107 protein-coding genes and 1 pseudogene (1 of these 108 cut by a window edge) are annotated in these 114,079 nt (G+C 67.6%); 59 read left to right on the top strand and 49 right to left on the bottom strand.

Annotated elements, in window-relative coordinates; all coding sequences use genetic code 11:
- From ispD to N415_RS19260, 5 genes are all read left to right on the top strand, one after another.
- Positions 1-390 carry the 3' portion of a 2-C-methyl-D-erythritol 4-phosphate cytidylyltransferase gene (ispD, locus tag N415_RS19280; protein WP_068185465.1) on the top strand. The gene continues 297 nt to the left of window position 1, outside the view, so 390 of the gene's 687 nt are visible here — the last part of the coding sequence; its start codon lies beyond the left edge, outside the window; its stop codon occupies positions 388-390.
- Complete coding sequence (ispF, locus tag N415_RS19275) at positions 387-878, top strand: 2-C-methyl-D-erythritol 2,4-cyclodiphosphate synthase (protein ID WP_068185462.1); 492 nt, start codon at positions 387-389, stop codon at positions 876-878. Before ispD ends, ispF begins: the two co-directional genes overlap by 4 nt.
- 49 nt (positions 879-927) lie before the next feature.
- Positions 928-2,334 carry a cysteine--tRNA ligase gene (gene cysS, locus N415_RS19270; protein WP_068185459.1) on the top strand — a complete coding sequence of 469 codons (1,407 nt, stop codon included), beginning with the start codon at positions 928-930 and terminating at the stop codon, positions 2,332-2,334.
- Entirely contained in the window at positions 2,335-3,264 is a 930-nt protein-coding gene (gene rlmB, locus N415_RS19265; protein WP_068185458.1) for a 23S rRNA (guanosine(2251)-2'-O)-methyltransferase RlmB, read from the top strand.
- A gap of 95 nt (positions 3,265-3,359) precedes the next feature.
- Positions 3,360-4,319: a glycerophosphodiester phosphodiesterase gene (locus N415_RS19260; protein ID WP_068185455.1), complete on the top strand. Its 960-nt coding sequence runs from the start codon at positions 3,360-3,362 to the stop codon at positions 4,317-4,319.
- Between the two features lie 5 nt (positions 4,320-4,324).
- On the opposite strand, the gene N415_RS19255 is transcribed toward N415_RS19260, so the two are convergent.
- Positions 4,325-7,492: an adenylate/guanylate cyclase domain-containing protein gene (locus N415_RS19255; RefSeq protein WP_068185451.1), complete on the bottom strand. Its 3,168-nt coding sequence runs from the start codon at positions 7,490-7,492 to the stop codon at positions 4,325-4,327.
- A gap of 19 nt (positions 7,493-7,511) precedes the next feature.
- Complete coding sequence (locus N415_RS19250; protein WP_068185448.1) at positions 7,512-8,930, bottom strand: 2-polyprenyl-6-methoxyphenol hydroxylase-like oxidoreductase; 1,419 nt, start codon at positions 8,928-8,930, stop codon at positions 7,512-7,514.
- 170 nt (positions 8,931-9,100) lie between these two features.
- On the opposite strand from N415_RS19250, the gene N415_RS19245 reads away from it, so the two are divergent.
- Both N415_RS19245 and N415_RS19240 read left to right on the top strand, forming a co-directional pair.
- A complete protein-coding gene (locus N415_RS19245; RefSeq protein WP_068185445.1) occupies positions 9,101-11,713 on the top strand; it encodes a LuxR family transcriptional regulator in 2,613 nt (870 codons plus the stop codon).
- 112 nt (positions 11,714-11,825) lie between these two features.
- On the top strand, positions 11,826-12,137 hold the full coding sequence (locus N415_RS19240) for a DUF3303 family protein (RefSeq protein ID WP_068131308.1): 312 nt from the start codon (positions 11,826-11,828) through the stop codon (positions 12,135-12,137).
- An 11-nt stretch (positions 12,138-12,148) separates the two neighbouring features.
- Here the strand turns inward: N415_RS19240 and N415_RS19235 are convergent, their stop codons facing one another.
- Genes N415_RS19235 through N415_RS19210 form a run of 6 tightly spaced genes read right to left on the bottom strand, consistent with a single transcriptional unit; the run spans position 12,149 to position 17,696 of the window.
- The gene (locus N415_RS19235; RefSeq protein WP_068185441.1) at positions 12,149-13,390 is read right to left on the bottom strand and encodes an SLC13 family permease; all 1,242 of its coding nucleotides are present in this window, start codon (positions 13,388-13,390) and stop codon (positions 12,149-12,151) included.
- A 13-nt stretch (positions 13,391-13,403) separates the two neighbouring features.
- Entirely contained in the window at positions 13,404-14,324 is a 921-nt protein-coding gene (locus N415_RS19230) for an MBL fold metallo-hydrolase (protein ID WP_068185438.1), read from the bottom strand.
- On the bottom strand, positions 14,324-15,082 hold the full coding sequence (locus N415_RS19225) for a 5-oxoprolinase subunit PxpA (protein WP_068185436.1): 759 nt from the start codon (positions 15,080-15,082) through the stop codon (positions 14,324-14,326). Before N415_RS19225 ends, N415_RS19230 begins: the two co-directional genes overlap by 1 nt.
- 21 nt (positions 15,083-15,103) lie before the next feature.
- The gene (locus N415_RS19220; protein ID WP_068185433.1) at positions 15,104-15,964 is read right to left on the bottom strand and encodes a metal ABC transporter permease; all 861 of its coding nucleotides are present in this window, start codon (positions 15,962-15,964) and stop codon (positions 15,104-15,106) included.
- Positions 15,961-16,785, bottom strand: coding sequence for a metal ABC transporter ATP-binding protein (locus N415_RS19215; protein WP_068185430.1), 825 nt, complete (start codon positions 16,783-16,785; stop codon positions 15,961-15,963). Before N415_RS19215 ends, N415_RS19220 begins: the two co-directional genes overlap by 4 nt.
- Before the next feature lie 8 nt (positions 16,786-16,793).
- Entirely contained in the window at positions 16,794-17,696 is a 903-nt protein-coding gene (locus N415_RS19210) for a zinc ABC transporter substrate-binding protein (RefSeq protein ID WP_068185427.1), read from the bottom strand.
- Between the two features lie 117 nt (positions 17,697-17,813).
- Between N415_RS19210 and N415_RS19205 the strand changes: the two genes are divergently transcribed.
- Entirely contained in the window at positions 17,814-18,893 is a 1,080-nt protein-coding gene (locus tag N415_RS19205; protein WP_068105654.1) for a LacI family DNA-binding transcriptional regulator, read from the top strand.
- Here N415_RS19205 and kstR read toward each other — a convergent pair.
- Complete coding sequence (gene kstR, locus N415_RS19200) at positions 18,890-19,489, bottom strand: cholesterol catabolism transcriptional regulator KstR (protein ID WP_161630330.1); 600 nt, start codon at positions 19,487-19,489, stop codon at positions 18,890-18,892. The genes N415_RS19205 and kstR overlap by 4 nt on opposite strands.
- A gap of 279 nt (positions 19,490-19,768) precedes the next feature.
- On the opposite strand from kstR, the gene N415_RS19195 reads away from it, so the two are divergent.
- Together N415_RS19195 and N415_RS19190 are read left to right on the top strand one after the other, a co-directional pair.
- On the top strand, positions 19,769-21,892 hold the full coding sequence (locus N415_RS19195; RefSeq protein WP_068185424.1) for an acyl-CoA dehydrogenase: 2,124 nt from the start codon (positions 19,769-19,771) through the stop codon (positions 21,890-21,892).
- A gap of 104 nt (positions 21,893-21,996) precedes the next feature.
- A complete protein-coding gene (locus N415_RS19190) occupies positions 21,997-22,866 on the top strand; it encodes a hypothetical protein (protein WP_068185594.1) in 870 nt (289 codons plus the stop codon).
- A gap of 58 nt (positions 22,867-22,924) precedes the next feature.
- On the opposite strand, the gene N415_RS19185 is transcribed toward N415_RS19190, so the two are convergent.
- Together N415_RS19185 and N415_RS19180 are read right to left on the bottom strand one after the other, a co-directional pair.
- The gene (locus tag N415_RS19185; RefSeq protein WP_068185421.1) at positions 22,925-23,458 is read right to left on the bottom strand and encodes a hypothetical protein; all 534 of its coding nucleotides are present in this window, start codon (positions 23,456-23,458) and stop codon (positions 22,925-22,927) included.
- A gap of 28 nt (positions 23,459-23,486) precedes the next feature.
- On the bottom strand, positions 23,487-24,569 hold the full coding sequence (locus N415_RS19180; RefSeq protein ID WP_068185419.1) for a ferredoxin--NADP reductase: 1,083 nt from the start codon (positions 24,567-24,569) through the stop codon (positions 23,487-23,489).
- Between the two features lie 148 nt (positions 24,570-24,717).
- Here N415_RS19180 and hsaA point away from each other — a divergent pair, with 148 nt between their 5' ends.
- From hsaA to N415_RS19155, 5 genes are read left to right on the top strand one after another with little or no spacing between them, the layout of a single operon-like run.
- Positions 24,718-25,902, top strand: a complete 1,185-nt coding sequence (gene hsaA, locus N415_RS19175; protein ID WP_068105642.1) for a 3-hydroxy-9,10-secoandrosta-1,3,5(10)-triene-9,17-dione monooxygenase oxygenase subunit — start codon at positions 24,718-24,720, stop codon at positions 25,900-25,902.
- On the top strand, positions 25,902-26,780 hold the full coding sequence (gene hsaD, locus N415_RS19170; protein WP_068185417.1) for a 4,5:9,10-diseco-3-hydroxy-5,9,17-trioxoandrosta-1(10),2-diene-4-oate hydrolase: 879 nt from the start codon (positions 25,902-25,904) through the stop codon (positions 26,778-26,780). Before hsaA ends, hsaD begins: the two co-directional genes overlap by 1 nt.
- The gene (hsaC, locus tag N415_RS19165) at positions 26,777-27,679 is read left to right on the top strand and encodes an iron-dependent extradiol dioxygenase HsaC (protein WP_068185414.1); all 903 of its coding nucleotides are present in this window, start codon (positions 26,777-26,779) and stop codon (positions 27,677-27,679) included. The genes hsaD and hsaC overlap by 4 nt, the downstream gene beginning before the upstream one ends.
- Positions 27,680-27,691: 12 nt before the next feature.
- The gene (gene hsaB / locus N415_RS19160) at positions 27,692-28,255 is read left to right on the top strand and encodes a 3-hydroxy-9,10-secoandrosta-1,3,5(10)-triene-9,17-dione monooxygenase reductase subunit (protein WP_068185412.1); all 564 of its coding nucleotides are present in this window, start codon (positions 27,692-27,694) and stop codon (positions 28,253-28,255) included.
- Between the two features lie 58 nt (positions 28,256-28,313).
- Positions 28,314-29,144, top strand: a complete 831-nt coding sequence (locus N415_RS19155) for a CHAD domain-containing protein (RefSeq protein WP_081665356.1) — start codon at positions 28,314-28,316, stop codon at positions 29,142-29,144.
- Between the two features lie 63 nt (positions 29,145-29,207).
- On the opposite strand, the gene N415_RS19150 is transcribed toward N415_RS19155, so the two are convergent.
- Complete coding sequence (locus N415_RS19150; protein WP_068185409.1) at positions 29,208-29,651, bottom strand: hypothetical protein; 444 nt, start codon at positions 29,649-29,651, stop codon at positions 29,208-29,210.
- Positions 29,652-29,749: 98 nt separating this feature from the next.
- Positions 29,750-32,830, bottom strand: a complete 3,081-nt coding sequence (locus N415_RS19145) for a serine/threonine-protein kinase (RefSeq protein WP_068185406.1) — start codon at positions 32,828-32,830, stop codon at positions 29,750-29,752.
- A gap of 178 nt (positions 32,831-33,008) precedes the next feature.
- Between N415_RS19145 and N415_RS19140 the strand changes: the two genes are divergently transcribed.
- A complete protein-coding gene (locus tag N415_RS19140) occupies positions 33,009-33,839 on the top strand; it encodes an arylamine N-acetyltransferase (RefSeq protein WP_068185404.1) in 831 nt (276 codons plus the stop codon).
- Positions 33,840-33,944: 105 nt separating this feature from the next.
- Positions 33,945-35,804 (top strand): fatty acyl-AMP ligase, encoded by a 1,860-nt coding sequence (locus tag N415_RS19135; RefSeq protein ID WP_068185400.1) that lies wholly within the window; start codon positions 33,945-33,947, stop codon positions 35,802-35,804.
- On the opposite strand, the gene N415_RS19130 is transcribed toward N415_RS19135, so the two are convergent.
- Genes N415_RS19130 through fadD3 form a run of 5 tightly spaced genes read right to left on the bottom strand, consistent with a single transcriptional unit; the run spans position 35,794 to position 41,545 of the window.
- Positions 35,794-36,963 carry a pyridoxal phosphate-dependent aminotransferase gene (locus tag N415_RS19130; protein ID WP_068185397.1) on the bottom strand — a complete coding sequence of 390 codons (1,170 nt, stop codon included), beginning with the start codon at positions 36,961-36,963 and terminating at the stop codon, positions 35,794-35,796. The two genes, N415_RS19135 and N415_RS19130, sit on opposite strands and share 11 nt — an antisense overlap.
- A complete protein-coding gene (locus N415_RS19125) occupies positions 36,960-37,913 on the bottom strand; it encodes an acyl-CoA dehydrogenase family protein (RefSeq protein ID WP_152531474.1) in 954 nt (317 codons plus the stop codon). Before N415_RS19125 ends, N415_RS19130 begins: the two co-directional genes overlap by 4 nt.
- Entirely contained in the window at positions 37,910-38,854 is a 945-nt protein-coding gene (locus N415_RS19120; RefSeq protein WP_068185390.1) for an acyl-CoA dehydrogenase family protein, read from the bottom strand. Before N415_RS19120 ends, N415_RS19125 begins: the two co-directional genes overlap by 4 nt.
- On the bottom strand, positions 38,854-39,987 hold the full coding sequence (locus tag N415_RS19115; protein ID WP_068185387.1) for an acyl-CoA dehydrogenase family protein: 1,134 nt from the start codon (positions 39,985-39,987) through the stop codon (positions 38,854-38,856). The genes N415_RS19120 and N415_RS19115 overlap by 1 nt, the downstream gene beginning before the upstream one ends.
- Position 39,988: 1 nt before the next feature.
- Positions 39,989-41,545, bottom strand: coding sequence for a 3-((3aS,4S,7aS)-7a-methyl-1,5-dioxo-octahydro-1H-inden-4-yl)propanoate--CoA ligase FadD3 (gene fadD3, locus N415_RS19110; protein ID WP_068185384.1), 1,557 nt, complete (start codon positions 41,543-41,545; stop codon positions 39,989-39,991).
- A gap of 47 nt (positions 41,546-41,592) precedes the next feature.
- Between fadD3 and ipdE1 the strand changes: the two genes are divergently transcribed.
- Together ipdE1 and ipdF are read left to right on the top strand one after the other, a co-directional pair.
- Positions 41,593-42,753 (top strand): acyl-CoA dehydrogenase IpdE1, encoded by a 1,161-nt coding sequence (ipdE1, locus tag N415_RS19105; protein WP_068185381.1) that lies wholly within the window; start codon positions 41,593-41,595, stop codon positions 42,751-42,753.
- A complete protein-coding gene (ipdF, locus tag N415_RS19100; protein ID WP_068185379.1) occupies positions 42,750-43,538 on the top strand; it encodes a (5R,7aS)-5-hydroxy-7a-methyl-1-oxo-2,3,5,6,7,7a-hexahydro-1H-indene-carboxyl-CoA reductase in 789 nt (262 codons plus the stop codon). Before ipdE1 ends, ipdF begins: the two co-directional genes overlap by 4 nt.
- Before the next feature lie 9 nt (positions 43,539-43,547).
- Here the strand turns inward: ipdF and N415_RS19095 are convergent, their stop codons facing one another.
- Positions 43,548-45,221 carry a PPE family protein gene (locus tag N415_RS19095; RefSeq protein WP_068185377.1) on the bottom strand — a complete coding sequence of 558 codons (1,674 nt, stop codon included), beginning with the start codon at positions 45,219-45,221 and terminating at the stop codon, positions 43,548-43,550.
- Between the two features lie 336 nt (positions 45,222-45,557).
- Between N415_RS19095 and N415_RS31960 the strand changes: the two genes are divergently transcribed.
- Positions 45,558-45,722 carry a hypothetical protein gene (locus N415_RS31960; RefSeq protein WP_161630328.1) on the top strand — a complete coding sequence of 55 codons (165 nt, stop codon included), beginning with the start codon at positions 45,558-45,560 and terminating at the stop codon, positions 45,720-45,722.
- Here the strand turns inward: N415_RS31960 and N415_RS19090 are convergent.
- Positions 45,696-47,351 (bottom strand): PPE family protein, encoded by a 1,656-nt coding sequence (locus tag N415_RS19090; protein ID WP_068185375.1) that lies wholly within the window; start codon positions 47,349-47,351, stop codon positions 45,696-45,698. The genes N415_RS31960 and N415_RS19090 overlap by 27 nt on opposite strands.
- A 530-nt stretch (positions 47,352-47,881) precedes the next feature.
- Between N415_RS19090 and kstR2 the strand changes: the two genes are divergently transcribed.
- Positions 47,882-48,484 (top strand): TetR family transcriptional regulator KstR2, encoded by a 603-nt coding sequence (kstR2, locus tag N415_RS19085; RefSeq protein ID WP_152531473.1) that lies wholly within the window; start codon positions 47,882-47,884, stop codon positions 48,482-48,484.
- Positions 48,485-48,539: 55 nt separating this feature from the next.
- Entirely contained in the window at positions 48,540-49,700 is a 1,161-nt protein-coding gene (fadA6, locus tag N415_RS19080; RefSeq protein ID WP_068185371.1) for a steroid 3-ketoacyl-CoA thiolase FadA6, read from the top strand.
- A gap of 24 nt (positions 49,701-49,724) precedes the next feature.
- Here the strand turns inward: fadA6 and N415_RS19075 are convergent, their stop codons facing one another.
- Genes N415_RS19075 through echA20 form a run of 9 tightly spaced genes read right to left on the bottom strand, consistent with a single transcriptional unit; the run spans position 49,725 to position 56,014 of the window.
- On the bottom strand, positions 49,725-50,156 hold the full coding sequence (locus N415_RS19075; protein ID WP_068185364.1) for a VOC family protein: 432 nt from the start codon (positions 50,154-50,156) through the stop codon (positions 49,725-49,727).
- Complete coding sequence (locus N415_RS30860) at positions 50,149-50,625, bottom strand: helix-turn-helix transcriptional regulator (RefSeq protein ID WP_081665355.1); 477 nt, start codon at positions 50,623-50,625, stop codon at positions 50,149-50,151. The genes N415_RS19075 and N415_RS30860 overlap by 8 nt, the downstream gene beginning before the upstream one ends.
- Before the next feature lie 19 nt (positions 50,626-50,644).
- Entirely contained in the window at positions 50,645-51,385 is a 741-nt protein-coding gene (locus N415_RS19070; RefSeq protein ID WP_068185362.1) for a hypothetical protein, read from the bottom strand.
- Entirely contained in the window at positions 51,382-52,029 is a 648-nt protein-coding gene (locus N415_RS19065) for a SatD family protein (protein ID WP_068185359.1), read from the bottom strand. The genes N415_RS19070 and N415_RS19065 overlap by 4 nt, the downstream gene beginning before the upstream one ends.
- 59 nt (positions 52,030-52,088) lie before the next feature.
- Complete coding sequence (locus N415_RS19060) at positions 52,089-52,511, bottom strand: nitroreductase (RefSeq protein WP_081665354.1); 423 nt, start codon at positions 52,509-52,511, stop codon at positions 52,089-52,091.
- Positions 52,512-52,552: 41 nt separating this feature from the next.
- Positions 52,553-53,638, bottom strand: coding sequence for a (3aS,4S,5R,7aS)-5-hydroxy-7a-methyl-1-oxo-octahydro-1H-indene-4-carboxyl-CoA dehydrogenase (gene ipdC, locus N415_RS19055; protein WP_068185356.1), 1,086 nt, complete (start codon positions 53,636-53,638; stop codon positions 52,553-52,555).
- Positions 53,638-54,378 carry a cholesterol ring-cleaving hydrolase subunit IpdB gene (gene ipdB, locus N415_RS19050; protein WP_068185353.1) on the bottom strand — a complete coding sequence of 247 codons (741 nt, stop codon included), beginning with the start codon at positions 54,376-54,378 and terminating at the stop codon, positions 53,638-53,640. Before ipdB ends, ipdC begins: the two co-directional genes overlap by 1 nt.
- On the bottom strand, positions 54,375-55,259 hold the full coding sequence (ipdA, locus tag N415_RS19045) for a cholesterol ring-cleaving hydrolase subunit IpdA (RefSeq protein WP_068185351.1): 885 nt from the start codon (positions 55,257-55,259) through the stop codon (positions 54,375-54,377). The genes ipdB and ipdA overlap by 4 nt, the downstream gene beginning before the upstream one ends.
- Positions 55,256-56,014 (bottom strand): (7aS)-7a-methyl-1,5-dioxo-2,3,5,6,7,7a-hexahydro-1H-indene-carboxyl-CoA hydrolase, encoded by a 759-nt coding sequence (gene echA20 / locus N415_RS19040; protein WP_068185349.1) that lies wholly within the window; start codon positions 56,012-56,014, stop codon positions 55,256-55,258. Before echA20 ends, ipdA begins: the two co-directional genes overlap by 4 nt.
- 98 nt (positions 56,015-56,112) lie before the next feature.
- Here echA20 and N415_RS19035 point away from each other — a divergent pair, with 98 nt between their 5' ends.
- Both N415_RS19035 and N415_RS19030 read left to right on the top strand, forming a co-directional pair.
- Positions 56,113-56,871 carry an SDR family oxidoreductase gene (locus tag N415_RS19035; RefSeq protein WP_068185589.1) on the top strand — a complete coding sequence of 253 codons (759 nt, stop codon included), beginning with the start codon at positions 56,113-56,115 and terminating at the stop codon, positions 56,869-56,871.
- A 24-nt stretch (positions 56,872-56,895) separates the two neighbouring features.
- The gene (locus N415_RS19030) at positions 56,896-57,801 is read left to right on the top strand and encodes an SDR family oxidoreductase (protein ID WP_068185346.1); all 906 of its coding nucleotides are present in this window, start codon (positions 56,896-56,898) and stop codon (positions 57,799-57,801) included.
- Between the two features lie 150 nt (positions 57,802-57,951).
- Here the strand turns inward: N415_RS19030 and N415_RS19025 are convergent, their stop codons facing one another.
- The 3 genes from N415_RS19025 to N415_RS19015 are packed head-to-tail and all read right to left on the bottom strand — an operon-like array spanning position 57,952 to position 59,967.
- Positions 57,952-58,407 carry a nitroreductase family deazaflavin-dependent oxidoreductase gene (locus N415_RS19025; protein WP_068185342.1) on the bottom strand — a complete coding sequence of 152 codons (456 nt, stop codon included), beginning with the start codon at positions 58,405-58,407 and terminating at the stop codon, positions 57,952-57,954.
- A 22-nt stretch (positions 58,408-58,429) separates the two neighbouring features.
- Positions 58,430-58,804: a nuclear transport factor 2 family protein gene (locus N415_RS19020; RefSeq protein WP_068185339.1), complete on the bottom strand. Its 375-nt coding sequence runs from the start codon at positions 58,802-58,804 to the stop codon at positions 58,430-58,432.
- Positions 58,804-59,967, bottom strand: coding sequence for a steroid 3-ketoacyl-CoA thiolase (locus tag N415_RS19015; protein ID WP_068185337.1), 1,164 nt, complete (start codon positions 59,965-59,967; stop codon positions 58,804-58,806). The genes N415_RS19020 and N415_RS19015 overlap by 1 nt, the downstream gene beginning before the upstream one ends.
- 194 nt (positions 59,968-60,161) lie before the next feature.
- Here N415_RS19015 and N415_RS19010 point away from each other — a divergent pair, with 194 nt between their 5' ends.
- The 7 genes from N415_RS19010 (at position 60,162) to N415_RS18980 (ending at position 67,078) form a co-directional block, all read left to right on the top strand.
- Positions 60,162-61,415 carry a cytochrome P450 gene (locus N415_RS19010; protein ID WP_068185335.1) on the top strand — a complete coding sequence of 418 codons (1,254 nt, stop codon included), beginning with the start codon at positions 60,162-60,164 and terminating at the stop codon, positions 61,413-61,415.
- 2 nt (positions 61,416-61,417) lie between these two features.
- Positions 61,418-62,440 carry an acyl-CoA dehydrogenase family protein gene (locus N415_RS19005; RefSeq protein WP_068185333.1) on the top strand — a complete coding sequence of 341 codons (1,023 nt, stop codon included), beginning with the start codon at positions 61,418-61,420 and terminating at the stop codon, positions 62,438-62,440.
- A complete protein-coding gene (fadE29, locus tag N415_RS19000) occupies positions 62,431-63,594 on the top strand; it encodes an acyl-CoA dehydrogenase FadE29 (RefSeq protein WP_068185332.1) in 1,164 nt (387 codons plus the stop codon). The genes N415_RS19005 and fadE29 overlap by 10 nt, the downstream gene beginning before the upstream one ends.
- Complete coding sequence (locus tag N415_RS18995; RefSeq protein ID WP_068185321.1) at positions 63,591-64,553, top strand: bifunctional MaoC family dehydratase N-terminal/OB-fold nucleic acid binding domain-containing protein; 963 nt, start codon at positions 63,591-63,593, stop codon at positions 64,551-64,553. Before fadE29 ends, N415_RS18995 begins: the two co-directional genes overlap by 4 nt.
- A complete protein-coding gene (locus tag N415_RS18990) occupies positions 64,550-64,951 on the top strand; it encodes a MaoC family dehydratase (protein ID WP_067152913.1) in 402 nt (133 codons plus the stop codon). The genes N415_RS18995 and N415_RS18990 overlap by 4 nt, the downstream gene beginning before the upstream one ends.
- Entirely contained in the window at positions 64,951-66,120 is a 1,170-nt protein-coding gene (locus N415_RS18985; protein WP_068185318.1) for a lipid-transfer protein, read from the top strand. The genes N415_RS18990 and N415_RS18985 overlap by 1 nt, the downstream gene beginning before the upstream one ends.
- 112 nt (positions 66,121-66,232) lie before the next feature.
- Positions 66,233-67,078: a DUF559 domain-containing protein gene (locus N415_RS18980; protein WP_068185316.1), complete on the top strand. Its 846-nt coding sequence runs from the start codon at positions 66,233-66,235 to the stop codon at positions 67,076-67,078.
- 26 nt (positions 67,079-67,104) lie between these two features.
- Here the strand turns inward: N415_RS18980 and N415_RS18975 are convergent, their stop codons facing one another.
- From N415_RS18975 to kstD, 4 genes are all read right to left on the bottom strand, one after another.
- On the bottom strand, positions 67,105-68,052 hold the full coding sequence (locus N415_RS18975; protein ID WP_068185314.1) for an adenylate/guanylate cyclase domain-containing protein: 948 nt from the start codon (positions 68,050-68,052) through the stop codon (positions 67,105-67,107).
- 148 nt (positions 68,053-68,200) lie between these two features.
- Positions 68,201-69,955 carry a patatin-like phospholipase family protein gene (locus N415_RS18970; protein WP_068185312.1) on the bottom strand — a complete coding sequence of 585 codons (1,755 nt, stop codon included), beginning with the start codon at positions 69,953-69,955 and terminating at the stop codon, positions 68,201-68,203.
- A 55-nt stretch (positions 69,956-70,010) separates the two neighbouring features.
- Entirely contained in the window at positions 70,011-70,871 is an 861-nt protein-coding gene (locus tag N415_RS18965; RefSeq protein ID WP_068185310.1) for a MaoC family dehydratase, read from the bottom strand.
- A 1-nt stretch (position 70,872) separates the two neighbouring features.
- Positions 70,873-72,555 (bottom strand): 3-oxosteroid 1-dehydrogenase, encoded by a 1,683-nt coding sequence (kstD, locus tag N415_RS18960; RefSeq protein ID WP_068185586.1) that lies wholly within the window; start codon positions 72,553-72,555, stop codon positions 70,873-70,875.
- A gap of 72 nt (positions 72,556-72,627) precedes the next feature.
- On the opposite strand from kstD, the gene N415_RS18955 reads away from it, so the two are divergent.
- The 9 genes and pseudogenes from N415_RS18955 to N415_RS18915 all read left to right on the top strand — a co-directional run bounded on the left by N415_RS18955 (position 72,628) and on the right by N415_RS18915 (position 82,217).
- Positions 72,628-73,413, top strand: a complete 786-nt coding sequence (locus tag N415_RS18955) for a 2-keto-4-pentenoate hydratase (protein ID WP_068185306.1) — start codon at positions 72,628-72,630, stop codon at positions 73,411-73,413.
- A gap of 42 nt (positions 73,414-73,455) precedes the next feature.
- Positions 73,456-74,373, top strand: a complete 918-nt coding sequence (locus N415_RS18950; RefSeq protein WP_068185305.1) for an acetaldehyde dehydrogenase (acetylating) — start codon at positions 73,456-73,458, stop codon at positions 74,371-74,373.
- Positions 74,370-75,428, top strand: a complete 1,059-nt coding sequence (gene dmpG / locus N415_RS18945; RefSeq protein ID WP_068185303.1) for a 4-hydroxy-2-oxovalerate aldolase — start codon at positions 74,370-74,372, stop codon at positions 75,426-75,428. The genes N415_RS18950 and dmpG overlap by 4 nt, the downstream gene beginning before the upstream one ends.
- 125 nt (positions 75,429-75,553) lie before the next feature.
- Positions 75,554-77,323, top strand: coding sequence for a PPE family protein (locus N415_RS18940; RefSeq protein WP_068185301.1), 1,770 nt, complete (start codon positions 75,554-75,556; stop codon positions 77,321-77,323).
- 162 nt (positions 77,324-77,485) lie between these two features.
- Positions 77,486-78,019: pseudogene (locus N415_RS32820) on the top strand (PPE family protein); the annotation flags it as partial.
- A gap of 762 nt (positions 78,020-78,781) precedes the next feature.
- Positions 78,782-79,072, top strand: coding sequence for a hypothetical protein (locus N415_RS18930; protein ID WP_068185295.1), 291 nt, complete (start codon positions 78,782-78,784; stop codon positions 79,070-79,072).
- Between the two features lie 87 nt (positions 79,073-79,159).
- Positions 79,160-80,287, top strand: a complete 1,128-nt coding sequence (locus tag N415_RS18925; protein WP_068185292.1) for a hypothetical protein — start codon at positions 79,160-79,162, stop codon at positions 80,285-80,287.
- 2 nt (positions 80,288-80,289) lie between these two features.
- The gene (locus tag N415_RS18920; RefSeq protein WP_068185288.1) at positions 80,290-81,072 is read left to right on the top strand and encodes an SDR family oxidoreductase; all 783 of its coding nucleotides are present in this window, start codon (positions 80,290-80,292) and stop codon (positions 81,070-81,072) included.
- Positions 81,072-82,217, top strand: coding sequence for a sulfotransferase (locus tag N415_RS18915; protein WP_068185286.1), 1,146 nt, complete (start codon positions 81,072-81,074; stop codon positions 82,215-82,217). Before N415_RS18920 ends, N415_RS18915 begins: the two co-directional genes overlap by 1 nt.
- Before the next feature lie 177 nt (positions 82,218-82,394).
- Here N415_RS18915 and N415_RS18910 read toward each other — a convergent pair whose 3' ends face one another.
- Positions 82,395-82,844 carry a hypothetical protein gene (locus N415_RS18910; RefSeq protein ID WP_068185282.1) on the bottom strand — a complete coding sequence of 150 codons (450 nt, stop codon included), beginning with the start codon at positions 82,842-82,844 and terminating at the stop codon, positions 82,395-82,397.
- A gap of 4 nt (positions 82,845-82,848) precedes the next feature.
- On the bottom strand, positions 82,849-84,018 hold the full coding sequence (locus N415_RS18905) for a Rieske 2Fe-2S domain-containing protein (protein ID WP_068185280.1): 1,170 nt from the start codon (positions 84,016-84,018) through the stop codon (positions 82,849-82,851).
- Between the two features lie 111 nt (positions 84,019-84,129).
- Here N415_RS18905 and N415_RS18900 point away from each other — a divergent pair, with 111 nt between their 5' ends.
- Complete coding sequence (locus tag N415_RS18900; RefSeq protein ID WP_068185277.1) at positions 84,130-84,654, top strand: gamma carbonic anhydrase family protein; 525 nt, start codon at positions 84,130-84,132, stop codon at positions 84,652-84,654.
- On the opposite strand, the gene N415_RS18895 is transcribed toward N415_RS18900, so the two are convergent.
- From N415_RS18895 to N415_RS18880, 4 genes are read right to left on the bottom strand one after another with little or no spacing between them, the layout of a single operon-like run.
- On the bottom strand, positions 84,651-85,058 hold the full coding sequence (locus N415_RS18895) for a nuclear transport factor 2 family protein (RefSeq protein ID WP_068185273.1): 408 nt from the start codon (positions 85,056-85,058) through the stop codon (positions 84,651-84,653). The two genes, N415_RS18900 and N415_RS18895, sit on opposite strands and share 4 nt — an antisense overlap.
- Positions 85,055-86,248 carry a thiolase domain-containing protein gene (locus N415_RS18890; RefSeq protein WP_068185271.1) on the bottom strand — a complete coding sequence of 398 codons (1,194 nt, stop codon included), beginning with the start codon at positions 86,246-86,248 and terminating at the stop codon, positions 85,055-85,057. Before N415_RS18890 ends, N415_RS18895 begins: the two co-directional genes overlap by 4 nt.
- The gene (locus tag N415_RS18885; RefSeq protein ID WP_068185268.1) at positions 86,248-87,309 is read right to left on the bottom strand and encodes a thiolase domain-containing protein; all 1,062 of its coding nucleotides are present in this window, start codon (positions 87,307-87,309) and stop codon (positions 86,248-86,250) included. The genes N415_RS18890 and N415_RS18885 overlap by 1 nt, the downstream gene beginning before the upstream one ends.
- A gap of 15 nt (positions 87,310-87,324) precedes the next feature.
- A complete protein-coding gene (locus tag N415_RS18880; protein ID WP_193376481.1) occupies positions 87,325-88,320 on the bottom strand; it encodes an OB-fold nucleic acid binding domain-containing protein in 996 nt (331 codons plus the stop codon).
- 61 nt (positions 88,321-88,381) lie between these two features.
- On the opposite strand from N415_RS18880, the gene N415_RS18875 reads away from it, so the two are divergent.
- From N415_RS18875 to N415_RS18865, 3 genes are read left to right on the top strand one after another with little or no spacing between them, the layout of a single operon-like run.
- Positions 88,382-89,434 carry an LLM class F420-dependent oxidoreductase gene (locus tag N415_RS18875; protein WP_068185260.1) on the top strand — a complete coding sequence of 351 codons (1,053 nt, stop codon included), beginning with the start codon at positions 88,382-88,384 and terminating at the stop codon, positions 89,432-89,434.
- 43 nt (positions 89,435-89,477) lie between these two features.
- Complete coding sequence (locus N415_RS18870) at positions 89,478-90,194, top strand: acetoacetate decarboxylase family protein (RefSeq protein ID WP_068185257.1); 717 nt, start codon at positions 89,478-89,480, stop codon at positions 90,192-90,194.
- Positions 90,191-91,393 (top strand): cytochrome P450, encoded by a 1,203-nt coding sequence (locus N415_RS18865; RefSeq protein ID WP_068185254.1) that lies wholly within the window; start codon positions 90,191-90,193, stop codon positions 91,391-91,393. Before N415_RS18870 ends, N415_RS18865 begins: the two co-directional genes overlap by 4 nt.
- 200 nt (positions 91,394-91,593) lie before the next feature.
- On the opposite strand, the gene N415_RS18860 is transcribed toward N415_RS18865, so the two are convergent.
- Entirely contained in the window at positions 91,594-92,406 is an 813-nt protein-coding gene (locus N415_RS18860) for a crotonase/enoyl-CoA hydratase family protein (protein ID WP_068185251.1), read from the bottom strand.
- A gap of 64 nt (positions 92,407-92,470) precedes the next feature.
- On the opposite strand from N415_RS18860, the gene N415_RS18855 reads away from it, so the two are divergent.
- Genes N415_RS18855 through N415_RS18845 form a run of 3 tightly spaced genes read left to right on the top strand, consistent with a single transcriptional unit; the run spans position 92,471 to position 96,544 of the window.
- The gene (locus tag N415_RS18855) at positions 92,471-94,120 is read left to right on the top strand and encodes an acyl-CoA synthetase (RefSeq protein WP_068185249.1); all 1,650 of its coding nucleotides are present in this window, start codon (positions 92,471-92,473) and stop codon (positions 94,118-94,120) included.
- Positions 94,121-94,172: 52 nt separating this feature from the next.
- Positions 94,173-94,997 carry an amidohydrolase family protein gene (locus N415_RS18850; RefSeq protein WP_068185246.1) on the top strand — a complete coding sequence of 275 codons (825 nt, stop codon included), beginning with the start codon at positions 94,173-94,175 and terminating at the stop codon, positions 94,995-94,997.
- On the top strand, positions 94,994-96,544 hold the full coding sequence (locus tag N415_RS18845; protein WP_068185243.1) for an acetolactate synthase large subunit: 1,551 nt from the start codon (positions 94,994-94,996) through the stop codon (positions 96,542-96,544). Before N415_RS18850 ends, N415_RS18845 begins: the two co-directional genes overlap by 4 nt.
- A gap of 22 nt (positions 96,545-96,566) precedes the next feature.
- Here N415_RS18845 and N415_RS18840 read toward each other — a convergent pair whose 3' ends face one another.
- The 4 genes from N415_RS18840 to N415_RS18825 are packed head-to-tail and all read right to left on the bottom strand — an operon-like array spanning position 96,567 to position 101,123.
- Positions 96,567-97,280, bottom strand: a complete 714-nt coding sequence (locus N415_RS18840; protein WP_068185241.1) for a hypothetical protein — start codon at positions 97,278-97,280, stop codon at positions 96,567-96,569.
- Entirely contained in the window at positions 97,262-98,770 is a 1,509-nt protein-coding gene (gene fadD17 / locus N415_RS18835; RefSeq protein ID WP_152531472.1) for a long-chain-fatty-acid--CoA ligase FadD17, read from the bottom strand. The genes N415_RS18840 and fadD17 overlap by 19 nt, the downstream gene beginning before the upstream one ends.
- Before the next feature lie 40 nt (positions 98,771-98,810).
- A complete protein-coding gene (locus N415_RS18830; protein WP_068185239.1) occupies positions 98,811-99,908 on the bottom strand; it encodes an acyl-CoA dehydrogenase family protein in 1,098 nt (365 codons plus the stop codon).
- A 33-nt stretch (positions 99,909-99,941) separates the two neighbouring features.
- Positions 99,942-101,123, bottom strand: coding sequence for an acyl-CoA dehydrogenase (locus N415_RS18825; protein ID WP_068105420.1), 1,182 nt, complete (start codon positions 101,121-101,123; stop codon positions 99,942-99,944).
- A 189-nt stretch (positions 101,124-101,312) separates the two neighbouring features.
- Here N415_RS18825 and N415_RS18820 point away from each other — a divergent pair, with 189 nt between their 5' ends.
- The 12 genes from N415_RS18820 (at position 101,313) to N415_RS18765 (ending at position 113,113) form a co-directional block, all read left to right on the top strand.
- Positions 101,313-101,504 (top strand): ferredoxin, encoded by a 192-nt coding sequence (locus N415_RS18820; RefSeq protein ID WP_068105780.1) that lies wholly within the window; start codon positions 101,313-101,315, stop codon positions 101,502-101,504.
- Between the two features lie 24 nt (positions 101,505-101,528).
- Positions 101,529-102,443 (top strand): 3-oxoacyl-ACP reductase, encoded by a 915-nt coding sequence (locus N415_RS18815; protein ID WP_068185237.1) that lies wholly within the window; start codon positions 101,529-101,531, stop codon positions 102,441-102,443.
- A gap of 237 nt (positions 102,444-102,680) precedes the next feature.
- Positions 102,681-103,445, top strand: a complete 765-nt coding sequence (locus N415_RS18810) for an ABC transporter permease (RefSeq protein ID WP_068185235.1) — start codon at positions 102,681-102,683, stop codon at positions 103,443-103,445.
- Positions 103,446-103,452: 7 nt separating this feature from the next.
- A complete protein-coding gene (locus N415_RS18805; protein ID WP_068105412.1) occupies positions 103,453-104,295 on the top strand; it encodes an ABC transporter permease in 843 nt (280 codons plus the stop codon).
- A 19-nt stretch (positions 104,296-104,314) separates the two neighbouring features.
- Positions 104,315-105,517, top strand: coding sequence for an MCE family protein (locus N415_RS18800; protein ID WP_068185232.1), 1,203 nt, complete (start codon positions 104,315-104,317; stop codon positions 105,515-105,517).
- On the top strand, positions 105,517-106,569 hold the full coding sequence (locus N415_RS18795) for an MCE family protein (RefSeq protein ID WP_068185229.1): 1,053 nt from the start codon (positions 105,517-105,519) through the stop codon (positions 106,567-106,569). Before N415_RS18800 ends, N415_RS18795 begins: the two co-directional genes overlap by 1 nt.
- Entirely contained in the window at positions 106,535-107,623 is a 1,089-nt protein-coding gene (locus N415_RS18790) for a virulence factor Mce family protein (RefSeq protein ID WP_193376483.1), read from the top strand. The genes N415_RS18795 and N415_RS18790 overlap by 35 nt, the downstream gene beginning before the upstream one ends.
- The gene (locus N415_RS18785) at positions 107,620-109,044 is read left to right on the top strand and encodes a virulence factor Mce family protein (RefSeq protein ID WP_068185221.1); all 1,425 of its coding nucleotides are present in this window, start codon (positions 107,620-107,622) and stop codon (positions 109,042-109,044) included. Before N415_RS18790 ends, N415_RS18785 begins: the two co-directional genes overlap by 4 nt.
- Positions 109,041-110,207: a virulence factor Mce family protein gene (locus N415_RS18780; protein WP_068185218.1), complete on the top strand. Its 1,167-nt coding sequence runs from the start codon at positions 109,041-109,043 to the stop codon at positions 110,205-110,207. Before N415_RS18785 ends, N415_RS18780 begins: the two co-directional genes overlap by 4 nt.
- Positions 110,208-110,217: 10 nt before the next feature.
- Positions 110,218-111,939 carry a virulence factor Mce family protein gene (locus tag N415_RS18775; protein WP_068185216.1) on the top strand — a complete coding sequence of 574 codons (1,722 nt, stop codon included), beginning with the start codon at positions 110,218-110,220 and terminating at the stop codon, positions 111,937-111,939.
- On the top strand, positions 111,939-112,631 hold the full coding sequence (locus N415_RS18770; RefSeq protein ID WP_068185214.1) for a mammalian cell entry protein: 693 nt from the start codon (positions 111,939-111,941) through the stop codon (positions 112,629-112,631). The genes N415_RS18775 and N415_RS18770 overlap by 1 nt, the downstream gene beginning before the upstream one ends.
- Positions 112,631-113,113, top strand: coding sequence for a mammalian cell entry protein (locus tag N415_RS18765; protein WP_068105387.1), 483 nt, complete (start codon positions 112,631-112,633; stop codon positions 113,111-113,113). The genes N415_RS18770 and N415_RS18765 overlap by 1 nt, the downstream gene beginning before the upstream one ends.
- Before the next feature lie 87 nt (positions 113,114-113,200).
- On the opposite strand, the gene N415_RS18760 is transcribed toward N415_RS18765, so the two are convergent.
- Positions 113,201-113,779 (bottom strand): hypothetical protein, encoded by a 579-nt coding sequence (locus tag N415_RS18760; protein ID WP_068185211.1) that lies wholly within the window; start codon positions 113,777-113,779, stop codon positions 113,201-113,203.
- Between the two features lie 72 nt (positions 113,780-113,851).
- On the bottom strand, positions 113,852-114,079 hold a 228-nt coding region (locus N415_RS18755), incomplete at its 5' end, for a hypothetical protein (protein ID WP_081665353.1).

Genomic DNA, 114,079 nt, shown 5'->3' with positions numbered 1-114,079 from the left:
TCTCCGGAATTCGTCCTCGTGCACGACGCAGCCCGGGCGTTGACGCCGCCCGGGCTGATCGTGCGGGTGGTCGACGCGTTGCGGTCCGGCCACGCGGCCGTCGTGCCCGCGCTGCCGCTGTCTGACACCATCAAGGCCGTGGATGCCAACGGGGTGGTCCTGGGCACGCCGGAGCGGGCCGGCCTGCGCGCCGTGCAGACGCCGCAGGGCTTCGCCACCGATCTGCTGCTGCGCGCCTACGAGCGCGCGGGGACCGCCGATTTCACCGACGACGCGTCGCTGGTCGAACAGGTCGGCGGCCAGGTCCAGGTGGTCGACGGCGACCCGCTCGCCTTCAAGATCACCACCCGGCTGGATCTGTTGCTGGCGCAAACGGTCGTGCGGCGGTGACCGAGCTGCCGCGGGTCGGCGTGGGCACCGACGTGCACCCGATCGAACCCGGGCGGCCGTGCTGGCTGCTGGGGCTCCTGTTTCCCGACGACGACGGCTGCGCCGGCCACTCCGACGGCGACGTGGGCGCGCACGCGCTGTGCGATGCGCTGTTGTCGGCCGGCGGGTTGGGCGATGTTGGGGCGGTGTTCGGCGTCGATGACCCGCGCGTCAAAGGCATCACCGGCGCCGACATGCTGCGCCACGTCGTCGCGCTCGTCTCCCGCCAGGGCTACCGGGTCGGCAACGCCGCCGTGCAGGTGATCGGCAACCGCCCCAAGGTAGGCCCGCGGCGCGCCGAGGCGCAGGAGGTCCTGTCGCGTCTGGTGGGGGCGCCGGTCTCGGTGTCGGCGACGACGACCGACGGGCTGGGTCTGACCGGGCGCGGCGAAGGGTTGGCCGCGATCGCGACCGCGCTCGTCGTGCGCAATCGAGTGAGCGTCCTGTAGGCCACGCGCTCGGCCGGGCGCCCCGAAGTACCCGGTAAGCTGGCACGTCGTGACCGATCGCCCCAATTTGCGGCTTCACGACACGGCAGCCGGTGCCGTGCGTGATTTCGTTCCGCTGCGCGACGGGCACGTCTCGATCTATCTCTGCGGCGCCACGGTTCAGGGCCTGCCGCACATCGGACACGTCCGCAGCGGGGTGGCCTTCGACATCCTGCGCCGCTGGCTGATCGCCCGCGGCTACGACGTGGCGTTCATCCGCAACGTGACCGACATCGAGGACAAGATCCTGGCCAAGGCCGCCGCGGCCGGCCGGCCATGGTGGGAGTGGGCGGCCACCTACGAGCGGGCCTTTAGCGCCGCCTACGACGCCCTGGACGTCATGCCGCCGTCGGCGGAGCCGCGGGCCACCGGGCACATCACCCAGATGGTCGAATTAATGGAACGCCTGATCGAAACCGGTCACGCGTACGCGGCGGACGGGGACGTGTACTTCGACGTGCTCAGCTATCCGGAATACGGCGCGCTGTCCGGGCACCGGGTCGACGACGTCCACCAAGGCGAGGGCGTGGCGACCGGCAAACGCGACCAGCGCGACTTCACCCTGTGGAAGGGCGAAAAGCCCGGCGAGCCGTCGTGGCCCTCGCCGTGGGGCCGCGGGCGTCCCGGCTGGCACCTGGAATGCTCGGCGATGGCGCGCACCTACCTCGGGCCGGAATTCGACATCCACTGCGGCGGGATGGACCTGATCTTCCCGCACCACGAGAACGAGATCGCGCAAAGCCGCGCCGCCGGGGACGGCTTCGCCCGCTACTGGCTGCACAACGGCTGGGTGACCATGGGCGGCGAGAAGATGAGCAAATCGCTGGGCAACGTGCTGGCCATCCCGGCGATGTTGCAGCGGGTGCGCCCGGCCGAACTGCGTTACTACCTGGGCAGCGCCCACTACCGGTCGATGCTGGAATTCTCCGAAACCGCCCTGCAGGACGCCGTGAAAGCCTATGTGGGAGTGGAGGAATTCCTGCACCGCGTCCGCAGCCGCGTCGGCGCCTTCGAGCCGGGCGAGTGGACGCCCAAGTTCGCCGCGGCCCTCGACGACGACCTCGCGGTGCCGATCGCGCTGGCCGAGGTGCACCACGCCCGCGCCGAAGGCAACCGGGCGCTGGATTCGGGCGACCACGAGGGCGCCCTGAAGCACGCCGGCGCCATCCGCGCGATGATGGGCATCCTGGGCTGCGACCCGCTCGACGAACGCTGGGAGACCCGCGACGAGACGTCGGCCGCGCTGGCCGCCGTCGACGTGCTGGTGGCGGCCGAGATCGAAAACCGGGAAAAGGCTCGCCAGCAACGCAATTGGGCGCTCGCCGACGAGATCCGGAATCGGCTCAAGAACGCCGGCATCGAGGTCACCGACACCGCCGACGGCCCGCAGTGGACGCTGGGCGGTGACGTCAAGTAGATGGCCGGCAACTCGCGGCGCCGCGGGGCGGTACGCAAATCCGGCACCAAGAAGGGCCCGACCGTCGGCTCGGGCGGCCAGCGCCGCCGCGGGCTGGAGGGCCGCGGTCCCACCCCGCCGGCGCACCTGCGCCCCAACCATCCCGCCGCCAGGCGCGCCCAGTCGCAGCCGCGCCGACCCACCAAGCGCACCGATGAGACCGAAACGGTGCTGGGCCGCAACCCGGTGCTGGAGTGCCTGCGCGCCGGCGTCCCCGCGACCGCGCTCTACGTGGCGCTGGGCACCGAGGCCGACGAGCGACTCACCGAATCCGTTTCCCGCGCAGCGGATCTGGGCATCGCGATCCTCGAGGTGCCGCGCACCGACCTGGACCGGATGACCACGAATCACCTGCATCAGGGCATCGCGCTGCAGGTGCCGCCGTACGACTACGCCCACCCGGACGACCTGCTCGCGGCCGCGGCCGGATCGCCGCCCGCGCTGCTGGTCGCGCTGGACAACATCTCCGATCCCCGCAACCTCGGCGCCATTGTTCGCTCGGTCGCGGCGTTCGGCGGTCACGGCGTGCTGATCCCGCAGCGGCGATCGGCGTCGGTGACGGCGGTGGCCTGGCGCACCAGCGCCGGGGCGGCGGCGCGGCTGCGGGTGGCGCGGGCACCGAATCTGACTCGGGCGCTTAAGGGTTGGGCCGACGGCGGGTTGCGCGTCATCGGGCTGGACGCCGACGGCGACACCACGCTCGACGACCTGGACGGCACCGACCCGCTGGTGGTGGTCGTCGGCTCGGAGGGCAAGGGGCTGTCCCGGTTGGTGCGGCAGACCTGTGACCAGGTCGTCTCGATTCCCATGGCGGGCCGAACCGAATCGCTGAACGCCTCGGTGGCCGCCGGGGTGGTGTTGGCCGAAATCGCCCGCCAGCGCAGGGGCTGAGTCCTCTGGCCGAGCAGTCCCCCGCAAGCGGGAGGTGCCCCCAGCAAAAGCCCCCGACACGCCGAAGATTTGGGGGCTTTTGCGTCTGCTCGCGAATGTGGGCCGTGGTGCTGCTTTCGCTGACGGTGCTGCTTGCCGGGCCGGCTTCCGCGGAAGCGCCCAAATTCGACCTGCAGGCACACCGCGGCGGGCGGGGCGAGACGACCGAGGAATCGCTGCGGGCATTCGCCAAATCGCTCGAACTTGGCGTCAGCACACTGGAACTGGACATCGTCCTGTCCAAGGACAGCCAGCCGCTGGTGTGGCACGACCCGACGATCCAGGCGGATAAGTGCTCCGACACCGGGCCGGCGTTCGCCGGCGACCCGGCTTACCCCTACGTCGGTAAGTTGGTGCACGAGCTCACCCTGGTGCAGATCCGCACGCTCGATTGCGGCAAGCGGCTCGCCGAGTTCCCCGACGCGGAGGTGGTGCGCGGCAACAAGATCGCGACGCTGCCGGAGGTCTTCGCGCTCGCCGACTCGTACCGGGCGGGCGTGCGCTACAACGTCGAAACCAAGGTCGAAGCCGACCACCCGGGCTCGTCGGCCGAACCGCAGGAATTCGTCGACGTGATACTGGCCGCGGTTCGCGCCGGCCGCAAGGTCGATCGCGTGGAGATCCAGAGCTTCGACTGGCGAACCCTGCCCATGGTGCACCGGGCCGAGCCGTCAATCCCGTTGGTGGCCTTGTACAACGAGGAGACCTGGGTGCCGGGCTCGCCGTGGCTGAACGGCGTCGACGCCGGCGCCGTCGGCGACCCGATGCTCGGGGCGCTGCTGGTCGGCGCCAACGCCGTCTCGCCAAACTATGCGCTGGTCACCGGAAAGCCCTACGTCGATCACGCGCATTCGTTGGGGCTCGAGGTGATTCCGTGGACGGTCAACGACGCCGACGCCATGCGCGCCCAGATCGGATACGGCGTAGACGGCATCATCACCGACTTCCCGACGCGGGCGCGCGCCGTCATGGCCGCGCTCGGGATGCCGCTGCCGCCGGCCTACCCTCACGCTTAATGCGGTCACGGCATCGCGTCTGCCCAGACGATATGCCCTTCGAAGCCAAGAGTTCTCGCCATCTTGCGATAACGATCTCTGAATTCGGTATAGGTCGCGTCGTCGCCGCGAGCCCGGGCCAGCAGGGCGCGCAACCGAAGGAGCAGGATATCGCGCAACGCATGGCGGTCGTCGAAGGGCGCCGCCGCCAATCGATCGGTCGCGTCCTCGGCTTCCACCAAGTCGCCGTCGGTCCCGCGGTCGAGCAAGGTCTCCACCAGAACCCCGGTCGTAACGATGCCCCATCCCAGCAGCTGTCCGTCACGGATGACGTTTTCGGTGGTGTCGCGCATTAGTGGTATCGCGCGATGGTGGTCGCCACGTCGAGCCATTTCACGTGCCAAATATGCGTCAACTACAGCCAAATCGCCTAAGTGGTGTTGATCGCGCAAGAAGGTGTCGTGAACATCCGCTAAGAGCTGCTCGCCGCGGTGACGCTCGGCAACTGTTGGACGGTGGACCAGCGCAATCGCCAGCGTCACCTGGGCGTGGGCCAGCGCGAAATCGTCTCCGGATCGTTCCGCGCCGTGTAGGGCGTCTTCGATCTCGTGCATCACGAAATCATCGGGGTTCAGCACTCCAGTCGGGATTGTCGTGCCGTAGGCGTAGGTGACGGTCGCGGCGTGTGTCAAGGGGTCGCCGTCGCGCGCCATGGCAATGCCGTCCCGAATGTCATCGCGCCAACCAGGACGACCGAGGCAAAACCGGCCAAGCGCTCGGCTGGTGAGGGCGAGGGCTAACGGAGATCCGTGAATGAAGTCGCCCCGCGACGAATCACCGTCGGCCAGGTCAACCACCCGTTGCGACCACAGCAGCACGTCAGAGTAGTCCGCGGCCTCCATCTTCGCGTAGATCGGCACGGATGAGAGGCCCACGGTGAGTGTCGGATCGTCGACCGACTCGATGAGGGTCCAGGCTTCGGCTGCCAGCCGCGAGGCCTCCCGCGCCCGGCCCCGGTATGCATGCTCGGCCAAACGCCCCACCATCGCGACAGCCAGCGACGCCTTGTCGCCGGCGGCGGTGCAGAGCTGGCGCAATTCCTCGAATCGCGCGTCGCCAACATTCGCATGGACACGAAAGGCCGTCCCGCACAACAACGTACGTGAAGCGATTCGCATGGCCAACCGGTCCGGGGAATCGTCGGGTAGGGCGTCGGCAATACTCATGGCGCGCTCCCAGCTGAGTCGCGCCGCGTTGATGTCGCGGTTGGTTGCCCAGGTTGCCGCCCGCATGTGCCAGCCATAGGCGGCGGGAAGGTCCCCGGCCGCCTCCAGGTGTTCGGCGATCATCGCGGCGTTCTGCTGAGTCGATTCCGGATCGTCGGCTTCGATCGCGGCGGCCAGTCGGCGGTGCAGCAGTGCGCGATGCGACTTAAGTTGTGATTCGTAGGCCACGGTGCGGATCAGCGGATGTCGGAACGCGTATTCGGCCTGCGGCGTGAACCGCACCTGGTCGACGAGTTCGGCGGCCATCAGCTCGCCGATAGCCGGATCGACGTCCAGGCTGGCCAGCAGGTCACGGTTGAAGCGAGCCCCGATGACCGATGCGGCGGCAAGCGTGTGTTTGGCGGGGGCGCCGAGCCTATCGATGCGGGCGGCGATCGTTGCCTGAAGCGTCGCGGGCACGCTGACGTTGGCCACGTCGACATCGCACGTATAGCGACCGCTTTCGCCGACGAGTACGCCGCGTTCCGCAAGATCGCGGGTGATCTCTTCGGCGAAGAACGGGTTGCCGCCTGCGCGTTCGGCAATCATCTCGCCGACCTGGCACACGGTCTGATCGCCGCCCAACAGCTCGGTGACCAGCGTTGCAGTTTCCGCAGCGGTCAGGGGAGCCAGGCCGATGGTCTGCGCTCCGCCGACTCGGGCCAGGGTCCCGTGATATTCGGGACGATAGGTGATCAGCACCAGTGACGGGGTCTGGGGGATCACCGCCAGAAAGTCGGCGATCATCGATTCGCTGACCTCGTCGATCCAGTGCGCGTCCTCCACCACGAAGACCGCGGGTGCGGTGCGAGCGAGCTGCGCCGAGTTGAGCAGTGTCGTCAACCGCCGGCGCCGCGCATCCGGGTCAATCTTGGGCAGTCCCACCTCGGGATTGGCGATGCCCACCAAGTCATCGAGCAGCAGCAAATCCTGCGGATCGGCGTCCGGAAACTGCTCCCGCACCCGGCCCCGCGCGCTCTGGTCATCCAGACCACTCAACCGCCCGGTTACGCGCAGCAGACGCGCCACGGCGTGGAACGGGACATCAACGGCATGAGCTTCGCAGAAGGTGGAAAAGACTTCGACCCCAGAGTTTTTCGCGATCCTGGCGGCTTCGGCGGTGAGCCGCGTCTTGCCGATCCCGGGCGGGCCGACCACTGCGACCACCGAACCGCGCCCCGCAAGCGCCCGGTCGAGCATTGCAATCAGCGTGGTCACTTCCCACTCGCGGCCAACCAACGGCGTATACGAAGAAGCACCCCGCCCCTCGGCCACGCCGAGCAGCCGCCGCACGGGTATTGCGTTCTCGACGCCCTTGATGCGCACCAGTTGTGGCGCATCCAGGACGGCGGAGCCGTCGACGAGCCGGGCCGTCGACTCGCTGAGCATCACACCCCCGGGTGGCGCGACCGATTCCATCCGCTGCGCCATCCCTACCTGTTCGCCGATAGCCGTGTAACCCATTGCGGCCGAACCGATCTCACCGGCAATAACCTCGCCGGAATTCAGCCCGACGCGTAGCCTCAGTTCGATATTGTCGCGGCGCCCAACCTCCGTGGCCAAGCGGGTGACCTGCTCCTGAATGCCCAGCGCTGCCAAACAGGCGCGCAGCGCGTGGTCCTCCAATGCTGCGGGTGCCCCAAACAAAGCCATGATGCCGTCGCCGGTGAACTTGTCCACCGTGCCGCCGTACCGCTGCACCACGGCCGCGGCCCGCGTCACGAGCGCGGTCATGATCTCGCGCAGCCGCTCCACGCCCACCGCCGCGGCGATGTCCATCGAGTGCACGACGTCGGCGAACAACACCGTGACTTGCTTGTACTCCGCCGGCGCGCTCGTGACTGCGGTCGGCGAGCCGCATTCGTCGCAGAACTTGGCCCTCGGCCGCAGTTCGGCGGCGCACCTCGGGCATGCCAAGGGGGCCGTCATGCGCCTTACGATAGGGCGCTCACCAGGAACGGATGCTGTAATCGGCCGCATCCGTCGGGCTGTGCGCTTCCGTAACAACGCTGACGGCGCCGTCCCGCTGTTCGGCCGCCCGTCGGCGCGCACGGACGGCTCGCCAGATCATCCCTGGGCGCAGCAGCTTCGTCGCGGGGTCGACCAGCGAAGTCACCCGGACGAACTGATCCACCGCGGCGACGTCGGTTTCCGCCGCCTTGAGCACGCGATCCAGGTACCCATTCAGCAGCCGGGCGGACAGCGGTGGGGTGCCCTCGATCTCGGGCAGCGCAAGGTCGGGGTTGGTCGACAGCTGCCAGGCCTGGCGGATGGGGACCGCCGCAGCGCGGAAGAAGCGCCGCGCCAAATCCTCCGTGCCGCTTGACAAGCAGTCACGCAGCGCCCGCGCCTCGAGCGCCGCCACGGTCATGCCCTGGCCGTAGACCGGGTTGAAGCTGCAGACCGCGTCGCCGGTGACCAGCAGGCCCTCCGGGAAACGGCGCAATTTGTCGTAACGGCGCCATTGGCTGCACGGCATTTTGTGGCGCACCGGCTCGCCGATCGGTTCGGCACGCCGCACCGCGTCGAGCAAGTGGGCGGGCGCGCAATCGGCCACGAAATCGCACATCGCCTCAAGGTCGCCCCCGGGCTCTTGACCGGCGATGCCGATCACCGTGAAGATCCACGTGTCGTTCTCGCAGTGCAGCAAGCCGACGCCTCTGGGGGTGCCCGGCACGATGCCGACCAGGAAACCCAGTTCGTGCGGCGTATCCGCGGCCATGCGCAGGCGCTGGCTCGCGTAGGTCAAGTGCACCACCACACGATCCTCGGACGGGCGGTCGTATCCCAGACCTTCTAGCCACCCCGGGGTGTGCGCGGCACGGCCGGTGGCGTCGACCACCAAATCGGCCTTCAACACGGCGCATTCGCCGGTGCGGCGGCTGACCACCCTCGCCCCCGTGACACGACGGCGATCGGGCGTCGCGGTCAGGCCGACGATGTTGTGCTCGTCCAGCACCACGACGTTGGGGATCTCGCGCACCCGCCGACGCACATGCCCCTCCACGAAGGGCCGTGTCGCGCAGTAGGCCGTAAAAGACGTGGCGCTGCCGCTTTGCGCCAGCAGATGCCCGCCCACGTTGTAGTGGAGCCGCGACAGATCGCGCCCGTCGAAGTACTGCGCGCCGTCGAGAACCAACTCGTCGAGCACGCCGGGGAAGAATTCCTCGATCACCTGGGCGCCGCGGGGCAACAGGGCGTGCAGGTGCCGCCCCTGGGGAACGCCCCGTCGACCGGCGTCGTCGTCGGGCAGCGGGTCGCGCTCCACCACCGTCACCGTGTCGAAGAAATCGGCGAGCGACCGCGCGGTCAGCAGACCGGCCATGCTCGCTCCCAGTACCACCGCGTTACTGCCGATCTTGATCATGCTTACCGCCTTCGCCGATCCGCCAGCTGACGAAAGCGATGCTCACAGCAAACCGTGGGGGCCGATAGCGTAGTCGGCTACGCAACTTCGCCGCCGGCATCGCGGATCCGGCACCGAAACGCGGATGAAATGGCCTGTTAGGCGCGGAGACAACCGGTTATAGTCGCCGAGTGATCAGCGGTAAACCGCTGACCGGGCGCGACAGCGAACTTGCGCTCGTCCGTCGCGCCCTGGGCGGGGCTGGCAACCACTCCGGCGTATTGATCGCCGGAGCGGCCGGTGTGGGCAAAACCTGGCTGGCCCGCGAAGCGCTGCGGCGCGCGGAGGCTTCCGGTGAGCGCACGCAGTGGCTCGTCGGCACCGAATCCGCGCGGGCTCTGCCGCTCGGGGCGTTTATCGGCCTGCTGGGCGAGGCGATGTCGGACCCGCTGACGAACGTGCGGCGGGTGATCAATTCGTTTGTCGCACAACAGCGGCGCGGTCGGGTTGTGGTCGGGGTTGACGACGCGCACCTGCTGGACGGCTTGTCCGCCCTCGTCGTCCACGAGCTGGCCCAGTCGGGCGGGGTGCGGCTGGTGGTCACGATCCGCACCGGCAGCGACGAACCGGATGCGGTGACGGCGTTGTGGAAGGAGGGATTGCTGGCTCGCCTGGATCTCGAACCGCTTTCGGCCGCGGCCACGCGCGAGGTGATCGAGAGCACGCTGGGCGGTCCCATCGACGCGCGGTGCGCGGCCCGGTTCCGGAAACTGACCGGCGGAAACACGCTGTTCCTCCGGCAGTTGCTGTCCGATCAGGTCGCGGCGGGCCAGATGCGGCAGGTCGCCGGGGTATGGATATGGGACGGCGACGTCGCGGTGTCGCCGAGCCTGTCCGACACGGTCGGCCGCCAGCTGGATCGGCTCAGCCCCAAGCCGGCGCTGGTCGTCGACATGCTGTCTCAGTGCGAGCCACTCGCGGTCGATGTGCTGTGCGACTTGGTGCCCCGCCGGGACCTGGCGGTCGCCGAAAGCATGGGCCTGGTGAGCGTCGAACGCACGGCCGGCGGGTTGATGGCCCGGCTGGCGCATCCCCTGTTCGGCGAGCTGCGCCGCGCGAGCGCCGGCGAGATGTACTTGTCGTCGCTCCGGGGCAGGCTCGCTTGCCGGCTGGCCAAAAACGCTGACACCGACATGCAGGCCACCGTTCGCCGCACGCTGCTGCACCTCGAATCGGATCTCGAGCCCGAACCCGAGCTGTATCTGGAAGCGGCGCGGCACGCCATGACGCTGCTGGATCTGGACCTGGCCGACCGGTTCGCGACGGCCGCCGCGCGGGCCGGGGCGCCCGGGGCGGCCGGGGTGCGGGCGATGAACCTGGTGCTGCTCGGACGCGGCGAGCAGGCCGAGGCGGCGCTGCGTGATTTGGTCGACGGCCCCGATGGTCACCACTGGGCGACGATCCGGGCGATCAACCTGATGTGGATCCTCAGCAAGCCCGCCGATGCGGGCGTGATCTTGGACGGACTTGCTGCGGGTCCCGAGACCGAGGCGCAGGTCGCCGAACGCCTTGCGGTGCAGGCGTGCCTGGACGCGATATCGGCGCGCTGCGAGCCGGCGGCCGAAAGGGCGCGGAGCGCCTTGGCCTTCGCTGCCCTGCCGGACCTGCACGCCTTGCTGGCCGCGCTCGCGTTGATCATGGCGATGGGGGCACTCGGTGAGGTTGACGGCCTCCCTGGCGTCGCCGAGCAGGCGTTGCGGCGCGCGACCACGTCGTTTCAGGCGTCGCAGTTGCGGTTCTGGTTCGGCGCCGTGTACGGCCGGGCCTGCCGTCTGACCGGGCGCATCGACGAATTCGTCGGCACCGCAAAGCAATTGGCCGATTCGGCCCGGGACATCCCCGGCCTGGCCTACGCGAACCTGGCCCTGCTGCTCGGCAACGCCGACCTGGTCCGCGGCGCTGTAACCGACGCGGCCCGGTTGCTGCACGAGGCGGTTGCCAGAGTGCAAATGCACTCCGTCACGACGGGTTTGCGTGCGGCCAGCTACTTTGCGCTGGCCGAGGCGCACGCCAAGCTCGGCCAGGCCGCCGAAGCGAACGACGCGGCGGCCGGGGCGCGCTCGGCGGTGCCGGCCGACTACCTGTTCATGCACACCGCCTTGTCGCTGGCCGACGGGTGGGCGATGGCGGCAAGCGGTCGCCTCGGCGAGGCCGTCGCCGCCGTGCGGGAAGCGGCACAACTTGCCCGCGACCGCGGCCAGCCCACCCACGAGTTGGCGTGCATCCAGGCCGCGGCGCAGTGGGGCGACGCGTTTGGGGCGGCCCGCGCGGCGGAGCTGGCCGAGGCGTTGTCGCTGCCGCTGGCCGACGCGATCGCGCTGCACGCGAAGGCTCTGCTCGGCGGCGACGGCGAGGGCCTGCTGGCCGCCTCGGCGGCCTACCGGGCGATCGGTGACAAGGCCGTGGCCGCCGACGCCGCGGCGCAGGCCTCCGCCGCATTCGCCGCAAGCCAGCAGCACAAGCGCGCGCTGTATGCCGCCGCGCTGGCGAGGGAACTGGCCGACGAGTGCGGCGGCCTTTGCACACCGGCCCTGCGAACCCCGGAGGGAATCAAGCTGTCGGGTCGCCAGCGCGACGTCGTCGAACTCGTCGTCGCCGGTCTGTCCAACCGCCAGATCGCCGAGAAGCTGGTGATGTCGGTGCGCACCGTGGAGGGCCACATCTACCGGGCCTGCCAGCGGGTGGGGGCCCAATCGCGCGAGGAGCTGGCCTCGATCGTGCGATCGGGACCGGGCGGCGGGTAGCCCCCGCGCGCCGCGGCTGAAAGTCGAGTACTCGGCTACTCGTTCGGGCGCGTCAGGTCGGCCGTAGCGTGCCTGCAGAGCCGAGTTGGCCCGACCAGAAAAGGAGTGAGCGATGAAGTACGTAGTGTCTTGGACTTACCGCCTGAACGGCACGGCCGCGGAGAACGACGAAAGCTTGCGACGGGGGTTGGCCGCCTACTCGAAGTGGTCGCCGCCGCAGAGCACCACGTATCACCAGTTCGTCGGGCGCGTCGACGGCGGTGGCGGATTCGCCGTGGTCGAGACCGACAATCCGGCCGACTTAGTCGAGACCACAAGCCAATTCGCCACCATCCTGGATTACCAGATCTATCCCGTCCTCGACATCGCGGAGGCCGCGCAGGCGCTGCAGCAGGGCGTGGCGTTCAGGGAGGCGGTCGGCTGAACCCGCGCGCCTCACACGCCCAGTAGCCGTGTGGACGCCCACAGCGCGACCACGGCGACCACCAGCGCGATGGGCACCGTGCACAACCCGAGTCGGGTGTACTCGCCGACGCCGGCGTCGACGTCATGTCGGCGAAGAACGCGGCGCCACAACAGGTTCGACAGCGAACCCACATAGGTCAGGTTGGGGCCGACGTTCACCCCGATCAGCACCGCCAGAATGGCCACCGGACCGCCGGGCGCGACCAGCGGGAGCAGCACCAGCGTGGCGGGCAGGTTGTTGACGACGTTGGCCAGCACGGCGGCTATCGCGGCGATCGCGAGCAGCGCGGGCAGACGCGAACCTGACGGCAGCACCGCGGACATGGCCCTGTCCATGCCGTTGAGCATGACCGCCCGGACCACGACTCCCAGCGCCAGCACGAACACCAGGAACGAGACGTGCACCGAGCGCGCGATCTCGGCCACGGAGGTGTGTCCGCGGCTCAGGCTGCGCACCGCGAGCACCGCGGCACCGGCGGCCGCCACCCACGCGGGGGCGACCCCGACGGACTGGCCGACCGCGAACCCGGCGAGGGTCAGCCCCACGACCACCAGCACGAACACCGGGGGGCGCGGCGCCGGGCCGATCTCCTCGGCGTCGGGCTGGACGCGCAGGTCACCGGCGAAAAACCAGCGAAAGATCGCGTAGATCACCGCCACCGCGCCCAGCCACGGCAACGCCATCAGCACGGTGAACCGGGTGAATGAGAGGTGGGCGGTGTGGAACGCCAGCAGGTTGGTCAGGTTCGACACCGGCAGCAGCAGGGAGGCGCCGTTGGCCAGGTGAGCGGTGGCATAGGCGTAGGGCCGCGGCGGGGTGTGCAGCCGGCGGACCGCGGCCAGGACCACCGGGGTCAGCAACACCACGGCGGCGTCCAGGCTCAGCACGGCGGTGATCAGGGAGGCGACGACGAACACCCGCCGCAGTAGGCCGCCCGACGAGACGCGCCCCCGCGCGATCGCCGCGCCCGCCGCTTCGAACAGCCCCTCGTCGTCGCACAGCTTGGCCAGCACCAGGACCGCGCCGAGGAAGGCGACCACTCCGGACAGCCCGGCCACCTCCTGGGCCGCCTGATGCACCGATATCGCGCCGACCGCGATCACGATGAGCGCCGCCGGGACCGCCGCCACCGCCTCCGGCCAACCCCTTGGGCGGACGACCGCGAACACGAGCACGGCAGCAAGCAACAACAGCGCGGCGGTCAAATCCAACGTCTAAACCGCTTCACGCCCAGGGGTTTTCGCGTCGCCACACGGTCGGCATGTGCAGCGCGACACCGTCGTGTGCGGCCAGCTCGTCCAGGACCCCGATCGACACGTCCAGGTCGTCGCCCGCATACGGCAAGGCCCGCAACGGCTTTGAAAGCGGGCTGAAGAAGTCGTCCCAATGGATCAGGATCACCCGGCGCGCCCCGACGGCGCGCACGGTCTCGGCCCAGTAGTCGTGGATGTAGGACCGCGGCCGCAGGCCCAGCTGTCCGACGGACAGATAGACGGCTTCGGCGCGCCGCCCCTCCAGTGCACCCTTGACGAAACCGGCGCTGCCCTGGATCAGCAGCCGCCGGTCCGACGGTAGATGGTGCACCAGCGTCGACCAGGCTTCACCGCAGCGGTAGGCCGACGCCCGCACCGGTGGGGTCAGCGGCTCGTCGATCGTCCCGGGAAACCGGTCCGGCGGGCAGTGATGGGATTGCACCAGCGTTACGTCGAAGGCGCCCAGGCGAATCGGCTCACCCGGCGTCGCGACGACGATGCGGTCCCCGGGCAGTCCGTATCCGCGGCCGACGTTGGCGGCCGACTCGCCGCCGACCAGCCGCGCGCCGGTGCGGTCGGCGACCAGCGCGGAGTCCAGCACGTGGTCGATGTGGGTGTGCACCGGGATGACCGCCTCCAGCCGGGAGACCTTGGCGCGGGCCAGGCAGCCGTCCACGCGCGCCGGTGACGGCGACACCTTGCCGGCGGCCACCCGCGCCAGGCTGGGGCGCGAGAAGTAACCGTCGGTCAGCAGCGCCGACGACCCGTCGTCGAGCAGCAATGTCGCCACACCCATCCAGGTCGCCGCGAGCGCCGCATCGGGTCCCGCCAATGGCACGTCGAACCGGTCCGCGTACCGCGCCAGGTCGGGGCGGCCGAGCTTGGCCCGCATCAGCAGAACGCCCCGATCTCGGCGCCGGCCGCCTCCAGCCGATCGCGCACCGCGGTCGCGATCCGCACCGCGCCGGGCGAATCACCATGCACGCAAACCGATTCCACGCTGACGCTGATTTGTGTGCCGTCGGTCGCGGTGACCCGCCCCGAGGACACCATGGCCAGCACGCGCTCGGCGATCGCCGCAGGATCGTGCAGCACCGCGCCGGGTTCGCGACGCGAGACCAATTGGCCGTCGGGCCGGTACGCGCGGTCCGCGAACGCCTCGGCCACCGTGCGTAAGCCAAGGCGGCCGGCCTCCTCGAAAAACGCCGAACCCCCCATGCCCAGCACCGGCAGCGCCGCGTCCACCAGGTGCACCGCCGCCGCGACAGCCGCCGCCTGTTCTCGGTTGGTCACGATCGTGTTGTACAGCGCGCCATGGGGTTTGACGTAGGACACCGCCGAGCCGGACGCCCGCGCGATCGCCTGCAACGCGCCGATCTGATACACCACGTCGGCGACTAGGTCGTCGGGGGCGACGTCGATGAAGCGTCGGCCGAACCCGGCCAGGTCGCGGTAGCTCACCTGAGCGCCGATGCGCACGCCGCGCTCGGCGGCCGACCGGCACACCCGCAACAGGCCGGCGGGGTCCCCGGCATGGAATCCGCATGCCACGTTGGCGCTGCTGACGATCCCGAGCATGGCGTCGTCGTCGCCCAGGCTCCAGACGCCAAAGCCCTCGCCCAGGTCGGCGTTGAGGTCGATAGCGGCCACCCGCCCAGCTTATGGGTGGCGTCAGGCGGGGACCTCGCGGCGTCGCCCGAGGAGCCAACAAAACAGGTAGATGACAAAGGAAATCGCTGCGACGAACACCGACACCGGCACGCCCGGCGCCAGCGACAGCACGATGCCCCCGACGGCCGCGACCTCGGCGAAGGCCACCGAGGCCACGATCGCCGCCGCCGGCGACGCGATCACCCGCGCCGCCGCGGCCGCCGGGGTGATGAGCAATGACATCACCAGCAGCGCCCCGACGATCTGCACGGCCTGGGCGGCCACGACGCCGACCAGCGCGGCGAACACGATGCCCAGCACGCGGACCGGGACACCGCGCGCGGCCGCGACGTCGGGGTCGACGGTGGCGAACAACAGGGGCCGGTAGCACGTGCCGAGCGCGGCGACGACGAGCAGGCAGACCAGGGCCAGCATGGTCAGGCCGGTGTAGCCGACGCCGACGATCTGGCCGGTCAGCAGCGCGAAGGCGGTCCCGGTCCGCCCGGGGTAAAGATGGATGAACAGCACCGCCAGGCCCATCCCGAAGGCCAGGACCACGCCGATCACCGAGTCGCGCTCGCGGGCCCGCTGGCCGAGAATGCCGAACAGCGCCGCCGCCAGGGCGCTGCCGATCAGCGCCCCGGCCCCCACCTCGAACCCGACCAGCAACGCGAAAGCCGCTCCCGTCAGCGACAATTCGCTGGACCCGTGCACCGCAAACGACATCTGGCGCATCACGATGAACGGCCCGATCAGCCCGGCCACCAGACCCAGCAGCGCGCCCGCGGCCACCGCCTGCTGGACGAAGTCGTGGCGGAGCAGGTCGGCGGTGAGGTCAAAGGAGAACAGGTGGTGCAGCATGTCGTCGAGCCGGCGGTTCATCCAGCGCACCCGTCGTCCGGCTCACCGACCACCACGTAGCGGTCCCGCACCTTCACCACCTGAATGTCGGCGCGATACAGCGCCGAGAGCGTCTCGCTTTTCATCACCTGTTCGACGGTGCCGACCTCGAAGCGGCCGTTGACGAGATAGAGCACCCGGTCCACGTACGGCAGGATCGTGTTGATCTCGTGGGTGACGACGATGACGGTGGTTCCGGCCTCGCGGCGGCGTCGGTCGATCAGCGCCGACACCAGCTTCGCGTTCGCCGGGTCCAGGGTCAGCAGCGGTTCGTCGCACAGCAGCAGCATCGGGTCGCTCACCAGCGCCTGGGCGATCCGCACCCGCTGCAGCTCGCCGCCCGACATGACGCCCACCCGGACGCCGGCCAGCTGTTCGCCGTTGACCTGACGCAGCGCCTCGGACACGGCCGCACGGCGACGGCCCCGCTCGGCGGATCGCAGCGGCGCCGCGCCCCACCGCTGCCCGTCGATGCCCAGCCGCACCAGGTCGCGCCCGCGCAACATCACCTCGCGGTCGATCGGGCGGTGTTGCGGGACATAGCCGATGCTGCCGCGGCCGGAGGTGATCGGCCGTCCGTCTACCAACGCGACGCCACCGCTCAGGGGCAGCTGCCCGAGTAGGACCTTGAGCAGCGACGTCTTGCCGCTGCCGTTGGGGCCCAGCACGGCGATGAACTCGCCGGGCCGCACTGACAGGTCGAGGTGGTCCCACAGGACCCGGTCGCCGAACGCCAGCCGGGCGCCGGACAGCGAGACGGTGTGGGCATGGCCGTGGACGGCGGGGACCGCTTCGACAGTCACGGGGGTGCTTACCGGCCCGACCGCAGCGCGGCCAGCAGTTGGTTGACGGTGTTGCGCTGCCAGGTCAGGTAGTCGGTGCCGTCGGGCAGCGTCTCACTCACCTGGGTGACCGGCACCCCCGCGCGCCGCGCTGCGTCCTGAAGCCCGTTCACCGCGGAGCTGGACGTCTGCGGGTTGATCAGCAGCGCCGCGACCTGCCGGCGTTTGATCATGTCGAGCACCTTGGCCATGTCGGCCGGCGACGGGTCGGTTTCGTTCTCGCTGGCGGCGGCGAACGCGGCCGGGGTGCGGTTCACCAGGCCCGACGCGGCCAGCAGGTACTCCACGTCTGGCTCGGTCGCGATCACTCCGGCGTCGGGATACGCGCCGGCGATGGCGTGCTCGGAGTTCGCGATCGCGTCGGCGGCGCGGCAGAACGCGGCGGCGTTGGCCCGGTAGTCGGCGGCGTTGGCCGGGTCGATGACGGCCATCCGGTCGGCGATCGAGGAGGCCACCGACTTGGCGACGCCCAGGTCGTAAAAGACGTGCTCGTTCGGCAGCTCCCCGTCGGCCGCGGCATGGACGAACGAGTAGGCGTCGACCGATTTGACGCGCGGATGCCTGGTGAGGACCTGGTCCACCCAGGGGTCGTAACCGCCGCCGTTGTAGACGACCAGGGCGGCGTCGGTGATCGCGGCGGCGTCCGACGGGCTGGCCGTGTACGAGTGCGGATCGGTATCGGAGCCGGTCAGGATGGACTTGACCGCGACGTGGTGGCCGGTGACGGCGCTGGCCACGCTGCCCCACACGTCGGTGGACGCCACCACGGTGGCCGCCTGCGCGCGCGTCGAACCGGCGCAGCCGGTGAGCGCGATCAAGCCGCTCAGGGCAATCAGGACGGCCGAAAGCCGCCGTCCCATCGTGACTGCCATCCCTGTCCTCTCCCGCCCGCGGCCGAGCCATAATACTAATGAAAATCGTTTCCATTAGAAAGTGGCGCAGCGCCGCCGCATGTGCGCCGACAGCGAACCGCTGTAGCGTCACCGAGCGTGAGTCCCACACCGCGTCGGCGTGCGACTCTGGCGTCTTTGGCCGACGAACTGAAGGTTTCGCGCACGACGATCTCGAACGCCTTCAACCGGCCGGATCAGCTGTCCGCCGACCTCCGTGAACGGGTGCTCGCGACGGCCAAGCGGCTGGGTTATGCGGGACCCGACCCGGTGGCGCGATCGCTACGGACGCGCAAGGCCGGCGCGGTCGGCCTGGTGATGGCCGAACCGTTGACCTATTTCTTCTCCGACCCGGCGGCGCGGGATTTCGTCGCGGGGGTCGCGCAGTCGTGCGAGGAACTCGGTCAGGGCCTGCTGCTGGTCGCCGTCGGCGCGAGCCGCAGCCTCGAGGACGGCACGGCCGCGGTGCTGGGGGCCGGAGTCGACGGCTTCGTGGTGTATTCGGCCTGCAACGACGACCCCTACCTGGAGGTGGTGCTGCAGCGGCGCGTGCCCGTCGTCGTGGTCGACCAGCCCAAGGGCCTGGCGGGAGTGTCCCGGGTGGGCATCGACGACCGGGCGGCCATGCGTGAGCTGGCCGACTACGTGCTCGGGCTCGGACACCGCGAGATCGGTTTGCTGACCATGCGGCTGGGCCGGGAGCGCCGGCAGGGCCTGGTGGACGCCGACCGGTTGCGGTCACCGGCCTTCGACGTGCAACGCGAACGCATCGTCGGCGTGTGGGAGGCGATGACCGCCGCGGGCGTCGACCCGGACTCGCTGACCGTCGTCGAAAGCTATGAGCACCTACCCGAATCGGGAGGCGCCGCCGCCAAGGCGGCGCTGGAGGCCAACCCGCGGATCACGGCGCTGATGTGTACCGCTGACATACTCGCGCTGTCGGCGATGGATTATCTTCGCGCCCATGGCATTTACGTGCCCGGGCAGATGAGCGTCACCGGGTTCGACGGCGTGCCCGAGGCGATAGGGCGCGGCCTGACAACCGTGGCGCAGCCCAGCTTGCAGAAGGGCCATCGGGCGGGCGAACTGCTGATGAGGCCGCCACGCACGGGCTTGCCGGTCGTCGAACTCCTGGACACCGAGCTGATCCGGGGTCGCACCGCCGGACCGCCGGCCTAGTTGGGCTGGTGTTCGCCCAGTAATAACCGCACGGCGAGGTCCAGCCGTTTGCTGACGTCGGTTGCCGAGGCGCGGCGGGTGAGCCACGCGAGCAGGTTGGACAGCCACACGTCCGAGATCACCCGGGCGATGTGGTACTGGTCCTCGGTCGGTTCGCCGTCGGACATAGCCCGCGCGAACATGCTGTCGATGAGCTTCTCGACCTGGTCGACCTCACTGGCCGCGGAGGCGTCGGCGAACACGTAGGCGCGCGTCATGGCCTCGGTGAGCAGCGGGTTGCGCTGCATCGCGCGGTTCAGCTTGCCGACCATGAAGTTCAGCCGCTGGAACGGGGTGCCCCCGGCGACGGCGGAGCGGTCGGTTTTCGCGTCGATCCGGCTGAACTCCCGGCCCAGGGCCGACACCAGCAAGTGCACCTTCGACGGGAAATACCGGTACAGCGTGCCGACCGCGACGTCGGCCCGGTCGGCCACGGCGCGCATCTGGACCGCCTCGTAGCCGCCCTTGGACGCGATGGCCATGGTGGCGTCCAGGATGCGCTTGCGGCGTTCCCGTTGCGCCTCCGAGCCGAGCTCGGACTCGGCGAGGACCGCCACGTTCATGACCTCGCGCGGTTGCGAGTCAGGCACGTCGGCCGCGTTCGGGTTGGCTGACGACATTTGAGGGCGTGCTCCTTCTCGGGGTGGCTCGTTCGCAAACGATACGCATGCTGGGCGTAAATTTCCCACCTCCCCGCAGCAGGGACAACGACGTGTACTGCTGTAATGGCGTTCGACTTGACGCTCGATCGCTGGCACTATTAGAACACGTTCTAGTGGGCTTTCAGTAGTCAGAGCGCCCCGTCATCCCGAACCAAGCAGGCGGAGGACCAGAGGGTGGTAGCGACCGTCACCGACGAGCAGTTCGCCGCGCGTGCGCTGGTGCGCGACTGGGCGCGTAATTCGACGTCGGGACCGGGCGGGACGGCGGCGATCCGCCAGGTCGAGCAGGGTAACCCCGACGCGTGGCGGCCGGTCTTCGCGGGCCTGGCCGACCTGGGGCTGTTCGGGGTCGCGATCCCGGAGGACCGCGGCGGGGCGGGCGGCAGCATCGAGGATCTGTGCGCGATGGTCGAGGAAGCGGCCAAGGCGCTGGTCGCCGGGCCGGTTGCCACCACGGCCCTGGCCACCCTTGTCGTCGAGGACCCCGAATTGCTGGCCGCCCTGGCCGCCGGGGAGCGTTTCGCCGGGTTGGCGCTGGAAGGCGAGGTGCGGTTCGACAGCCAGACGTCACGCGCGTCGGGCACGCTGCCGTGGGCGCTGGGCGCCGCGGAAGGCGCCGTCGTGCTCCTGCCCGCCGACGGGAAGTGGCTGCTCGTCGACACCGGCGCCGAGGGTGTGGAACTAGAGCCGCTGCAGGCCGCCGACTTCTCCCGGCCGCTGGCCCGGGTGGTGCTGACGTCGGCGCCGGTCACGGTCGTCGCGGATTCGGAGCAACGGGTCGAGGAGCTGGCCGCGACCGTCCTGGCGGCCGAGGCCGCCGGCATCACCCGGTGGTCGCTGGACACCGCGGTCGCGTACGCCAAGGTGCGCGAGCAGTTCGGCAAGCCGATCGGCAGCTTCCAGGCCGTCAAACACCTGTGTGCGGAGATGCTGTGCCGCGCCGAGCAGGCCGAGGTGGTGGCCGCCGACGCCGCCCGGGCCGCCGCCGAGCCCGATCCGGCCCAGTTCTCGATCGCCGCGGCCCTGGCCGCGAGCACCGGCATCGCCGCCGCGAAGGCCAACGTGAAGGACTGCATTCAGGTGCTCGGCGGCATCGGCTGCACCTGGGAGCACGACGCGCACCTATACCTGCGCCGGGCGCATGCCATCGGGCGGTTCTTGGGTGGCGCCGAGCGTTGGTTGCGCCGCATCACCGAGCTGACGCAGGCGGGGGTGCGACGCCGCCTGGGAATCGATCTCTCCGAGGTCGAGGGGCTGCGACCCGAGATCGCGGCGGCCGTCGCCGAGGTGGCCGCGCTGCCCGAAGAAAAGCGGCAGGTGGCGCTGGCCGAGGCCGGCCTGCAGGCGCCGCACTGGCCGCCGCCGTACGGGCGCGGCGCGTCCCCGGCCGAGCAGCTGTTGATCGACCAGGAGATGGCGGCGGCCGGCGTGGTGCGCCCCGACCTGGTGATCGGCTGGTGGGCGGCGCCGACCATCCTCGAGCACGGCACGCCCGAACAGGTCGAGCGCTTCGTGCCGGCCACCCTGCGCGGCGAATTCCTCTGGTGCCAACTGTTTTCCGAGCCGGGGGCCGGCTCGGATCTGGCGTCGCTGCGCACCAAGGCCGTCCGTGGCGAGGGCGGCTGGCTGCTCACCGGGCAGAAGGTGTGGACGTCCGCCGCGCACAAGGCGCGGTGGGGCGTGTGCCTGGCGCGCACCGACCCTGAGGCCCCGAAGCACAAGGGCATCACTTACTTCCTGGTGGACATGAAATCGCCGGGCCTCGAGATCCGGCCGCTGCGTGAGATCACCGGCGACTCGCTGTTCAACGAGGTCTTCCTGGACAACGTGTTCGTCCCCGACGAGATGGTGGTCGGCGCGGTGAACGACGGCTGGCGGCTGGCCCGCACCACCCTGGCCAACGAGCGGATCGCGATGGCCTCCGGCACAGCGCTGGGCAACCCGATGGAAGAACTGCTCAGAGTGCTGGCGGAGATCGACTTGGACGTGTCTCAGCAAGACAAGCTTGGCCGTTTACTCGCCACTGCCGCGGTCGGCGCGCTGCTGGACCAGCGCATCGCCCAGCTCGCGGTCGGGGGCCAGGACCCCGGCGCGCAGTCCAGCGTGCGCAAGCTCATCGGCGTCCGCTACCGGCAGGCGTTGGCCGAATACGCGATGGACGTCGCGGAGGGCGGCGGCCTGGTCCGCAACCGAGCGGTCTTCGACTTCCTCAACACCCGCTGCCTCACCATCGCCGGCGGGACCGAGCAGATCCTGCTCACCGTCGCCGCGGAGCGGCTTCTCGGCCTGCCTCGGTAGGCGCCCATTTCGTCGAGCCTGTAATTCTGCAGGCCGCTACTCGCACTTTGGCTGCGGATTTACAGGCTCGGCGAGTTGTCGGTGCCATGGGCGACCATTCGGCCATGGCCGGGGTGTTGATCGGCAGCGAAGCCGTCGCGCGGGGAGTTATAACGCGGCACGAACTGCAACGTTGGTATGATCCCATTTTCCCGGGAGTGTATACCGCACGGGGTCAACAACTTTCGTTGCGGCACAGGACCGAGGTGGCGTGGTTGTGGTCGCGGCGCCGGGCGGTCGTCGCGGGCGTCGCGGCGTCGGCGTTACATGGCGCCAATTGGGTCGACGCCGACATCCCGATCGAGTTGGTGTGGTCGAACACGCGGCCACCGCGGGGGATAGTCGCGCGTGAGCAGCTGTTGTCCGACGACGAAATCACCCGCGTCGTGGGATTGCCTGTGACGACTCCCGCGCGAACGGCCTACGACCTGGGCCGGTATCTGCCGCGCGGGCAGGCGGTCGCCCGCCTCGACGCGCTGATGCGTGCAAAGCCGTTCTCGATCGAGGACGTGCTGCTGCTCGCCAAGCGCTACGCCGGCGCCCGCGGGATACGACGGCTGCGGTCCGCGCTGTCTCTCGTCGACGGCGGCGCCGCCTCGCCGAAGGAGACCTGGCTGCGGCTCCTGCTCATCGACGCGGGCTTTCCCACGCCGATCACCCAGATACCGGTGGTCGAGGGCTACCGGTATTTCGCCGTGCTCGACATGGGCTGGCCGGAGTTCGGCGTGGCCGCCGAGTATGACGGCGACCAACACCGCAGCGATCGGCGTCGGTACGTCAACGATCAGCGGCGACTACGAAAGCTCGCCGAAACGGGCTGGATTGTTGTTCGCGTGATCGCCGAGGACGAGCCCGGGGACATCATCGAGCGCGTCAGGCGGGCACTGCTGGCTCGAGGCTGGCGGCCTAGCTCGCCCGCTTCGCCGGGCCTGTAATTCTGCAGGCCGCTACTCGCACTTTGTCTGCAGATTTTCAGGTTCGGCGATGGGGAACCTAAGAGAACGTGGTCTGCGCGCAGGTGCTGGGCGAGGTGATGTTGACCCCGCCGTAGACCACCTGGATGTGGGTGCAGAGGATCACGCTGATATCGGTCTTGGACTGGCCCGTCTGCCAGTCTGCGGAGTCGATGCGGCCGGACGTCTGGTACTTGTCCGGCGGCCCCTCCCCGAAGTAGACGGTGGTGATCTCGTCGGAGCCCATCGCCTTATGGACCCTTTCGAATTGGCCGTTGGCGTGGGTGTCCAGGTAGGCCAGCCGGTTCGGTGACCGAACCTCGGTCGTCTGGCGGGCCCACAGGCCCGGCGGGAACCCGGTCACGCCGTCGGGCGTGCGGGTATCCGCGCCGACGGTGAAGTCGCAGTGGCCGTCGGCCCTGATGCAGTTGAGGAAGGCGTGCGTCTCGAGCTGGTTGGGGCCGTCCAGCGGGAACAGGCTGGTGGCCTCGTTGCTCGCGGCCGACGCGGCGGGACTGGGCAGGAACGTCAGCATGGCCCCGACGACCGCAAATCCCGGTAATAGCCGCTTCATCGTCGCCCCCTTCCGGTTCGCTACGCGCCTATTCGTCGTAGGTGACTTCCACCGAATCAGATTCGGGGCGAGATTGACAGGCCAAAATCAGGCCGTCGTCGAGGTCCTGTTGTTCCAGGACGTCGTTCACCTCCATGTTGACCTTGCCGCCGCGCAGCGTGCAGGCGCACGCGCCGCAGTGCCCCTCCCGGCACGAAAAGGGGGCGTCGAGGCCCTTGGCGAGCAGGACGTCGAGCAGCTTGGCGTTGCGCGGCCACGACACGGTGTGCGTCTCACCGTCCAGCTCCACCACCGCGGTGGCCGGGGGCTGATCTCCCTCGGCCGTGTCCTCGATCTTGACCGCCGCGAACGGATCTGACTCCAGCGACTTGAACACCTCGATATGCACTTGCGCCGCAGGCACTTTCAGCTCCTCCAGCGCGACGCGCGCGGCGTCCATGAAAGGGCCTGGCCCACAGATGAATACGGGCCGGTCGGTGTAGGGGGCGGCGAGCTTCGCGAGCGACGTCGCGCCGGGCAGCCCCTGCAGCGATTCAAGCCAGTGCACCACCGTGAGCCGCTCGGGATACTTCGCCGACAGCTCGCGCAGCGCCTCGGCGAAGATGACCGAGCGGTCGTCGCGGTTGGCGTAGAGCAGCGTCACCTGACCGCTGCCCTCGGCGAGCGCCGACTTGCAGATCGACATGATCGGGGTGATCCCGCTGCCGGCGGCCATAAGCAGGAAGTCGTCGTCGAGGGTCTTGGGCACGAAGTTGCCCGACGGCGCCAGCACGTGGATGCGCATGCCCGCCTGCGCGTGTTCGCAGAGCCAGTTGGACGCGTACCCGTCCGCGGTGCGCTTGACCGTGACCGTGAGCGCGTCGTCGGTGAACGGCGAGCTGCACAGCGAGTAGCAGCGCGCCACCGACCCGGTGCGCTCGCTCGGAACCCGCAGCGTCAGGAACTGGCCCGGCGCGTACCGCAGCCGCTCGGGCGGGATGCCCGGGTCGCCGGGCGCGTCCGGCACGGCGAACACCAGCGACCGCGCCTCGTCGGTCTCGGCGATCACCTCGGCGATCTGCAGTTCGAGGACGTGGTCACCCAGCGGTTCGTCGGGAATCGCTTCCGTCAAGCCCCGTCCCTTCCTTTCGACACAACTAGAACATGTTACAGAAAAGCGGATATATACCGCTACCAGCCGCAGGAATACCCTGCTCGACACGAATCGGAACGTGTTCTAGTCTTCTGTGTTAAGTCCGTACTCTCGGGAGGCAACGTAAGTGACGTCCATTCAACAGCGTGACGCGCAGTCGGTGTTAACGGCCATCGATGATCTGCTGCCGCGGATTCGGGAGCGCGCCCAGGCGACGGAGGACTTGCGCCGGCTGCCCGACGAGACGGTCCAGGAGCTCGAGGACATCGGTTTCTTCACCCTGTTGCAGCCCGAGCAATGGGGTGGGCTGCAGTGCGATCCCACGCTCTTCTACGAGGCCGTGCGCCGGCTGGCGAGCGCGTGTGGGTCGACCGGCTGGGTGAGCTCGATCATCGGCGTGCACAACTGGCACCTGGCGCTGTTCGACCAGCAGGCCCAGGAGGAGGTCTGGGGCGAGGACACCAAGACGCGGATCTCGTCGTCGTACGCCCCGATGGGCGCCGGCGTCGTCACCGACGGCGGCTACCTGGTGAACGGCTCGTGGAACTGGTCGTCGGGCTGCGATCACGCGACGTGGACGTTCGTCGGCGGCCCGGTCATCAAGGACGGCCGGCCGGTGGACTTCGGCAGCTTCCTCATCCCGCGCAGCGAGTACCGCATCGACGACGTGTGGCACGTCGTCGGGCTGAAGGGCACCGGCAGCAACACCCTGGTGGTCAAGGACGTCTTCGTGCCGCGGCACCGGTTCCTGTCCTACAAGGCGATGAACGACGGCACCGCAGGGGGATACGCGACCAACACCGCCCCCGTTTACAAGATGCCTTGGGGCACAATGCATCCCACCACCATCTCGGCGCCGATCGTCGGCATGGCCTACGGCGCGTACGACGCGCACGTCGAGCACCAGGGCAAGCGGGTGCGCGCGGCGTTCGCCGGCGAGAAGGCCAAGGACGACCCGTTCGCCAAGGTCCGCATCGCCGAGGCGGCCAGCGACATCGACGCTGCGTGGCGCCAGCTGTCCGGGAACGTCGCCGACGAGTACGCGCTGCTGGCCGCGGGCAAGGAGATCCCGTTCGAGCTGCGGGCCCGCGCCCGCCGCGATCAGGTGCGCGCCACCGGGCGCTCGATCGCCGCGATCGACCGGCTGTTCGAGGCGTCCGGCGCCACCGCGTTGGCCAATGACCAACCGGTGCAACGGTTCTGGCGCGACGCGCACGCCGGCCGGGTGCACGCCGCTAACGACCCCGAGCGCGCCTACGTGATCTTCGGGAACAACGAGTTCGGGCTGCCGCCCGGCGACACGATGGTCTGATGACCACAACGACGGGGGAGCTCACGTTCGAGTCCACCTCGCGCTTCGCCGAGGTCGACGTCGACGGGCCGCTGAAGCTGCACTACCACGAGGCCGGAACCGGCAACGATCAGACGGTGGTGCTGCTGCACGGCGGCGGGCCGGGCGCGTCCAGCTGGACCAACTTCTCACGCAACATCGCGGTGCTCGCCGAGCATTTCCACGTGCTGGCCGTCGATCAGCCCGGCTACGGGCACTCCGACAAACGCGCCGAGCACGGGCAGTTCAACCGTTACGCCGCCCGGGCGCTCAACGGGCTCTTCGACCAGCTGGGCCTGGGACGCGTTCCGCTGGTGGGCAATTCGCTGGGCGGGGGCACCGCGGTGCGGTTCGCCCTCGACTACCCCGACCGCGCCGGGCGGCTGGTGCTGATGGGCCCCGGCGGGTTGAGCGTGAACCTGTTCGCGCCCGACCCCACCGAGGGAGTCAAACGGCTGGGCAAGTTCTCCGTCGAACCCACCCGGGAGAACCTGGAGGCGTTCCTGCGCGTGATGGTCTACGACCAGAAGCTGATCACCCCCGAGCTGATCGATCAGCGCTTCGCATTGGCCAGCACGCCGGAATCGCTGACCGCGACCCGCGCGATGGGAATGTCGTTCGCTGGGGCCGACTTTGAGCTCGGCATGATGTGGCGCGAGGTGTACCAGCTGCGCCAGCCGGTGCTGCTGATCTGGGGGCGTGAGGACCGGGTCAACCCGCTGGACGGCGCGCTGGTCGCGCTGAAGACGATTCCGCGTGCGCAGCTCCACGTTTTCGGGCAATGTGGGCACTGGGCGCAGGTGGAGAAGTTCGACGAATTCAACAAGCTGACCATTGATTTCCTGGGAGGCGGACGATGAGTATCCGGTCGCTGGGCTACCTGCGCATCGAGGCCACCGACATGGCCGCCTGGCGCGAGTATGGCCTGAAGGTGCTGGGCATGGTCGAAGGTAAGGGCGGCACCGAGGGTGCGCTCTACCTGCGCATGGACGATTTCCCGGCGCGGCTGGTCATCGTGCCCGGGGAGCACGACCGGCTCTCAGAGGCCGGCTTTGAATGCGCCAACGCCGAAGGGCTGCAAGACATCCGGAATCGGCTCGACGTGGAGGGCACGCCGTATAAGGAGGCCACCGCGGCCGAACTCGCGGACCGCCGGGTGGACGAGATGATCCGCTTCTCCGACCCGTCGGGCAACTGCCTCGAGGTGTTCCACGGGGCCGCGCTGGAACACCGCCGCGTGGTCAGCCCGTACGGGCACAAGTTCGTCACCGGGGAGCAGGGCCTGGGGCACGTGGTGCTGACCACCCGCGACGACGACGAGACGTTGCACTTCTACCGTGACGTGCTGGGTTTCAAGCTGCGCGACTCCATGCGCCTGCCGCCGCAGGTGGTCGGCCGGCCCGCGGACGCGGCACCGGTCTGGCTGCGGTTCCTGGGCTGCAACCCGCGCCACCACAGCCTCGCCTTCATGCCCGGGCAGACGCCCAGCGGCATCGTGCACCTGATGGTGGAGGTGGAAAACGCCGACGACGTTGGCCTGTGTCTGGACCGGGCGCTGCGCCGCAAGGTGCCGATGTCGGCCACGCTGGGTCGCCACGTCAACGACCTGATGTTGTCGTTCTACATGAAGACGCCCGGCGGGTTCGACGTCGAATTCGGCTGCGAGGGTCGGCAAGTGGCGGACGACGACTGGATCGCCCGGGAGAGCACCGCCGTGAGCCTGTGGGGCCACGACTTCACGGTTGGCTTCCGAGCCTAGCCCGAGGCAACTATGTCGGCACAGATCGATCCGCGGGCCTTCCGGCAGGTGCTGGGTCAGTTCTGCACCGGGATCACCATCATCACCACCGTGCACGACGACGTGCCGATCGGCTTCGCCTGCCAGTCCTTCGCGGCGCTGTCCCTGGACCCGCCGCTGGTGCTGTTCTGCCCGACGAAGGTGTCGCGGTCCTGGAAGGCCATCGAGGCCAGCGGCCGGTTCTGCGTCAACGTGCTGACCGAAAAGCAGAAGGACGTCTCGGCCCGGTTCGGCTCGAAGGAGCCCGACAAGTTCGCCGGGATCGACTGGCACCCTTCGGAATTGGGTTCGCCGATCATCGACCGGTCGCTGGCCTACATCGATTGCACGGTGGCGTCCGTGCACGACGGCGGGGACCACTTCGTGGTGTTCGGTTCCGTGCAATCTCTTTCGGAGGCTCCCAAGATCAAGCCGCGGCCGCTGCTGTTCTATCGCGGTGACTACACCGGCATCGAGCCGGACAAGACGACGCCCGCCCAATGGCGCGATGACCTGGAGGCTTTCCTCACCACGACCACCCAGGACACCTGGCTGTAGGTCCTCGCGCAGCGACCCCATGTTTGGCGCCCGCCGCCTTGCGGGCATCCGATGAGGTATGCGCTCATCAGCCAGCCGAGCGTTGACGGATTATCTCAACGCCCAAATCGACGAGATAGAAAACGGCGACGAGGAGTTGCGCCACGGCGGTGGCGAGGACCCCGTGCACGACACCCGCGTGGCGATCCGGCGGTTGCGGAGCACCTTGCGCGTCTTCGCCAAACTGCTGGACCGGCAGCAGATCGGCGACGCCGACGAGGAACTCAAATGGTTCGCGGCGCTGCTCGGCGACGTTCGCGATTGCGAGGTCCAGGAACGCCGCTTCGCTGAGGCGCTGGACGGCATGCCCGACGAGCTGATTCTCGGTCCCGTCCGGTCGCGGATCCGCAACGACCTGCAGGCGATCGAGCTCCCCGCCCGCGCCCGGCTCGACGAGGCGATGGACTCCGACCGTTACCGCGCGCTGCTGACCGTGCTGCGCGATTGGCGCTACGAACCGCCCGTCGCGCAACAGATCTCGGCCGCGGCGCTGCGCAAGCGGGCCCGGCGCGCGGAGCGCAAGGCGGATCGGCGGCTGGCCGAGGCGCTCGGATCCGACGACAACGAACTGCTGCATCGAGCGCGCAAGGCCGCCAAGCGCGCCCGCTATGCGGCCGAGCTGCGCAATCCCCTGGACAAGCGAGCCAAGCGGACCGTCAAGCACTACAAGCGGATTCAAAGCCTGCTCGGCGACCACCAAGACACCGTTGTCGCCACCCAGACACTTCGGCAGATGGCGTTGGCCGCGGGAACGACCGTGGGGGAGAACGGCTTCAGCTACGGCATGCTGTACGCGCGCGAACAGCAACGCGCCCGCCAGTGCCGGGAAGACGCCTTACAGCTGGTGTAGACGACCGCGCCCGGTGGCCCGCTGAGGGGGCGGGCCACCGGGACTGGCCGGCCGGCCCGGGGCTTAGGCGCGGTGGTGCCTGGTCGCTTCCGCGTTGGTCTCCCGTGACGTGTCATGCCGCGCTTCGTCGCGGCCCTCGGCGGGCGTTTCATGCGCCTCGGTACGGGTCTGCGGGTCGATGTTCTCGGCGCGCTTCAACTGGTCCTGGAGTTCCTCGCGTGACGCCGCCGCGTCGCTGTGATGACTGGCCGCGCGTTCCTGCAACCTGGCGGCTTCGGCGGCCTTGGCTTCGGCTTCGGCCTGCGCGGCCCGCGCCTTGGCGGCCGTTTCATCGGCAAGGGCTTGCCGCTTCTCGGCCCGGGTCGTGGTGACCCTGGCCTGTTCGCGAATCTCCTCGGCCTGCCGCACGCGCCGGCGGCGCGCCGCCGCCCTGGCGGCAAAGATCACGGCGGCAATCACGAGAACCGCCGCCACGGCGATCACAATCCACATGGTGCTCGTATTCATAGGGGGCTCCGTCGGTTCGTCTGGGTAGCTGCTGCAGCCCGTCCGTACCGGGGTCCCCATATTTGACAGGAATAAAACAACCGGGTATCCGCCGGTGGCTACCGGAAGTCGAGCGCCTCGACCGTCGCGATGGGGCCCTCGTGGGTCGGCCGATTCGCCCCGCCGATGCAGTAGACGGTGTTGCCAACCGTCGCCACCACCTCGGCGTGGCGCGCGGTCGGCATGGGGGCCAACGTGGTCCATTTGCCGTCGGCGATCTCGTACATCTCGACCACGTTCAGCACCATCGTCGGCTCCTCGCCACCGACCACCACGATGCGCCCGTCGATGTACGTGGCGCCGTAGCTTCCGCGCGGCGTCGGCATGCCCACCAACCTCGTCCACGACCCGGATACCGGATCGAAGCGTTCCAGCGCCGCGGAGTTCTTGTCGGCGGAAAGGAACCTGCCGCCGATGGCGTACACGTAGGTGCCGTCCGACACCGCGGCCAGGTGTTCGCGCGCGGTGGGCATGTCGGGGGCATCGGTCCACGAACTTCCGTCGAAGACCTCGGTCTGGGGGACCAGCTGCTTGGCGTTCTGCCCGCCGACGACGACGAGCTTGTCGCCGGCCACCGCCGCCGCCGGCGCCGCCCGGGCGTGCCTGAGGCTGGGCAGCTCCACCCAGTTGCCGCCGCGCAGCGCGAAGACCCGGTTGGACCCGTCCGCGATGTTGTCGCTGGCGCCCCCGAGCACCACAACCTCGCCGCGGTAGGTCGCCGCGGCCGCATGGTGCAGCGGGATGGGCAACGGGGGCCCGGTCTCCCAGGCGCCGGTGCGCGGCTCGTAGCTCTCGACCGTCGTGAGGGCGACACCCTCCCGCAGGCCGCCCATGATCCAGATCTTGTCGCCCAGCACGGTCCACGCCATCATCAGCCGCGGGGTCGGCGCGTCGGGCAGGGAACGCCATTGCGACGCGGGCTGGATCTCGCGGGGCGGCAGCTTCAGCGATTCGGCCTCCGAAATAACCTGGCTGTCCCCGACGGCCGTCGACCCGCCGATCGCGTACACGGACTTCTCCACCGCGGCGACGGCCATCCCGTGTCGCGCCGTCGCCATGTCCGGTAGGGCGTCCCAGTGCCTCGTCATGAGGTCGAACACCGAGACGCTCTTGAGAACCCGTCCTCCCGACGCGCCCCCGACGGCGACCAGCCGCCCGTCGGCGATGGCCACGCCGAGGTCGCTGCGGGACTGGGGAAGCGCCGGCATTGTCGCCCAGGTTTTCGCGGCCGGGTCGTACGCCTCGACCATCGTCAGGTCGGAGTCGCCGGTGGTTCCCCCGACCGCATACACCAGCTTGCCGTCCGAGGCTGCGGCCAGCATCTGGCGCGGGGTCGGTATGGGGGCGCCCAGGCTCCAGGAGTTGCCGTCGAAGACCTCGGTGGTGCTCAGCAGGGCCCCGCCGGCGTCGACCCCGCCGGTGACGACGAGGCGGTCTCCGACCACCGCCGCGGCCGCGGCGGCCCTGGGCGCCAACAGGTGTGGCAGTTCGACCCACCGGCTGTTGACCACCCGCCAAACCTGGTCGCTGGCAACCTTTTTGCCGTTGACGGTCTTCCAGCCGCCGAGGACGACCGGGTTACCCTGCCAGGTCACGGCCATCGCGTGTTGCAGCGCCACCGGCAGATCGTCGCCGCCCTTCCATTCGTCGATGGCGGGGTCGTAGCCCTCGTGCTTGGTCGTGGGGTTGCCGTCGCTTCGGATGCCGCCGAAGACCCAGATCGTGCCGTCGGCCTGGGTGGTGGCGACCGCATCGCGCGCGACGCGGGCGTTGGTGATCGGCTTCCAGGCAAGGGGCGCCTGGGTCGGCGGGGCGGCGGTCTTGTGAGTGCCGTTGTCGGGCCGCAGCCACAGGAATACGGCACCCACGACCAACAGCGCCACGACGGCTGCCGCCAGGGCGACGCGACTGCGCCTCTTTCCCGGTTGGGCGAACCACTCCCGGATTCGCAGCGCTAAGGGCTTGCGCCATGGGGGCGGCGCCGGAGGCTGTTCGGGACCGCTCGGCGCGCTCGGCGGGCCGCCGGACGACGTCTGCGGCTGCGTTTCCGCGGCGTGCCCGCTGCGCAGGACGCTGGCCGCCGCGGAAAACTCATCATGACCGGAGGGGCCCGACGGGGTGGGCGGCGTGGCCGCGACCGCGTCGTCCCGGGCGTCCGGCGCCCCGATCGGCGAGGTCGGGCGCGTTTCCCCGCCATTGGGGGAGGGGGAGGGGACGGCGTCGACGGCCGCTCGACCCTGCCCGCCGATCGCCATCGCATCGGGTTTGAGGCCGTTGACGCGCTGCGCGGCCTGCAGCTCGCGACCGAATTCTTCGGCCGAGGCTGGCCGGTCGGCCGGGTCGAGCGACATCGCCCTCTCGATCGCCGAGCACACGGCGTCCGGGATTCCCTCGGGGCGCAGATCCGGGACGCCGGTCGTGCTGATCCGCAGGTACTGCGCGATCAGGTCCTCACCCTTCCTGCGCTCGTGGGGCGCGTTGCCGACGATGAGCGCATAAAGGGTGGCGCCGAGCGAGTACATGTCGGCCGCAACCGTCGCCGGACTGCCGGTCATCACCTCCGGCGCCGTGTAGTCGATGGTGCCGGAGAAGAACCCGGTCGCCGTCTCGTAACCGCCCTCGATGTGGGCGATGCCGAAATCGCTCAACTGCGGTTCGCCGTAGTCGTTGATCAATATGTTGGCCGGCTTGATGTCGCGGTGCAGCGTTCCGGTCCGGTGCGCGGTTTCCAATGCGCCGCAAAGCTTTACACCGATGCGCAGGGCGTCGGGCCAGGACAGGGGTCCCTCGCGGCGCAACCGGACCGCCAGCGAATCCGCGGCGTGGTAGGGCATGACGATGTACGGCCTGTTGCTGGTGGTCACCCCGACCCGCAGGATGTTGACGATGTTGGGGTGCCCGGACAGCCCGCCCATCGCGTAGCCCTCGCGCAGGAACCGTTCCCGGCTCTCCTCGTCCATGTGCGACGGCAGCAGCTTCACCGCGACGCTGCGGCCCAGCGCCGTCTCGTAACAGCGGTAGATCACTCCGGCCCCGCCCCGGGCCACCTGCTGCGCATCCTCAAATCCGGCGGCCGCCAGCTCCGCGGCGATCCCGCCGGATACCGACGCCACGCCGTCGGACCTGGGTTCTTCGGGCATTCCTGGCCGCTTAACCTCCCGTACATACAGCTCAGAGAGCTCAAGAGTATCGCCCGTGACCTCGCCGGAGTGTCTTTCGGCGACCATCGTTATCAAGCCAAGACGTGGCGGCCAACCGCACGAGGATGCAACGGTTTGGCACGAGCCTTCGAGGGGATGCTCGGGCCAGAATGGCGATATGACGTTGGATCTGAAGGGGTATTTCGAACGCATCGATTTTCAAGGCGTTGCCGAGCCGACGCTCGACGCGCTGCAGGCGCTGGTGAGCGCTCACACCCGCGCGATCCCGTTCGAGAACCTCGATCCGCTGATGGGAACGCCAGTCGATGACCTCGGCCCAGATGCCCTGACCGACAAGCTGGTTCACCGACGCCGCGGCGGCTATTGCTACGAGCAGAACGGACTGATGGGTTATGTGCTGTCGGAACTCGGCTTTCGGGTGCGGCGACTGGCGGGCCGGGTGATCTGGATGCTCCCGCCCGACGCGCCGTTCCCGGCGCAGACCCACACTGTGCTCGCGGTGACCTTCCCCGGTTCCCAGGGGTCTTACCTCGTCGACGTCGGCTTCGGCGGGCAGACACCGACCTCCCCGATCCGGATCGAGACCGGCAACGTCCAACAGACCACGCTCGAGCCGTACCGACTGGAAGACCGCGGCGACGGACTGGTGCTGCAGGCGCAGATCCGCGGCGAATGGGCGCCGCTGTATGAGTTCACCACGCGCACCGCGCCGGCGATCGACCTCAAGGTCGGCAGCTGGTTCGTCTCGACCCACCCGTCGTCGCACTTCGTGACCGGCCTGACGGCCGCGCGGGTCACCGACGGCGCCCGATGGAACCTGGCCGGGCGACACCTGACCGTCCACCGCGCCGACGGCAGCGAGAAAACCCTGCTGGACGACGCGGCCGCCGTCGTCGACGCCCTCGCCGAACGGTTCGGCATCAATGTGGCCGATCTGGGTGATCGCGGCACGCTCGAGGCCCGCCTCGACAAGGTCCTCGGGCCCTGACGTCGATTTCCACGTGATCCGCCGCGCGCCCATTGTTCGACGTGACGACCGCCATACCCCCGCAAATGCGGCGAATAATAAGAGCGTCTATTAACCTGTCCCAACGTGAGTCGGGATCGCGGGTCGGCCGGTGTTGTCGGGGCTGCCTCGGGCAGTGTCGACGCTGACGCTGTCCCGAGCGGCGGGATTGTGGTGCCTGAGGGTGTCACCCTGACCTCGAATTTCGACCACAACCGGGCCTTGTTGGGTGACAGTCCGGCCTACCGCTTCATCGACTATTCGCAGGACCAAGACGGGCGGATCCTCGAACTCAGCTGGAACGAGCTGTGGTCGCGCGTCTGCGCCATTGGCGCCCGGTTGCAGCAGGTCACCCAGCCCGGGGACCGGGTGGCGATCCTGGCGCCCCAGGGCCTGGATTACGTGGCGGGTTTCTTCGCCGCTGTCCACGCGGGCAATGTCGCGATTCCCCTCTTCGCGCCGACGTTGGCGGGGCACGGCGAGCGGTTGGCGGCCGTTCTGGCCGACGGTCGGCCCGCCGCGGTCCTGACCACCACCGCGGCGGCCGAATCGGTGCGGACCTTTATCCGGACTCTGCCCGCGAACGAGCGGCCACGGATGATCGCGGTCGACGCGGTGCCCGCCAGTCTCGCCGAGACCTTCACCGACCCCGTCCGGGACACCGACGACCTCGCCTACCTGCAGTACACATCGGGCTCGACCCGCACGCCGGCCGGGGTGGAGATCACCCATCGCGCCGTCTACACCAACGCGATGCAGATGATCCTGCACGGCGGGCTGAACACCGACGTCCAATGCGTGAGCTGGCTACCGCTGTATCACGACATGGGACTGATGATGATCGTGTTCACGGCGTATTTCGGGGCGCACGTCGCGCTGATGGATCCGATGGCTTTCCTTCGCCGGCCCTACCGCTGGATGAAGCAATTGGGTATCGCGGCGACCCGCGGCCGGACAATGGCGGCGGCACCGAACTTTGCCTTCGAGTTGACGGCCCAGCGAGGCCTGCCCCCGAAGGGTGAAGACCTCGACCTCAGCAACGTGGTGTGCCTGCTCAACGGGTCCGAGCCCGTGAGCATGTCGGCGATCGAGCAGTTCACCAACGCCTTCGCTCCGTACGGCCTGCCCGCGTCGGTGGTCAAGCCGTCCTACGGGATGGCGGAAGCGACCCTGTCGGTCGCCAGCATCGCCCCGGACGCCGCGGCCAGCGCGATCTTCCTCGACCGCGAGCAGCTCGGCGCCGGCCGCGCCGTGGTCGTCGACCCGACGGCACCGAATGCGCTCTCCCTTGTCTCCTGTGGCCAGCCGATCCTCGAGGAGTGGGCGGTGATCGCCGACCCGGACGGTGCGGAGGTACCCGACGGCACCGTCGGGGAAATCTGGCTGCACGGCAACAACGTCGGCCGCGGATACTTCGGCCGCGAGGAAGAAACGCGACGAGTGTTCGGCAACAAGCTGCAGTCCCGGCTCGAGGTGGGCAGCCACGCCGAGGGCGCTCCGGACAACGGGTCCTGGCTGGCCACCGGCGATCTCGGCGTCTACATCGACGGCGAGCTGTACCTGACGGGCCGGATCAAGGACCTCATCATCATCGACGGCCGCAACCACTACCCGCACGACATCGAAACCACCGTGAGCGAAGCTTCACCGGCGATCCGCACCGGCTACGTCGCCGCGTTTTCCGTTCCGGCCGAGGCGGTTTCAACTCTCACCGGGAGCGGCGGATCGGGCGAGCAGGTGGTCGTCGTCGCCGAGCGCGCCGCCGGCGCGGGCCGCGACTTGGGGCCCATCGCCGACACGGTGCGGGCGGCGATCTCGCGGCATCACCAGATCCGCGTCGCCGATGTGCGCCTGGTGGCCGCCGGGGGCATTCCCCGCACGACGAGCGGCAAGCTCGCCCGTAACGCCTGCCGGGCCGAATACCTCGCCGGGCGGTTCAACCGCTGACGGGCAGCCAGGGGCCGATTCGTTTCAGGGCCTCTTCGATATCGCTGGTGGGTCCGGCGAATGACAGCCGGACGAACGAATTGCCGCGCGCGGTGTCGAAGTCGATGCCCGGCGCGATCGCAACGCCGGTGTCGGCCAACAGCTTTGAGCAGAAACCGATCGAATCGTCGGTGAAGTCCGAGACGTCGGCGTACACGTAGAACGCGCCGTCGGTAGGCGCCAACCGGTCGACGCCGATTCGGCGCAGGCCGTCGAGCAGCAGCGAGCGGTTGATCGCGTAGTGCGCCAGGTTGCCGTCGGCTTCGGCCGTCGCCTCCGGGGTGAACGCGGCCACCGCGGCGAGCTGCGACAGCACCGGCGGGCAGATGGTGAAGTTGCCGGTCAGACAGTCCACCGCGCGGCGCAGCTCCGTCGGCAGCAGGAGCCACCCCAGTCGCCAGCCCGTCATCGCGTAGTACTTGGAAAAGCTGTTGACCACCACCGCATCTCGTGAGGTCTGCCAGGCGCAGCTGGTCTGCGGCGCACCCTCGTAGACCAGCCCGTGGTAGACCTCGTCGCTGATCAGCCGCACCCCGGAGGCCTCGCACCACGACGCGATGGCGGCGAGCTCGGCCGGCGGGATGACCGTCCCGGTGGGATTGGCAGGGCTGGCGACGATCACGCCCTTGATCGGCGGGTCGAGTTCGGCGAGGATCTGCGCGGTCGGCTGAAACCGCGTCTCCGGCCCGCAGGCGATGTCCACGACCTCACATCCCAACGCGGACAGAATGTTTCGATAGCAGGGATAGCCGGGGCTGGCCAGCGCCACCCGATCTCCCACGTCGAAGCACGCCAGGAATGCCAGCAGGAAGCCACCGGAGGAACCCGTGGTCACGACGACCGCGTCGGCATCGACGTCGATCCCGTGTTTGCGTTGGTAGTCCGCCGCGATCGCGGCGCGCAGCTCCGGAATGCCCAGCGCGACGGTGTAACCCAGCTGGTTGAGGTGCAGCGCCGAGGCCGCGGCCGCGCGCACCGGCTCGGGAGCGCCGACGCTGGGCTGGCCCGCCGACAGGTTGACCAGGTCGCCATGGCTGCGCTGGCGCTCCGCGGCGGCCAGCCAGACATCCATCACGTAGAACGGCGGGATGCCGGCGCGCAGCGCGACGCGGTCAATCACGTTGCCAGTACTTCAGATTCCAGCTTGCGCAGCAGCTCTCGCGGCGGGTCGAGCAGGTGCGCGCTGCCGTGGGCGCGTTTGAAGTACAGGTGCATGTCGTGTTCCCAGGTGATCGCGATGCCGCCGTGCAACTGAATACCCTCGGCCGCCACGGCTTTCAGGGCTTCCGTGGCGGCGAGGCGCGCGGTGGCCGCGTTGGTCGGGGTGGGGCCGTCGCACGCGTCGGACACCACGGCCTTCGCCGCGGCGATCGTGACATACAGGTCGGCCATCCGATGCTTGAGCGCCTGGAAGCTGCCGATCGGGCGGCCGAATTGCACCCGGTTCTTGGTGTATTCGACGGTCAGTTCCAGGCAGCGTTCGGCGGCGCCAATCTGCTCGGCCGCCAGCAGGATGGCGGCGATGTCCGCGATGCCAGGGTCATCACCGATGGCTTCGGTCTCCTCCGGTTGCACTCGGGCCAGGCGGCGGGTGGGGTCCATGGTGGCGACGGACTGTGTGCTGAAGCGGGTCCACCGGCTCAGCCCGCCGTCGGCGGCCGCGACGACGACGTTGGCGACGTCACCATTGACCACGAAGTCGGGGTCGAGCACCAGCGCGCCGATCGAACTGCCCTCGGCGAGGCCTTCGAGCGTCTTCGCATCCGGTTCGGCCGCCGCGAGCAACGCCAGCTCCGCCAGCGTCGTGCCTAGCAGGGGAGAGGGAACCAGGCCCCGGCCCAGCTCCTGCAGGACGGCTGCGGCGTCGGCCAATTCGCCGCCCGCGCCGCCCAGCTCCTCGGGGATTACCAGCGCCGCGGCGCCGACCTGTTCACACAGCAGTTGCCACAGCGCCTCGTCGTAGCCGCGGTCCGACTCGATCGCGGCGCGCACCGCCGCCGGGTCCGCGTGCTTGGCGACCAGGGCGGCCACGGTCTCCCGCAGCAGCTCCCGCTCTTCAGTCATGCTCATAGCGCCTCCAGCACTCGGCGGCGATGCGCCTCGGGCGTGCCCCAGGCCGAGCGTAGTGCCTGCACCCGCAGCAGCCACAGCGATAGGTCGTGCTCCTGGGTGAACCCGATGGCGCCGTGGGTTTGCAGCGACGCGCGCGCCGCGAGCAGGGCCGCGTCGGATGCGGCCGCCTTCGCCGCACTCACGTCGCGTGGTTCCAGGCTGAGCGCCGCGCCGTACAGCAGGGGGCGGGCCAGTTCGATCGCGATGTGCACGTCGGCCAGCTTGTGCTTGATCGCCTGATACGAACCGATCACCCGCCCGAACTGGCTGCGTTGCTTGGCGTAGTCGACGGCGCCGTTCAGCAGTGCCTCGGCGGTCCCGACCAGTTGCGCCGCGGTGGCCAGCGCACCAAACTCGTAGGCGCGCTTGACATCCGCGTGCCAGGCGTCGCCGGTCGGCGTGACGTCATAGAGGCGACGGCTGGGGTCGACGGACTGATGCGCCTCTCCCGCTTGGGCTTCGGTGACTCCCTGGTCGGTGGCGAGCAGCACCAGCCCGGCCGTGTCGGCGTCGACCGCGCGCGGCGCGTCGGGGGGGAGCGCGACGGTGGCGATGAGTTCACCGGAAGCCAGGCCCGCGCAGCGCTCGGCCTGATCGTCGGACGCGAGCAGAATCGGTGCGACGGCAATGGATTCGGTTACCGGGCCGGGCACACACCAACGCCCGAGGCGTTCGATCGCGACCACCAGGTCGACGGGATGGGCCTCGATGCCGTCGAATTTCTCCGGCACGGCCAGCGCGGTGACGCCGAGGTTGGCCAGCTGTTCCCACACCTTGCGGCCCGGCGCGGTGTCGCCGGCTGACCACGCTCGGATGGCGCCCGGCAGGTCCGCGGCGCCCAGCGCCGCGTCGATGCTGGCGGAGAAGTCGCGCTGCTGTTCGTCTAGTGCGAAGTCCATTACCTTTTCTCCCGGGGTAGACCCAGCAGACGTTCGGAGATGATGTTGCGCTGAATCTCGTTGGTGCCTGCGTAGATCGGGCCGCCCAGGGCGAACAGCAGCCCGTCGGTCCAGGGTCCGGCCAGCTCGCCGTCGGCGCCGAGGATGTCGAGCGCGGTCTGATGTATCGCCACGTCGAGGTCCGACCAGAACACCTTGGTCACCGACGACTCGGCGCCGAGCTCACCGCCGCCGGCCAGCCTGGTCACTGTGCCGAAGGTCTGCAGGCGGTAGGCCTGCGCGTTGATCCACGCTTGGGCGACCCGGTCGGCGAACCCCGCGGGGCTCCCGCGGTCCTTCCACAGCTGCACCAATCGCTCCGCCGCGGCCAGGAAGCGGGCCGGGCTGCGCAGCGACATGCCGCGCTCGTTGCTGGACGTGCTCATCGCCGCGCGCCAGCCGTCGTTCGGGGTGCCGATCACGTCCTCGTCGGGAACGAAGACGTCGTCGAGGAAGATCTCCCCGAAGCCGGTGTCGCCGCCGAGCTGGACGATGGGGCGCACGGTGACGCCCTGGGCCTTCAGGTCGAACATGAGGTAGGTGAGGCCGTTGTGCCGCTCGGCCGCGGGGTCGGAGCGGAACAGCCCGAATCCCATCTCGGCGAACGGCGCCCGCGAGCTCCAGATCTTCTGGCCGTTGAGCAGCCAGCCGCCGTCGGTCTTGGTGGCGGTGGACCGCAACGAGGCCAGGTCACTGCCGGACTCTGGCTCCGACCAGGCCTGCGCCCAGATCTGTTCGCCGCTGGCCATTTTCGGCAGGATGCGGTCGAGTTGCTCCTTCGTGCCGTGGGCGAACAGCGTCGGGGCCAGCATCGAGGTTCCGTTGGCGCTGGCCCTGCCCGGCGCCCCGGCGCGAAAGTACTCTTCCTCGAACACCACCCAATGCAGCAGCGGCGCGTCGCGGCCCCCGTACTTCTCCGGCCAGGTGATCACCGACAGGCCGGCGTCGAAGAGCACGCGATCCCAAAGCCGGTGCTGCGCGAAGCCTTCGGCGTTGTCGTAGGACTTCGTCGGGATCTTCTCGGCGTTGGCCACCAGGAATTCCCGCACCTCGGCTTGGAAGGCCAGCGTCTCGTCGTCTAATTGCAGATCCAATTCAGGCCAACTCTCGCAGTTGTGGTTTGACCACCTTGCCGCCCGCGTTGCGCGGCAACTCGTCGACGAACCGCACCGACCGCGGCGCCTTGAAGTTCGCCAAATGCTCACGGGTGTAAGCGATCACCGATTGCTCGTCCAGGTCGGAACCGGGCCGGGGCACCACGAACGCGCGCCCCACCTCGCCCAGCCGCTCGTCGGGAACCCCGATCACCGCGGCGTCGGCCACCCCGTCCATCCGCGCCAAGACCTGCTCGACCTCGGCGGGGTAGACGTTGAACCCGCCACAGATGTACATGTCCTTGAGCCGGTCGGTGATGCGCAGGTTGCCCGCCTCGTCGACCGCGCCGATGTCGCCGGTGTGTAGCCAGCCGTCGGCGTCGATTGCCGCGGCCGTCGCCGCGGGGTCGTCGAGGTAGCCGAGCATCACGTTGGGCCCGCGCAGCAGGACTTCTCCTGTTTCGGAGCCCGCTTCACCCGAAGTGCTTGAGTCGATGCGCAATTCGAAGTCGGCGAACGGGCGCCCGCAGGTGGTCGCAACGGTAACCGCGTCGTCGTCGGCGCGGCACATCGTTCCCATGCCGTTGGCCTCGGTCAGCCCGTAGGCGGTCAGCACGATGTCGATGTCGAGCTCGGACTGCATGCGCTCGACCAGCACGACCGGCACGGTCGCCGCCCCGGTCACCGCGAAGCGCAGCGAGCTCAGGTCGTAGTCCTCGCGCGCCGGATGGTCCAACAGGGTCTGGTAGATGGTTGGCGGACCCGGCAGCACGGTGATGCGGTGTCGCTCAATGGCTTGCAGCGCTCGCAGCGGGTCGAAGGTCAGGTGTGGGATCAGCGTCGCGCCGGTCTGCAGGCAGGCCAGGATGCCGGCCTTGTAGCCGAAGTTGTGGAAGAACGGGTTGATGCAGAGGTAGCGGTCGTCGGCGGTGATCTTGCCGTTGGCGGCCCACGACGCCGAGGCCGACAGCGACTGCCGGTGCGCGCACATGACGCCTTTGCTGCGGCCCGTGGTGCCGGACGTGAAGAGGATGTCGCTGACGTCGTCGGGCACGACGTCCGCGGCGCGTTCGGCGACCGCCGCTGTGTCGCTCCCGCGGGCCATGAAGTCGTCCCAGGTGCGGTCGTCTGCCTCGATCGGGATCCGCACGATGTGTCGCAGCGCCGGCAGGCCTGGAGCACCAAGGCGGTCCAGGTCGGCGATGCGATCGTTGCCGAGGAACCGGCCCATGCCGAACAACACCGGCGCGTCCGTGCGCGCGAGGATGTCGGCGGCCTCCGCGGCGGTGTAGCGGGTGTTCAGCGGCACCATCGCGGCGCCGGCGTGGTGAATCGCGAGGCAAGCCACCACCCAATGCCAAGTGTTCGGCGACCAGATGGCCACCCGGTCGCCGGCTTGGACGCCCAGCGCGATGAGCGCGGCCGCCGCGCGGTGCACCTCCGTGCGTAGCTCGGCGGACGTGAAGGACCGCTCCTCGGTGATCAGCGCGTCGTGGTCGGGCAGTTGGTGTGCCAAGCGATCCAGCGCCGCGGGCACGGTGCGGGGATCGGTGGACACTGGAACTCCTTAACAAAGCAAGTGCTTGGTAGGTTAGCCTACAGGGCATGCAGGACGTCGAGGAGTTCCGGGCCGAGGTCCGCCAGTGGCTCGCCGACAATCTGGTCGGCGAATTCGCAGCTCTCAAGGGCCTTGGCGGCCCCGGCCGCGAGCACGAGGCGTTCGAGGAACGCCGGGCGTGGAACCAGCATCTCGCCGAGGCCGGGCTGACCTGCCTGGGCTGGCCGGTGGAGCACGGCGGGCGAGGGCTTTCGACCGCGCACCGGGTGGCGTTCTACGAGGAGTACGCCAAGGCAGACGCCCCGGACAAGGTCAACCACTTCGGCGAGGAGTTGTTGGGCCCGACCCTGATCGCGTTCGGTACGCCGGAGCAACAGCGGCGCTTCCTGCCGCGCATCCTGGACGTCACCGAGCTGTGGTGCCAGGGCTACTCCGAACCCGGCGCCGGCAGCGACCTGGCCAACGTCTCGACGACCGCCGAACTCGACGGCGACCAGTGGGTGATCAACGGCCAGAAGGTGTGGACGTCGCTGGCGCACCTGTCGCAGTGGTGCTTCGTGGTGGCGCGCACCGAGAAGGGCTCCAAGCGACACGCCGGCCTGTCCTATTTGCTGGTCCCGCTGGACCAACCGGGCGTCCAGGTCCGCCCGATCGTGCAGATCACCGGCACCGCCGAATTCAACGAGGTGTTCTTCGACGACGCCCGCACCGACGCGTCGTTGGTGGTGGGCCAGCCAGGCGACGGGTGGCGGGTCGCGATGGGGACGCTGACCTTCGAGCGCGGCGTCTCCACACTTGGGCAGCAAATCCGCTACGCCCGTGAGCTTTCCAACCTTGCCGAGCTCGCGCAGCGTAACGGCGCCGCCAACGACCCGTTCATCCGGGAACGGCTGACGCGGGCGTGGACGGGTCTGCGGGCCATGCGGTCGTACGCATTGGCCACCATGGACGTCGAGCAGCCCGGGCAGGACAACGTCTCGAAACTGTTGTGGGCCAACTGGCATCGCGACCTGGGCGAGCTGGCGATGGACGTGATCGGCCGGACCTCAATGGCGTTGTCAGGAAGTGGGCCCGACGGCGAATTCGACGAGTGGCAAAGGCTTTTCCTGTTCACCCGCGCCGACACCATCTACGGCGGGTCCAACGAGATCCAGCGCAACATCATCGCCGAGCGGGTGCTCGGCCTACCGCGAGAGGTTAAGGGATGACGCTCTCCGAAGCGCCCAAAGAGATTGCCGGACACGGGCTTCTGCAAGGGAAGGTGGTCGTGGTGACCGCGGCCGCCGGAACCGGTATCGGCTCGGCGACCGCCCGGCGGGCACTCGCCGAAGGGGCCGACGTGGTCATCTCCGACCACCACGAACGGCGGCTGGGGGAGACCGCCGACGAACTCGCCGCGCTGGGACAGGGCCGGGTGGAGAAGGTCGTGTGCGACGTGACGTCCACGGCCCAGGTCGACGCCCTGATCGACTCGACCACCGCACGCATGGGCCGCCTCGACGTTCTGGTCAACAACGCCGGGCTGGGCGGGCAGACTCCGGTAGTCGACATGACCGACGACGAATGGGATCGCGTCCTGGACGTGACGCTGACGTCGGTGTTCAGGGCGACCCGCGCGGCGCTGCGGTATTTCCGCGAGGCGTCGCACGGCGGTGTGATCGTGAACAACGCCAGTGTGCTGGGCTGGCGCGCGCAGCACTCGCAGTCGCACTACGCTGCGGCCAAGGCCGGCGTGATGGCCCTAACCCGCTGCAGCGCAATCGAAGCCGCTGAGTACGACGTCCGGATCAACGCCGTCTCGCCCAGCATCGCCCGGCACAAATTCCTGGACAAGACGACCTCGGCCGACCTGCTCGACCGGCTGTCGGCCGGCGAGGCGTTCGGCCGCGCCGCCGAGCCATGGGAGGTGGCGGCCACTATCGCGTTTCTGGCCAGCGACTACTCGAGTTACCTGACCGGAGAAGTGATTTCGGTCTCCAGTCAGCACCCGTGAGCCGCTCGGCTATGGCAACAGCCGACCGAGGCTGAGAAGCCCCGACAAGAAGCTGCCCATGTTCAGCAGCCCCGAGTCGGCACCTATTTGTCCTGATATCGCGGTGAAGGCGCCGGGCAGGCCGGTGTTGAAGAAGCCCGACATACCCAAATTGATACCGCCAGGGTTGGCGATGTTGATGACGTTTCCAATGCCCGAGAAGAACTGATTCGTACCACCGCCGACGGCCGTGTTGGCAATGCCCGAAATGAAGTGCTGTCCGTTGCCGCCGGCCGTGTTGAAGAAGCCCGAGATGCCGGCGCCGGTGTTGCCGAAGCCCGAGTTGGCGAGCCCGGAGTCGGTCACGAACCCGACGCCATTGTTCGTGTTACCCGAATTCCAGAGGCCCGTGTTGAAGCTGCCCGAATTCCCATTGCCTGTGTTGGCGTTGCCCGAGTCCCACATGCCCGTGTTGGCCCCGCCCGAGTTCCCGAAGCCGGTGTTTGAGCCGCCCGTGTTCCCGAAGCCGGTGTCCACGGTGCCCGCGTTCCCGAATCCGGTGCTCAGGCTGCCCCCGTTCCCCATGCCGAAGTTCGCGACACCCGAGTTCCCGATGCCAATGTTGTTGGGGAGGGCTGTGCCATTGGCAAACGTATTGATGCCGGAATTGAACAGGCCGATGTTACCGGTGCCGGAGTTGAAAAAGCCGATGTTGTTGTTGCCAGAGTTCCCGAAGCCGATGTTGCCGGTGCCGGAGTTCAGGCCGTTAAAAGTGAACTGATTGGTCGCCGTGTTGAAAAAGGCATTACCGATGCCGATCTCATTGTTGCCGGTAAGCCCGAAGCCAATATTGTTGTTTCCGGTGTTTCCAGCGCCCATATTTCCAATGCCATTGTTTCCCAGGCCCACGTTGTTACTGCCGGTGTTGCCAATGCCCATGTTGTGGCCCGCGTTCATGGCGATGCCATTGTTTCCGAACCCGACGTTTCCGAAGCCGAAGTTTCCGGAACCGGAGTTGTTGTTGCCCGTGTTCCCGCTGCCCATGTTGTTGTTGCCGAGGTTCCCGCCGCCGACGTTTCCGGCGCCGGTGTTGCCGTTACCGACGTTGCCGGTGCCGGTGTTGCCTAGGCCGATGTTGCCGTTGCCCTTGTTGCCGATGCCCAGGCTGGGCAGCCCCGCCAGGATGTCCTGCAGACCCTGCGCGGGCGCCAGCTGCGCGGCGGCCGCCGAGGCCCCGGAGTAATAGCCCGACATGGCCGACACATCTCGCGCCCACATCTCCTCGTACTCGCCCTCCAGCTCGGCGATCGCCGGCGCATTGAGGCCGAACCAATTCGACATCACCATCTGGACGAACGAGTTCCGGTTGAGGTCCACCATGAGCGGGTGGACGGTAGCCGCCTGGGCGGCCTCGAAGGCGCTAACCACCGCGCGGGCCTGCCCGGCCGCACTCGCGGCCTGCGCCGCTGCTGAATTCAACCACCCGGTATATGGACTGGCCGCTGCCGCCATCGCCTGGGACGCCGGCCCCTGCCACGCTTGACCGACTAACCCGGATGTCACGGACGAAAACGACGATGCCGCGCTTCCCAGCTCCGAGGCCAACCCGTCCCAGGCCGCCGCCGCCTCCAACATCGGCGCCGAGCCCGCGCCGGAAAACATCAGCAAAGAATTAATCTCCGGGGGCAACACCATGAAACTCATTACCGTGACCTCCTGACCATTCAGCAACCGCGACGGCAAACCACTGATCTATGGGGGCACGGTCGGAAACGACCTGGGTCTTCCTGCACTGGGCCCTTAATCGCTCTAATCGGGCAGGTCCCCACGCTTTGGACATTACAACGCCGCCGTGGGAACCGCGGGCGTTTCAGTGACAATGCCCGCTGGTGGCAGAAGACGAGTTAAACCGCAACCTGGCTGTCACGCCGCGTTCGTGTTTGGGCCCTTCACTGCCGCGCTGTGGCATAAAAGCCGGCGACCATGCCGTGCGGATAAACGCCGTCTCGCCCGGCATCGTCCGGCAAAGTTTATGGACAGATGACATCGGCCGAACTGATCGACCGGCTGTCGGCCGACCAGGCGTTCGGCTGCGCTGCCGATCCGAGGGAAATCGCGAGCGCGTTTCTGGCCAGCTACTACCTCAGTGACCTGACAGCAGAGGTCATTTCGGTCTCGTTACGGCAACCGACTGAGGTTAAATAAGCCCGATATGGTGGTGCCCACGTTGAAGAAGCCGGAGTCGTAGCCGCTAGCCGCGCCCAAGAATGGGTTCTGGCTCTCGGGGATGCCGTGGTTTCCAATGCCCGAAACATGGAAGCTGCCGAAAGCACCGCCGGTGGCGGAGTTGAAAAAGCCCGACATGAAGCCGTTGAAGCCCGGGCCGCTTGCCGTGTTGAAGAAGCCCGACACATCGTCGCCGGTGTTGCCGAAGCCCGAATTGGTGAGGCCGGAGTCGGTGGTGATCGCGACGCCCGTGTTCGTGTTGCCGGAATTCCAGAGTCCCGTGTTGACGAAGCCCGAATTCCCGTCGCCCGTGTTGAGGTCGCCCGAATTCCAGCTGCCCGTGTTGTCGCTGCCCGCGTTACCGAAGCCGGTGTTCTCGCCACCCGAGTTCCCGAAGCCCGTGTTGTACGCGCCTGTGTTCCCGAAACCCGTGTTTCCAACGGCCGAGTTGCCGAAGCCGACGTTGCTGCTGCCCGAGTTCCCGAAGCCGAAGTTGTTGAAGTGGTTCAGCGATGAGGGCGTGTTGCTGCCCGTATCGAAGATCCCGATGTTGCCGCTGCCGGAGTTGAAGAAGCCGATGTTGCCCGTGCCCGAGTTCCCGAAGCCGATGTTGCCGGCACCCGAGTTCAACCCGCCGAAGTGAAACTGGTTGGTCGCTCTGTCGAAATACGTATTGCCGATACCGATCTCGCTGCTGCCGGAAAGCCCAAAGCCGATATTGTTGTTCCCGCTGTTCCCACCGCCGATGTTCCCATTGCCCAGGTTTCCGCCACCATAGTTCCCGCGGCCGGCGTTTCCGAAGCCGAAGTTGTTGTTGCCGACGTTGCCCATGCCCACGTTCGGGCCCATGGTGCTGCTGGCAATGTTGTTGTTTCCGAAGCCGATGTTTCCCACACCAGAGTTTCCGGCGCCGAAGTTGTTGTTGCCGGTGTTTCCGGCACCAACGTTGGAGTTGCCGAAGTTCCCGCCGCCCAGGTTGGAGCTGCCCTGGTTGCCGCTGCCGACATTGCCGCTGCCGGTGTTGCCGGTGCCCAGGTTGCCGTTGCCGATGTTGCCGATTCCAAGGCTGGGCAGGTTCTGCAGCAGGTCCTGCAGCGTGGCCGCGGGCACCAACTGCGCGGCGGCCGTCGACGCCCCGCCGTGGTAGGCCACCATGGCGGACACGTCCTGGGCCCACATCTCCTCGTACTCGCCCTCGAGCTGGGCAATCGCCGGCGCATTGAGCCCTAGCCAGTTCGACATCACCAGCTGCACAAACGAATTGCGGTTGAGCTCGACCATCAGCGGGTGCACCGTCGCCGCCTGCGCCGCCTCGAAGACGCCGGCCACCACGCGGGCCTGCAGGGCTGCACCGGAAGCCTGGGCCGCCGCCTGACTGAGCCACCCCGCATACGGTGTTGCCGCGGCCGCCATCGCCTGAGATGCCGCACCTTGCCACGCCTGGCCGGTCAACCCCGAAGTGACCGCCGAGAACGACGACGACGCCGATCCCAACTCCGAAGCCAAACCGTCCCAAGCCGCCGCCGCGTCCAGCATCGGCGCCGACCCGGCGCCACTAAACATCAGCAGAGAATTGATTTCTGGCGATAGCACCGCAAAGTTCGCCATTGCAGACTCCTACGCGTTTCCCTCGTTGGCGTGGCAAGTACAGCCGGTCCGGTGCACGACTGCTTTCAACGAGCGGCCCGGAACACGACTCGAGGACAGCGTGTGTCGGCGGGCTGGCCCAAAGCATCGGGAATTTTCCCTATTTTTGGGTCAGCGACGCGATTCGCTGTGGCCGGAGTCAAATTTGTCGGGTCACGCGGCGGACCGTGTGATCGGCGGCAACGCGACTGCAGCCGTGCCTATCCGGAGAGGAGTCGAGCGAGGCTGAAGAGACCCCCGAACTGGGTACTCATGACCGTTGAACTCCACGCTTCGACCCATTTACCGCGTCGGGCTGGCCCGAATGTCGGTGAGATTACGACGCTGCCGCGGGTTTCTCCCGGTTTTGGCTGAAATTTCCCTCAGTTCGAAACCCGCGAATTTCCCGTTACCGTCGCGCGGAAACGCGAGCTACCGAGGCCGCGTCGGTGATGGTGGCTCAACCGGCGGCCTCGCTGGCCGAGCAAGCGCTTGGTTGATACCCTGATCGGGTGGACCGAGTGACCGGTCAGGCTAACAGCCGGCGAGACGAGTTGCTTGCGCTCGCCGCGACCATGTTCGCCGAGCGCGGTCTGCGCGCCACCACCGTGCGCGACATCGCCGACGGCGCGGGCATCCTGTCCGGCAGCCTCTACCACCATTTCTCCTCCAAAGAGGAGATGGTCGACGAGCTGCTCCGTGAATTCCTGGAGTGGCTGTTCACCCGCTACCGCGAAATCATCGACAGCGAGCCCAATCCGCTGGAGCGGCTCAAGGGGCTGTTCATGGCGTCGTTCGAGGCGATCGAGGATCGCCACGCGCAGGTCGTCATCTACCAGGACGAGGCCAAACGGCTGCTATCGCAAGCGCGGTTCTCCTACATCGAGGACATGAACCGCCAACAACGCAAGATGTGGGTCGAGGTGCTCAATCAAGGCATCGACGAGGGCTGCTTTCGGCCCGACCTCAATGTCGACCTGGTCTACCGATTCATCCGTGACACCACCTGGGTGTCGGTGCGCTGGTATCAACCCGGCGGACCGCTCACCGCACAGCAGGTGGGTCAGCAATATCTCGCCATTGTCCTTGGCGGCATTACCAAAGAAGGAGTCTGAAACATGGCCCGTGTCGGCGACGATGCAGAGCGAAGCGATGAGGAGGAGCGACACAATGGCTGAGGCGTACGTCATCGATGCTGTGCGTACCGCGGTTGGCAAGCGTAACGGCGCACTGGCCGGGATACATCCCGTCGACCTGGGCGCCCTTGGGTGGCGCGGACTGCTTGACCGAGTCGACGTCGACCCCGCCGCCGTTGAGGACGTGATCGCCGGGTGCGTCGACGCGATCGGCGGGCAGGCGGGCAACATCGCCCGCCTCTCGTGGCTGGCCGCCGGCTATCCCGAAGAGGTGCCGGGCGTCACGGTGGACCGACAGTGCGGTTCCAGCCAGCAGGCGATTTCATTTGGTGCGCAGGCGATCATGTCGGGAACGGCAGACCTCATCGTGGCCGGCGGCGTGCAGAACATGAGCCAGATCCCGATCTCGTCGGCGATGACCGTTGGCGAGCAGTTCGGGTTCACCTCGCCCACAAGCGAATCCAAGCAGTGGCTGCACCGCTACGGTGACCAGGAGATCTCCCAGTTCCGCGGTTCGGAGATGATCGCCGAGAAGTGGAACCTGTCCCGCGAAGAGATGGAGCGGTACTCGCTCACCAGCCACGAGCGCGCGTTCGCGGCGATCCGCGGCGGACACTTCGACAACGAAATCATCACTGTCGAAACGGAATCCGGACCGTTCCGGGTCGACGAAGGCCCGCGTGAGTCGTCGCTGGAGAAGATGGCCGGCCTGAAGACGCTCGTCGAGGGCGGTCGGCTGACGGCGGCGATGGCCAGCCAGATCTCCGACGGCGCCAGCGCGGTGCTGCTCGCCTCCGAGCAGGCCGTCAAAGACCACGGGTTGAAGCCCCGAGCCCGCATCCACCACATCAGCGCCCGCGCCGCCGACCCGGTGTTCATGCTGACCGGGCCCATCCCGGCCACCCGCTACGCACTCGAAAAGACCGGGCTGTCAATCGAAGACATCGACACCGTCGAGATCAACGAGGCGTTCGCGCCGGTGGTTCTGGCGTGGCTCAAGGAGATCAAGGCCGACCCCGAGAAGGTCAATCCCAACGGCGGCGCGATCGCCCTGGGTCACCCGCTCGGCGCCACCGGGGCCAAGCTGTTCACCACCATGCTCAACGAGCTCGAGCGCATCGGCGGCCGCTACGGTCTGCAGACGATGTGCGAGGGCGGCGGCACGGCAAACGTCACGATCATCGAGCGGCTCTAGTCCCTGCGCCGAGCGGGCGACTGATCAGCAGCGTGCCGGATCAAACTCGAGCACCTGGGTGAGCCGAATGTTGTTGCCGGACGGGTCGCGGAAGGAGCTGTCGATACCGTAGGCCTGCGGCGTGGGCGGATCGTTGAATGTGACACCGCGAGCGGACAATTCGTCGTAGGCGGCTTGGCAATCGTCGGTCTCCAGGAACAAGGTGCCACCGGCTCCCTTGGCAACCAGCTCGGCCAGTTGCGCACTGGCCGCAGCGTCGAGCATCGGCGGGCCCGGCACGGGCATCAGCACCAGCCCGACGTCGTCCTGCTCGGCGGGCCCGACGCATAACCAGCGGAAGTTCCATGCCTGCATCGTTACGTCAGCCCGAACTTCCCAGCCGAGCGTTTTGGTGTAGAACTCCAGCGCCGCCTCTTGGTCGTGCACCCAGAACTGGGCGTTGGCAATCTTAAGCATCGGCTCTCCTGTCATGGTTGCGTTGCATTGACGCTACGGCCGGCGTGGGTTCGTCGTCTTCTCGAAACGTGCGGTTTCGCGGTCGCCCGTAAGCCAGGGCTACACAGCGGGGAATTCGTATGTGACGCTCGGCCGGTGGGAAGCTGGCCCGATAGGTCTGTGGCGTCGCGCCGAACATGCGGCGAAAGCTTGTGGTGAACGAGCCCACGCTTTCCCAACCCACGGCAATGCAAATGGCGGCCACCGTCCAGTCGGTCGTGCGTAGCAATGCCGCGGCTCGTTCCAGTCGCCGTGTCAGCAGGTACTGGTGCGGCGACTCGCCGAACGCCCGCTTGAACCGTCGACTGAAGTGCGCCGGAGACAGGCCAGCGGCCGCCGCCAGGTCGGTGACGCAAAGCGGTTCGTAGTAATGCGCGTCGACGAGGTCTTTGGCCCGCAGCAGGTGCCGGGCTATCGGTGCAGATGCCACCTCTATAGTGTGCCCGCCATCATCGCGCGGCCAGCACCAGCGCGATTCCGCCCAAGGCCAGCAGCCAGCTGGTGAAGCTGCCGACCAGAAAGTATTCGGTCACCTCGTCGATGCCGACGTCGCCGTTGCGGTTCTTTTGGGCGCTCAGCTCGGGAAAGCGGATGATGCCCTTGGCGGCTACGACGGCGCTGGCCGCGGCCACCTGCCCGCCGACGCCGAGGCTCAGGATCAGCAGGCGTTCCATCGGGCCCAGCAGCCGGCCGCCCTTGAGTCGGTCGGATGGCTGCGGCTCACCGGCCGGGCGCACCGCACCCACCGAGCCAAGCACGAGGCGCACCAACTGATTTCCGGTGGCGAGCTGCACCAGCACCACGGCGACGATCATCAGCAGCCGGGTGGGCGTCACGTTGCTCAGCGGCAGTTGCGCCCAGGCGGACCACCGCGCGATCAGGCCGTGGACGGGAGAGGACCAGCCGGACAACCCGATCAGCAATACCAGCGCGGCGGCGAACACGGCCAACGGGGCTGCCTGTCGTTTGCCGCTGCGCTCGGCGCGCAGGCACAGCCACTCCCACACGACGGCCGCGGTGGCCGCCAGTACGAGCAGCGGGATATCGCCGCGATGCCACAGCGCACCCAGCGCCGCGCAGCCCGCCACCACGATCGGCGCGATCACCACAGGGAGCCACGCCGTGCGGACCGCCCGCCGACACAGGTCGGCGATCCCGAGCGCGATCAGCAGCACCGCGACGGCGCTCATGGCAGAGTCCGAAGATATTGGGAGGCACGGACAATGAGGTCCAGACCGTCACGGGCCGCCCGTTGGGACACCGCGGACGGGCTGATGCCCTCGGCCGCGGCGAGTTCCTTCTTGGTCTGGCCCGCCATCAAGCCCCTCACAATCCGTAACGATCTTTCATCGAGCGATCCAAGCAGATGGTCCCGACAAATCAGGGCGGCGTTGACGGCGGCGACGTCGGTGCGATCGTCCTCGTCCGCCCGGAATGTGGTGCGCACCAGCGTGAAGCCGGGCTGCCGCTGGGACTCCGCCGTCTGCTGGATGGCCGCCCGGGCGGTCCACCAGCCCGGGCCGTCCTGGATCCGGGCGTCGGCGTCGAGGATGGCGACGGTACCCCAGCCGATCCCGAACCGGACGTCCGTCTCGGGGGCAAGCAGCAGGCGCACCGTCAATGCGGCGTCGATGGCGGCACCCAGGGTGGGGTAGCTGCCCTGGAACTCATCGCCGACGGTGAAGGCGGGCGGGTCGAGGGCGCCGTCGGCGACCTGCCGCAGGGCGGTGGCGACCCGCCGATGCAGCGCAGGCCGGTCGCGCGCACGCCGGGACCCGACGACGTCGCCGATCATCGTCGCACGCAGTGAAGGTGTGGCCTTCACCATTGTCATATGAAGACTATAGCTTCATTTATCCCGAATTTAGAAGATACCTTAATCGAGACTCGAGGTCAGTTAGTTGCCTGGTCCGTGAGCTTGAGGTATCCGTCGATGCCGACACGCTCGAAAGTGCGCCGACGCGGGGCCGACAGCATGGGCAGCGCCGTCGTCGCGTCGATGATCTCGGGCTGCCCCACCTCGTAGTCGTGGCCTTGGGACGCGATCGTCGCACGCCCCGCCGCGCGGACGTTCTGCAACCAATCCACGTCGGTGCCATAGGGCAGCGGTACGACGAAGCCGTCGGCGATGCGCTCGGCCACCACCGGCGTGGTGTACTGCTTGCCGGAGCGCCGCCCGGTGTGCTTGATCGCGGCCGCGTACCAGTGCTTGTGGCCGGCCAGTTGCACCATCAGCGGGTTGAGCAGGTATTTGTTCGAAGCGCGAACGGCGTTCAAGAGCGGAGTGGGCCAGGATCCCGGTGCCAGCGTCATCATGCATCCAGGATGACGCCCCGCCCCGGTCGCGGCCAGGGTCCTTAGTCCACCGCTGACGGTTCTTCGACCAGCGCCGTCGCGGCCTTCAAGTGGGCGATCGCGTCGCGGACGATCGATTCGATCAGCTCGGCACACGACGGCAAGTCGTCCAGGATGCCGGCCACCTGACCAGACGCCAGCACGCCGGCTTCGGTGTTGCCCTCGACCAGCCCCGCCTTGAGCAGCATCGGGGTGTTCGCCGCCATCACCACCTGCGACCAGGTCAGCTCCTTGCCGTGGCGCATCGCCAGGCCGTCGCGGATCATCGAGGCCCACGTCATCTGCGACATGCTCTTGAACTTCGCCGCGTTGCGCACCGCCGCCGCCAAACCCCTTACCGGCGAGCCGCTTTCCAGCTTCTCGACCAGCCCGGTGCGCAGCACCCGGTGCGGCATGCCGTCGACTCGCGTGGTGACGACCGTGCCGTCCAGCGCGGCCTCGAGGTACCGCCGTTTGACCGCGTCGGGCACGGTGGAATCCGAGGTGAGCAGGAACCTGGTGCCCATCGCCACACCCGCGGCGCCGTAGGACAACGCCGCCGCGAGACCACGCCCGTCGAAGAATCCGCCCGCCGCGATCACCGGGATCCCGGTGCCCTGCACGGCGTCCAGTACCGACGGCAACAGCAGAGTCGTCGCGACGGGCCCGGTGTGCCCGCCGCCCTCGCCGCCCTGCACGATCATCGCATCGGCGCCCCAGCCCGCGACCTTGCGCGCGTGTTTGGCTGCACCGATCGACGGGATGACCACCGCCCCAGCATCTTTGAGCCGGGCGATCAGCTCTTGTTTGGGTGCCAACGCGAACGACGCCACCTTGACGCCCTCTCGGATCATCAGCTCGACGCGGTCACCCGCGTCGGCGGCGTCGGCGCGGATGTTCACGCCGAACGGCTTGTCGGTCGCGGCCTTGACCTTCTTGATGGCCGCCGCCAACTCGTCCAGGGTCATCGTCGCCGAGGCCAGGATGCCCAGCCCGCCCGCATTGGCCGTGGCGGAAACCAGCCGGGCACCGGCCACCCAGCCCATGCCCGTTTGCACCACCGGATGCTCGACGCCGACCAGCTCGGTCAGCGGTGTGCGCAGCCTCATTAGCGGATCTCTCTGTCGCGCAGCGCTTTCGGATCGATCACGTCGCGGATCAGGCGCAGCTCGTCGTCGGTCGGCAGCCGGGTTTCTTGCGCGTCGTCGAGGCCGTCCACCTCGAACGACGTGTTCTCCCGGACGTCATCGGGCGACACACCGGGGTGTAGGGACACGGCCCGCATCGTCCTGCCGGGCCCGTTGAAGTCGAACACCCCGAGGTTGGACACCACCCGATACGGGTTGGCGAACCGGAACGCCGGGTTGTTCGGATCGATCTTGTCCCAGCCGATGCCGCACACCACGTCGACCGCCTCGCAGAACACCCGCTTGGAATGGTTGCCCACCCAGTAACTGGTCGAGTGGTTGATCGCATTGCCGGGCGCGCCGCGCAGGCCGAACATCTGCCGGGTAGGGTGCTGCAGCGGACCGAACGCCGAGATGTTCTGATTGCCAAAGCGATCCACCTGATTGGCGCCCATCACCACGTGGCGGCGCCCCCAGGCCAGGGTCTCGAAGACGCGGCCGAAGGGCATCCAGCCTTCGATCGCGCCGGTCTTGCCCAGCGCCGGGGTGTCCGCCAGCAGCTGCGCCTCGCCGTCGGTCAGCAGGATGTCCGGCGAGAATGTAAGCCGGGCCAGCCGCGCACCGACGGACGCCATGTTCGTCATCGGGCTGATCATGATTTCGCCCGCGTCCCTGAACAACTCGGCGCAGGCGACCGCGCACACCTCGGCTCGGGTGCTCATTTCGCGGCCTCCTCTGCAAATGCGCGAACCGCCGCCTGGTAGTCGTCCTCGCCGCCCGAGAGGTAGGTCTGGACGAAAGTTTGCCAGCCCTCGTCGGTGGAGGCCGCCTCGGCGTAGTGTCGCTGAAACTTCTCGTCGCGGCCGTAATCCGGTGCTGCGGTGGTGAAGTGGGCCCCGCCGGGCGCCTCCACGACCGCGTCGACCATCATGCGGTTCACCAGCAGCGCCTGGGGTGGGACAGCCTTGACGAGTTCCTCGGTCGATACGACGCGCTCCACCGACAGGTAGCGCTTGTCGGCCGCCATCAGGAAGAGGTCGTCGAAGTAGGGGTCGATGCCGCTGTAGGCCGCATTGCCTTGGCTGTCACCGAGATTGAGGTGCACGAAGGCGGCGTCCAGGCGCAGGGCGGGCATCGCGAGCAGCGTTTCGTGCCCGCCGCCGGGCGCCGGGTAGGGGCTGGTGACCGTCTGCAGCTCGCCCTCCCAGAAGTCGGGAACCGAACTGCCCAGCCCGGCGCGAATCGGCAGGAACGGCAGGCGCTGCGCCGCCGCCTGTAACCCGCAGCGCAGCATGCCCTCGTCCATCTCGCGCGCTTCGATGGCGCCGCTGGTGCGGGCCTTGGCGAACCACGGGTCGTAGAACGGCGCGGAGTCCAGCGACACGAAGCCGTAGTAGACGCGCTTGACCTTGCCCGCCGAGCACAGCAGCCCGAGGTCGGGTCCGCCATAGGTGACAACCGTCAGGTCCGTGACGTCGGTGCGCAGCATCGCCCGCACGAAGGCCATGGGCTTGCGCCGGGAGCCCCAGCCGCCGATGCCGATCGTCATGCCGCTGCGCAATTGTGCGACGGCGTCGTCGAGGGTGGTCCGCTTGTCGCTCACGACTTTTCACCCTTCGTCGTGCCGGCGAACGCGTCGCGGTGCTCGTCGGCCACCCCGGCAAGGTTGAGCTCGAACGTAAACCCTTGTTCCATGCGATAACTCGAGTTGACCCGCTGCACGTCGATGAGGTTGAGCGCCTCCTTGGCCGCGCGGATGACGCGGGTGTCCTTGGTGGCGATGTCGCGGGCGACCCGTAAAGCGGCCTCGTCCAGCTGATCCCGGGGCACCACCTCATGCACGGAACCGAAGTGATGCAGGGTGGCGGCGTCGACGGTGGCGGCGGTGAAGAACAGCCGCCGCATCAGGTGCTGCGGCACCAGCCGCGACAGGTGCGTCGCCGCGCCGAGCGCGCCGCGTTCGACCTCCGGCAACCCGAACGTGGCGTCGTCGGAGGCCACGATGACGTCGGAGTTGCCCACCAGGCCGATGCCGCCGCCGACGCAGAATCCGTTCACGGCCGTGATCACCGGCACGGCGCATTCGTAGACCGCGCGGAAGGCGGCGAAGCAGCCGCGGTTGGCGTCGATCAGCGCGGTGAATCCGTCGGTGCGCTGCATCTCCTTGATGTCCACGCCCGCATTGAAGCCCCGGCCTTCGGCCCGCAGGATCACCGCGTGGGTCTCGGGGTTGGCGCCAGCGGCCGTGACGGCGTCGGCCAGTTCGAACCAGCCGCGCGACGGGATGGCGTTGACGGGCGGGTAGTCGACGGTGACCGCGACGATGCCCGGTTCGGTGGTGGTGGTTGTGATGGGCAAGGTGCCACTTCCTTGTGGGGTAACTACCTAAGCAAGCACTTGCTTGGTACGCTAGCACAGTGACTCCCGCCGAAGCAGGCTCGCCCCTTTCGGAAGGCATCAACCTGGGGCTGGCCGGGCGGGTGGTTCTGGTTACAGGCGGTGTGCGCGGCGTCGGCGCCGGCATCAGTTCGGTTTTCGCCAAGCAAGGCGCCACCGTGATCACCTGCGCGCGCCGGCCCGTCGAGGGCTTGCCGTACGAGTTTCACCCGTGCGATGTGCGCGACGAGGAGGCCGTCAAGTCGTTGATCGACTCCATCGTCGACCAGCACGGCCGGTTGGACGTCGTCGTCAACAACGCCGGGGGATCGCCCTACGTGCTGACCGCCGAATCCAGCGCGAAGTTCAACCGCAAGATCATCGAGCTCAACCTCATTGGTGCGCTGCTGGTTTCGCAGTGCGCCAACAACAAGATGCAGGACCAGCCCGGGGGTGGTTCGATCGTCAACATCTGCAGCCTGTCCGGCCGTCGGCCGTCGCCGGGCACCGGCGCGTACGGCGCAGCCAAGGCCGGCCTGGAGAGCCTCACGCAGACGCTGGCGGTGGAATGGGGACCCAGGGTGCGGGTGAACGCCTGCGTGGTCGGGATGGTCGAGACCGAACAGGCCGACCTGTTCTACGGCGACGCCGAGTCGATCGCCGCAATCTCGAAGAATGTGCCGCTGGGCCGGCTGGCCAAGCCGGAGGATGTCGGTTGGGCCGCAGCGTTTTTGGCCTCGGACGCGGCGTGCTATATCAGCGGCGCCTCGCTGGAGGTGCACGGCGGCGGGGAGCCGCCGCACTACTTGGCCAGCACGAACGCGAGCGCGATCAAGTAGAGGAGAAGAACGGGATGGGTATCAATGGGGCTAGTTGACGGCCGGGTCGTCATCGTCACCGGAGCGGGCGGCGGTATCGGTCGCGCCCATGCGCTCGCCTTCGCGGCCGAAGGCGCGCGCGTGGTCGTCAACGACATCGGCGTGGGCCTGGACGGCTCGCCCGCCGGCGGCGGCAGCGCCGCGCAGGGCGTGGTCGACGAGATCACCGCGGCCGGCGGCGAAGCCGTCGCCGACGGATCCAACATCGCCGACTGGAACCAGGCGGCCGGGCTGATCCAGGCCGCCGTCGAAACCTTCGGTGGCCTAGACGTTTTGGTGAACAACGCCGGCATCGTGCGCGACCGGATGATGGCCAACACCAGCGAGGAGGAGTTCGACGCCGTCATCGCGGTGCACCTGAAGGGGCACTTCGCCACCATGCGGCACGCCGCGTCGTATTGGCGGGGGCTCTCCAAAGAGGGCAAAACCGTCGACGCGCGGATCATCAACACCAGTTCCGGTGCCGGCCTGCAGGGCAGCGTCGGGCAGGGTAACTACAGCGCGGCCAAGGCGGGCATCGCGGCGATGACGCTCGTCGGCGCCGCCGAGATGGGCCGGTACGGCGTGACGGTCAACGCGATCGCGCCGTCGGCCCGCACCCGCATGACCGAGACCGTCTTCGCCGAGATGATGGCCACGCAGGACCAGGATTTCGACGCCATGGCGCCCGAGAACATCTCCCCGCTGGTCGTCTGGCTGGGCAGCGCAGAATCCCGCGACGTCACCGGCAAGGTGTTCGAGGTCGAGGGCGGCAAGATCCGGGTCGCCGAGGGCTGGGCGCACGGCCCGCAGATCGACAAGGGCGCCCGGTGGGATCCGGCCGAGCTGGGACCCGTCGTCGCCGACCTGCTCGCCAAGGCGCGGCCGCCGGTTCCCGTTTACGGGGCCTAGCGGGCCGCCCGCGCCAAACGTGAAACTTGTTGCGAGATTTCCGCTGATTTAACGCGCTGGCTTCACGCTCGGCGACGCGGCTCGCACGCCACCCGATCCTGCGGTACACCCAGCCGCGGGCGCGCGCAAAGTGCTTGGCCAGCAGGAGCGTTACGGTTCGCAGATGACGATCGGGATGGTCCGGTCAGTCCAGGACTGGTAGTCGTCGTAGGACGGGTACATGTCAACCAATTGCGGCCAGTAGTGGGCGCGTTCCTCGTCAGTGGCGTCGCGCGCGGTCAGGTCGAGCACCTCTTTTTTGATTTGCACCTGCACCTTGGGGTTGGCCTTGAGGTTCAGGTACCACATCGGGTTCTTGGCGGCGCCGCCCTTGGACGCCGCGACGATCACCCGGTCGCCGTCGCGCAGAAAGTACAGCGGGCTGACGCGGGGCTCGCCGGTCTTGCGCCCGGTGGTGGTCAGCAGGGCGACGGGGATCTTCTGGAAGGTTCCGCCGAGGCCCTCGCCGCCGTTGCGGCGGTACATGAACGTGTTGAGGCGCGACATCCACTTGATGATGAAGTCGGCATATGGCGAGTCGTGAAACCGCGGGGGTGATTTGGGCATGGCTGTAGATCCTACGGGCGGGCTAGCGCTGAATGAATGGGCGCAGACTGGCCCTGATGTGATGGATCAGCCCGTCCTCTTCCGGTATCACGAAGGTCTCGTCGACCCGCGACGCTACTCGCCGCCCGCCGAACGCGACCTTGGTCAGCACGTCGTACACCGCTCGCACCTCGTCGCCGGATACGGTGTACTGCGGCGGCGTCGTGGCCGAGATGATGCGGTATTGCGGTCCGCGATTTAGGCTGCGCCGCAGGTGATTTCCGGAGAATCCGGATTTGAGGCCCACCTCGATCCGGACGCAGTCCGGCGCGAACGGGACGGCGTCGGCGTCGTGGGTGACCAGCGCGTCGATGTACGCCTGGGCCGCCGCGATGCGGTCGGCCTCCGAGACGCCCACTAGATACGTTCGATGATGGTGCCGGTGGAAAGGGCACCGCCCGCACACATGGTGATCAGCGCGGTCGTCTGGTCGGTGCGCTCGAGCTCGTGCAGCGCGGTGGTGATCAGCCGGCTGCCGGTGCTGCCCACCGGGTGCCCGAGTGCGATGGCGCCGCCGTTCACGTTCACCCGGTCCATGTCGGGCTCGTGGACCCGCGCCCAGGACAGCACCACCGAGGCGAAGGCCTCGTTGATCTCGGTCAGGTCGATGTCGCCGATCTTCATGCCGGCCTTCTCCAGCACCTTCGCCGTCGACTGCACCGGGCCGTCCAGGTGGTAGTAGGGCTCGGCGCCGACGAGCGCCTGGCTGACGATCCGGGCCCGGGGCCGCAGCCCGAGCGCCTTGGCCTTGTCCTCGTCCATCCACAACACCGCGGCGGCGCCGTCGGAAATCTGCGACGACGTCCCCGCCGTGTGGATCCCGCCCTCGAGGACCGGCTTGAGCTGGCCCAGGCCCTCCATCGTCGTCTCGCGCAGGCCCTGGTCGCGGGAGACCATGTGGCGCTCGCTGGTGGGCTGCTTCTGCTCGTCGAGCACCGGCGCCTCGATCGGCGAGATCTCACGGTCGAAACGGCCCTCGTCCCACGCCCGCTTGGCACGCAGCTGCGACTGGAATCCCCAGGCGTCGATGTCGTCGCGGGTTATGCCGCGACGCTTGGCGATTCGCTCGGCGGCGGTGAACTGGTCGGGCAGGTCGATGTCCCACGACGCGGGCCGCAGGATGCTGCGGTCGGGGCCGGCATTGGCGCCGAGTCCGACGCGGCTCATGGCCTCGATCCCGCACGCGATGCCGACGTCGATGGCACCCGCCGCGATCAGCCCCGCGACCAGGCCGTTGGCCTGTTGGCTGCTGCCGCACTGGCAGTCCACGGTGGTGGCGCCGACGTGCTCCGGCAGTCCGGCGACGAGCCAGCTCACGCGGGTGATGTTGTTGGACTGCTCGCCGTACTGGGTGACGCAGCCACCGACGACCTGTTCCACGTCGCCGGCGTCGATACCGGCCTTTTCGACCAGTGCCTTTTGCACCGCGCCCAGCAGCTCGGTGGCGTGCAGACCTGAGAGCCAGCCGTTGCGCTTGCCGATCGGGCTGCGGGTGGCTTCGACAATTACCGGGTTACCCATGCGGTCAGGCTAGAACACGTTTCATTACTATGACAAGCGACGATGCGTCGGCGCCTTTTTTCTACGGTGGAGGCATGTTTTACTGGCAACAGAGCTCCACTAGGAGAGCTAGTGTCCTGTGATCGCCAGTCACTGGGGAAGTCGCAGAGCCAGTCGCAGGACCAGCATAGGGACCAGCAGTAAGGAGAAGTAGCGTGCCCAGCCCCAACCTTCCGCCCGGGTTCGATTTCACCGACCCGGACATCTACGCGGAGCGGATTCCCGTCGAAGAGTTTGCGGAGGTGCGCTCGACCGCACCGATCTGGTGGAACGAGCAGGTCCCGGGCCACGGCGGGGGGTTCAACGACGGCGGTTTCTGGGCGATCACCAAGCTCAACGACGTCAAGGAAATCTCGCGGCGCAGCGACGTCTTCTCGAGCTACGAGAACTGCGTGATCCCGCGGTTCAACGACGACATCGCGCGCGAGGACATCGAGCTGCAGCGGTTCGTCATGCTCAACATGGACGCGCCGCACCACACCCGGCTGCGCAAGATCATCTCGCGCGGCTTCACCCCGCGGGCCGTGGGGCGGCTGGAGGACGAGCTCCGGGAGCGCGCCCAGAAGATCGCCCGGGACGCGGCGGCCGCCGGTTCCGGGGACTTCGTCGAGCAGGTGTCCTGCGAGCTCCCGCTGCAGGCGATTGCCGGCTTGCTCGGGGTGCCGCAGGAGGACCGCGAAAAGCTTTTCCGCTGGTCCAACGAGATGACCGGAAATGACGATCCCGAGTATGCCGACATCGACCCCAAGACGTCGTCGTTCGAGGTGCTCAACTACGCGATGCAGATGGCCGCCATCAAGGCGGAGAAGCCCGGCGACGACATCGTCACCACGCTGATCAACGCCGACATCGACGGGGAAAAGCTTTCCGACGACGAGTTCGGCTTCTTCGTGATGATGCTCGCGGTGGCCGGCAACGAGACCACGCGGAACTCGATCACGCAGGGGATGATGGCGTTCGCCGACTTCCCCGACCAGTGGGAGCTGTTCAAGAAGGAGCGCCCGGAGACCGCCGCCGACGAGATCGTCCGGTGGGCCACCCCGGTCACCTGTTTCCAGCGGACCGCTCTGGAGGACTACGAACTCTCCGGCGTGCAGATCAAGAAGGGCCAACGGGTGGTGCTGTTCTACCGGTCGGCCAATTTCGACGAAGAGATCTTCGACGACCCTTATACCTTTAACATCCTGCGGGACCCCAACCCGCACGTCGGTTTCGGCGGCACCGGTGCGCACTACTGCATCGGCGCGAACCTGGCCAAGCTGACGATCAACCTGATCTTCAACGCCGTGGCCGATCACATGCCGGACCTGAAGCCGATCTCGGAGCCGGAGCGGCTGCGCTCGGGTTGGCTCAACGGCATCAAGCGCTGGCAGGTGGACTACACCGGTAAATGCCCGGTGGCGCACTGACAATGGACTTCGATCTCACCGCCGAGCAGCAGGCCGTCGCCGACGTCGCGACGTCGGTGCTGGAACGGGATCTTTCGTGGGAGGCGCTGGTCAGCGGGGGCGTGACCGCGCTCCCGGTGCCCGAACGCCTCGGGGGCGACGGCGTGGGTCTGCCCGAGGTCGCCACGGTGCTGACCGAAGTGGGCCGCCACGGCGCCATCACGCCGGCGCTGGCCACGCTGGGCTTCGGCGTGCTGCCGCTGCTCGAACTGGCATCCGACGAGCAGCAGGACCGTTACCTGGCCGGGGTCGCGAAGGGCTCGGTGCTGACCGCGGCGCTCAACGAGCCCGGCGCGGCGCTGCCCGACCGGCCCGGCGTCACGTTCGCGGGCGGGCGGTTGTCCGGCACCAAGATCGGTGTGGCCTATGCCGAGCAAGCGGATTGGATGATCGTGACCACCGACAGCGCGGTGGTGGTGGTGTCGCCCAAGGCGGAGGGCGTGCGGCTGGTGGGCACGCCGACGTCGAACGGTTCGGACGAATACACGGTCACGTTTGACGGTGTGGCGGTTAGTGATTCGGACGTGTTGGCGGGCGCCGATAGTAACGGGCCGCGTCGGGTAAACCAGCTGGCGCTGGCCGCGGTGGGCGCGTTCGCCGACGGGTTGGTGGCAGGGGCGCTGCGCCTGACCGCCGACTACGTCGCCAACCGCAAGCAGTTCGGCAAGCCGCTGTCGACGTTCCAGACGGTGGCGGCGCAGCTCGCGGAGGTCTACATCGCCTCGCGCACCATCGATTTGGCGTCGAAGTCGGTGGTGTGGCGGCTGTCCGAAGGGCGTGACGCCGATAGCGACCTGGACGTCCTGGGTTACTGGATAACGTCGCAGGCGCCGCCGGTGATGCAGACCTGCCATCACCTGCACGGCGGCATGGGCATGGACATCACGTATCCCATGCACCGGTACTACTCCACGATCAAAGACCTGACCCGCCTGCTGGGCGGGCCGTCTCTTCGCCTTGACCTGGTGGGAGCGCAATGTTCATAGACCTGACCCCCGAGCAGCGACAGCTGCAAGCCGAACTGCGGGAATACTTTTCGAATCTGATCTCGTCTGACGAGATGAAGGCGATGGAGCAGGACCGGCACAACGAGGCCTATCGCGCGGTGATCCGGCGAATGGGCAAGGACCGAAAGCTGGGGGTGGGGTGGCCAAAGGAGTTCGGCGGCTTGGGCTTCGGCCCGATCGAGCAGTCGATCTTCGTCAACGAGGCGCACCGGGCCGACGTGCCGTTGCCGGCGGTGACGTTGCAGACCGTGGGACCGGTTCTGCAGCAGTTCGGCAGCGAGGCGCAGAAGAAGAAGTTCCTGCCGGCGATCCTGGCCGGTGAGGTCCATTTCGCGATCGGCTACACCGAGCCCGAGGCGGGCACCGATCTGGCGTCCCTGCGGACCACCGCCGTGCGCCAGGGCGACGAGTACATCGTCAACGGCCAGAAGATCTTCACCACCGGAGCCCACGACGCCGACTACATCTGGCTGGCCTGCCGCACCGACCCGGAAGCCGTGAAGCACAAGGGCATCTCGATCCTGATCGTCGACACGAAGGACCCCGGATACTCCTGGACGCCGATCATCCTGTCCGACGGCGCCCACCACACCAACGCCACGTACTACAACGACGTCCGGGTACCCGCCGACATGCTGGTCGGCGAGGAGAACGGCGGATGGCGGCTGATCACCACGCAGCTCAACAACGAGCGGGTCATGCTGGGCCCCGCGGGCCGCACCGCCGGCATCTACGACCGGCTGCACGCCTGGGCGTCCAAACCGGGCGGTAATGGTGTCACGCCGATCGACCACGACGACGTCAAGCGGGCGCTCGGGGAGATCTACGCGATGTGGCGGATCAACGAGCTGCTGAACTGGCAGGTCGCCGCCGCGGGCGAGGACATCAACGTGGCCGACGCCGCGTCGACGAAAGTCTTTGGCACCGAGCGCATCCAGTACATCGGCCGACTCGCCGAGGAGGTCGTCGGCAAGTACGGGAACCCGGCGGAACCGGACACCGCCGAGCTGCTGCGTTGGCTGGACTCGCAAACCAAGCGCAACCTGGTAATCACCTTCGGTGGAGGCGTTAACGAAGTGATGCGTGAGATGATCGCGGCCGCCGGCCTCAAGGTGCCGCGGGTGCCCCGATGACGGACGCGGACACCATCAAGAAGGCCGTCGCCGAGATCACGTCCACCGTCGTAGCCGCGCCCCGCACGGGCCGGGATCCGGTGAACCAACCGATCATCAACAACTGGGTCGAGGCCATCGGTGACCGCAACCCGATCTACACCGACGAGGCCGCGGCGCGCGCCGCCGGCCATCCCGGCCTAGTGGCGCCGCCGGCGATGATCCAGGTGTGGACGATGTTCGGCCTAGGCGGTGAACGTCCGGCCGACGATCCCATAGGCCCCATCATGGAATTGTTCGACAACGCAGGCTATGTCGGCGTCGTCGCCACCAACTGCGAGCAGACCTACCACCGGTATCTGCGGCCGGGCGAGCACGTGACGGTCCACTCCGAAATGCGCGACGTGGTCGGCCCCAAGCAGACGGCGCTCGGTGAGGGCTGGTTCATCAACCAGCACATCACCTGGCGCGTCGGCGACGAGGACGTCGCCGAGATGGCCTGGCGGATACTCAAATTCAAGCCTCGCGAGGCTGCCGCGACCGCGTCTTCGGTGCCGGAGGATCTGGACGCCGACGCCATGATGCGCCCCGCGGTGTCGCGCGACACCGCCTTCTTCTGGGAAGGCGTGGCGGCTCACGAGTTGCGTATTCAGCGGCGGCCCGACGGAAGCCTGCAGCATCCGCCGGTGCCGGCGGTGTGGCAGGACAAAGATCAGCCGATCGACTACGTGGTGGCCGGTGGTACGGGCACGGTGTACAGCTTCGTGGTGCACCACGCGCCGAAGGTGCCCGGGCGCACGCTGCCGTTCGTCATCGCGTTGGTGGAACTCGAAGAGGGTGTCCGCATGCTGGGAGAGCTGCGGGGGGTGGACGCCGCCGCGGTGAAGATCGGAATGCCAGTCCGGGCAACCTATATCGACTTTCCCGCCGGCGAGTCCGGCCCCGAATGGACCCTGTACGCATGGGAGCCCCAAGCATGAGCGCACCCGCCATCGAAGTGGGTACGAAGCTGCCCGAGCTCAAGATCGAAGGCACCCCCACGTTCATCATCTCGACGGCCATCGCCACCCGAGACTTCCAGGACGTGCACCACGACCGGGATCTGGCGCAGGCCAAGGGATCCAAGGACATCTTCGTCAACATCCTCACCGACACCGGGCTGGTGCAGCGCTTCCTGACCGACTGGGCGGGGCCGACGGCGTTGATCAAATCGATCGGGTTGCGGCTGGGCGTGCCGTGGTACGCCTATGACACGACCACCTTCTCCGGTGAGGTGACGGCGGTAGAGGACGGGCTGATCACGGTGAAAGTGGTGGGCCGCAACAGCCTTGGCGACCATGTCATCGCTACCGCGACGCTCACGATTGGGGACGCCTAATGCTGTCGGGTAAGGCCGCCATCGTCGGCATTGGCGCTACCGACTTCTCGAAGAATTCCGGCCGAAGCGAGCTGCGGCTTGCGGCCGAGGCGGTCCTTGATGCGCTGGACGACGCCGGTTTGAGCCCGTCCGACGTCGACGGGCTCACGACGTTCACGATGGACAGCAACAACGAGACCGCCGTGGCGCGGGCGACCGGCATCGGTGACCTGAGGTTCTTCGCCCAGACGGGCTACGGCGGGGGTGCCGCGTGCGGGACCGTCGCGCATGCCGCGGCGGCTGTCGCGACCGGACTGGCGGACGTCGTGGTGGCCTACCGGGCGTTCAACGAGCGTTCCGGCCAGCGCTTCGGGCAGGTGCAGACCCGGCTGGTGGGAAATGCCGGCGTACAGGCCGATTCGACCGCGGCGGACAATTCGTTCTCTTACCCACACGGGCTCTCGACGCCGGCCGCGCAGGTCGCGATGATCGCGCAGCGGTACATGCACTGGTCGTGCGCGACGAGCCGCGACTTCGGTGCGGTCTCGGTGGCGGACCGCAAGCACGCCGCCAAGAACCCCAAGGCATACTTCTACGAGAAGCCGATAACCATTGAGGACCACCAGAATTCGCGGTGGATCGCCGAGCCGCTGCGGCTGCTGGACTGCTGCCAGGAGACCGACGGTGCGGTGGCCCTGGTCGTGACATCGGTGGAGCGCGCGCGTGACCTCAAGCAGCGGCCGGCCGTCATCGAGGCGGCGGCTCAGGGCGCCAGTCCCGACCAATACACGATGGTCAGCTACTACCGCTCCGAACTCGGTCTGCCCGAGATGGGCGTGGTGGGCCGGCAGCTCTGGCAGCAATCCGGTCTCAAGCCGACCGACATCCAGACCGCCATCCTGTACGACCATTTCACTCCGTTCACGCTGATTCAGTTGGAGGAGTTGGGATTCTGCGGTCGCGGCGAGGCGAAGGACTTCATCGCCGACGGCGCCATCGAGGTAGGCGGCCGGCTGCCGATCAACACCCACGGCGGTCAGCTCGGGGAGGCCTACATCCACGGCATGAACGGCATCGCGGAGGGTGTGCGGCAATTGCGTGGGACATCGGTCAACCCGGTGCCCGACGTCGAGCACGTCCTCGTCACGGCGGGTACGGGCGTACCCACATCGGGCCTGATCCTCGGCTAGCTTATGGTCGGCCGGACGCCCGCCTAGCCGGGCGTTCGGCGCTCAACGCTCGGCTGGCCGGGCACTCGGCGGCTGAAGTGACGCCGGTGGTTACGCGTGCGACCCTGCGGCGATGGGTGAGCCATTTCTAGGAAGCGAAGCCATCGCGTGTGGACTGGTGACCAAGAGTCAATTGGAAACGCGCTACCACCGCGTTTTTCGAGGGGTATACATCGATCGCGATGCCGAGCTCACCGCCGCGGTGCGCGCGAAGGCCGGGTGGTTGTGGACGGGCCGTCGCGGCGTCGTGGCGGGGTTCTCCGCCGCCGCGTTGCACGGAAGCAACTGGGTCGATGACAGCAGAGTCGTGGAACTAATCCACGACAACCACCATCGCTCGGCGGGCATACAGCTGCACCGAGACGCCGTCGCGGCGGATGAAATCGAAACCATCGGCGGTCTGGGGGTTACGTCGCCGCCGAGGACGGCGCTGGACCTCGGCTGTTGGTACCCGACCATGACCGCAGTGGCAGGGATCGACGCTCTCGCGGCAGCGACGGAAATCAAAGCGGCTGATGTCGAGCTGCTGGCCCGCAGATACGTCGGGCGCCGAGGCATTGCGCGAGCACGCCGAGCCGCGGACCTGTTTGATCCCGGGGCGCAGTCGCCCAAAGAGTCATGGCTTCGCCTCGTGCTGATCGAGGCCGGCCTGCCGAGGCCCCAGACACAAATCCCGGTGCTCGACGAGTTCGGCAGGGCCTTCGCATATTTGGATATGGGATGGGACGAGGTCAAAGTCGCCGTGGAGTACGACGGCGAGCAACACCGCAACGATCGCCGCCAATACACCTGGGACATCCGGCGATTGGAAAGGCTCGAGCGAGTCGGGTGGATCGTCATCCGGGTAGTGGCCGCCGACCGGCCGGCCGACATTATTGGTCGCGTCCGGGCCGCATGGGCCCGCCGAACGTGCGGCTAGCCGCACGTTCGACGCATAGGGTTCAGCTACGCGCGTGCGACAACCGGGAAGACGGTCTCCATTCCGCGCCGGCCCTTGATCTCCACCTGCTCGGAGTCGCCCCAAACGTATTGCGCCTCGGCGGCGGCGTGAACGCTGGTGCTGACCATCACGGCCGGGCGCCCGGCCCGCCCGGCGATGCCGGCCAGCCGGAACGCCACGTTGGTCGCGTCGCCAATCACGGCCGTGACCGTTCTCGTCATTGCCGCGATCGCGGCCCGGCCCTGCACCACCCCCCAGCCCATGCGGATCGGCGAGCCGTCCGGGCTACGCAGCGGGAGTGTGGGCCCGAGCTCCTCGACCCTCCGGTTCGCGGCGAGCGCGAAGTCGATCGCGAGCTCATTGGCCCTTGGAATCGTCCGCAGCTCCCAGACGGCATACAGCGCATCGCCGGCGTAATGGTTGAGTGTGCCGCGGTGGGCACGCAGCACCTGGTTTAGGTCGTGCCACAGATAGTTCAGGCTCTGGGCGATCACCCGGTTGTCGGTGACCTCCGAGATCGTCGAGTAGGTGGTGATATCGCCGACCACCATGACCATGGTCTCCTCGGCGATCCGGGTCAGGGTCGGGCTGGTGTTGGTCAACCCCGCGGTTTTGAACCGGTCCGACCGGAAGATCAGCACCACGTCGCCTATCGAGATCTGGTCGTCGGGCTTGATGGGGACCTGCACGGCGCGCTCCAGCGGCATGCCGTTGAGCAACGTTCCGTTGGTGCTGGTGTCGATGAGGTAAGCGCGGTCGGTTACGACGTCCAATCGGATCTCGAGGTGGTTACGGGAGATGTTCGGGTCCGGGATAACCAGTCGGCGCGCTTCGTCGATGCCCGCGCACTGCCGGCCGACGAATAGTTGATCAAAGATCGGCACGATTTTCTCGCCGCCGTTCAAGTGCATGACCAGATTGGCCTGCGGCTTGTCCAACCAGTCGGAGCGCATCGCCTAGCGGCCTCGCCGCACTCGAACGGCCGGGTGTGCGAGCGAGACCCGTCGTTGTCTGCCCCGCCCGCCGTGACCACCCTGTGCACACACTAAGCGTCTGCCATCTGAAGATGCTGAGCTGTTAGCTGGTAATCGTATCCGACGCTCAGCGAGCGAGAGCCGGTTGCGCTTCGAGAGCCGCCTGGGCCGCTTTCCGCCCGGCATCGAGGGCGGCGTCGATGTTTTTGAAGTCCAATGGACCGATCGCCGAGACGTCCGGCTCGATGATCGCCGTGACTCGGGGGAGCTCGCGCAGGTTCCACTTGGGGGCCGCGAGTTCGACGCTGCGGAGCAACGTATCTTGCAGTGGTGGCAGGGCTACGTCCGTGCCGGTCACGAGCCGCCGGATGAACGCGGGAGGCTGAAGCTTTGCCGGCAGCGGGCCAAAGCCCTTCGACGGCACCCACGTTGTGCGCAGATCGACGCATATCACTTCGCCGTCCGGGTCGGCGCACATCACGTCGGCCGGCAGGATGTTCAGCAGTCCGCCGTCGACGAGGAGCCGCTCGCGATGTTGCACCGGCGGCAGGAGGCCGGGTATCGAGATCGATGCGCGCACGGCGACCCACAGCAGCCCCCGCCGATGGATGATCTGGTCGCCCGTGATGATGTCGGTGGAGACGGAGAAGAACTCCCTCGGCAGCTGCTCGATCAGGGTGCTGCTGCCGAAGAATCCCTCTATCAGACGGTCGACACGGCGACCTCGCGTGAGGGCTATCGCGGGGATCGTGTAGTCGCTGACCGGCCTGGTCTCCGCGACGTATTTCCGTGCCGCCGCGGTGCAATCCCGCGCGTCCAGCCCCAGCGCGAAGGTGGCGGCAGCGAGGGCACCCGAACTGGTTCCGCCGAACCGGTCGATGACGACGCCCGCCCGGGTGAGCTCTTCGTACACGCCGTAATGCGCGAGGCCCCGAGCGCCCCCACCGCCGAGCACGAGACCGAGGGAGCGCCCGGCGATTCTGCGGGCCAGCGCGCCGATGCCGTCGTCGTCGGCGGGGTGATGCGAGACCGGCTCCAGCAGATCCCACCACGTCGGGTCCGCCACGACGCCGCAAGTGACCAGGTGGACCGGCCCCTGCGTGATGGGTGCTTCGAGCGCTTCCGGCGGGCGGGCCTGATCGGCAAGCACCACGACCCGGTCGCTTTGCGCGGTAACATACCGTCGCCAGCTATCGCCCGAGCCCCGGTCGGCCACCAGCAGGACCCAATCGTTGCTTCGCTCGGCACGGTCGAGGCTCTCGCTGAACGCGTCGACGAGCTCGCCATAATGATTGGCCGCGGCCGTTGTTTCGACGGGCGGAGCGACAACGGCGGCTTGTCCGTGCGATCTCAGCCGAGCCGCGATCGCGTCGACGATCGGCATCGCGACCGCATCCCCGGTCGACACCACACCGACCACCCGGCGACCGCGAGAGACGGTGGCGGCTCGTGACTCGCGCAGCATCACCGCCATCGCCCGGAACATCGCCGATTGCAGCTGCGGCGCCTTGGCGAGCACCTCGCTGAATGTGTCAGCGGCGATCCTCCAGACGACGCCGTCCCGAAGGGCTCGTACTCCGGCCGAGCGAGGGGCGCCGGTGATCACGCCCAGGTCTCCGATCGAATCACCGGATGCCATCTCACGAAGCACCTGTCCATCGAGGCCGACGGCCGCGAACCGCCCCGAGGCAATTACATAGATGGCGTCCGACGGGTCGCCCAAGTGAAAGAGCCACTCGTTGGCGGGGACGTGCTGGCGATCGACGGTGCTCGTGAGGAGGTCGAGTTGTCCGTCGTCGATCTCGGCGAATATCGGAATACTGCGCAGCGCGGTTCGCTCGTCGGCCGCACGCGGTTCGGGCGGCTGCCGTTCAGCGACCATGCAAGGACGAAAGCATATTGCGCCGTTTAGCGGTAGTCCGCACGACGTGAAGGCGCTACGCGGGGACCAGCTCGACGCCGCTCAGCACGACGGCGTTGTCGCGCGACGGCGCGACGACGGTGGCCACGTAACGGCCGTTCTCCTTCCAGATGCCCACCTTGAGGGTTTCCCCGGGGTAGGCCACGCCGGCGAACCGCGCGCCGTAGGCCGCCACCGCCCCGGCGTCGCCGTCCAGCAGCGCATCGGTGATCGCCTTGCAGGTCATGCCGTAGGTGCACAGGCCGTGCAGGATTGGCCTGGGAAACCCTGCGGCAGCGGCGAATTCGGGATCGGAGTGCAGGGGGTTGCGGTCGCCGCACAGCCGGTACAGCAACGCCTGCTGCGGCAGGATCGGCACGTCGACCTCCAGGTCGGGGCCCCGGTCCGGCGCGGCGTCGGACGATGACGGCCCGCGCTCGCCGCCGAAGCCGCCCTCGCCGCGGGCGAAGATCGAGCGCCGCTGCGTCCACAGCAGCGTGCCGTCCGGGGCGCTGACCGTCGTCTCGCTCCAGATCACCGCGGCCTTGCCCTTGTCCCAGATATCGGTGAACCGGGTGACGGCCTTGGCCGAGCCCGACGGCGGCAGCGGCCCGGGCACCTCGACCCGCTCGCTGGCGTGCAACACCTTGGCCAGCTCGATGTCGATGCCGGGGAACTGCACCGTCGGCGGCTTGGTCATGTGAAAGGTGGCGGCGACGTTGCCGAACGTCGGCAGCACCTGCGGGGTGTCGTCCACCAGATAGCGCAGCTCGCGCGGATCCATCGGGTCCGAGCCGGCGCCCAACCCCAGGTGATAGAGCTGGATATCGCTGCTGACCCAAGAGAATTCGATGGGGTCCAGCTCGGCGTTCAGCGCGACGTCGACATCGATCGGCATTTCAGTTAGTCCCCGCGATGTGCAGCGCGGCGAGGTAGCCGAAGGTCATCGCCGGCCCGATGGTGCCGCCCGGGCCGGGATAGGTGTGGCCCATCACCGGCGCGCTCACATTGCCTGCGGCGTAAAGGCCTTCGATGACGCTGCCGTCGTCGCGCAGCGCCCGGCCGTGCACGTCGGTGCGGATGCCGCCCTTGGTGCCCAGGTCCCCGGGCACCATCTTGGCGGCGTAGAAAGGCGCGTGGCTGATCTCACCGAGGTTGGCGTTCGGCTTATTGGTGGGATCACCGTAGTAGCGGTCGTAGGCGCTCTCCCCGCGGTGGTAGTCCTCGTCGACGCCGGAGCGCGCGAAACCGTTGAACCGCTCGACGGTGGCGGTGAAGTCGGACACCGGCAGTCCCGCCTTCTCGGCCAGCTGCTCGAGGGTGTCGGCCTGGATGATCACTCCCGAATCCAGCCACTTGCGCGGGATGCGTTGGCCCGGTTGCAGTCCCGCGAAGATGTAGCGGTCGCGGTACTGCTGGTCGAACACCAGCCACGCCGGGATGTTCTCGCCTGGTCCCGGGCCCTGGCCGAATTCGCCGCCGTACATGTGATGGCAGGCCTCGACGTACGGCATCGATTCGTTCATGAATCGCTTGCCCGACATGTTGACGATGATCGACCCGGGCGAGTTGCGCTCGGACAACGCGAACCAGGGTGCGCCCACCAGCGGCACCGTCGGCCCCCACCAGGCGTCCTCCATCAGATCCAATGCGGCGCCGAGCTTTTCGCCCGCGAGGATGCCGTCACCGGTGTTGGCCTTCGCCCCGACGGTCCATTCGGTGGTGATGGGGGCGCGTTGGTATTTCACCCGCATCTGCTCGTTGTGCTCAAACCCGCCGCTGGCCAAGATCACGCCGCGCCGGGCCCGGATCAGTTGTGGATCAACGGAATCCGATGTGGTGGTATCGCGAACGTACACCCCGCGCACCACCCCGTCCTCGACGTGGAGATCGGTGAGCGCAGTATTGAGCAGCACCGGAACACCGGCGCGCTGCAACCCGATGCGCAGCGGCCCGATCAGCGCCCGGCCCATGCCGACCAGGTTCTTGCCGGTCGCCTTGGCCCACATCGTGCGCGCGCCCACCTTCAAGCTGCGCGCCACGCCCCGCGGATGCCGCTTGAGCTGGTTGAGCCGCACGTAGTCCTGTTGCATCACAACGACGTTGAGCGGCACCTTGCCGTAGGCGGGCTCCAGCCCCGCCTCGTCGGCGCCGAGCTTGCGGGCGTTGAACGGCTTGGGTTCGATCGAGCGCCCGTCGGCACGGCCGCCGGGCGCCTCGGGGTAGTAGTCGGAATAGCGCGGCACCCAGCACATCTTCAGGGGTGTGTGCTTCAGCACGAAGGACAGCATCTCCGGACCGCGTTCGAGGTAGGTGTCGATGCGCTCCGGCTCCACGATGTCGCCGATGATCCCGTGCAGGTAGGTCCGGGCCGCCTCGGGCGTGTCCTTCACCCCGTCGCGCTTGAGCACCTCGTTGTTCGGAATCCACACTCCGCCCCCGGACCGCGCGGTGGAGCCGCCGAAATGCGGGGCCTTCTCGATGACTACTGTCGAAAGGCCTCGGTGCGCGGCGGCAAGGGCGGCCACCATGCCGGCTCCGCCGCTCCCGACCACGACGACGTCGTACTCCTGCGATGTCATGTAGAACACGTTATAGAATTGCCCGGGTTGGGCGCTACCGGCCCGGTCACGAGAACGAGGGGACTTCGGTAAATGCTCAGTGTTGCGATCCGCGACGAGCTGGCCGCCGACCTGGCGCAAGCCGAGCGCAGCCGCGAGCCCATCGCCCCGCTGACCGCGACATACCCGGACATCGACGTCGTCGACGCCTACGAGATTCAGCTGATCAACATCCGCCAGCGCGTGGCAGAGGGCGCCCGGGTGCTGGGCCACAAAGTCGGGCTGTCCAGCAAGGCCATGCAGCAGATGATGGGGGTGGACGAGCCGGACTACGGCCACCTGCTCGACGAGATGCAGGTGTTCGAGGACGTCCCGGTCAAGGCGGGCCGCTACCTGTACCCGCGCGTCGAGGTCGAGGTGGGTTTCATCCTGTCCGACGACCTGCCCGGCGCCGGCTGCACCGAGGACGACGTGCTGGCGGCCACCGAGGCCCTGGTCCCGTCGATCGAGCTGATCGACACCCGCATCACCGACTGGAAGATCGCGTTGTGCGACACCATCGCCGACAACGCCTCGTCGGCGGGTTTCGTGCTGGGGGAGGCGAGGGTGTCGCCGGCCGACATCGATGTCAAGGCGATCGACGCGGTGCTGACCCGCAACGGCGAGGTGATCGCCGAGGGCCGCAGCGACGCCGTGCTGGGCAACCCCGTCACCGCGGTCGCATGGTTGTCCCGCAAGGTGGAAAGCTTCGGGGTGCGGCTGCGAAAGGGTGACATCGTGTTACCGGGATCGTGCACGCGAGCGATAGATGCACGCGCGGGAGATGAATTCGTCGCCGACTTCACGGGATTGGGTTCCGTGCGGTTGTCCTTTGAATAGCGCCGGAATAGCTTTGAATTAGTCCAGAAAACGAGGAGCATCATGCCGTCCAAGGCGAGTGTTGCCATTGTCGGGTCGGGAAACATCAGCACCGACCTGCTCTACAAGCTGCTGCGGTCGGATTGGCTGGAACCTCGCTGGATGGTGGGCATCGACCCGGAAAGCGAGGGCTTGGCGCGGGCCCGCAAACTCGGCTTGGAGACGACCCATGAGGGGGTCGACTGGTTGCTGGCTCAGCCGGAGAAACCCGACCTGGTGTTCGAGGCGACCAGCGCCTACGTGCATCGTGACGCGGCGCCGAAATACGCGGCCGCCGGCATCCGGGCCATCGACTTGACCCCGGCCGCGGTGGGCCCGGCGGTGATCCCGCCGGCGAACCTGCGTGAGCATCTGGACGCGCCCAACGTCAACATGATCACGTGCGGCGGGCAGGCCACCATCCCGATCGTCTACGCCGTCAGTCGGGTTGTCGAGGTGCCGTATGCCGAAATCGTCGCGTCGGTGGCCTCGGTCTCCGCTGGGCCTGGGACGCGCGCCAACATCGACGAGTTCACCAAGACCACCAGCAAGGGCGTCGAGACCATCGGCGGCGCCACGCGCGGCAAGGCCATCATCATCCTGAACCCCGCCGACCCGCCGATGATCATGCGCGACACCATCTTCTGCGCCATCCCCGAGGATGCCGACCGCGACGCCATCGCCAAGTCCATTCACGACGTCGTCGCCGAGGTGCAGACCTACGTGCCCGGATACCGGCTGCTCAACGAGCCCCAGTTCGACGACCCGTCGCTCAACTCCGGCGGTCAGGCCCTGGTCACCACGTTCGTCGAGGTCGAGGGCGCCGGGGATTACCTGCCGCCCTACGCGGGCAACCTCGACATCATGACCGCCGCGGCGACCAAGGTCGGCGAGGAGATCGCGAAGGAATCTTTGACTGCGACGGCGGGAGGAGCGCAATGAGTACCGACGTCTTTTTCAACCCCATTTGGGACGTTCGGATGACCGACACGTCCCTGCGCGACGGGTCTCATCACAAGCGCCACCAATTCACCAAGGACGAGGTCGGCGCGATCGTGGCCGCCCTGGACGCCGCGGGCGTGCCCGTGATCGAGGTGACCCACGGGGACGGGCTGGGCGGCTCGAGCTTCAACTACGGGTTCTCCAAGACACCCGAGCAGGAGCTGATCAAGCTCGCGGCCGAGACGGCCAAAGAGGCCAAGATCGCGTTCCTGATGCTGCCCGGCGTGGGCACCAAAGAGGACATCAAACAAGCGCAGGACAACGGCGGCTCGATCTGCCGCATCGCCACGCACTGCACCGAGGCCGACGTCTCGATCCAGCACTTCGGGCTGGCCCGGGAGCTGGGACTGGAAACCGTCGGCTTTCTGATGATGGCCCACACCATCGCGCCGGAGAAGCTGGCGGCCCAGGCCCGCATCATGGCCGACGCCGGATGTCAGTGCGTCTACGTGGTCGACTCGGCCGGGGCGCTGGTCCTCGAAGGAGTGCGCGACCGGGTCGCGGCGCTGGTCGCCGAACTCGGCGACGACGCCCAGGTCGGCTTCCACGGCCACGAAAACCTGGGCCTGGGGGTGGCCAACTCCGTGGAGGCCGTCCGCGCCGGGGCGAAACAGATCGACGGCTCCTGCCGCCGGTTCGGGGCCGGTGCGGGCAACGCGCCGGTCGAGGCCCTGATCGGGGTGTTCGACAAGATCGGCGTGAAGACCGGCATCGACTTCTTCGACATCGCCGACGCCGCCGAGGACGTCGTGCGCCCGGCCATGCCGGCCGAATGCGTGCTCGACCGCAACGCCCTGATCATGGGGTATTCGGGTGTCTACTCAAGCTTCCTCAAGCACGCCGTGCGCCAGGCGGAGCGCTACGGCGTGCCCGCGCACGCGCTGTTGCACCGGGCCGGTCAGCGCAAGCTCATCGGCGGCCAGGAGGACCAGCTGATCGACATCGCCCTGGAGATCAAGCGCGAACAAGAGAGCGGCGCCGTCGTCACGCACTGACGAGGTCCTGATGCTGGGGTGGCCACGTTAGCCACCCAATTTGCCGAAATCTGAGACGTCGCGCCCCTGGTTGCTTTACCGTTCGGTGTCGTCGTAGGCATTCGGGCTGAAAAGGACTACACCACATGAGTTTTATGGCGTTGCCACCGGAGATCAACTCTTTGCTCATGTTTTCCGGTGCGGGATCCGCGCCGTTGCTGGAGGCGGCGGCGGCGTGGGACGGGCTGGCGTCGGAGTTGGGTGCGGCGGCGGCGTCATTCTCCTCAGTTACCTCGGGGTTGGCCGGCCAGACGTGGCAGGGGCCGGCGTCGCAGGCGATGGCGGCGGCGGCCGCTCCCTACAGCGGGTGGCTGAGCGCCGCGGCGGCGCAGGCCTCCGGCGCGGCCGGGCAGGCGCGGGCGGTGGTGAGCGCTTTCGAAGCGGCGCAGGCGGCGACCGTGCAGCCGATCATGGTGGAGCTGAACCGCAATTCGTTTGTCCAGACGGTGATGTCGAATTGGTTCGGGCTGAATGCCCCGGCGATCGCACAGTTGGAGTCTGAGTACGAGGAGATGTGGGCGCGCGACGTCTCGGCGATGTCGGGCTACTACTCGGGGGCGTCGGCCGCGGCCGCCGGGCTGACCCCGGCGCAGACTCTGCAGGACTTGCTGGCCGGCCTGCCCAACATCGGCATCGGCAACCAGGGCGGCACCGGGAACCTGGGCAGCGGCAACAACGGCGGGCAGAACCTTGGCAACGGCAACATCGGCAGCGGAAACTTCGGCGGCGGCAACCAAGGCAGCTCCAACCTGGGCAGCGGCAACACCGGCAATTTCAACATGGGCAGCGGCAACGTCGGCAATGGCAACTTCGGCAATGGCAATGGGGTGAACACAACCCCGAGCAGCGGAAACTATGGCGACGGAAACATCGGAAATAACAACTTCGGCAGCGGAAACAACGGCAACGGCAACATCGGCCTGGGCAATGCGGGCAACGCCAACATGGGCATAGGAAACAGTGGCAGCAACAATGCCGGAGCCGGCAACACCGGGTCTGGTAACCAAGGTTTCGGGAACAGCGGCATCGGCAACATCGGCTTCGGCAACAGCGGAAACAACAACATCGGTATCGGAATGACCGGAAACGGTCAAGTGGGCATCAACCTCGCCGGCCTGCTCAATTCCGGCAGCGGCAATATCGGGTTGTTCAATTCCGGCAACAACAACATCGGGTTCTTCAACTCCGGCGACGGCAATGTCGGGATTTTCAACTCGAGCGTCGGCAATGTCGGCGTCGGAAACTCGGGCACCATGGTCGGCGGCATCATGGCGGGTCATAACACGGGTTTCTTCAATTCGGGTGGTCTCGACACGGGCCTGTTCAACGGCGGCGGCCTGGACAGCGGCATCGGCAACGGCGGCGCGGGGAACTTCGGCTACGGCAACTCGGGTCAGCTCAACGCCGGCTTCTTCAACTCGGGCCTTTTGAACACCGGCAACTTCAACTCGGGAACCGTGAACACCGGCGACTTCAACTCCGGGCAGGTGAATACCGGCAGCGCAAACTCCGGGAACCTCAACACTGGTGCCTTCAACTCGGGGTCGGTGAACACCGGCGTCGGAGCCATCGCTGTCGGCCCCGGCAACACCTCCGGCTTCGGCAACACCGGCTCCTTCACCTCCGGGTTCTTCAACTCGGGCGGCACCAGCTCCGGCCTGTTCAACGCGGCCAATAGCAGTTCGGGTTACGAGAACCTGGCGGGCGCGCTGCAGACGGCGGGCATCGCGAACTCGGGCCACCAAGATGCTGGCCTGGGGAACTCCGGCTCGGTGGTCAGCGGCATCTTCAACTCGGGTGCCATCAGCTCTGGTGGGTTCAATCGCTCCAACAACCAGTCTGGCTTCGGCCACTGACGTCACAGGTGACGTGGGCGCTGCCGACGACCTTGAAATCGCTGTTGTCGCTTATCACGCCCCCCGCTTCTCATAGAATGCTTTGAAAGCGGCGGAAGGTGCTGATCTGCCGTCGGCCTTGGCCTAGCGTTGTTTAATCGACTGCACGCGCGAGGGGTTTGGATGAGTTTTTTCACGTTGCCGCCGGAGATCAACTCGCTCCTGATGTACGCGGGTGCGGGTTCGGCTCCGATGCTGGAGGCCGCGGCGGCGTGGAACGGGCTCGCGTCTGAGTTGTCGTCGGCCGCCCAGTCGTTTGCGTCGGTGACGTCGACACTGGCCGGCCAGGCCTGGCAAGGCGCGGCCGCGCAGGCGATGGCGGCGGCGGCCGCCCCGTACGCCGGGTGGTTGAACGCGGCGGCCGCCCAGGCGGCCGGGGCGGCGGCTCAGGCCCAGGCCGTCGTGAGCGCGTTCGAGTCCGCGCTTGCCGCGACGGTGCATCCCTTGCAGGTGGAGGCCAACCGCAACGGCCTGGTCCAGTTGGTGATGAGCAACCTGTTCGGGCAGAACTGGCCGGCGATCGCGGAGACCGAGTTCAACTACATGGAGATGTGGGCCCAGGACGTGACGGCGATGGTGGGCTACCACGGCGGCGCCTCGGCGGCGGCCGGTCAACTGCTCTCGGGGCAGGCGAGTCTGCCGCCGATTCCGAGCCTGCCCGGGCTGGGCGGCATCGGCGCCGGCGGCTCGAGCCCGGCGGGTGGCACCGCCGCCGGCACGGGCGGAGCAGCCGCGGCCAGCTCGGGTGGCGGGGGCGGCGGCGCGGGCGGTGTGGCCGCGGGCGGCGCCGCTGGCGGTGGCGGTGGAGGCGATACGGCCGGTAGCGCGGTCGCTGCCGGGGGTGCGGACAGCGGTTACGCGAGTGGTGTCGGCACCGCCGATCCCAACGCCGGCGCCGCAGCCACCGGCGGCAGCTACATCGCAACCGGAGACCCAACCGCGGCGAATGCCGCTGCCGTGAGTGGCGGTGGTGGCGGCTCTGCCCCCGGCATGGGCATGCTCGGGGCCGGCGGTATGGGCGCGATGATGATGGCGTCCGCCGCGATGGGGGCGTCGGGCTCGTCGACCACGCCGTCGGCGCAGCAGGTTCCGCCGGCCAAGGTGGCGGAGGAAACGGCGCCCGCTGCGCGTCCAGTCGAGGAAGCAGTGGCACCGGAAGTCGAGGAAGCGATTCCGGTGGCTGCAACACCTCTCGGGACGACACAGGCCGCGGCCGGGCCGGCCGCGGAGATCTCGGCGGTCGAACCCAAGGCCGCGGGAGCCCGGGAGACATCGGAGGCGGGGGAGCGCGAGCGAGTGGCGCTGGCGCTCGACGATGTACCGGAAGCCGAAGCGCGGGCCAACTAACCTTCGGCCCGGATCGGTAGCCGTCGCCGCGGGTAGTGTTGATCGCGACGTCTCTGGCAAAGGAGTGATCCGATGACCGTGAAAACTCTCAGCCCCGTTCGGCGCGGACTTTGTGGCCTGGTTGCCGCCGGTCTGCTGAGCGCCCCTGTGCTCGTGTTGCCGCTGGCTGGCGCCGATCCCCAATGCGATCAGACCGTGGGTCAATCCATCGACTCGTACCTGACCCGGCATCCGGACGTGAAGCAGCAGCTGCAGGCCAGGTCCCAGGCCGAGGGTAGCGGCGGCAACGTCATCGACTACCTGAATCGGCATCCCGATGTGCGGCAGCATCTGATCGACCTGTCCCAACAGTGTGTGCCCTAGCGAGCGGGTGTCGTCTCGAAACGCCGTCGGCGACGCGCGGGAACGTTCGCCATTGACTAAAAAGTAGAACACGTTCTAGGTTTAGGCGTGTTCTCTGATCCCCTCACCAATGCGATCGCCGAAGCCGAGCAGCTGGTGGCTGCCGCGCCGTTCATCGAGACCGAAGCCGACCTGCTGGAAGGGCTGCAGTACTTGGCCGGCTGCATCGCCGGGTGTACGCATCTCGCCTTCGATTATGAGCGCGACCATCCATTCCTGCAGTCGGGCACCGGGCCGTTCACCAAGATGGGCCTGGACAACCCCGACACCCTCTATTTCGGCACCCGGGTGCAGGCCAACCACGACTACGTCGTGACCGGCCGGCGCGGGACCACGACCGACCTCAGTTTTCAGCTGCTCGGCGGCGAATACACCGACGACAACGTGCCCGCCAGCCAGGCCGCCTTCGACGACCGCGAGATCGACATCGCCGCGGACGGCAGCTTCGAATGGCGAGTGCGCCCAAACAGCCCTGGGCAATTGGTGATTCGCGAGGTATACGGGGACTGGTCGGCTCAGCGCGGCACGCTTACGATTTCCCGGCTGGACACCGCGGGCACCGCACCGCCACCACTGACCCGCCAGACGATCGAAAAGCGTTATGCCACAGCGGGCAAGCAACTGGTCAACAGGGTGAAGACCTGGTTGGAGTTTCCGAAGTGGTTCTACCTGGACATCCCGGTCAACACCATGGTCCCGCCTAGGTTGACCCCCGGGGGGTTGGCGACGCAGTACTCGTCGGTCGGGCATTTCGACCTGAACCCCGACCAGGCACTGGTGATCACGATCCCGGTCTCGGACGCCCCCTACCTCGGCTTCCAGCTGGGCGGCATGTGGTACATCTCGCTGGACTACATCAACCACCAGACCTCGCTCAACAACACTCAGGCCCAAGCGGATCCGGACGGCAAGGTCCGCATCGTCGTCGCCGACCAGAACCCGGGCGTGACCAACTGGGTGGAAACGCTTGGGCATCGGCGCGGCTTCTTGCAGTTCCGCTGGCAACGAGTGTCGCGTGAGCTGACCGACGCCGACGGTCCCACCGTCGAGCTGGTCGACTTCGACGCCGTACCCGCCGCGTTGCCGTATTTTGAGCACAACAAGATCTCCGAGGACCAGTGGCGCGAGCGAATCACGTTGCGCCAACAGCAAATCGCGGCAAGGATGCTGGGGTGACGATGTCAGGAATGCTCGAGGGGAAGGTCGTCGTCATCAGCGGCGTCGGGCCGGGGCTTGGTACCACGCTGGCGCACCGGTGTTCGCGTGACGGTGCCGACCTGGTGCTGGCGGCGCGCTCCCTCGACCGGCTGGAGGCCGTCGCCAAGCAGATCAACGACACCGGGCACAAGGCGTTGGCGGTGCGCGCCGACATCACCGACGACGAGGAGGTGGCCTACCTCGTCGAGACCACCATGGGCACCTACGGCAAGGTGGACGTGCTGATCAACAACGCGTTCCGGGTGCCGTCGATGAAACCGTTGGCCGGCACGTCGTTTCAGCACATCCGTGACGCGATCGAGCTGAGCGCCCTGGGGGCGCTACGCCTCATCCAGGCCCTTACGCCCGCCCTTGAGGAGTCGTCGGGATCCGTCGTGAACGTCAACTCCATGGTGCTGCGGCACTCCCAGGCGAAGTACGGCGCCTACAAGATGGCCAAGTCCGCCCTGCTGGCCATGTCACAGTCGCTGGCCACCGAGCTGGGGGAGAAGGGGATTCGCGTCAATTCCGTTGCCCCTGGCTATATCTGGGGCGACACCTTGCAGAGCTACTTCGAGCATCAAGCCGGCAAGTACGGCACCACGGTGGACCAGATCTACCAGGCCACCGCGGCGAATTCCGACCTCAAGCGCCTGCCCACCGAGGACGAGGTGGCTTCGGCGATTCTTTTCCTGGCCAGCGACCTGTCCAGCGGCATCACCGGGCAGACCCTGGACGTCAACTGCGGGGAGTACCACACCTGATGCCTGACCGTACAGATGTAGCCACGGTCGACGAACTGCACGCATCGGCCACCAAGCTGGTCGGCCTCGACGACTTCGGGGCCGACGACGACAACTACCGCGAGGCGCTGGAGGTGCTGCTCGACTCCTACCGGCGCGAAGCGGACCTAACGGTGTTGGGCAGCAAGATGAATCGGTTCTTCCTGCGCGGCGCGCTGGTGGCCCGCCTGCTCTCCGAAGCTTCCTGGAAGCAGTATCCCGAGCACGCCGATGTGGCGATCGAACGGCCGATCTTCGTGACCGGGCTGGTGCGCACCGGCACCACGGCGCTGCACCGGTTGCTCGGCGCCGACCCCGCGCATCAGGGCCTGCACATGTGGCTTGCGGAGTTCCCGCAGCCGCGGCCGCCCCGCGAAGAATGGGACTCGAACCCGTTCTATCGCCAGCTCGACGCCCAATTCACCCGGCACCACCGGGAAAATCCCGGCTACACCGGCCTGCACTTCATGGCCGCATACGAGCTGGAGGAGTGCTGGCAGCTGCTGCGGCAGTCGCTGCATTCGGTGTCCTACGAAACTCTGTCTCATCTGCCCAGCTACTCAAAGTGGTTGTCGCAGCAGGACTGGACGCCGTCGTATCGCCGGCACCGCAAGAACCTTCAGCTGATCGGGCTCAACGACGCCGACAAGCGCTGGGTGCTGAAGAACCCCAGCCACCTCTTTGCGCTGGACGCTTTGATGGCGACCTATCCCGACGCGCTGGTGATCCAGACCCACCGGCCGGTGGAAACGATCATGGCCTCGATGTGCTCGCTGGCCCAGCACACGGCGGAGGGCTGGTCGGAGACCTTCGTCGGACCCCGGATCGGTGCCGACGCAATGGAAACCTGGTCGCGTGGGCTGGAATGTTTCAACGCCGCCCGCGCCAAGTACGATCCGGCTCAGTTCTACGACGTCAACTACCGCGACCTGATCGCCGACCCCTTGGGCACTGTGGCCGACATCTACCGGCACTTCGGCTTGACGCTGACTGACGAGGCCCGGGCCGCCATGGAAAAGAGCCATGCCGCAAGCCAATCCGGTGAGCGGGCGCCCAAACACACGTATTCGCTGGCCGACTACGGGCTGACCGTCGAAGAGGTCAAGGAGCGGTTCGCGGGACTGTAGCCCGCGAGTTGCTCATGTCGGTCACGGCTGCCACACCAGCCTCTGCGCCGGGCGGCATCCAACGCGCCCGCCTCACAGCGACAATCGGTGAGCCGGTGACGTTGTCGCTATGAGGCGGGCACAACGAGTGCCCGCGCAGACAGGGGCCCGTGTGGCGAATGTGACTGCCCGGGGTGCTTAGTCGGGATCGTCGGGGTGGTCGAGGTAGCCCTCCGCGGCGGCATGCTCGATGCTGTCGCTCAGCTTCGGGCAGGCACGCGCACGCGCGGTGTCGCCACCGGATTCGCGAATCTCGGTGAAGTGCGCGCAACGCTGCGCCGCCTGGGTGTTCCACTGCACCGCGGTGTGACCCGGGCCGAGCCTCTTGACCGTGACCGTGACGTGGCAGAACCGGCAATCCACCGGCAGCAGGCCCGACGTCAGATAGCGCTCACGATCCGCGCGGCTGGCTTCGGCGACCGCTGCGGCGCGTTGCGGGTCGTCGGCGAAATCCCTTGATTTCGACCAGGGTCCCGTCCCGCCGTTTGGCGCGGGCGGTTCGTCGTGATCGTGATGATCGCCGTGCAGCAGCAGCATCGACCGGGCGAGCCGATCGACGTCGGGTACTGCCGGCGGGTCCTCGGGCATGGTCTCAGTGCTGCTCGGCGGGTACGCCTTCGGATTGGGATTCGGATTCCCTTGCCTTCAGGTTCTCCTCGACCTCGACGTTCCAGTGTTCGATGGCGCGGGTGGTGTCGATCTCAATCTCGAAGCGCTCCACCATTTCTGGCGTGATGTCGGCGACGTCGACGTAGAACTGCTGGTACCAGCGGCGCAGCTGGTAGACGGCGCCGTCCTCCTCGACCAGCAGGGGATTGTCGATACGGGTCTTGTGCTGCCAGATCTCGACGTCCTGCAGGAAGCCCTTGCTGACCCCTTCGGTGAAGACCCGCGAGAGCTTGTCGGTCATCTTTTCGTCCATGCCCTTGGGCTTTTCGACGATGACGCCCCACTGCAACACGAACGAGTTCTGGGTGACCGGGTAGTGGCAGTTGATCAGGATCGACTCGGCCTTGTAGCCGCCGTAGCTGTTGTGCAGCCAGTTGATCATGAACGACGGCCCGAAGTAGGAGGCCTCCGAATCCAGGTGCGCCTCACCGTAAGACGTCCCCAGGTCGTCGACGTCGGGCCGGCCCACGTTGTGCAGGTATTGCGAGGCGATGTGGCCCTCGAAGACGTTCTTGAAGTACGTCGGCAGCCCGAAATGGATGTAGAAGAAGTGCGCCATGTCGGTGACGTTGTCGATGATGTCGCGGCAGTTGGATCCCTCGATGAGGATGCGGTTCCAACGCCATTCGGTCCATTCGTCGCTGTGCGCCTCGGGGATCTCGGGGATCCTGACCGCGGGGTCCGGCGGATTGCCCTCGTGGTCGTGCCAGACGAACAGCAGGCCGCCGCGCACGTCGGTCGTCCAGGAGCGCGTGCGCGCGGTCTTGGGTGTGCGCTTGGCGTAAGGCACCAGCTTGCAGCGGCCGTCGCCGCCCCAGCGCCAGTCGTGGAACGGGCAGGCGACCTCGTCGCCCTTGATGGTGCCCTCGGACAGGTCACCGCCCATGTGCCGGCAGTAGCCGTCGAGCACCTTCAAATCCCCGTGCGAGTCGGCGAAGACCACCAGCTTGGTGCCGAATGCCTGCACGGAGTGCGGCTTGCCGTCGCGGAACTCCTCTGCGACGCCCAGGCAATGCCAGCCCCGGGCATATCTCGTCGGCAAGGCGCCGGGATCGATTTCCCGGATACCCGCCGCCTTGGTGTCGGTAGTCACCAGTCACCTCCAGTGTGGTCTCTAACTAGAACACGTTACAGTTTTTCGGTCTGCATGCGCAACGACGGCGGGTCTGGCCACGTGATATTCACGCTGCGGTATATGTAAACGATGCCGCTGTATTCTTTCGAGGGCCGCTCGCCACGCGTCGATCCGACCGCGTTCGTGGCCCCGACCGCGACCCTGATCGGTGACGTCACCGTCGAGGCGGGGGCGTCGGTCTGGTTCAACGCTGTGCTGCGCGGCGACTACGGGCCGATCGTGGTGCGGGAAGGCGCCAACGTTCAGGACGGGTCGGTGTTGCACGCGCCGCCCGGCATCCCGGTGGACATCGGACCGGGCGCGACGGTGGCGCACATGTGCGTCATCCACGGCGTGCACGTCGGCAAGGAGGCGCTGATCGCCAACCACGCCACCGTTCTGGACGGCGCGGTGATCGGCGCGCGGAGCCTGATCGCCGCCGGGTCACTGGTGCTGGCGGGCACCCAGATTCCGGCCGGGATGCTGGCGGTCGGCGCGCCGGCGCAGGTGAAGGGCCCGGTTGCCGGGACGGGCGCGGAGATGTGGGTCAACATCAACCCGCAGGCCTATCGCGATCTGGCACAGCGCCACCTCGCCGGGCTAGAGCCGATCTAGACCTTTTTGGTGTTCGCGATGGCGCGGTCCATCTCCCAGTACGCGCGCAGGGCGACCATCTGGCCCTCGTCGTTGGCCTTGTAGGTGAAGACGCCCTCCGCGGTGGTCTGGTAGTCGCCCGTGGTGATGAGGATGTGCCCGACGTTGGCTTCCTCGTTGCCGCATTGGTAGGTGTCGCGGAAGAAGAACTCGATCTTGGTGGTGGGCGCGATGGTGTTGTCCCAGAACGCCTCGATCGCGTCGCGGCCGCGGTGTCCTTTGCCTTCGGGGTCGAGCGGCGACGGCCCGATGGGGTCCTCGACGATCGCGTCGTCGGCGAACACCGACAGCCACGCCTCCTTGTCCCTGGCGATGACCGCCTCGCGGGAGCGTCGCCCGGCCTCGTGAGCCGGGTGCTCGGTCATGCCGGGACCTTTTCGGGCTTGTCTGCGCCGACGACCCACATGGAGTAGTACTGCGAACCGCCACCGTAGGCGTGGCCCAACGCCTTTCGTGCGTTGGGAACCTGGTGATCGCCGCCCTTGCCCATCACCTGGATCGCGGCCTCCGCGAAGCGAATCAGGCCCGACGCCCCGATGGGGTTCGACGACAGCACGCCGCCCGACGGGTTCACCGGAAGCCGGCCGCCGATCTTGGTCTCGCCCGCCTCGGTGAGCTTCCAGCCCTCGCCCTCGGGGGCAAACCCGAGGTTTTCCAACCACATCGGCTCGAACCAGGAGAAGGGCACGTAGATCTCGGCCGCGTCGATCTCGTCGATCGGGCTGGTGATGCCGGCCGCCTTCCACAGCGCCGCGGCCGCGTCACGCCCTGCCTGCGGGCTGACCTGGTCGCGTCCGGAGAACTGCAGCGGCTCGGTGCGCAGCGCGGTTGCGTGAATCCAGGCCACCGGCTGCCCTTGCGCCACACGGGCTTCGGCGGCCTCCTCGTTGCCGATGACGACTGCCGCCGCGCCGTCGGACGACGGGCACGTCTCGTCGTAGCGGATCGGGTCCCACAGCATGGGGGACTCCATCACCTTCTCGACGGTGATGTCGGGCTGGTGCAGATGGGCCAGCGGGTTGCGCGCCCCGTTGAGCCGGTCCTTCACCGCGACGATTGCACCGATGTTCAATGGTGCCCCCGAACGGCGGATATAGGACCGCACGTGCGGGGCGAAGTATCCGCCCGCGCCGGCACCGACCGGCTTGATGAACGGGATCGGAATCGACAACGCCCACATGGCATTTGATTCCGACTGCTTTTCCCAGGCCATCGCCAGGACGCGGCGGTACTTTCCGGATTGCACCAGGCTGGCGGCGACGACGGCGGTGGACCCGCCGACAGAACCCGCGGTGTGCACCCGGATCATCGGCTTGCCGGTGGCCCCCATGGCGTCGGCCATGAACAGTTCGGGCATCATGACGCCCTCGAAGAAGTCCGGAGCCTTGCCGACCACGACGGCGTCGATGTCGTCGAAGGTCGAACCGGAGTCTTCCAGTGCGCGGTCGATCGCCTCGCGCACCAGGCCGTTCATCGAGACGTCTTTGCGCTTGGCAACATACTTCGTCTGCCCGGTACCGAGTACCGCGGCAAGGTGCGCCCCTGCACCGGCCATCAGTTCTTTCCTTCCATGACCGCGACCAGGTTCTGTTGCAGGGCGGGCCCGCTGGTGGCGTGCGCCAGCACCCGTCCGGCCGAACCGTTCCAGATGTGTTGTGCGGCAAAGCCGATCCGTTCCAGGCCGGCGACGAACATGGGGTTGGCGGCCAGCGCCCCGCCGGACGGGTTGACCTTCGTCGTGCCGGCAAGCCCAATGGCTTCGGCCAGAATCAGGTGCTGGTGGGTGAATGGCGCATGAATCTCGGCGATGTCAACCGAGGTGTTGCCGCCGGTGGCCGCCTTGGCCGAAACCGCCGTTGACGGCGACTGCGTCAGGTCGCGGGCACCCAGGACGGGGGTTTCGATGCGATGCTCGATTCCCGTTATCCAGGCGGGGTTTTCGCGAAGTTCGCGCGCCCGTCCGTCGGCGGCGAGCACGATGGCCGCGGCGCCGTCGGTGATGGGCGCGATGTCGTGCCGGCGCAGCGGGTCGTTGAAGAACGGCCGGGCAAGCAGTTCGTCGATGCTCTTGGCCGGCTTTACCGAGTCATTGCGGTCGGCGTACGCAAACGAGTCGAGGGCGACTTGGGCCATCTGTTCGGGCGTCCATTTGCCGGAGTCGAGCCCGATGCGGGCCTGCAGGCCGGCCATCGACACCGAGTCCGGCCACAACGGTGCCACCGTGTAAGGGTCGGTCTGCCGCGACAGGATCTGCCGCAGGATCCCCGCCGACGACTTGCCGAAGCCGTACACCAGGGCGGTGTCGACCTCACCGGTCAGGATCTTGATGTAGGCCTCGTACAGCGCCCACGCAGCGTCCATCTCGACGTGCGACTCGTTGATCGGGGGAACGGCGCCAATCGAGTCGATCGCCGAGATGAACGAAAACGCCCGCCCGGCAAGGTAATCGGACGATCCCGAGCACCAGAATCCGATGTCGGACTTGGTGATGCCCAGCTCTTCGTAGAGCTCGGCGAAGCACGGCATCAACATCTCGACGCCGTTGGTGGTGCCGTCGGTGCGACGGACGTGCGGCGCGTGCGCGAAGCCGACGACCGCAACGTTGCGAGCGCTCATGTGCAGCTGAGTCCTTTACAGGTGGTGCTTGTAGGTGTCGTACTCGGCGTCGGGTTCACCGGTCGGCCGGAAGTACTCGATGTTGTCGATGCCGAATCCCCACTCGTCGCGGGGTTTCCAGACCGCCTCGACGCGCATGCCCATTCGCACCTCGTGCGCGTCGATGTCGGCGACGAGATGCAGGAACGGGATGTCGGCGCCGTCGAGCAGCACGTAGGCGGCCACGTAAGGCGGCTTGATGCGTTGGCCCTGGAACGGAATGTTGATGATCGCGAACGTCGTCACCGTGCCCTTGTCGGGCAGCTCGACGAAGTCGGTGGTCGGCAGGCCAGTGGCCGGGTCCGCGCCGTGTGGCGGGAAATACACCTTTCCGTTCTCGCCAGTTTTTGCGCCCAGCAGCTTGCCCTCCGCGATGGCGCGCAGGTAAGCGCTCTCCTCGTGCGACGCGCTGTGCTGAATGGTCAGCGAGACCGGCGTGACGATCATAGTGACGGGGTCCTGGTCGCTGGCGGGACCTTCCGGCTCGGCCTCCTCACCCAGCGCGAAGTAGGCGATATCGGTGATCGCGCCCACCGTCTCGTCGGCCCAGTGCGCGTGCACCCGGGCGCCGGTGTGGATGCCCGAAGGACCAGCAGCTCCCACATCAATGGCGTGCATCAGCAGGGTGTCTGCGCCGTCCAGCTTGATCAGCGCCCACGCGAAGGGCCGGTCCAGCGGCTGGCCCTCGATCGGCTCGGGCTGCCACGTCCAGGACGCGACGGTGCCGACGCTCGACACCGGTACCATCTCGCCCAGCGGCTCGTAGGTAACCGGGTCATATTCCGCCGGCGGCACATGCACCCGGCCATCCGATCCGCGCACCCCGAGGATGCGGCGGTCACGCAACGCGGTGAAGAACTTGCTCAGCGTGGCGCCCACCGAACGGGTGTAGTCGAATGACAACGTCAGTGGCGCGGAGAGCGGTGGCTCAGGGTGATCCATCAAGGTCGGGCTGCTCGAACTGGCTGTCACGCCATCGAGTAGAACAGGTTCTAAGAATCGTTTCAACATCGGGTCAGGAGAGGCACTCATCATGAAGCTGGGGTTGCAGCTGGGGTATTGGGGCGCCCAACCGCCGGAGAACCACGCGGAGCTCGTCGCGGCGGCCGAGGAGGCCGGATTCGACGCCGTCTTCACCGCCGAGGCGTGGGGATCGGACGCCTACACGCCGCTGGCCTGGTACGGCTCGTCGACGTCGCGGGTGCGGCTGGGCACGTCGGTGGTGCAGCTGTCGGCGCGGACGCCCACGGCGTGCGCGATGGCGGCCCTGACGCTCGACCACCTGTCCGGGGGCCGGCACATCCTGGGGCTGGGCGTGTCCGGCCCACAGGTGGTGGAGGGCTGGTACGGCCAGTCCTTCCCGAAGCCGCTGGCCCGCACCCGTGAATACATCGACATCCTGCGGCAGGTATGGGCCCGGGAAAAGCCGGTGACCAGCGCCGGGCCGCACTACCCGCTTCCACTGAAGGACGGGGCCGGGTTTCCTGCGACAACCGGGCTGGGCAAGCCGCTCAAGCCCATCACCCATCCGCTGCGGGCCGACATCCCGATCATGCTGGGCGCCGAGGGCCCCAAGAACGTGGCGTTGGCCGCCGAGATCTGCGACGGTTGGCTGCCGATCTTCTACACCCCGCGGCTCGCCGACATGTACAACGAATGGCTCGACGAGGGCTTCGCCCGTCCCGGTGCCCGTCGTACCCGGAAGGACTTCGAGATCTGTGCGACGGCCACCATCGTCATCACCGACGACCGCGGCGGCGCCTTCGCGGCCATGAAGCCCTATTTGGCGCTGTACATGGGCGGCATGGGCGCCGAGGACACCAACTTCCACGCCGACGTCTACCGCCGGATGGGCTACTCCGAGGTCGTCGATGACGTCACCAAGCTCTTCCGCAGTGGACAAAAGGACGGCAAAGAACGAGCCGCCGAGGTCATCCCCGACGAGCTGGTCGACGACGCCGCGATCGTCGGCGACATCGACTACGTCCGTAAGCAGGTGAAGGTGTGGGAGGCCGCGGGCGTGACGATGATGGTGGTCAACGGCCGCAATGCCGAGCAGATCAGCGAGCTTGCTACGTTGGTCTAGCCCGGTATTGCCGTCCGAATAGAACGCGTTCTAGATTGGCCCGATGACAGCCTCGCAACACACGATCGCCGGCACCGTACTCACGATGCCGGTGCGGATCCGCCGGGCAAATCAGCACATGGCGATGTTCTCGGTGGACGCCGACGCCGCGCAACGCCTGATCGACTACAGCGGCCTGCAGGTCTGCCGTTACCTGCCGGGCCGCACGGTTGTCGTGCTGATGCTGATGCACTACATCGACGGTGACCTCGGCCAGTACTACGAATTCGGCACCAGCGTGATGGTCAACCCGCCGGGCTCTGCGGCCAGCGGACCGCGCGCGCTGCAGTCGGCCGGCGCCTTCATCCACCACCTGCCTGTCGACCAGCCGTTCACGCTGGAGGCGGGGACCAAGATCTGGGGGTACCCGAAAGTCATGGCGGACTTCACCGTTCGCGAGGGCCGTGATTTCGCATTCGACTGCGCGATAGACGGGCAACTGGTGGTCGACATGGAATTCCGTCGGGGCCTGCCGTTTTCGCTGACCCCGCGCCAGCAGGCGCAGCGCACCTACTCGCACCGCGACGGCGTCACCCGCGAGACCTCCTTCGAACACACGCTGGACGGCGTGCGCACCCGATTCGGCGGGGTGCGCGTCCGGCTGGGCGATCACCCCTACGCGAAAGAGCTGGCGTCGCTGGGCCTTCCGAAGCGTGCCATGCTGTCCAGTTCGGTCGACAACGTACAGATGACCTTCGGCGATGCTCAGGAGATCTCATGACCGTGACGTCAGTGACCAGACCCGATGTGGACCTGACCGACGGAACCTTCTACGCCGGTGACTCGCACGCCGTCTACCGCTGGATGCGGGAGAACGAGCCGGTCTTCCGGGACCGCAACGGGCTGGCCGCCGCGTCGACGTATCAGGCCGTCATCGATGCCGAGCGCAACCCCGAGTTGTTTTCGAACGCCGGCGGCATCCGGCCCGACCAAGACGGCGTCGAGATGATGATCGAGATGGACGATCCGCAACATCTGTTGCGCCGCAAGCTCGTCAACTCCGGATTCACCCGCAAGCGCGTGAAAGACCAGGAGTCCAAGATTGTTTCGCTGTGCGACACGCTGATCGACGCGGTGTGCGAACGCGGCGAGTGCGACTTCGTCTGGGACCTCGCCGCGCCGCTGCCGATGGCGGTCATCGGTGACATGCTGGGCGTGCTGCCGGAGGAACGCGCGATGTTCCTCAAGTGGTCCGACGAGTTGGTCGGCGCGTTGAGCAGCACCGCGGCCGAAGCCGATATCCAGGTCACCATGGACGCCTTCGCCGCCTACAGCGAATACATGATGGGAATGATCGCGGCCCGAAAGGCCGAGTCGACGGACGATCTCGTCAGCGTCCTGGTGCACGCGGAGGTCGAGGGGTCACGCCTGGAGGACCACCAGATCGTCACCGAGGTTCTGCTGCTGCTGATCGGCGGCGACGAGACCACCCGCCACACGCTGTCCGGCGGCACCCGGCAGCTGCTGTTGCATCCCGATCAGCACCGGCGGTTGGTCGACGATCTGAGCCTGCTGCCCAACGCGATCGAAGAGATGTTGCGCTGGACTGCGCCGGTGAAGAACATGGCCCGCACCATCACCGCCGACACCGAATTCCACGGCACGGCGCTGCGCCAGGGCGAAAAGATGATCCTGTTGTTCGAGTCGGCCAACTTCGATGAGAAGGTCTTCGAGGATCCGGAGAGCTTCAACATCGAGCGCTACCCGAACAACCATCTGGCGTTCGGCTTCGGGACGCACTTCTGCCTCGGCAATCAGCTCGCGCGGCTCGAGTTGTCGATCATGCAGACGCGGCTGCTGCAGCGTCTGCCGGACTTGCGGCTGGCGTCGGACGCGGCGCTGCCGTTGCGCCCGGCGAACTTCGTCTCCGGCCTGGAGCAGATGCCGGTGGCGTTCACGCCGAGCGCGCCGCTGGGCTGAGCATCGGTTTGCGCCTGGCGCGGGCCTTCGTCACATCAGCACCATTGGCCTCTGGCGGAAAGCACCATGCGTTGTGCCCGCCTCCGAGCGACAAGTCGTCGATACGGCGGGTGTGATCGCGCAACCTACGGGCGTCTGTCGCTGTGAGGCGGGCACGAAGGCACTCGCCCGGCCGAGGTGCTGGTGTGGCGAATGGTGCGTCAGCGGTTCTGGAAGTTGGGCTTGCGCTTCTCGGCGAACGCCCGCGGACCTTCCTTGGCGTCGTCGGACAGGAACACCTTGATGCCGATCTGGGTGTCGATCTTGAACGCGTCGTTCTCGTGCAATCCCTCGGTCTCCCGGATCGCCCGCAGGATCGCCTGCACGGCGAGCGGGCCGTTGTTCTCGATGATCTCGGCGATCTCCAGCGCCTTGGTCAGCGCCTGACCGTCCGGGACGACGTGCCCGATCAGGCCCATCTCCTTCGCCTCGGCGGCGGTGATGTGCCGTCCGGTCAGCAGCAGGTCGCAGGCGACCGTGTAGGGGATCTGCCGCACCAGCCGCACGGCGGACCCGCCCATCGGATACAGGCTCCACTTGGCTTCCGAGATGCCGAATTTGGCGCTCTCACCGGCCACCCGGATGTCGGTGCCCTGCAGGATCTCGGTTCCTCCGGCGATCGCGGGTCCCTCGACGGCCGCGATGAGCGGTTTTGTCAGCCGGCGCCCCTTCAGCAACGCGTCGATCCGTGACGGGTCGTAGCTGCCGTCCTTGAACGAGTCGCCCGGTGGTTTCTTGGTTGCCGTCTTGAGGTCCATGCCGGCGCAGAAGTAGCCACCGGCCCCCGTCAGGATGCAGCACCGAATGTCGTCGTCGTTGTCGACTCGGTCCCAGGCCTGCACCATGATTTCCATCATTTCGGTGCTCAGCGCGTTGCGGGCGTGCGGCCGGTTCAAGGTGACGATCAGGGTGTGACCGCGCTGTTCGACGAGTGCGTCAGGTCCCGTTTGTTCGTTTGCTGAAGACTCGGCCACGGCGGGTGCCTTTCCGTCGACGTTGGGGGTGAGCTTGTCAAGAAATGTAACACGTTCTAATTTGGTGGCCGTGGCCCTGAATATTGCCGACCTTGCCGAGCACGCCATCGACGCTGTGCCTGACCGTGTTGCCCTCATCTGCGGCGACGAGAAGCTGACCTACGCCCAGCTGGAGGAGAAGGCCAACCGCTTCGCCCACTACCTGATCGACCAGGGTGTCAAGAAGGACGACAAGGTCGGGCTGTACTGCCGCAACCGCATCGAGATCGTCATCGCGATGCTCGGCATCGTCAAGGCCGGCGCCATCATCGTCAACGTCAACTACCGCTACGTCGAGGGCGAGCTGCGCTACCTGTTCGACAACTCCGACATGGTCGCGCTGGTGCACGAGCGCCAGTACTCCGACCGGGTCGCCAACGTGCTGCCGGACACCCCGAACGTCAAGACGATCCTGGTCGTCGAGGACGGCTCGGATATTTCGGACAACGACTACCAGCGCTATGGCGGCGTCGAGTTCTACGCGGCGATCGCGCAGGGCTCGCCGGAGCGCGACTTCGCTCCGCGCAGCGCCGACGACATCTACCTGCTGTATACGGGTGGCACGACGGGCTTTCCCAAGGGCGTGATGTGGCGCCACGAGGACGTCTACCGGGTGCTGCTCGGTGGAACCGACTTCGCCACGGGCGAATTCGTCAAGGACGAATACGATCTGGCCAAGGCCGCCGCCGCCAACCCGCCGATGATCAACTATCCGGTTCCGCCGATGATCCACGGCGCCACCCAGTCGGCCACCTGGAGGTCGCTCTTCTCGGGCCAAACCACCGTGCTGGCACCGGAATTCAACGCCGACGAGGTCTGGCGCACGATCCACGATCATAAGGTGAACATGCTGTTCTTCACCGGCGACGCGATGGCCCGGCCGTTGCTCGATGCGCTTGACCGGCAAAACGACTACGACCTTTCGTCGCTGTTCATGCTGGGCAGCACCGCGGCGTTGTTCTCGCCGAGCATCAAGGAGCGCCTGCTCGAGCTGCTGCCCAACCGGGTCATCACCGACTCGATCGGCTCCTCGGAGACCGGCTTTGGTGGCACCAGCATCGTCGCCAAAGACGCCCCGCACAGCGGTGGGCCCCGCGTCACGATCGACCACCGCACCGTCGTGCTCGACGAGGACGGCAACGAGGTGAAGCCCGGCTCGGGCGTGCGCGGTTTCATCGCCAAGAAGGGCAACATCCCGGTCGGCTACTACAAGGACGAGAAGAAGACGGCCGAAACGTTCCGGACCATCAACGGTGTTCGCTACGCGATCCCGGGCGACTGGGCCTTGGTCGAGGAGGACGGCACGGTCACGATGCTGGGCCGCGGCTCGGTGTCGATCAACAGCGGCGGCGAGAAGATCTACCCCGAGGAGGTCGAGGCGGCGCTCAAGGGCCACCCCGACGTCTTCGACGCCCTGGTGGTCGGCGTGCCCGATCCCCGCTACGGGCAGCACGTGGCCGCCGTCGTGCAGCCGCGGGTCGGTGCGCGGCCCTCGCTGGCGGAGCTGGACAGCTTCGTGCGCTCCGAGATCGCGGGATACAAAGTGCCGCGCAGCCTTTGGCTGGTCGACGAGGTCAAGCGGTCGCCCGCGGGCAAGCCCGACTACCGGTGGGCCAAGGAGCAGACCGAGGCGCGCCCCGCCGACGAAGTGCATGCGAGCCACGTAACAACCTGATCGGCTCCTAGCCGCGTGACCCACGGTGTGGTGGGTCTAGAGTCGAATCGCGATGACGATCGACGTGTGGATGCAACATCCGACGCAACGGTTTCTGCGCAGCGACATGCTGGCCTCGCTGCGGCGTTGGACCGGGGGATCGATCCCCGACACCGACATCCCGATCGAAGCAACCCTCGCGGCGATGGACGCCGCCGGCGTCGACTTCGGCCTGCTGAGTGCGTGGCTCGGCCCGGCCGGCCAGGACTTGGTCTCCAACGACGAGGTCGCGGGATGGGTGCGGTCGCACCCGACCCGTTTTGCCGGTCTGGCCACGGTCGACCTCGATCGCCCGATGGTCGCGGTCCGCGAGCTGCGGCGCCGCCTGAAGGAGGGATTCGTCGGCTTGCGGGTGGTGCCCTGGCTGTGGGACGCACCGCCCACCGACCGCCGCTACTACCCGCTGTTCGCCGAATGCGTGGAGTCCGGGGTGCCGTTCTGCACCCAGGTCGGCCACACCGGCCCGCTGCGGCCGTCGGAGACCGGCCGGCCGATTCCCTACATCGACCAAGTGGCCCTCGATTTTCCCGAACTGGTCATCGTTTGCGGCCACGTCGGCTACCCGTGGACCGAGGAGATGGTGGCCGTCGCCCGCAAGCACGAGAACGTCTACATCGACACCTCGGCCTACACCATCAAGCGGCTGCCGGAAGAGCTCGTCAGGTTCATGAAAACCGGCACCGGGCAACGCAAGGTCTTGTTCGGCACCAACTACCCGATGATCATCCACACCCACGCTCTCGCGGGACTGGACGAACTTGGGCTCAGCGACGACGCCCGCCGGGACTTCTTGCGCGGCAACGCCCAACGCGTTTTCAAACTGGAGGAAAACAGGTGAACGGCGCACAAGCCCTGATCAATACCCTGGTCGACGGCGGCGTCGACGTGTGCTTTGCCAATCCCGGCACGTCGGAGATGCACTTCGTGGCCGCACTTGACGCGGTGCCCCAAATGCGCGGCGTGCTGGCCCTTTTCGAGGGAGTGGCCACCGGCGCGGCCGACGGATACGCGCGCATGGCCGGTCGGCCGGCCGCGGTGCTGTTGCACCTGGGCCCCGGGCTGGGTAACGGCCTCGCCAACCTGCACAACGCGCGCCGCGCCCGGGTGCCGATGGTGGTGGTCGTCGGCGACCACGCCACCTATCACAAAAAGTACGACGCCCCACTGGAATCCGACATCGACGCCCTGGCCGGCACCGTCTCGGGATGGCTGCGCCGCACCGAGCAGACCGCCGACGTCGCGTCCGACGCCGCGGAGGCGATCGCCGCCAGCCGGTCGGGATCGCAGATTTCGACGCTGATCCTCCCCGCCGACGTGTCCTGGTCGGACGGCGGTCAGCCGGCGCGAACACCGCCCGCCGAGCCGCCGCGACCCGATCCCGCCCTGGCGTCCGAGGTGCTCGAGGTTTTGCGTTCGGGGGAGCCCGCGGTGCTCATGATCGGCGGCGACGCCACCCGAGGGCCCGGGCTGGCGGCCGCGGCCCGCATCGCCGAGGCGACCGGGACCAGGCTGTTGTGCGAGACGTTCCCGACCCGGCTGGAGCGCGGCGCGGGAGTCCCCGCCGTCGAGCGGCTGGCCTACTTCGCCGAGGCGGCCACCGCCCAGCTCAACGGCGCCAAGCACCTGGTGCTGGCGGGCGCCAAGTCGCCGGTGTCGTTCTTCGCCTACCCGGGCATGCCCAGCGACCTGGTGCCGGCCGGCTGCCAGGTGCACGTGCTCGCTGAATACAACTGCGCCGCAAAGGCTTTGGCCGCATTGGCCGACGAGCTGGCGCCCGGGACGGTCGCGCCGATGGCGGCCGCATCGCGTCCGCAGCTGCCCACCGGTGCGCTGACGTCCGCGTCGGCGGCCGAGGTGATCGGGGCGCTCCTGCCGGAAGGGGCGATCGTCGTCGACGAGTCGAACACGTCGGGCATCATGCTGGAGCGGGCCACGGCCGGTGCGCCGGCCCATGATTGGCTGACGCTGACCGGCGGCGCGATCGGCTACGGCATTCCCGCCGCGGTGGGGGCAGCGGTGGCCGCGCCCGATCGTCCGGTGCTGTGCCTGGAATCCGACGGGTCGTCGATGTACACGATCTCGGGGTTGTGGACCCAGGCGCGCGAAAACCTCAACGTGACCACCGTGCTCTACGACAACAGCGCCTACGACATCCTGCGGATCGAGCTGGGGCGCGTCGGGGCCGGGTCGTCGCCCGGCCCGAAGGCGCTCGATCTGCTGGACTTGTCACGTCCCACAATGGATTTCGTCAAGATCGCCGAGGGCATGGGAGTTCCAGCGCGGCGCGTCACCACGGCTGAGGAGTTCGCCGATGCCCTCCGCGTGGCCCTGGCCGAACCGGGGCCGCATCTGATTGACGCCGTGGTGCCCTCACTGACGGGCTAGGATCGGGCGGCTGTGCGCCGCCTCACCGCTCGCTCAGCGCCGGGAGGTGTGCGACGAGCCAGTCCGTCATCGCGTCGACAACCTCGACACCGGCCTCGAACGCGTGCGCCTGGGCGGCCACTCCCACACCCACGTGCCCGGAATCCGTTGGCACGATGCCGAATTGCCGGACCAGGTAGTCGCCGCGCACGCCCGGGCCCCAACCCCCCTTGGCCGCAAACCCTTTGGCGGCCAACCCCCATCGTTGGGCGGGCGTGAGGCGCCGCATGAGGTCGACGACCGTGGCCGCGTCGGCGAGGCCCGGAAGCTGGGCGGCGAATCGCGCCTGCCGGCGCAGCGCCCATTGCGTCTGCCCAAAAGCGGTGTAGCCGCGGCGAAGTCGTTGTGATTCGACCACGGTGTCCGGATCGCCGCATTCGTTGACGACGGCCCGCACCCGCCCGGCGGCCTCCGCGGGCTCGCCCAGCTGGGACCACAACTGCTCGGAGGCATGGTTGTCGGATTCGGTGATGGCCTTGACGACCAGATCTTCGGCACGCCCCGGGTCGGCGCGCAGGGCCGCAATCGTCAACGGCACCTTGATCGTTGACCATGCGACGCCGGACGACCATCGGCCCCACGAGTACACCTCGGCAACACCCGGGGGAGCGATCGCGATGCCGATGGTCGCCGGGACGGTGGCGGCCAGCTTCTCGAAGCTCGCTTCGATCGCGGGCGCTAGCGGCGAATCGGCCATACCGGATCACCGCAGTCGACACCCTGCGCCGACAACTGGCGCTTGAGCACCTTGAAGGTCACCGTTCGCGGCAGCTCCGCGCTCACCCGCACGTACGACGGCCACTGCTTGGGGCCCAGGTCGGGTTGTTCGGCGAGGAAGGCCCGGAACTTTTCGGGATCGAACTCGACGCCGGCCGCCATGACCAACGCGGCCATCACCTGGTCGCCGACGACCGGGTCGGGCACCGCGTACACCGCGACCTCGGTGGCGTCGGGGTAGCGCAGCAGCACGCGCTCGATCGGGGCCGCGCCTAGGTTCTCCCCGTCCACCCGCATCCAATCACCCAGCCGTCCAGCGAAATACACGTAGCCGGCCTCGTCGCGGTAGCCCAGATCACCGCTGTGGTAGATGCCGCCGGCCATCCGCTCTGCCTCGGCGGCCTCGTCGTTGTAGTAACCCTCGAAGCGGCCCGGCCCGGCGGTGTTCACGATCTCGCCGACCACCCCGACGGGGCACGGCTCGCCGGTGTCGGGGTCGACGATCTCGACGCCGTCCGGCAGTGGGCCCAGCGCGCCCGGCGGGGTGTCGGGCGTGCGGGCGATCGCCACCCCGCCCTCGGTCGAGCCGAAGCCGTCCTGCACGACGCAGCCGAACCTGCGGCCGAAGCGTTCGATGTCGCCGGGCACGCCCTCGTTGCCGTAGACCGCCCGCAGCGGGTTGTCCGCGTCGTCGGGCCGCTCCGGCGTGGCGAGCACGTACGACAACGGCTTGCCGACGTAGTTGGCGTAGGTGGCGCCGTAGCGGCGGACGTCCGGCAAGAATCCAGACGCGGAGAATTTGCGCCGCAACGCCATTGACCCCTGGCACGCGGCGGCCACCGCCCAGCCGACCAGTACTGCATTGGAATGAAACAGCGGCATCGACACGTAGCAGACGTCGTCGCGCCCTAGGCCGAAGCGCTGCGTCATCGTCACACCGGCGATCGCGACCTTGCCGTGGCTACACTTCACCGCCTTGGGTTCCCCGCTGGTGCCCGAGGTGAAGATCAGCATGAACAGGTCCGCGGCCGAGGCGGACTGAAAACGGGGCTCCGCGTCGCGATGCGCGTCCACCTCGGCGGCCCACGCCGCGGACTCGACGTTGACATGCTCGATGTCGCCCAGCGGCTCGGCCGACTTCGAATCGGCCAGCACCACTTGACAGTCGGCGTGGGCGATGTCGCGGGCCAGCGCCTCACCGCGCCGCACCGGATTGAGCCCCACCGGCACGATGCCGGACATCCCGGCTGCCACCAGCATCGCCGAGAAGAACGGGGTGTTCTCCAGCAGCACGCCGACGTGCGGCGGCTTGGCCGGGTCGAGGCGCTCACGCAGCGTCGCCGCGATCGCGGCACCGTGCCGGAGGTGATCACGCCAGCTGACGAACGTGTCCTCGAAATAGACGCCGCGGTCGTCGATTTCGGCCAGCGGAACCAGGAGCTTGGTGACGGTCGGGTCGGCTGGGATCACGAAGCCCACGGTGACCCCGCCTGTTCCACGGACGTCGCCCTCAGGCCGGCGTTTCCGCCAGTTCGCGGCCGATGCGGCGCAACTGTCCGGTGGCACCGTGCAACGCGAACTCGATCTCCTTGGCGGCCAGGAAGTAACGGTGCACCGGGTGATCGGTGTCGACGCCGACGCCACCGTGGATGTGCACGATGGTGTGCGCCACCCGGTGCCCGGCGTCGGCGGCCCAGAACGCCGCGCTGGCGACGTCGATGTCGGCGGCCATGTCCTCCGAGACCCGCCAGGCCGCCTGGGTGAGCGTCAGCCGCAGGCCCTTGACGTCGATGTACCCGTCGGCCAGTCGCTGTCCCACCGCCTGGAAGCTGCCGATCGGGCGGTCGAATTGCTCGCGGGTGCGCGCGTATTCGGCCGTCATTTGCAATCCCCGCTCGAGCACCCCGAGCTGGAAGGCGCTGCGCCCCAAATTAATCAGCGTGTCGAGCCAGGCGACCACAACCCCGTCGCCGACGATTCGTCCGGCGTCCACCTGCGTCCCGTCCAGGGCCAGGTGCCCGACGCTGCCCCGCCCCGTGGTTTGCAGCGCCGTCACCGTGACGCCCGGGTCGTCGGCTGCGACGAGGAAAACGGCTGTCCCGGAATCGGTTTCGGCCGGAACCAGGAATGCGTCGGAGACGGGCGCAAAGCCGATCTGGGTGCGCGTCCCGGTCAGCCGGTAGCCCGCACCGTCGCTGACCGCTTGCACCGCGCCCTCACCCATCTCGCCGTCGAGCGCGACGGTGAGGATCTTTTCCCCTCGCACCGCCTGGGCGCCCCAGGCCTGCTGCAGCTCCTCGGAGCCGAACCGGGCCAGCGCCCCGGCGCCCAGCATTACCGATTCCAGGTAGGGCACCGCGGCCAGTTGGTGGCCCAGCGCCACCAGAATGGCGACCTGCTCGAGCACGCCGAAGCCGTCGCCACCCAATGCCGCCGGCGCCGCGCTGGTCAGGATGTCGGCCTCGACCAGCTTGTCCCACAGCGAGCGGTCGAATCGTTGCTCCAGCCCGTCCAGCTCGCGGTGGTGCTGCGGCGTGCACACCGCATCCACGATGGTGTCGACCAACCCGCCGAGGTCCTGTGCCGCTTCTGTCGTCGTGAAGTCCATGAATGTTCGTCCTTATATATATAGAGAGAAGCTCTAGCGGTTGGCTCGGGGGAGGCCCAGCGCGACCATCCCGATGATGTCGCGCTGCACTTCGTTGGTGCCGCCGCCGAAGGTCAGGATCAGGCAGGCGCGGTGCATCCGCTCGACCCGGCTGCGCAGCAGCGAACCCGGCGAATCCTGGCGGACCGTCGCCGCGGTGCCGAGCACCTCCATCAGCAGCCGGTAGGCCTCGGTGGCCAGCTCGGTCCCGTAGACCTTGGCCGCCGACGCGTCCGCCGGGTTCAGCGATTCGCTGTCCGACGACGCGAGCTCCCAGTTGATCAGCTTGAGCACCTCGGCCTTGGCGTGCACCCGGGCCAGATTCAGCTGAACCCACTCGGAGTCGATGAGCCGGGCCCCGCCGCCGTCCTTGGTGTTCTGCGCCCACTCGCGAACCTCGCGCAGGGCCAGGAAGATCGGTTGCGGCGACACCAACGCAACCCGCTCGTGGTTGAGCTGGTTGGTCACCAGCTTCCAGCCGCCGTTCTCCTCGCCGATCAAGTTGGTCACGGGCACCCGCACGTCGGAGTAATACGTGGCACTGGTGTCCACACCGGCCATGGTGTGCACCGGCGTCCAGGAGAAGCCCTCGGCGGTGGTCGGCACGGTCAGCATCGAAATGCCGCGGTGCTTCTTGGCCTCCGGGTTGGTGCGCACCGCCAGCCAGACCCAGTCGGCGTAGGCGATCAGGCTGGTCCACATCTTCTGGCCGTTGATCACGTAGTCGTCGCCGTCCCGCACGGCGGTGGTGCGAAGGTTGGCCAGGTCGGTGCCGGCGCCGGGCTCGGAGTAGCCGATCGAGAAGTGCAGTTCGCCGGCCGCGATCTTGGGCAGGAAAAACTTCTTCTGCTCGTCGGTGCCGAAGGCCATGATCGTCGGCGCCACGCTGTTGATCGTCAGGAACGGCACCGGCACGCCGGCGATCGCGGCCTCATCGGTGAAGATCAGCGAATCCATCGGGGAGCGGTCCTGGCCGCCGTACTCCTTGGGCCAGTTCAGGGTGAGCCACCCGTCCTTCCCCATCTGCGCGACGGTGTCGCGATACGCGTTGCCGGTCCCGACCTCGCCCTCGGTCGACGTCAGCGCCGCGCGGCGCTCCGGGGTCATGAGCTTGGTGAAGTACGACCGCAGCTCGCGACGCAGCTCCTCCTGTTCAGGGGTGTAACTGATGCGCATTCCAGCCGTCCTTTGGTTAACGTGACACGCGTAGCTCGACCAACGGCTACCCGTTCGCCTCCCCGGTTGTAACACGTTCTAGTCTGGGAATCCAGCGACCGTTTCGCCTGGCGCACCGGGGCCCTATGGTGGACCTACGAACCGATAGGGCGTGTGCTCAGGTTGAGGGCCAGTTTCGAGGAGGGTGCCGTGCGGGTGATCGTGGATCGTGACCGGTGTGAAGGGAACGCGGTGTGCTTGGGAATCGCACCCGACCTCTTCGATCTGGACGATGAAGACTATGCCGTCGTGAAGATCGATCCGATTCCGCCCGACCGGGAGCAGCTGGCCGAGCAGGCGATCGCCGAGTGCCCGCGCGCCGCGCTGCTCCGTGAAGACTGAACACAGACTAGAGGTATTCATAAATTGACTAGCAGCACAAACGCGACCGATCTATCCGGAAAGGTCGCGGTGGTGACCGGCGCGGCCGCGGGGCTGGGACGCGCCGAGGCGCTCGGCCTGGCCGGGCTCGGCGCCACCGTCGTCGTCAACGACATCGCCGCGGCGCTGGACGCCTCCGACGTCATCGACGAGATCAACTCGGCAGGGGCCAAGGCGGTCGCGGTGGCGGGCGACATTAGCCAGCGCGCGACCGCCGACGAGCTCGTCGCCACCGCCGACGGGCTGGGCGGCCTGGACATCGTCGTGAACAACGCCGGGATCACCCGTGACCGGATGCTGTTCAACATGTCCGATGAGGAATGGGACCTCGTCATCGCCGTGCACCTGCGCGGCCACTTCCTGCTGACCCGCAACGCGGCCACCTATTGGCGCGGTAAGGCCAAGGACGCGGGCGGTCAGATCTTCGGCAGGATCGTCAACACCGCGTCGGAAGCGGGCCTGGTGGGGCCGGTGGGGCAGGCCAACTACGGCGCGGCCAAGGCCGGCATCATCTCGCTCACCCTCACGGCCGCGCGGGCGCTGGGACGCTACGGGGTGTGCGCGAACGCGATCTGCCCGCGGGCGCGCACGGCGATGACGGCCGACGTCTTCGGCGACGCGCCGGAGGTGGAGGAAGGCGGCATCGACCCGCTCTCGCCCGAGCACGTGGTGAGCCTGGTCAAGTTCTTGTCATCGCCCGCTGCCGCGGAAGTCAATGGGCAGGTGTTCATCGTTTACGGACCGCAGGTGACACTTGTGGCCGCACCGACGGCGGAGCACAGATTCAAGGCGGACGGGCCGGCCTGGGAGCCCGGCCAGCTCAGCGGCGCCCTCCAGAAATACTTTGCTGGACGCGATCCGGAGCGGAACTTTTCCGCCGTCAACCTCATGGAGCAATGACGGGCTAAACGCGCTTTTCGAGCTGAAAATGCCAAGTAGAACACGTGTCAGATTGAACCCTCAGCAACACCCCTGACCTGGACAAATTAACGGTTCGGATACGGAAATGCTGTTCATTGACATGGTGCTCGTTCTCTGAGTTAATATGATCCGGCTTACACCGAGCCGCATGCGACCGAAGACAACGTTAAGGCGACACACAGGCTTCGCCGCGAGCAGCAGAGGGGGGCGGCCAAGTTGATAGAACAACTTTCGGTTCCCGCCCGCGCTGTGGGCGGGTTCTTCGAGATGATGATCGACACCGGCCGCGAGACTTTTCGACGGCCGTTTCAATTGGGGGAGTTCCTCGAACAGACGTGGATGATCGCCCGCGTGTCGCTGGTGCCGACGCTGCTGGTGTCCATCCCCTTCACCGTGCTGGTTGCGTTCACCCTCAACATCCTGCTGAGCGAGATCGGAGCCGCCGACTTGTCGGGCGCCGGAACGGCTTTCGGCACCGTCACCCAGCTCGGCCCGGTGGTGACGGTGCTCGTCGTCGCCGGCGCGGGCGCCACCGCGATCTGCGCCGACCTGGGTGCCCGCACCATCCGGGAAGAGATCGACGCGATGCGCGTGCTCGGCATCGACCCGGTCCACCGGCTCGTGGTGCCAAGGGTTTTGGCGTCGACCGTGGTAGCGCTGCTCCTCAACGGCCTGGTGTGCGCCATCGGCCTATCCGGCGGTTATGTGTTTTCCGTCTTCCTGCAGGGCGTCAACCCGGGCGCCTTCATCAACGGCTTAACCGTGCTGACCGGGCTGCGCGAGCTGGTGCTCGCCGAAGTCAAGGCGCTGCTGTTCGGCGTGATGGCCGGGCTGGTCGGATGTTACCGCGGCCTGACCGTCAAGGGCGGACCGAAGGGCGTCGGTAACGCGGTCAACGAGACCGTCGTCTACGCGTTCATCTGCCTGTTCGTCATCAACGTCGTCATGACCGCCGTCGGCGTGCGGATCACCGCCAAGTGAGCACTCGATGAGCTACGACGCCACCCTCCGGTTTCGCCGTTTCATGTCGCGGCTGCAGGGGCCCATCGACGACTTCGGCGAGCAGGCGTTGTTCTACGGCAAGACAGTGCGTTACGTGCCGCAAGCGCTCACCCAATATCGGAAGGAGACGATCCGGAACGTCGCCGAAATGACGCTGGGCGCGGGGGCTCTCGTCATGATCGGCGGCACGGTCGGCGTCGCGGCCTTCCTGACCCTGGCCTCCGGTGGCGTCATCGCCGTGCAGGGGTATGCGTCGCTGGGCAACATCGGCATCGAGGCGCTGACGGGCTTCCTGTCGGCGTTCCTCAACGTCCGCGTCGTCGCCCCGGTGATCGCGGGCATCGCGCTGGCGGCCACCATCGGGGCGGGCGCCACCGCGCAATTGGGCGCGATGCGGGTGTCCGAGGAGATCGACGCCGTCGAATGCATGGCCGTGCAGTCGGTTTCCTACCTGGTGTCGACCCGGCTGATCGCCGGCCTGATCGCGATCATTCCGCTGTACTCGCTGTCGGTGCTCGCCGCGTTCTTCGCCGCCCGGTTCACCACGGTGTACATCAACGGGCAGTCCAAGGGCCTCTACGACCACTACTTCAATACGTTTCTCATCCCGTCGGACCTGCTGTGGTCGTTCCTGCAGGCTATCGTGATGGCCATCGCGGTCATGCTGGTGCACACCTATTACGGCTACAACGCCAGCGGCGGCCCGGTCGGCGTCGGCATCGCGGTCGGTCAGGCCGTGCGCACTTCGCTGATCGTCGTGGTCGTCATCACCTTGTTCATCTCGCTGGCCGTGTACGGCGCGTCCGGTAACTTCAACCTCTCCGGGTGAAGGGAGCTCCCGAAAAGACATGGCGGACGGCGCATCACGACGCTCATCGGTTCGGCTGGCAGCGGCGCTGCTGGCCGGCGTGATCGTGGCCTTCGCCGTCCTCACCTATCTTTCGTACACCGCGGCCTTCGCCTCGACCGACACCGTCACCGTCTCGGCGCCACGGGCGGGCCTGGTGATGGACAAGGGCGCCAAGGTCAAGTACCGCGGCATCCAGATCGGCAAGGTCACCAGCATCGACTACTCCGGTGACCAGGCTCGGCTGACGTTGGCCATCAGCAGCGATCAGATGCACTTCGTCCCCTCTAACGCGACGGTGCACATCGCGGGCAATACCATCTTCGGCGCAAAGTCGGTCGAATTCATTCCGCCCCAAGCCCCTTCGCCGACATCCCTGCGCCCGGACGCGCACGTCGAGGCCTCCGCGGTGGCGCTCGAGGTCAATACGCTGTTCCAATCGCTCATCGACCTGCTCCACAAGGTCGACCCGGTGGAGCTCAACGGCACGCTGAGCGCGCTGTCCGAAGGGCTGCGCAACCACGGCGACGACTTCGGATCGCTGCTGTCCGGGCTGAACACGCTGGCGCGCCAGGCGAATCCGAAGCTGCCCGCCCTACAGGAGGACTTCCGCAAGGCCGGGATCGTGACCAACACCTACGCCGACGCCGCCCCCGAACTCAACGCCGTCTTCGACAACCTGCCCACCATCAACCGGACTGTCGTCGACAAGCAGAAGGACCTCAACGACACGCTGCTGGCAGCGATCGGCTTGTCCAACAACGCCTATGAGACGTTGGAACCCGCCGAGCAGAACTTCATCGACGCCATCAACAGGCTGCGCGCCCCGATCAAGGTGGCCCACGACTACTCGCCCGAATTCGGCTGCTTTTTCGCCGGTGTCGAGCGCGGCATCAAGGAATTCGCCCCGCTGATCGGTGTGCGCAAGGCCGGGCTGTTCACGTCGTCCAGCTTCGTCCTGGGTGCGCCGTCGTACACGTATCCGGAATCCCTGCCGATCGTCAACGCCTCCGGCGGTCCGAACTGCCGCGGACTGCCCGACATCCCGACCAAGCAGACCGGTGGGTCGTTCTACCGGGCGCCCTTCCTCGTCACCGACAACGCCAACATCCCGTACGAGCCGTTCACCGAGCTGCAGTTCGACGCGCCCTCCACCCTGCAGTTCCTGTTCCATGGAGCTTTCGCGGAACGGGACGACTTCTGATGGCGGCCGCGGGGATGCCGTCGCACCGGTCGATGCTGATCAAGGTCAGCATCTTCGCGGTGGCCATGATATTGGTGAGTGCGTCGCTGGTGGTGGTCTTCGGCGACTTCCGGTTCGGTCCCGAAAGTACTTACCACGCAACGTTCACCGACGTGTCGAAGCTGAAGTCCGGTCAAAAGGTGCGCATCGCCGGCGTGCCGGTCGGCGCGGTGTCGGGCGTGAAGCTCAACCAGGACAACACGATCGACGTGAAGTTCGGGGTGGACAGCCGCTACACGTTGTATTCGTCGACGCGGGCGGTGATCCGGTACGAAAACCTGGTCGGCGACCGCTATTTGGAGATCACCTCGGGCCCGGGGGAGCTGCGTAAGCTGCCGCCGGGGGGCACGATCAACTCCCAACACACCCAGCCCGCACTGGATCTCGACGCGCTGCTGGGCGGGCTGCGGCCCCTGGTCAAGGGCCTGGACGCCGACAAGGTCAACACCATCAGCAGCGCGGTGATTCAGTTGTTGCAGGGCCAGGGCGGAGCGTTGTCCAACGTGCTCGCCGACACCAGCGCGTTCTCGTCGGCGCTGGGCCAGCGCGACCAGCTGATCGGCGACGCGATCACCAACCTCAACACCGTGTTGGGCACCGTCGACCAGAAGAGCGCGCAGTTCTCGGCCAGCGTCGACCAGTTGCAGCAATTGATCACCGGGCTGGCCAGGAACAAGGACTCGATCGCGGGGGCCATCCCCCCACTGGCGTCTACCACCACGGACTTGACTGAGCTGCTGCAGAATTCGCGCCGTCCGCTGCAGGGCATCCTCGAGAACACCCGACCGCTGGCCACCGAGTTGGACAACCGCAAGGCCGAGGTGAACAACGATGTCGAGCAACTCGGCGAGGACTACCTGCGGCTGGCCGCGCTCGGCGCGTACGGGTCCTTCTTCAACATCTACTTCTGCTCGGTGACGATCAAGATCAACGGTCCGGCCGGCGGCGACATCCTGATACCGTTCGGCGGCCCGGTGGATCCCAGCAAGGGGAGGTGCGCTTTTGTCAAGTAACGCAAGGCGCGAACGCGACCCGCTGCGCACCGGCATCTTCGGTGTGGTGCTGGTGGTTTGCGTGGTGCTCATCGCGTTCGGATACGCGAACCTGCCGTTCTTTCCGCAGGGCAAGATGTACGAGGCCTACTTCACCGACGCGGGCGGCATCAACCCGGGCAACTCCGTTTACGTGTCCGGCTTCAAAGTGGGCAAGGTGGCCTCGGTCGGCCTGGCCGGCGACAGCGCCAAGGTGACCTTCAGCGTCGACCGGCATGTCGTCGTCGGCGATCAGTCGATGGCTGCGATCCGCACCGACACCATCCTCGGTGAGCGCTCCATTGCGGTGACCCCCGCCGGCAGCGGCAAGGCGACCACGATTCCGCTGAGCCGCACGACGACGCCGTACACGCTGGCCGGCGCGCTCGAGGATCTGGGTAACAACGCCAGCAACCTGAACAAGCCGCAGTTCGAGCAGGCCTTGAACGTGCTCACGGACACGCTGCACGACGCCACGCCCGAACTGCGCGGCGCGCTGGACGGCGTGACATCGTTGTCCCGCACGCTGAACCGCCGCGACGAGGCGCTGCAGGGCTTACTGGCGCATGCGAAGTCGGTGACGGGGGTGTTGTCGCAGCGCGCCGACCAGGTCAACAAGCTGGTGGACGACGGCAACGAGTTGTTCGCCGCGCTCGACGAGCGGCGCGCCGCGATCGGCGAGCTGATCTCGGGCATCGGCGGTCTCTCACAACAGATTTCCGGCTTTGTCGCCGACAACCGCAAGGAGTTCGGCCCGGCGCTGAGCAAGCTGAACCTGGTGCTGGCCAACCTCAACGAGCGGCGCGACTACATCACCGAGGCGCTCAAGCGGCTGCCCACCTATGCCACCGAGTTGGGTGAGGTCGTCGGTTCCGGTCCCGGGTTCAACGTCAACGTCTACGGTGTGATCCCGGCGCCGTTGGTGGCGACGATGTTCGATTTCTTCTACCAGCCGGGCAAGCTGCCGGCCAGCCTCGCCGACTACCTGCGCGGGCTGATTCAGGAACGCTGGATCATCAGGCCGAAGTCGCCATGACACGGTTCACGGGCAGCAGGAGCGTGCGCTACGGCATCATCATCGCGCTGGTCGCGATGCTGGTGGGAGGCGTGTATGTGCTGTCGTCGCAAGGCAATAGCCGGACCGTCATCGGCTACTTCACCTCCGCCGTCGGTCTGTATCCCGGCGACCAGGTCCGCATCCTGGGCGTGCCGGTCGGTTCGATCGACACGATCGAGCCGCGGCCTTCCGACGTGAAGATCGTCATGTCGGTGGCCAAGGACGTCAAGATCCCCAAAGATGCCCGGGCCGTGATCATCTCGCCGAACCTGGTGTCGGCGCGGTTCATTCAGCTCACCCCCGCGTACACCGGCGGGGCGGTGCTGCCCGACGGCGGCAGCATCGACCTGAACCGCACCGGGGTGCCGGTTGAGTGGGACGAGGTGAAGGAGTCCCTGACGCAGCTGGCCGTCCAGCTCGGTCCGACGACGGGATCGATGCAGGGGCCGCTGGGCAAGGCGATCAACCAGGCCGCTGACACGCTCGACGGCAAGGGCGAGTCGTTCCACAACGCGTTGCGCGAGCTCTCGCAGGTCGCCGGGCGGCTGGGCGATTCGCGCAGCGACATCTTCGGCACGGTCAAGAACCTGCAGGTGCTCGTCGATGCGCTGTCGGCGAGCAACGAACAGATCGTGCAGTTCGCCGGGAATGTGGCCTCGGTGTCGCAGGTGCTCGCCGACAGCTCCCGGCATCTGGACAACACCCTGGGCACGCTCAACCAGGCGCTCTCGGACATCCGCGGATTCCTGCACGAGAACAACTCGACGATCATCGATACGGTCAACAACCTCAATGACTTTGCGCAGACGTTGAACGACCAGAGCGACAACATCGAGCAGGTGTTGCACGTGGCCGGCCCGGGCATCGCGAACTTCTACAACATCTACGACCCGGCGCAGGGCACCCTGAACGGTTTGTTGTCCATCCCCGAATTCGCCAACCCCGTGCAGTTCATCTGCGGTGGTTCCTTCGAGACCGCCGGCGGACCGCGAGCGCCCGACTACTACCGGCGCGCCGAGATCTGCCGCGAGCGGCTCGGCCCGGTGCTGCGCCGGCTCGCGGTGAACTACCCGCCGGTCATGTTCCACCCGCTCAACACGATCACCGCGTACAAGGGCCAGATCATCTACGACACCCCGGAGACCCAGGCCAAGGCGGCCACCCCGATTCCGCAGCTGACCTGGATACCGGCCCAGGGGTCCCACCTCCCGCCGGCCGCCCAGAACCCAGCGGATTTGCAGGCGCTGTTGGTCCCGACGGCGCCGCAGCCGGCCCCGGGCCCCCCGCCGGCCGGACTGTCCTCGGGTCCGGCACCGGGTCCCGGCCCGGGCAACGCCTATGGCCCGCTGCCTGGCCCCCCGCCGAGCGCGCCGCCGGCCGATCAGGGCGGTGGCGGATGAGGCGAATCTGGTTGCGCGGCGGGGTGTTAGCGGCAGGCGGCGCGCTGCTGGCCGGTTGTCAATTCAACGGCCTCAACTCCTTGTCGATGCCCGGCACGGCCGGCCACGGCAGCGGCGCGTATTCGATCACCGTCGAGATGCCCGACGTGGCGACGCTGCCGCAGAACTCACCGGTGATGGTCGACGACGTCACCGTCGGCAGCGTCGCGGGCATTTCCGCCGAGCAGCGCTCCGACGGATCGTTCTATGCCGCGGTGAAACTCGCGCTGAACAAGAATGTGGTGTTGCCGGCGAACTCGACCGCGACGGTGGCCCAGACGTCGTTGCTGGGTTCGATGCACATCGACCTGGCGCGCCCCAAGGACAAGCCGGCGACCGGGCGGCTCAAGGATGGCTCGAGGATCACCGAGGCCAACACGGGCCGCTATCCGACCACCGAAGAGGTGCTCTCGGCATTGGGCGTCGTCGTCAACAAGGGCAATCTCGGTGCGCTGGAAGACATTACCGACGAGACCTATCAGGCCTTCGCGGGTCGCCAGGACCAGTTCGTCGACCTGATCCCCCGGCTCGCCGAATTGACCGCGGGGCTCAACCGGCAGACCAACGACATCATCGACGCGGTCGACGGGCTGAACCGATTCTCCGCGATCCTGGCGCGCGACAAGGACAACCTGGGCCGGGCGCTGGACACGCTGCCCGAGGCCCTCCGCGTGCTCAACAAGAATCGGGACCACATCGTCGAGGCGTTCGCCGCTTTGAAGAAGCTGGCGACGGTGACCTCCCACATCCTGGCAAAAACCAAGGTGGACTTCGCCGAAGACCTCAAGGGCCTGTACTCGGTGGTCAAGGCCCTCAGCGACAATCGCAAGAACTTCATCACCTCGCTGCAGATCCTGCTGACGTTCCCGTTCCCCAACTTCGGCATCAAGCAGTCGGTGCGCGGTGACTACCTCAACGTGTTCACCACCTTCGACCTGACACTGCGCCGGATCGGTGAGACGTTCTTCACCACCTCTTATGCGCTCGACCCAAACATGATGCACATGAGCGAGGTGCTCAACCCGCCCGACTTCCTGACGGGCGAGCTGGCGAACCTGTCCGGACAGGCGGCCGACCCGTTCAAGATTCCGCCCGGTACGACTTCGGGTCCCGAGGGACGGTAGGGCGGCGCGCATGATCGACAAGCTCACCAAAGTCCAGCTCGGCATCTTCGCGGTGATCACCGCCATCACGCTGACAGTGATGGCCGTCTTCTACCTGCGGCTGCCCGCCACCTTCGGCCTCGGAACATACGGCGTCAGCGCCGATTTCGTGGCCGGGGGCGGTCTGTACAAGAACGCCAACGTCACCTACCGCGGCGTCGCGGTCGGTCGGGTGGAGTCGGTGGGCCTCAACCCCAACGGCGTCACCGCCGAAATGCGGCTCAACAGCGGCACCCCCATACCGTCGAACGTCACCGCCACCGTCAAGAGCGTCTCCGCCGTGGGTGAGCAGTACATCGATTTGGTGCCGCCGGGCAATCCGGCATCGACCAAGCTGCACAACGGATCCCGGATCGACCGGCAGAACACCCGGATCGGTCAGGATGTCGCCGACCTGTTGAAGCGGGCGGAGGCACTGGTCAACAGCCTCGGCGACACCCGGCTGCGCGAGCTGCTGCACGAGACCTTCATCGCGGCCAACGGGTCGGGTCCCGAGCTGGCCCGGCTGATCGAGTCCGCCCGGCTGCTGGTGGACGAGGCGAACGCCAACTACCCGCAGGTCTCACAGCTGATCGATCAGGCCGGCCCGTTCCTGCAGGCCCAGATCCGCGCCGGCGCCGACGTCAAGTCGCTGTCGGATGGGTTGGCGCGCTTTACATCCGAGGTGCGCCAGGCCGACCCGCAACTGCGCGAGACGCTGGCCACCGCCCCAGGCGCCACCGACGAGGCCAGCACCGCGTTCTCCGGCATCCGCCCGTCGTTCCCGGCGTTGGCCGCCAGCCTGGCCAACCTGGGCCGCGTCGGCGTCATCTACCACAAGTCGATCGAGCAGCTGCTGGTGGTGCTGCCGGCGCTGTTCGCGGCGATCACCACGGCCGCCGGCGGCGCCCCACAGGACGAGGGCGCCAAGCTGGACTTCAAGCTCGACCTGAACGACCCGCCCCCGTGCGCCGTCGGCTTTTTGCCCCCGCCGCTGATGCGCACCCCGGCGGACGAGACGCTGCGCGAGCTCCCGAGGGACATGTATTGCAAGACGGCGCAGAACGATCCGAGCACAGTGCGCGGTGCCCGCAACTACCCGTGTCAGGAGTTCCCCGGCAAACGGGCGCCGACGATCCAGCTGTGCCGCGACCCGAAGGGCTACGTTCCGGTCGGCCGCAACCCGTGGCGCGGGCCGCCGGTGCCGTACGACACTCCGGTGACGAACGGGCTGAACGTGTTGCCGCCCAACAAGTTCCCGTACATACCGCCGGGTGCCGATCCCGATCCAGGCGTTCCCATTGTGGGACCGCCCCCGCCCGGCGTGGTGCCGGGGCCGGGGCCGGCACCGCACCAGCCGGCCTTCGACCCGCCGCCCCCCAACGACCGGCCGCCGCCGCCGGGCAACCCGTCGTGGATGCCGCCAGGCGTCCCACCGGTGCCGCCGATACTTCCCTACCCCAAGTGGCTCCCACCGCCAGCCCCGCCGGAGGGCATCAACCCTCCGCCGGCGGGCCCGGGCCCGGAGAAGCCGTGGGGGCCGCCGCAGGGTCCACCGCCGCAGGCCAGCGGCCCGGCCTACACCACCTATGACCAGCGCACCGGAGCGTTTGTGGACCCGGCCGGCGGGACTGGTACGTTCGCGGCCGGCGCCAGTGGCGCCTCCAGCGCAGAGAACTGGGTGGACCTGATGCTTGATCCGAGGCCGATGTAGTGGCCCCAGAAGTGCCAGAGACGGCGACGCGGCGAGTGCGTCGCCGTGCTTCGCGTGCGGCGGGGCCGGCCAAGGGCGAGGCCGCTCCGGTCAAGGTCGACGTTGCGGCCCCACCGAAGTCGCCGGCGAAACCTGTTGCAACCCTGAAGCCGGTCAAGCCGCCGCCGCGGCGCCGGTCGAACCGGACCCTGGTGCTGTGGACGTCGTTCGCCGCCGCGCTGGTGGCGGTCGGCGCGCTGACCGCCTGCCTGGTCGTGCTGGTCGTCCAGCAGCGGCACGCCGACGCGGCGCAGGCGCGCGATCAGCGCTTCGTCGACACCGCCACGCAGACGGTGGTCAACATGTTCAGCTACAAGCAGGACAACATCGACGAGAGCGTGAACCGGTTCTACGACGGCACCAGCGGCCCGCTGCGTGGAATGCTGGGCGCCAACAACAACATTGAGAACCTCAAGGGCCTGTTCCGCTCGACCAATGCGACGTCGGAAGCCGTCGTCAACGGCGCCGCGCTGGAGGGGGTCGATTCGGTCACCGACAACGCGTCGGTGTTGGTGTCGGTGCGGGTTACGGTCGCCGACATCGACGGGACGAACAAGCCGTCCATGCCGTATCGGCTGCGGGTGATCGTGCACGAGGACGAGCGCGGGCGGATGACCGGCTACGACCTGAAGTATCCGGACGGGGGTAACTGATGCGGTGGCTGATCGCCGTCGCGGGCTCCCTGCTGGTGGCCGCCTTCGTCGGCCTGTCCGCGGCTTCGGGTTGGTTTTACTGGGAGCGGGCGCAGACGCGCGGCGAGGCGGCCGCGCGGGCGGTGTTGCCGGGGCTGGCCGCCAAGGAGATACCCGAGGTGTTCGCCTACGACTATCAGACCGTCGAACGCAGCCTGTCGGCCGCGTACCCGTTGCTGACGCCCGCCTATCGCCAGGAGTTCCAGAAGAGCGCCAACGCGCAGATCATTCCGGAGGCGAAGAAGCGTGAGGTCGTCGTCCAGGCCAATGTCGTTGGCGTGGGCGTCATGTCGGCCAAACGCGATTCGGCGTCGGTGATGGTCTACCTGAACCGCACCGTGACCGACAAGTCACGGCAGCCGCTCTACGACGGCAGCCGGTTACGGGTCGACTTCACCAAAGTCGGCAAGCAATGGCTGATCGCCTACATCACGCCGATCTAGGCGCCGGTCGAGCGTCACGCTAGCGTGACGCTCGGCGCCCACAGTTGCGCTGGCGTGACTCCCGGCCGTGGGGCAACAGGCCGACCCTCAGAAGCACATCGCAATGTCGTTGCACCGCAATGGATAACGCTCGATCGGGCTGGGCGGAGGGCCGGTGAGTGCCAACGAAAACGGCTGCTTGCTCATCGCCGATTCCAGGCCGCACTCCGGGCCATGCAGGCTGGTGTGTGTGCCGGTCAGCGTCTCGTCGTCAAACGCATAGGTTTCGGTGGATGGCGCGGCGCCGCCGCCCGGGCACGAAACGCCGTCGGCAATGTCGACTTTGAAGGTCCAGCGTTGGCTCACCAGCCGGGCCCTGCCGCTGAAGTTCTGCAGCTTGTCCTGTCGGCTGATCCGTTCGTCGGTCGAGCTCACGATGTTCAGGGCGCAAAAGTCCGCCATGATGTCCGGGTTTGAATAGTCCTTGTAGTAGCGGCTTCCGTTGACCTGATCGCACAGCGCCGTGATCGTCCAGGTCACCCCGGAGACCCCCGCCTGATTGAAGGAGTAATTGCCGTCCGGTGGCGGCGCGACGGCACCGGCCGGTTCGCCCGACTCCAACGCGATTCCGAGCGCGACGGCCGAGCAGATGCCGGCGCCCGCGGCCAGGCCACGACGGAGCTTCATGACGTTCCTCCCTCTACGCTGCATCGAGTATCACAGCGTTTGGCCGGCAGCACCATGGGGGGTTCGCCAGGGCTACGGCAAACCGTGCGCCCCGCTGTGGCCGAACGGCCCGGCAAAGCCGCCGTTTCCGCCGTTTCCGCCGCCGGTGCCATTCCCGCCGTTCCCACCGTTGCCGATGAATACGGCGTCGCCGCCCCTGCCGCCGTTGGCGGGTGCGGCGCCGTTGCCGGCGTCGCCGCCCCTGCCGCCGCCGCCGAAGAGCCCGCCGACGCCACCGTCTCCGCCGGCCCCGCCGGCGCC

The sequence above is a fragment of the Mycobacterium sp. UM_CSW genome (assembly GCF_000455205.1).
Taxonomy (GTDB): Bacteria; Actinomycetota; Actinomycetes; order Mycobacteriales; family Mycobacteriaceae; genus Mycobacterium.
The sequence above is the reverse complement of the archived record's forward strand: the minus strand, read 5'-3'. Positions and strand labels throughout refer to the sequence as shown.

Excerpts from the sequence above, each read along its gene's own strand:
- fadE29 (WP_068185332.1), top strand. The coding sequence starts at position 62,431 with ATGTTCATAGACCTGACCCCCGAGCAGCGACAGCTGCAAGCCGAACTG.
- N415_RS18965 (WP_068185310.1), bottom strand. The coding sequence starts at position 70,871 with ATGCCGATCGATGTCGACGTCGCGCTGAACGCCGAGCTGGACCCCATC.
- kstD (WP_068185586.1), bottom strand. The coding sequence starts at position 72,555 with ATGACATCGCAGGAGTACGACGTCGTCGTGGTCGGGAGCGGCGGAGCC.
- fadA6 (WP_068185371.1), top strand. The coding sequence starts at position 48,540 with ATGGCTGAGGCGTACGTCATCGATGCTGTGCGTACCGCGGTTGGCAAG.
- N415_RS18910 (WP_068185282.1), bottom strand. The coding sequence starts at position 82,844 with ATGCCCGAGGACCCGCCGGCAGTACCCGACGTCGATCGGCTCGCCCGG.
- N415_RS18975 (WP_068185314.1), bottom strand. The coding sequence starts at position 68,052 with ATGCGCTCCGACTGGTTGGACAAGCCGCAGGCCAATCTGGTCATGCAC.
- N415_RS18850 (WP_068185246.1), top strand. The coding sequence starts at position 94,173 with ATGACGATCGACGTGTGGATGCAACATCCGACGCAACGGTTTCTGCGC.
- ipdF (WP_068185379.1), top strand. The coding sequence starts at position 42,750 with ATGACGCTCTCCGAAGCGCCCAAAGAGATTGCCGGACACGGGCTTCTG.
- hsaD (WP_068185417.1), top strand. The coding sequence starts at position 25,902 with ATGACCACAACGACGGGGGAGCTCACGTTCGAGTCCACCTCGCGCTTC.
- N415_RS19190 (WP_068185594.1), top strand. The coding sequence starts at position 21,997 with ATGGCCGGGGTGTTGATCGGCAGCGAAGCCGTCGCGCGGGGAGTTATA.
- N415_RS18825 (WP_068105420.1), bottom strand. The coding sequence starts at position 101,123 with ATGCGCATCAGTTACACCCCTGAACAGGAGGAGCTGCGTCGCGAGCTG.
- N415_RS19025 (WP_068185342.1), bottom strand. The coding sequence starts at position 58,407 with ATGCCCAAATCACCCCCGCGGTTTCACGACTCGCCATATGCCGACTTC.
- N415_RS18940 (WP_068185301.1), top strand. The coding sequence starts at position 75,554 with ATGAGTTTTATGGCGTTGCCACCGGAGATCAACTCTTTGCTCATGTTT.
- N415_RS18775 (WP_068185216.1), top strand. The coding sequence starts at position 110,218 with ATGATCGACAAGCTCACCAAAGTCCAGCTCGGCATCTTCGCGGTGATC.
- N415_RS18805 (WP_068105412.1), top strand. The coding sequence starts at position 103,453 with ATGAGCTACGACGCCACCCTCCGGTTTCGCCGTTTCATGTCGCGGCTG.
- ipdE1 (WP_068185381.1), top strand. The coding sequence starts at position 41,593 with ATGCAGGACGTCGAGGAGTTCCGGGCCGAGGTCCGCCAGTGGCTCGCC.
- N415_RS19150 (WP_068185409.1), bottom strand. The coding sequence starts at position 29,651 with ATGAATACGAGCACCATGTGGATTGTGATCGCCGTGGCGGCGGTTCTC.
- N415_RS18875 (WP_068185260.1), top strand. The coding sequence starts at position 88,382 with ATGAAGCTGGGGTTGCAGCTGGGGTATTGGGGCGCCCAACCGCCGGAG.
- N415_RS18895 (WP_068185273.1), bottom strand. The coding sequence starts at position 85,058 with ATGACCGAGCACCCGGCTCACGAGGCCGGGCGACGCTCCCGCGAGGCG.
- N415_RS18870 (WP_068185257.1), top strand. The coding sequence starts at position 89,478 with ATGACAGCCTCGCAACACACGATCGCCGGCACCGTACTCACGATGCCG.
- N415_RS18785 (WP_068185221.1), top strand. The coding sequence starts at position 107,620 with ATGACACGGTTCACGGGCAGCAGGAGCGTGCGCTACGGCATCATCATC.
- N415_RS19075 (WP_068185364.1), bottom strand. The coding sequence starts at position 50,156 with ATGCTTAAGATTGCCAACGCCCAGTTCTGGGTGCACGACCAAGAGGCG.
- N415_RS18990 (WP_067152913.1), top strand. The coding sequence starts at position 64,550 with ATGAGCGCACCCGCCATCGAAGTGGGTACGAAGCTGCCCGAGCTCAAG.
- N415_RS18950 (WP_068185305.1), top strand. The coding sequence starts at position 73,456 with ATGCCGTCCAAGGCGAGTGTTGCCATTGTCGGGTCGGGAAACATCAGC.
- N415_RS19030 (WP_068185346.1), top strand. The coding sequence starts at position 56,896 with ATGGGGCTAGTTGACGGCCGGGTCGTCATCGTCACCGGAGCGGGCGGC.
- N415_RS19125 (WP_152531474.1), bottom strand. The coding sequence starts at position 37,913 with ATGAGCATGACTGAAGAGCGGGAGCTGCTGCGGGAGACCGTGGCCGCC.
- N415_RS18795 (WP_068185229.1), top strand. The coding sequence starts at position 105,517 with ATGGCGGCCGCGGGGATGCCGTCGCACCGGTCGATGCTGATCAAGGTC.
- N415_RS18955 (WP_068185306.1), top strand. The coding sequence starts at position 72,628 with ATGCTCAGTGTTGCGATCCGCGACGAGCTGGCCGCCGACCTGGCGCAA.
- N415_RS18800 (WP_068185232.1), top strand. The coding sequence starts at position 104,315 with ATGGCGGACGGCGCATCACGACGCTCATCGGTTCGGCTGGCAGCGGCG.
- N415_RS18995 (WP_068185321.1), top strand. The coding sequence starts at position 63,591 with ATGACGGACGCGGACACCATCAAGAAGGCCGTCGCCGAGATCACGTCC.
- dmpG (WP_068185303.1), top strand. The coding sequence starts at position 74,370 with ATGAGTACCGACGTCTTTTTCAACCCCATTTGGGACGTTCGGATGACC.
- ipdC (WP_068185356.1), bottom strand. The coding sequence starts at position 53,638 with ATGAGGCTGCGCACACCGCTGACCGAGCTGGTCGGCGTCGAGCATCCG.
- rlmB (WP_068185458.1), top strand. The coding sequence starts at position 2,335 with ATGGCCGGCAACTCGCGGCGCCGCGGGGCGGTACGCAAATCCGGCACC.
- N415_RS18830 (WP_068185239.1), bottom strand. The coding sequence starts at position 99,908 with ATGGACTTCACGACGACAGAAGCGGCACAGGACCTCGGCGGGTTGGTC.
- N415_RS31960 (WP_161630328.1), top strand. The coding sequence starts at position 45,558 with ATGACATCGGCCGAACTGATCGACCGGCTGTCGGCCGACCAGGCGTTC.
- N415_RS19060 (WP_081665354.1), bottom strand. The coding sequence starts at position 52,511 with ATGATGACGCTGGCACCGGGATCCTGGCCCACTCCGCTCTTGAACGCC.
- N415_RS19065 (WP_068185359.1), bottom strand. The coding sequence starts at position 52,029 with ATGACAATGGTGAAGGCCACACCTTCACTGCGTGCGACGATGATCGGC.
- N415_RS18985 (WP_068185318.1), top strand. The coding sequence starts at position 64,951 with ATGCTGTCGGGTAAGGCCGCCATCGTCGGCATTGGCGCTACCGACTTC.
- N415_RS19015 (WP_068185337.1), bottom strand. The coding sequence starts at position 59,967 with ATGGGTAACCCGGTAATTGTCGAAGCCACCCGCAGCCCGATCGGCAAG.
- N415_RS18920 (WP_068185288.1), top strand. The coding sequence starts at position 80,290 with ATGTCAGGAATGCTCGAGGGGAAGGTCGTCGTCATCAGCGGCGTCGGG.
- N415_RS19220 (WP_068185433.1), bottom strand. The coding sequence starts at position 15,964 with ATGAACCGCCGGCTCGACGACATGCTGCACCACCTGTTCTCCTTTGAC.
- hsaC (WP_068185414.1), top strand. The coding sequence starts at position 26,777 with ATGAGTATCCGGTCGCTGGGCTACCTGCGCATCGAGGCCACCGACATG.
- N415_RS18885 (WP_068185268.1), bottom strand. The coding sequence starts at position 87,309 with ATGAGCGCTCGCAACGTTGCGGTCGTCGGCTTCGCGCACGCGCCGCAC.
- N415_RS18915 (WP_068185286.1), top strand. The coding sequence starts at position 81,072 with ATGCCTGACCGTACAGATGTAGCCACGGTCGACGAACTGCACGCATCG.
- N415_RS19260 (WP_068185455.1), top strand. The coding sequence starts at position 3,360 with ATGTGGGCCGTGGTGCTGCTTTCGCTGACGGTGCTGCTTGCCGGGCCG.
- N415_RS18865 (WP_068185254.1), top strand. The coding sequence starts at position 90,191 with ATGACCGTGACGTCAGTGACCAGACCCGATGTGGACCTGACCGACGGA.
- N415_RS19230 (WP_068185438.1), bottom strand. The coding sequence starts at position 14,324 with ATGCGGGCCAAGCTCGGCCGCCCCGACCTGGCGCGGTACGCGGACCGG.
- N415_RS19140 (WP_068185404.1), top strand. The coding sequence starts at position 33,009 with ATGACGTTGGATCTGAAGGGGTATTTCGAACGCATCGATTTTCAAGGC.
- N415_RS18970 (WP_068185312.1), bottom strand. The coding sequence starts at position 69,955 with ATGGTCGCTGAACGGCAGCCGCCCGAACCGCGTGCGGCCGACGAGCGA.
- N415_RS18765 (WP_068105387.1), top strand. The coding sequence starts at position 112,631 with ATGCGGTGGCTGATCGCCGTCGCGGGCTCCCTGCTGGTGGCCGCCTTC.
- N415_RS19095 (WP_068185377.1), bottom strand. The coding sequence starts at position 45,221 with ATGAGTTTCATGGTGTTGCCCCCGGAGATTAATTCTTTGCTGATGTTT.
- N415_RS19250 (WP_068185448.1), bottom strand. The coding sequence starts at position 8,930 with ATGATCAAGATCGGCAGTAACGCGGTGGTACTGGGAGCGAGCATGGCC.
- ipdB (WP_068185353.1), bottom strand. The coding sequence starts at position 54,378 with ATGAGCACCCGAGCCGAGGTGTGCGCGGTCGCCTGCGCCGAGTTGTTC.
- hsaB (WP_068185412.1), top strand. The coding sequence starts at position 27,692 with ATGTCGGCACAGATCGATCCGCGGGCCTTCCGGCAGGTGCTGGGTCAG.
- N415_RS19090 (WP_068185375.1), bottom strand. The coding sequence starts at position 47,351 with ATGGCGAACTTTGCGGTGCTATCGCCAGAAATCAATTCTCTGCTGATG.
- N415_RS18890 (WP_068185271.1), bottom strand. The coding sequence starts at position 86,248 with ATGGCCGGTGCAGGGGCGCACCTTGCCGCGGTACTCGGTACCGGGCAG.
- N415_RS19255 (WP_068185451.1), bottom strand. The coding sequence starts at position 7,492 with ATGACGGCCCCCTTGGCATGCCCGAGGTGCGCCGCCGAACTGCGGCCG.
- N415_RS18760 (WP_068185211.1), bottom strand. The coding sequence starts at position 113,779 with ATGAAGCTCCGTCGTGGCCTGGCCGCGGGCGCCGGCATCTGCTCGGCC.
- N415_RS19155 (WP_081665356.1), top strand. The coding sequence starts at position 28,314 with ATGCGCTCATCAGCCAGCCGAGCGTTGACGGATTATCTCAACGCCCAA.
- N415_RS18780 (WP_068185218.1), top strand. The coding sequence starts at position 109,041 with ATGAGGCGAATCTGGTTGCGCGGCGGGGTGTTAGCGGCAGGCGGCGCG.
- N415_RS19120 (WP_068185390.1), bottom strand. The coding sequence starts at position 38,854 with ATGGACTTCGCACTAGACGAACAGCAGCGCGACTTCTCCGCCAGCATC.
- N415_RS19005 (WP_068185333.1), top strand. The coding sequence starts at position 61,418 with ATGGACTTCGATCTCACCGCCGAGCAGCAGGCCGTCGCCGACGTCGCG.
- N415_RS18980 (WP_068185316.1), top strand. The coding sequence starts at position 66,233 with ATGGGTGAGCCATTTCTAGGAAGCGAAGCCATCGCGTGTGGACTGGTG.
- N415_RS19210 (WP_068185427.1), bottom strand. The coding sequence starts at position 17,696 with ATGGCAGTCACGATGGGACGGCGGCTTTCGGCCGTCCTGATTGCCCTG.
- N415_RS18840 (WP_068185241.1), bottom strand. The coding sequence starts at position 97,280 with ATGGCCGATTCGCCGCTAGCGCCCGCGATCGAAGCGAGCTTCGAGAAG.
- N415_RS18900 (WP_068185277.1), top strand. The coding sequence starts at position 84,130 with ATGCCGCTGTATTCTTTCGAGGGCCGCTCGCCACGCGTCGATCCGACC.
- N415_RS18930 (WP_068185295.1), top strand. The coding sequence starts at position 78,782 with ATGACCGTGAAAACTCTCAGCCCCGTTCGGCGCGGACTTTGTGGCCTG.
- N415_RS19145 (WP_068185406.1), bottom strand. The coding sequence starts at position 32,830 with ATGCCCGAAGAACCCAGGTCCGACGGCGTGGCGTCGGTATCCGGCGGG.
- N415_RS19185 (WP_068185421.1), bottom strand. The coding sequence starts at position 23,458 with ATGAAGCGGCTATTACCGGGATTTGCGGTCGTCGGGGCCATGCTGACG.
- N415_RS19240 (WP_068131308.1), top strand. The coding sequence starts at position 11,826 with ATGAAGTACGTAGTGTCTTGGACTTACCGCCTGAACGGCACGGCCGCG.
- N415_RS19070 (WP_068185362.1), bottom strand. The coding sequence starts at position 51,385 with ATGAGCGCCGTCGCGGTGCTGCTGATCGCGCTCGGGATCGCCGACCTG.